Genomic DNA, 114931 nt, shown 5'->3' with positions numbered 1-114931 from the left:
TGCGTGTAGGTCCAGTTCTGGTCGTGCCCGGTCGCCAGCGCGCAGGGCGCCTTCTGGACCAGCCCGAGGCTGAACACGACCGCGGTGAGCAGCAGCAGGACCCGGGTGGGCGTCCACCAGCGGTGCCCGGCGGCCCGGGTGCCCATCGGTCCGCCGACCACCTCGCTCAGCGTCGCGACGACCCCGTCCTCGCGGGAGGGGTGGACGCGCTCGTCGCGGCCGCTCACCTCACTGGCTCGGGTTCGAGCCGACGGTGTTCTTCGGCTTGTGCGTGGGACCCGTCGGAAGCGTCACCGTGCTCGAGCTCGGTGCCGTCGCAGTCGCCGTCGCCGCGCTCGACGAGGTCGCGGTAGCGGCCGACGACGTGGCAGCCGAGGTCGCCTTCGTGGGGGCCGAGGTGTGGGGCGCCTTGGTGTGCTTCGGCGGCGGCGCCTTGGTCGGGATCGGCGCGTGCCCGGAGGTCGGCGCCGTACCGTCGACGAACGCCGGCGGCGGGAACTGCTCGACGGGGAGGCCCGCCATCTCCTGCTGCATGATCGCGGTCCAGGTCTCGGCCGGGAAGTGACCGCCGAAGTACGACGGCAGCCAGCCGTCGAGCTGGCCGTTGCCCTGACCACGGACGTACATGACGGCCGTCGACATCTGCGGCGTGAAGCCGGCGAACCACGCCGAGGAGACCTGGTCGAGCGCGTTCGTGGCGGTGCCGGTCTTGCCGGCCGCGGGGCGGCCGAGCGAGAGAGCTGCCGTGCCGGTGCCGTGCTGGACGACCTGCTCCATCGCGTAGGTGGTGTCGGCCGCGATGTCGGCCGGCATCGCCCGGTGGGTGGTCACCTCGTGCTGGTAGCGGGTGACGCCCTTGGCGTCCACGACCTTCTCGATGATGTACGGGTCCGCCGCCACGCCGTGGTTGGCGATCGTGGCGTAGGCATTGGCCATGTTGATCGGGCTGACCGTCTCCGACCCGAGCGCCACGCCGGCGTTGGCCTCCTGGCCGGGCGAGTGGTCGGGGAAGCCGTACGCCGGGTTCGCGGGCGTCGCCGGCGGGATGCCGGCCGCGTTGACCATGTCCACGATCTTCTGCGGACCGTTCGGGATCGACATGGTCAGGTCCGCGAACGCGGTGTTGATCGACTCCTCGAGCGCCTTGGTCAGCGACACCTTCGCGCCGTAGGAGGTGTGGCCCTCGTTGTTGACCTCCGTGCCGTCCGGGTAGCGGTAGGGGCTGTTGCCCTGGAAGGTGTCCTTCAGCGAGAAGCCGGCCTTGAGCCCCGCGGCGAGCGCGAACGGCTTGATCGTCGACCCGGCCTGGCCGCCCAGCACGGCCCAGTTGAGCTGGGAGAGGAGGTAGTCCTGGCCGGCGTACAGGCCACGGACGGCACCCGTGCCGGGCTGGATCGACGCGGCGGCGACGTGCAGCCGGCGCGGGCCGAAGCCGGCCGGGCGGATCTTCTTCACCCCGGCGGCGGTGGCGTTCATCGCCCGCTTGGTGAAGGTCGTCGTGACCTGCAGGCCGCCGCCCGCGATCTCCTGCTCGCTGAAGCCGAGGCTCAGCAGCTGCTGCTTGATCATCGACAGGATGTGGCCGCGCTGCCCGCCGTACCGGTCCTCGGACTTGATCTTCGGGAACTTCGGGAGGTGGTCGAGCGCCTTCGACACCTGCGTGGGCTGGGCGGTGCCCATCGACTCCATGCCGCCCAGGACGTAGTCGTAGCGCTCGATCAGCGCTGCCCGGGACGCCTTGCCGTTGGCGGGGTCCAGGCCGCTGGGGTTGTTGACCAGCGACGCCAGGACCGCCGACTGACGCAGGGTGAGGTTCTTGGCGTCGACGTCGAAGTAGGAGCGGGCGGCCGCCTGCACGCCGTACGCGCCGCGACCGAAGTAGACGGTGTTGAGGTAGCCCTCGAGGATCGTCTGCTTGGACAGCTGCTGCTGGATCTTCAGCGACAGGATCGCTTCCTTGATCTTGCGCTTGATGCTGCGTTCCTGGGTCAGGTAGAGCAGCTTCACGTACTGCTGGGTGATCGTGGAGCCACCCTGGGTCGCGTTGCCCTGGGCGTTGCTGAACGCGGCGCGCAGGATGCCCTTGGGGTCGATGCCGTGGTCGGTCCAGAAGCTGCGGTTCTCCGCGGCCACGACCGCGTCCTTGATCGTCTGCGGCATCTCCGCGAACGGGATCGCCGTGCGGTCCTGGACCGCGAAGTCGCCGAGGTCGGTCTTGCCGTCGGCGTAGTAGACGTGGGTGGTCTGGGTGAGGTACTCCGCGTTCGGGTCGGGGATGTTGATCGCCTTGTAGGCGACGACGAAGCCGACGATCCCGACCAGGGTGCACACCAGGAAGGCGACCAGCGCCCACAGCGTCAGGCGCTTCAGGCGCGACTTCCAGTCCCGCGGTCGAGCGGACCGTCCCCCACGAGCGCCGCTCGATCGGGGCATCCGGCGATTTCCTTGCGCTGCAGCCACGCGGATCAGGGTACGCAGGACCTCCCGGCGTACCCCAAGGGCACGTGCCCGACACTCCCGATCCATCGGGAGTTCACGTTCCGCGGATATATCGGTACGATAGATCGCATGGCACGGCGCGGCGACACCATCGAGCTTGCGGTCCTCGGACTGCTGCACGAGGGGCCCATGCACGGCTACGAGCTGCGCAAGCGGCTCAACCTGATGCTCGGGTGGGGTCGGCTGCTGTCCTACGGCTCGCTCTACCCGGCGCTGAAGAAGATGCTGCGCGGCAACCTGATCTCCGAGGTCGGGCCCGGGGGGGTCCCGTCGCGGCGTCAGCGGATCACCTACCAGCTGACCGACGACGGTCGGGCGGAGTTCGCCCGGCTGATGTCCGAGGTCGGACCCGCTGCGTGGGAGGACGACAACTTCGACATCCGGTTCCGGTTCTTCTCCTCCACGGACATGGAGATCCGGCTGCGGGTGCTCGAGGGCCGGCGATCCCGGCTGCAGGAACGTCTCGACCGGGTCCAGCGCGACCTGGCCATGACGCAGAAGGAGGTCGACCGCTACGCCACCGAGCTGCAACGGCACGGTGTCGAGTCGGTCGAGCGGGAAGTCCGCTGGCTCTCCGAGCTCATCAACGCCGAGCGTGGTGCGGCCACCACGCCCACCACCTCTCAAGAAAAGTAAGGAAGGACCTCCTATGGGTTCGGTTCGCGTAGCGATCGCCGGCGTGGGCAACTGCGCCACGTCCCTCATCCAGGGCGTGCACTACTACCGGGACGCTGACCCGGCGGGCTCCGTCCCCGGTCTGATGCACGTCAAGTTCGGCGAGTACCACGTGTCCGACGTGGAGTTCGTCGCCGCCTTCGACGTCGACGACAAGAAGGTCGGCAAGGACCTCTCCGAGGCCATCAACGCCTCCGAGAACAACACCATCCAGATCTGCGACGTCCCGACCCTCGGTGTCGAGGTCCAGCGCGGCCCGACCCTCGACGGTCTGGGCAAGTACTACCGGATGACGATCGAGGAGTCCTCCGCGGAGGCCGTCGACGTCGTCCAGGCGCTCAAGGACTCGCAGGCCGACGTCCTCGTCTCCTACCTCCCGGTGGGCTCGGAGGAGGCCGACAAGTTCTACGCCCAGTGCGCGATCGACGCCGGCGTGGCCTTCGTCAACGCCCTCCCCGTCTTCATCGCCTCCGACCCGGAGTGGGCGGCCAAGTTCGAGGCTGCCGGCGTCCCGATCGTCGGCGACGACATCAAGTCCCAGGTCGGCGCGACCATCACCCACCGCGTGATGGCCAAGCTGTTCGAGGACCGCGGCGTGGTGCTGGACCGCACCTACCAGCTCAACGTCGGCGGCAACATGGACTTCAAGAACATGCTCGAGCGCGAGCGCCTGGAGTCCAAGAAGGTCTCGAAGACCCAGGCCGTCACGTCGAACCTGACCGGCCCGCTGGCCGGCCTGATCGACAGCAAGAACGTCCACATCGGCCCGTCCGACTACGTGGCGTGGCTCGACGACCGCAAGTGGGCCTACGTGCGCCTCGAGGGTCGCGCGTTCGGTGACGTCCCGCTCAACCTGGAGTACAAGCTCGAGGTCTGGGACTCCCCGAACTCGGCCGGCATCATCATCGACGCCGTCCGCGCGGCGAAGATCGCGAAGGACCGCGGCATCGGCGGCCCGATCCTGCCCGCGTCGGCGTACCTCATGAAGAGCCCGCCGGTCCAGATCGAGGACAGCGAGGGCCGCGCGCAGCTCGAGGCCTTCATCATCGGCGCCTGACACGTCGTACGACGACAAGAGGCCGGTCCCCCACGGGGCCGGCCTCTTGTGCGTTCGCGAGCGTCGGCGCTCGGCTTCGGCCCGAGGGCAGTCATCCCTCGACGCGCAGCGGCTCCAGCCCGTCCTCGAAGAAGGTCGGGATGCACCGCTGCAGGACGAGCAGCACGACGAGCCCGACCAGCACGGTGAGCACGCCGATGACGAAGGCGCCCCCGACGTGCCACTCGAGCCCCGGGACGGTCCACGAGGTGTAGCTGCTGACCGGGTCCAGGTCGTTCTTCAGGCTCCAGAGCCCCGCCGCCACCAGGACGAGTCCGCCGATGCCCGGGAGGATGCTGCGCTGGAGGCGTCGGGTGCGCACCCGACGGTGGGCCCATGCCGAGGTGATGCCGGTCAGCCCGTAGTACAGCGCGATCATGAGGCCGCACGAGGTCACCGCGTCGCCGATCACGAGGCCGTGCGACATGAAGTTCATGACGACGTACACGACCCCGCCGGCGACGCCGACGGCGATCGTCCCGAACCGGGGGCTGGCGAAGCGCGGGTGCACCTCGGCGAACCTGGTCGGCAGCCCACCCGCACGACCCATCGACAGCATCGTGCGACCCAGGGTCAGCACCGTGGTCTCGGCGGATGCGGCGGCCGAGGTCAGCACCATCAGCAGCAGCAGGTGCCAGGCCGCGTTGCCGGCCGCGCTGGTGCCGAACACCGCGTGGCCCAGGCCGGAGAAGACGTCGCCGAAGTTGTCCGGGTTGCCGAGGCCGACACCGTCGGTGCCGATGCCTGCGATCGCCAGGGTGGCGACCATCGCGCTGAGGAACAGCGCCAGGAGGACCACCGTCGACACGATCGCGGCGAGTCCGGGGACGCGGCGGCGGTCGGCGGTCTCCTCGTTGACGGTCACGGCCGTCTCCCAGCCCCAGTAGATGAAGAGCATGAGCACGATCGCGCTGACCAGGTCCGACGCGGAACCGACGGCGAAGGGGTTGAACCAGGACAGGCTCGGGTGGGTCGATCCGCTCGTCCCGTGGCCGGTGTAGACCCTGACGAGCGCGACCGCCGAGAAGATCACCAGCATCGCGAACTCGAGGTAGAGCATCACCCGCTGCACCGCCGCGGCGACCTCGATCCCGCGGTAGCAGACCATCGTCATCAGGGCGATCCAGCCGAGGCCGACGAGCAGCACCCAGGGGCTGCTCGCATCGGTACCGATGCTGTCGGCCCCGACGAGCAGGAAGACGTACTGCCCGGCGACCTGGGCGAGGCTGCCCATCACCAGCACGAAGGAGGCGATGATCGCCCACCCGCCGAGGAAGCCGACCCGGGGGCCGAAGACGCGGCTGCCCCAGGCGAAGATCGTGCCGCAGTCGGGGTCCGCGGCGTTCAGCGCCGCGTAGCCGAAGGAGACGAAGAGGATCGGCACGAAGGCGATCACGACGACCGCGGGTGCCTGGAAGCCGACGAGCGCGACGACGAAGGCGATGGTCGCGGCGAGGCTGTACGCCGGTGCCGCGGATGCGGTCGCCAGGATCACGCTGGCCGCGGCGCCGAGCGCGCCCTGCCGCAGCTCGGGCGTCGGCGTACCCGACGCCACGGTCGGCTTCTCTGTCGCACTCATGGGGCACCATCCTCTGTCCGCAAGTTCTGATCGGTCGATCAATGTTGCGTGGATCACAGGAGGGTGTCAAGAGTCAGATCGCAACTCTTGACTTCTCAGTCAATCTTGCTCACGCTTGGCCCATGCCCGATATGGATCCCACGCCCCCGCCCGTCGACGTCGAGGTGCTCGTGGTCGGCGCCGGCTATGCCGGCCTGACCACGGCGCTGGAGCTCCACGACGCCGGCGTCGACGTGCTGGTCCTGGAAGCAGGTGACCGGGTCGGCGGTCGCACCCTCAGCACGGTCGAGGGCGGCGTACGCATCGACCACGGCGGACAGTGGGTCGGACCGACCCAGCACCACCTGCTGGCGATGGCCGACCGGTTCGGCTGCACCACCTTCCCCACCTACGAGGACGGCCGAAGCACCGAGATCTGGCGCGACGGCAGTCGCGTGGAGTACGTCGGCGCAGGCCCGGACGCGGGCCCCGGCGTCGCCGAGTACGAGCGGATCACCGCCCTGCTCGACGAGCTGGCCGTCCTGGTCGACCCGGCGTCGCCCTGGACCACCGAGCACTTCGAGGAGTGGGACCGGCAGTCCGCTGCCGATTTCTTCGCCGCGGCGACGGCCGACCTCGACGCGCGGGCGCGTCTCGCGCTCGCCATCCACGGCGTCTGGTGCACGGAGCCCGAGGAGATCTCGATCCTCCACGTCCTGCTCTACCTCCGGGGTGCGGGGGGCTACACGCAGCTGATGGAGACCCGTGACTGCGCTCAGGACCGCCGGTTCCACGACGGAGCCGACGGTCCGGCGCGCGCGGCAGCCCGACTGCTGGGCGACCGGGTCCGCCTCGGTACGCCGGTCCGTGCCCTCCGCAGCGACGGCAACGTCGTGACCGTGACGACGACGTCGGGCGAGCTCACCTGTCGCCGTGTCGTGGTCACCGTGCCCCCTCCGGCTGCGCGCGCCATCGACGTCACGCCCCCGCTGCCCGCCGCCAAGCGGGCCTGGCTCGAGGGCAACGCGATGGGGCGCGTGGCCAAGGTGCACGTCACCTACGCGACGCCGTTCTGGCGCGCGGCGGACAACTCGGGCATCGCCACGATCTACACGCCCGAGACGGTGGGCGTCGTCTTCGACAACTCTCCCGACGACGCCGAGCGGGGCGTCCTCGTCGCGTTCGTGTACGCCGATCGGCTGGACGTCTGGGCCAAGCTCGACGACGCCGCGCGGCGCGAGGCCGTCATCGCGGACCTCGCTGCCGTCATGGGCGAGCGGGCCCGCGCCGTCGTCGGGTACGTCGAGAAGAACTGGGCCGAGGACCCGATCATCGGCGGCGGCTACGAGGCGTACCCCGCCCCGGGCACCTGGTCGCGGTCGGGAGCGGAGGGATGGCGCCGACCCACCGGCCTGATCCACTGGGCCGGCACCGAGACCGCCGACACCTGGAACGGCTACATCGACGGGGCGATCAGCTCCGGCATCCGGGCCGCTGCCGAGGTCGTCGCGTCGCTGGAGCAGGCGGGCGATGCTGCACAATGACCCTCGATGAGCCCCGCCGCTGACACCGCTGCCGCCACCGCTGCTGACACGGCCGCGATCGCCGAGCGGGCCCGGCGCGTGGTCCGAGCGACCGGCCTGACCCAGCGCGAGGTCGCCGAACGGCTCGGCATCGACGCGACCGCGCTGTCCAAGGCGCTGCGCGGGACGCGGCGGCTGCGGGCCGAGGAGCTGGTCGCGCTCGCCGAGCTCGGTGACGTGCCGCTGCGCTACCTCGAGCGCGGCGCGGCCAAGGCGCCCGCCAGCCTCCGGGCGGCCGAGGCCGCCGGCGTACGACGACGGGCGGAGCACGCCGACCCCGTCGTCCGTCGGTCCCAGATCCTCGAGGCGACCGCGAACCTGATCGCCACCCGGGGCTTCCACCAGGTCCGCGTCGTCGACATCGCCCGGGCCTGCGGGACGAGCACCGGCACGGTGCACTACCACTTCGCCTCGCTCGAGGACGCGCTCCGGGGGGCGCTGTTCTTCTACGCGGACCGGCTCCACCGCCAGCTCGAGGCCCGGTTCGTCGACGCGGACTCGCCGCTGGAGAAACTGCGCCGGCTCATCGAGCTCCAGCTGCCCCGGTCCGGAGACGACTTCGCGGAGTGGTCGGTGTGGGTGCAGTCCTGGAACGAGGCCATGCTGCAGCCGCAGCTCCGGGCCAACCAGCGGCTGCTCTACTCACGCTGGCGCGACGTCGTCGTCGTGCTGCTCGAGGAGTGCCGTCATGAGGGGATCGCCCCGAAGGTCGACGTCGAAGCGCTCGCGACGCGGTTCACCGCTCTCGTCGACGGCCTGGCCATCCAGCTGCTCGCCCACACCACGGGCATGACCGTGGACCGCATGCGGGAGCTCCTGCTCGACGCCTTCCTGCCCGACATCAGCCTGCGCTGAGCGGACGGCCGACCCCGGGCAACAGCACCGGACCGTGGTGGCGACCGCGAAGGTCGTCACCACGGTCCGATGGTTCAGCCGGTCGGACTCAGACTCCTCAGATCGGGGAGACCGGGTCCTGGTCGGCGTGCGGGACGCACATCTTCCCCTCGTTGTAGAGGGTCAGCGTGTTGGCGAGCGAGACGAACTGGCTCTTCAGGGTCGCGCTCCCGTTCTTGACCTGTGCCGGGGTGTAGGTCTGGAACAGCACCTTGGCCTGCGCCATCTGGGTGTCCACGCACGACGTACCCGCACCGTTGAGGCTGTTGAGGACGGCCGCGATGTACTGCTTCGCCAGTTGGTAGTACGGATTGCCCGCCGGAGGAGTGGTCATCACCGCGTAGTAGGTCTGGCCGCTCTTGAAGAAGATCGTCTTCTCCTTGAGCGGACCGATCTTCGCCCAGGTCGGGTCGGAGGGCGCACCTCCCTTGAAGGAGTCGTTGTGCGTCTTCCAGTAGCCCTGGGTGAGGGTGAAGCCGGTGTCACAGGGCGTGCTGGCGTTGACCGTGTACGACGACTTCTTCACCGTGGCCGTGTCGTTGGTGACCAACGTCGCGGTGTTGGTGAAGGCGTGGGGTCCGCAGGTCGCGAACGGCCCGATGGTCATCGTGTACGTGAACGACTTCGTCGCCCCGACGGCCAGGTCCTTGGCGCACACCGTGCCCAGCGCCTTGTCGTCGGCGGTGTTCGCCGGCGTCCCCATGTCGTCGGTGACCGTCACGCACTCGTCGGTCTCGGTGCTGGGTGCACCGAAGGTGACGGACGCGCTGCCGCCGTACGCGACCCCGGCAAGCGTGGCGGTGGCGTTGTTGGTGCCGCCGGCCGTGCCGGCCAGGTCCTTGGTGTAGGTGCACTGGACCGAGCTGTTCTTCGGGATGTCGACGGTGGAGCCACCGCCCGGGCAGACCACGGTGATGTCCATCGCGCCGAACCGGTCGGCCACGGCCACGCCGGTCGCCGGGATCGGTGCCGGGTTGGTCACCGTGATGGTGCCGGAGACGTTGGCGTTCGTGTCGACCGCGCTGACGTGCGTCACTCCGACCTGGTACGTCGCCAGGTAGGTCTCGCCGTTGGCGAGGGCGAGCGTCGACGGGTCGCCGTCGAAGTCGTGCTCACCGGTGACGATCACGCGCTTCTTCGCCACGCTCCAGCTGTGGGTGCGGGTGAAGCTGGTCTGCGCCGTCTTCGCGACGTTCAGCCCGTAGCAGGTCACCTTCATCGACGCCGACGCGGACGCGATGCCCGGCGAGGTCGCCGTGTTGGTCACCGTCCGGGTGTCGGTCGCGGCCGAGCCCTGGGTGCAGGGGAACGACTGCGGGACCGCGTGGGTGTCGGTGCTGCTGACCGTCCACGAGGAGGCGCCGTCGGTGATGGTGATCGAGTCGTTGACCGGCGTCGACGGGTTCCAGGTGACGCCGACCTGCTTGGCGTAGTCCACCCCGGCGAGCGTCGCGGTCGCGGTGTTGCTCGTCGCCGCGGTCGAGGAGCCCTGCGGCACCGTGTAGGCACAGTCGACCGAGCTGTTCGCCGCGATCGTCGCCGTGGCCTGGTTGCCGGCCGTGCTCGGGTCGCAGTCGATGACGGCGGTGCCCGGGACGTCGAGCTGGTCGGCGACCGCCACGCCCGTGGCCGGGATGGGTGCCGGGTTCGTGACCGTGATCGCGCCGGAGACCGTCGAGCCGGACACCGTGCCGGAGTCCTTGGTCGCGGTCACCTGCCAGCTCTCGTCGGCCGACTGACCGTAGAACTCGTCGACATCGGCCGGCGCCTTCTTGGACAGCGTCCAGCCGTACGTCGTGGTCGAGTCACCGGTCGCGGTCTTCGCCACGTCCAGGCCGTAGCAGGTCACGTTCATCGAGGCCGATGCCGGATCGGTGCGGTTCGACGTGGCCGTGTTGTCCACGGTGCGGGTGTCCGTCGCGGCCGAGCCCTGCGTGCAGGGGAACGACTGCTTGACCGGGTGGGTGTTCGTGCTGCTCACCGTCCACGAGGAGGCGCCGTCGGTGACGGTGATGTCGTTGTTGACCGGGGTCCCGACGAAGGTGACCGGCGCCGATCCGCTGTAGACGACGCCGCTGTCGAGCGTGGCGGTCGCGGTGTTGGTCTGGTCCTGCGGCGCCACCGAGCCACCCGAGGGGAGGGTCTTGGAGTAGGTGCAGGTGAGCGACTTGCCCGGCTTCAGCGTGACGGGGAGGGTGCCGCAGCTCGCCGAGACCGCGCCGTCGACCGACAGCACGTCGTTGACGCTGGAGACCGTCGCGTCGAGCGCCGAGGTGTTGTTGACCGTGATCGTGCCGGACACGACGGCGTCCGAGATGGTGCCGGCGTCCTTGGTCGCCGTCACGTTCCACGTGCCGTCCTGCGACTGACCGTAGAACTCGCTGACGTCGGCCGGAGGCGTCTTCGCCAGCGTCCATCCGTAGGTCCGCGTGTACGTCGCGTTCACGGTCTTGGTCACTTGGACGAACGGGTACTGCTTGACCTTCCACTCCTCGAAGCCGCCGTCGCTCGCGTACGGGTCCGCGCCGTCGGCGTTGCCCCACTTGGAGTAGAGGACGAAGTACTTCGAGCAGGAGGAGTCGCCGTACGAGCAGTTCGCCGGGATGTCCATGCCGGCGGTCGGCACCAGGTAGCGCAGGTCGCCACGACCGGAGCCCTGGTTGACGTCGTTGATGCGGATGTCTCCGGAGAAGTCGTACTGCTTCGAGACGCCGGTCTGCCCCGTGAACGGGTAGTTGGCCAGGTTCGGGTCGTCGGAGAAGTAGACCTCGACGTCGGTGAGGTCGATCCGCTTGGTGGAGTTGGACTCGTTGATGTCGTTCCAGAGCTCGAAGTAGCGCTGGCCCTGGTACATGACGACCGGGATCGCGCTCACCTTGATCGAGCGGTTCCAGTTGGGCGAGGAGCCCTCGTCCAGCTGGTTCTTCGCGTCGGTGTTGAAGGCCTGCTCGGTCGGAGTGTTCTGGATCTGGAGGAATGTGTCGTAGTTGCCGGTCCCGGATGTGCCGAAGCTCTGGCAGCCGTCGCCGAAGTACTGCGCGATGGCGCCTCCGGACGTCGACGCGGACGCACACTGGGTGTTGTCCGTGACCTCCACGCTGTACGAGCCGCTGTCGCTCGTCATCGCGTGCGCGGCGCCGACCCCGCCGGCCGCCGCGATCGCGAGCGCACCGAGCAGGACGGCCCGTGCCCTGCTCCGCTTCGTACGGCGCCGATGCTTGGCGGCGCCAAGGAATTGCCTCATGACCATGCCCCTCTATCCCCCAGTGAGTAGGTGTGGCGGCGGGTCGGGAAGCTGACCCGCGAAGCCACCCTCAGAGGAACACGCTCTGCGTGCGCTGGGGCCGAAAGACGGACGAATTTGCCGTCCGCGGTGTCCTCAGTTCCGCTGGTTCCACCAGTCCCGGAGGGCTGCCGTCGCGTCGGCCTCGCTCATCGGCCCGTTGTCCAGGCGCAGCTCGAGCAGGAACCGGTAGGCCTCGCCCACCTCGCGACCGGGACCGATGCCGAGGATCTCCATGATCTGGTTGCCGTCGAGGTCGGGCCGGATCGAGGCCAGCTCCTCCTCCTCGGCGAGCCGGGCGATCCGGGCCTCCAGGTCGTCATAGGTACGCCGGAGCCGGTCGGCCTTGCGCTGGTTGCGGGTCGTGCAGTCGGCGCGGGTCAGGATGTGCAGCCGCTCCAGCTCGTCACCGGCGTCGCGCACGTAGCGGCGTACGGCGGCATCGGTCCACTCCCCCGACCCGTAGCCGTGGAAGCGCAGGTGCAGCTCCACGAGCCGGCCCACCTGGTCGATGAGGTCGTTGCTGAACTTCAGCGCCCGCATCCGCTTGCGGGTGATCTTCGCGCCGACCACGTCGTGGTGGTGGAACGTGACGGTGCCGTCCTCGACGAAGCGGCGCGTCTTGGGCTTGCCGACGTCGTGCATGAGGGCCGCGAACCGGGACACGAAGTCGGGCCGCCCGCCGAGCCGGTCCTCCTGGGCGATCGCCTGCTCGAGCACGGTCAGGGTGTGCTCGTAGACGTCCTTGTGCCGGTGGTGCTCGTCGCGCTCCAGCTGCAACGCGGGCAGCTCGGGCAGGACGCGGCCGGCGAGCCCGGTGTCGACGAGCAGGGTCAGGCCGAGCCGGGGGTACGGCGCGCAGATCAGCTTCACCAGCTCGTCGCGCACCCGCTCGGCGGACACGATCTCGATCCGATCGGCCATGTCGGTCATCGCGCGCACGACCGAGGGGTCGACGGCGAACCCGAGCTGGGCCGCGAAGCGGGCGGCCCGCATCATCCGCAGCGGGTCGTCGGAGAAGGAGTCCTCCGGCGTCCCCGGCGTGCGCAGCACCCGGTTGGCCAGGTCGAGGACACCGCCGTACGGGTCCTCCAGCTCGCGGCCGGGCAGCCGCACGGCCATCGCGTTGACGGTGAAGTCGCGCCGGCCGAGGTCGCCGGCGAGGGTGTCGCCGTACCGCACCTCGGGCTTGCGGCTGTCGGCGTCGTACGCCTCGGAGCGGTACGTCGTCACCTCGACGACCCAGTCACCCTTGCGGCACCCGATCGTGCCGAAGTCGCGGCCCATGTCCCACCAGGCGTCGCCCCAGGCCTTGAGGATCCTGTCGGTCTGCTCGGGACGCGCGGAGGTGGTGAAGTCGAGGTCGTTGGAGCGCCGGCCCAGCATCGCGTCACGGACCGGGCCGCCGACCAGCGCCAGCTCGTGGCCGGCTGTCGCGAACAGGGTGCCCAGCTCGTCGATGACCGGCGCGATCCGGTCCAGCTCGGCGGCGACCGCCGCCTGGACGTCGACCAGCCGCAGCGGCTCTGCGGGGGCGGGCGGGACGGCGTCGTTCACGGGCTCGGATTCTAGGTGCCCGGCCTGCCGTTCGATGCATCGCGTAGGGGCCCCACTACGCTCGGGGGGTGTCAGTGGTGGGCCGGTGGATGTCGCGTGCCGCGACCGGCCTGCTCGGCTGCGTCGCGCTGTCCGCGCTGACCCTGCCGGCCGCGCACGCCGACCACGCCGACCGCACCGGCAGCGGTGATGCGCCGCTGCGGATCTCGATCAGCCGGATCACGCCGGGCGTCCTCCCCCGGCACGGCCCGCTCGTCGTGAGCGGCACGGTGCACAACACCGACTCGGTGGCGTGGACCCAGGTCAACCTCTATCCCTACCTCGACGACGACCGGTGCGTGGCGAGCGGGACGTGCGCCCCGCCGATGACCAGCTCCGCTGCGCTGGCCGAGGGGGCGGCGACCGACGAGGCGAGCCCCGTGGGCGAGCGGGTCGTCGAGGAGTCGGCCAAGCAGCAGCTCGCCTCGATCGCCCCCGGCCAGACGCTGCCGTTCTCGCTGACCATCTCGCAGAAGGTGCTGCGCGCGAACCTGGCGAACCCGCAGGCCGGCGTCTACTGGTTCGGCGTGCAGGCGATCGGCCAGAGCACCACCACCCCGCGCGACGACGTCGCCGACGGCCGGGCCCGCACCTTCCTCCCCTATGTCCCCGTGACCGGCAGGACGCCCGTGCTCGACACGGCCGTCGTCGTACCGGTGCGGGCGCCGATTCAGCACGAGCGCGACGGCCGGCTCAGCAACACCGCCGCCTGGCTCACCTCCCTGTCGGCAGGCGGCCCGCTCGCCGACGAGCTCACCATCGGCCGTGCCGCGGCCGGGCGACCCATGACCTGGCTCGTCGACCCCGCCGTCGTGGACGCCGTGCAACAGCTCTCCGACGGCAACCCGGGCCGACTGCTGCCGACCCCCGGCGCGAGCACCTCGCCGTCGGCGTCGCCCACCGGGCTCGGCACCGGTACCAGCGGCTCCGGCAGCGCCGGGCCGCTCGCCACCGCCGCGACCACCTGGCTGGACCAGGCACGCTCCGGCCTCGCCTCCGGGCAGCTGCTCGCCCTCCCCTACGGCGACCCCGTGCTGCTCGGCACCGACGTCACCTCCCAGCTCTACACCTGGGCCCGGGCGGAGAACGGCGTGCTCGCGGGCTGGAAGATCGGCACCCAGCGCGCCATCGCCAGCCCCGACGGGTACGTCGACCCGGCCGGCATCTCCGCCGCGCACGACCGGGCGATCGCGCTGGTCGGCGACCAGATGCTGCGCCGACCCGTGGTCGGCGGCACCGTGGGCCAGCACCCCTTCGTGGCGGCCTCCACGGCCGCCGCCTCCGGCGGGCCCGACCCCGAGCAGCCGCTGAGCAGCGTGGCCGTCCGCCAGCGGATCCTGGCGGAGGCGGCGGTCCGAGTGCTGTCCGGCGACAACCGACCGCTGGTCGTCCAGCTCCCGAGCGGGATGGGCGCGGACGGGGCGAACCGCTTCTGGAGCGGCCTGGACCAGCCGTGGCTGGACCTCACCACCGTCTCCACGGTGCTGGCGCGCGGCACGGCGACGATCCGGCCCACCTCGCTGAAGTTCCCGGCCGCGCAGGTGGCCGACGAGTCCCAGCTGGACGCGCAGGGCGAGGCGCAGCAGCTGGTCCTGCGCGGGCAGCTGCTGCAGTCGATCCTCACCGCCCCGAAGGCCAAGGACGGCTCCGACTCGACCGCCGCCAACGCCCGGATGTCGGCGGCGGTCACGGGTGAGGCGCTGGCCGCGACGTCGTACTCGCTGGCGGCCGACACCGATGCCCCCTCGCGTCTCGCCGCGTCCCGAGCCTGGATCGACGCGCAGCTGGCCGGCGTCACGATCAGCGCGCCGCCGAGCGTCACGCTCTCCAGCTCCGAGGGCAGCTTCGCGGTCACCCTCACCAACGGCCTCGACGTCCCGGTCACGGTCCAGGTTGCGGCCGAGGCGAGCGGTGCGCGCATCGACAAGGGCGACCCCGTCGAGCTCGCCGCCCACTCGCGGGCATCGGTGCGCCTCAACGCCCACACCAGCCGCGCCGGCGTGCACAACCTGCGCCTGGTCGTGGAGAGCTCGGCCGGTACGCCGATCGGCTCGACCGTCACCGTCCCGATCCGGTCCGGCTCGGTCGGCGTGGTGATCTGGGTGATCCTCGGCTCCGGCGCCGGGATCCTGTTCTTCGCGATCGCGGTCCGGCTCGTCCGCCGGTTCCGCGGGGGACGTGACCGGCGACCCGAGGCCACCACGTGAGCGCTGCCTCCGACACGCAGTCCGGGATCCTCGCGAACAGCGCGGTCATGGCGGCCGGCACCGCCTTCTCCCGGGTGAGCGGCTTCCTGCGCTCGACGCTCCTCGCGGCCGCCCTCGGCGCGAGCATCCACGCCGACATCTTCACCGTGGCCAACACGGTGCCGAACATGCTGTACATCCTGCTGGCCGGCGGCGTGTTCAACGCCGTGCTGGTGCCGCAGCTGGTGCGCGCCATGCGGACCGACGAGGACGGCGGATCGGCGTACGTCGACCGTGTGGTCACCCTCGCCTGCTGCTTCCTCGCCGTGGTGACCGTCCTGCTCGTGGTCGCGGCACCCCTGGTGATGCGGGTGCTCCTGTCGCACCAGTACTTCGTGCCGGGCATGGGCGCCGAGCGCGACGCGGCCGTCGCGTTCGCCCGCTACTGCCTGCCCCAGGTCTTCTTCTACGGCATGTTCGTGCTGGTCGGGCAGATCCTCAACGCGCGCGGCCGGTTCGGCCCGATGATGTGGGCGCCGATCGCCAACAACGTCATCGCGATCGCGGTGCTGGTCGGGTACCTGTGGCACTACGGAGCCGCGGGCCCGGCCGCTCAGCACGGTGGGTTCAGCTCCGGCCAGGAGCTGCTCCTCGGTCTCGGCTCGACCCTCGGCATCGCGGGCCAGTTCGTGATCCTGGTGCCCTACCTGCGCCGGGCCGGCGTGCGGATCCGACCGCGGTTCGACTGGCGCGGCACCGGCCTCGGCCACACCCTGCGGCTCGGCGTGTGGACCGTCCTGTTCGTGATCGTCAACCAGGTCGCGTACGTCGTGGTCACCCGGCTGGCCACCGGCGGCACCGCCGCCGGTGACGACGGCACCGGCATCACCATCTACTCCAACGCCTTCCTGGTCACCCAGGTCCCGCACTCGATCATCACCGTCTCCCTCGCGACCGCCGTGCTCCCGCGGCTCTCCCGCGCCGCCGCGGACGACGACCCCGCGGGTCTGGCCCGGACCCTGTCGAGCACGATGCGCTCGGCGCTGGCCGTCGTCGTACCGTTCGCGGCGGTGCTGCCGGTCATCGCGCTCCCGCTCGCGCGCGTCATGTGGGCCCACGGCGCCACCGCGCACTCGTACCCGCGCTACGCGCCGACGGTCGCGCTGTTCGGGATCGGGGTGCTGTTCTTCACCATCCACTACCTGACCCTGCGCGGGTTCTACGCCCTCGAGCGCAACCGCACCGTCTTCTACATCCAGTGCGTGGTCGCCGCCGTCAACATCGTCGCGGCCGTGACGCTGGTCGGCCTGGCGGACCCGCGGCAGACGTCGCCCATGCTGGTGCTGGCCTATGCGGCGGCGTACGCCGTCGGGGCACTGCTCTCCACGACCGTGCTCGTCCGCAGCCTCGGCGTCCTCGCCGTGCGCGCGTGGGTCGGGTTCGTGGTCCGCCTCGGCGTGGCCACGGGCATCGCGACCGGTGTGACCTGGGTGATGGACCGGATCTGGCAGGACACCGTGCTGGAGCTGATCTCGCGACCGGGGTGGCCCTGGTCCGCGGTACAGCTCGGTGTGGACGGGCTCGTGCTGGGAGTGGTGCTGCTCTGGCTGGCGGGTCCGTTCCGGCTCACCGAGCTCACCGACGTGGCCGACACCATCGGCCGACGGCTGTCGCGGCGATAGCCACGCGGGATCTCGGGAGACGCGGTCGGCCGCCCATGGAGGTGCATAGGATGAAGGACGTGGCGCTGTCGACCCGGCCCGGAGACCTTCTCGCCGGTCGCTACCGCCTGATCGACCTCCTCAGCGAGAGCGGCGGCGGGCGGTTCTGGCGAGCGCACGACCGTGTCCTGGAGCGGTACGTCGCCCTGCACGTCATCGCCGAGGACGACACCCGGGCCGCCGGGCTGATCGCCGCCGCCCAGGCGTCGGCGACCTTCCTGGACCCCCGGGTCCTGCGGGTGCTGGACGCCGAGACCCGCGACGGCCTCTGCTACGTCGTCAACGAGTGGGGCACCGGCACCTCGCTGGACCTGCTGCTCGCCAACAACGGCCCGATCGGCCCACGCCGCTCGGCGTGGCTGGTCGCGGACGTCGCCGACGCCATCGACCGCGCCCACCGCGCCGGCGTGGCCCACGGCCGGCTCAACCCCGAGAACGTCCTCATCGACCGCTTCGGCGCGGTGCGGCTGATCGGCTTCTGCGTGGACGCGGCCCTGCACGGGCTGCCCGGCGGCCGGTTCACCACCGACCTCGGCGACCTCGGCGGGCTGCTCTACAGCGCGCTGACCGGCACCTGGCCGGGTCCGTCCAGCTCGCTGGTGCCCGCCGCACCCCGCACCGCGGACGAGATCCTGTCGCCGCGGCAGGTGCGCGCCGGCGTACCGAAACCGCTGGACGAGCTGTGGCGCTCCACCGCGGAGGCCACCGACCCGCAGCTGCGCCGGCGGCACTGGGTACGCCGCAGCTCGGTCACCACCACCTCGGTCGACGTCTCGTCCGCAGGCGCGATCGGCGCGGCGCTGCTCGACTTCATCGGCGACCCCACCGGCCTGACCGAGGCGCTGGCGACGACGGTCCTGCCGATCAACCAGATCCGGCCGCTCGACCTGGCCCCGATCGTGGACCCGGAGATCGAGGACGTCGACCCGGACCCTCCGGCGGCCGAGGAGGTCGCCCAGGTCGAGGAGGCCGAGGACACCGCGGACACCGCGGACGACACCGCCGTCGTCGAGGAGACCCGCGAGCCCGACGACTCCATCCCGCTGGTCACCGAGCTCCCCACCGAGCCCGGGCTGCCGGTGTTCGGCGACGACGACGAGGTCGAGTGGCTGCGGACCCGCAGCACCCCGCCACCGCCTCCCCCGCCGTTCGAGGATCCGCCCGAGCGTCCGCTGTTCGCCCCGGACCCGCCCGCCGGCCAGCCGGTGCGGCGGCCGCGCGACGACGTACCTCCCCCGCCGGAGGCGCACCACCCGCTCGACCGTCCGGTGCCCACCGGCGAGATCGTCGGCTACTGGCCGTGGGACCACGACGCCGAGCTGGAGCGGGCCGCCAACGACGACGACACCATGCCGGGCCGCAGCTGGCTGCGGCTCGGGCTCGGGGTGCTGGTCGCGCTCCTGCTGCTGTTCGCGGTCGCGATCGCGTTCAACCTGGGGCGCGGCCGGGACGCGTTCGGTGGCAAGCCGTCGTCGGACCGCACCACGACGAGCAGCACGGCCACCACCAACCCGGCGGTGCCCCTGACCGGTCTGCGTGCCGGCGGCTTCGACCCGATCCGGGGCACGGACGCGAACACCGCCGAGGCCGGCCTCGCCGTCGACGGCAAGCCGGCGACGGTCTGGACGACCGCCCGCTACGACGCGCAGCTCGGCCCGACGGCGCCGGCCCTCACCCGCGGTGTCGGCCTGCTCGTCGACCTCGGCTCCGAGCACACCGTCAGCGACGTGTCCCTCCGCTTCGTCGGCAGACCCACCACCGTCCAGCTGTACGTCGACCCGGACCGACCCACCACGGCGCCGACCGGACACCCCGCGGCGGTCGGCACCGCCACCGGGACGTCGTTGGACCTGACCCCGACCGCCCCGGCCACCGGGCAGTACGTGCTGGTGTGGCTCACCAGGCTCCCCGCTGTCACCGGCGGCTTCCGCGGCTCCATCGCCGAGGTGGTCGTCCGTGGCGAGTGAGGCGACGGACGCCGAGCTGCTCGCCGCCCACGTCGCCGGGGACACCGAGGCGTTCGGCGAGCTCTTCGGACGGCACCGCGACCGGCTCTGGGCGGTCGCGGTCCGCACCACCGGCGACGCCGAGCTCGCGGCCGACGGTCTCCAGGAGGGCATGATCGCCGCCTTCCGCCGGGCCGACTCGTTCCGCGGCGACGCGCAGGTCACCACCTGGCTGCACCGGGTCGTGGTCAACGCCTGCCTGGACCTGCTCCGCCGCCGCGCCGTCCGCCGGGCCGACCCGCTGCCGGACGAGCTGGACGAGCTCGGCGGCGCCGACCGCGGCTCGCTCCGGACCGCCGACGACGCCCTCGACCCCGCCGAGCTGTCGGTACGCCGTGAGCGCGCCGATCTGGTCCTGGCCGCGCTGCGGCTGCTGCCCGAGGAGCAGCGCGCCGCCGTGGTGCTCGTCGACATGGAGGGCTATCCGGTGGCCGAGGTCGCCGAGATCCTCGACTGCGCGGTCGGGACCGTGAAGAGCCGGTGCAGCCGGGCGCGCGCCCGCCTGGCCGTGGTCCTCGCCGAGCTGCTCGACGCCGACACCGAGAGCCACCTCACGCCGACCACCGGGAACCCCGGGACCTCGTCGTACGTCGGATCGGAGACCCCGCGCGGACCACCTCCGGTGCCGACCGACTGATCCCGCCCCACCGACACCCCGAACCCAGGAAGACCGATGACCGACGACGCCGAGCTCACGCCCGAGCGGGAGGCCGCCGTACGCCGCTTGCTCGGCTCGGTCGGCGCGGCGGAGGCCCCCGCGCTGCCGGGCGATGTCGCCGACCGGCTGGACGCGACGCTGGCCGACCTGGTCGCGGAGCGGGCCGGCTCGTCCCCGTCTCCCGAGGAGCCGCTGGCCCCCGTCGTGCCGCTGTCGAGCCGCCGACGGCGTACCTTCGCGGCGCTGTTCGTCGCCGCGGCGGCGGTCGTCGTGGCCGGCATCGGCGTACCCCTGCTCCACGACGACAGCGCCAGCACCCAGCAGACCGCATCGAGCGACAACGCGGTGAGCAGGGCCCCCAGCAACGGTGTCGCTGCCACCGCCCCGCGACCGGACAGACACACCTTCGACAAGACGGAGGCCGGAGCGGTCGCGATGGGCGAGTCCCGCTTCGCGGCGAGCGGCTCCGTCACCCTGCACCGGCACACCCTGCGCGCGGACCTGCTCCGGCTGCGGCGCCGGGTGCCGCCGGAGACGTACCGCTCGACGACGGTGCACGCCGCTCGCGGCTTCACCTGCGCCCACGCCGCCTTCGGCCGTGGCTTCCTCATCGGCAGCCGGTACGCCGGCGCACCGGCCGTCGTCGCCTTCCGCGCCCCCGCCGGCTCCACCCAGGTGGCCGAGGTGCTCCAGTGCGGCACCGCCACGGTCCTGCGCTCGATCACCCTGCCCACGCCCTGACGCCCGCTCGGCCGCAGGGAATGCGCCGCCTATCCTCGTCGTTGTTGCAGCAGCCCCGCGCCGAGCCCTCTCGGCGTACCTGACACGGAGGATCCATGACCGACGAGACCCGCGACGTGATCGTGATCGGCTCGGGCCCGGCGGGCTACACCGCCGCCATCTACACGGCCCGCGCCAGCCTCAAGCCGCTGGTGTTCGAGGGCTCGGTGACGGCCGGCGGTGCGCTGATGAACACCACCGAGGTCGAGAACTTCCCGGGCTTCCGTGACGGCATCCAGGGCCCCGCCCTGATGGACGAGATGCGCGCGCAGGCCGAGCGCTTCGGCGCCGAGCTCGTCGCCGACGACGTGGTCGAGGTCGACCTGACCGGCGACATCAAGGTGGTCAGGACCGCCGACGCGACGTACACCGCGAAGGCCGTCATCCTGGCCACCGGCTCGGGCTACAAGAAGCTCGACCTCCCCAACGAGGAGCGGCTCTCCGGGCGCGGTGTCTCCTACTGCGCGACCTGCGACGGCTTCTTCTTCCGCGAGCAGCACATCGCCGTCGTCGGCGGCGGCGACTCCGCGGTCGAGGAGGCGACCTTCCTGTCCCGCTTCGGCACCAAGGTGTCGCTCATCGTGCGTCGCGACGAGCTGCGCGCCTCCAAGATCATGCAGGAGCGCGCCTTCGCCGACCCGAAGGTCGACATCGAGTGGAACTCGGTGGTCGAGTCGATCAACGGCGAGGACTCCCTCGAGAGCCTGACCCTGAAGGACACCGTCACCGGCGAGACCCGCGAGATCCCGGCCACCGGCCTGTTCATCGCGATCGGGCACGAGCCGCGCTCGGAGCTCCTGGTCGGCCAGGTCGACCTCGACGACGACGGCTACGTCCTCGTCGCCAACGGCTCCACCGCGACCAACATCAGCGGCGTCTTCGCCTGCGGTGACCTGGTCGACCACCGCTACCGCCAGGCGATCACCGCCGCCGGCAGCGGCTGCGCGGCCGCGATCGACGCCGAGCGCTACCTCGGTGACCTCGCCCACGCGCAGGCGACCGCGGGGAATGTCCCGGCCTCCGCCTGAGTTCAACCCATCAGACCTTTGCGTTCACCCAACCTGGAAGGAAGCCATCGTGGCTGACAACATCTCCGCCGTCACCGACGCCGAGTTCGACACCTCCGTGCTCAAGTCCGAGAAGCCCGTTCTCGTGGACTTCTGGGCCGAGTGGTGCGGCCCGTGCCGTCAGGTCGCCCCGATCCTCGACGAGATCGCCGGTCAGCACGGTGACAAGGTCACCTTCTTCAAGATGAACGTCGACGAGAACCCGGTCACCCCGGCGTCGTACCGCGTCACCGGCATCCCGACCATCAACGTCTACAAGGGCGGCGAGGTCGTCAAGACCATCGTCGGCGCGCGCCCGAAGGCCGCGATCCTCAAGGAGCTGGAAGAGTTCATCGCCTGACGCATCCGTCGTCGGTCGAGTAGCCCGAGCCGCTAGGCGAGGGCGTATCGAGACCCCGGCACCCGCTCACCGCTGCCGGTGGGCGGGTGTCGGCGCTTTTGCGGGCGTGGGGCGTACGACGTGCACCAACCGCTCCCACGCCGCCCCGAGCTCGTCGCGCCAGGTGATCGTGGAGCGCAGGTCCATGCGCATCCGCGGCGTCGTCGGGTGGTGGCGGTGCGTCTTGAACCCCACCCGCGCCAGGAAGTCAGCCGGCAGCGTGCACGAGGTCGCGGTCGAGCCATGTCCCGTCCACGCGAACGCCTCGACCGCGCGGATGCCGCCGTCGCGGCGGGTCACCAGGTCGCGGGCCATGCCCTGCACCAGGAGGCGACCCATCCCCACGCCGTCGTACGACGCGTCCAGCCACGCCGTCGCCAGCAGCACCGCGTCCGGCGAGACGGGTGCGGTCGGGAAGGACGCCGCGCCCGGCAGGTACGCCTCGGGCGCGTAGATGATGTAGCCGCGGGGCGTGCCATCGATCATCAGCACCCGGCCGCACGACCCCCACTCGCGCAGGACCTCGGAGACCCAGGCCTCCTTCTCGGCCAGCGCCTCGTCGGCGGAGAGCCGCTCCCGGCGTACCGGGTCGAGCTGCCAGAAGACGCACGAGCGGCAGGGCGAGTCCAGCTGCTCCAGCAGGTCGAGCGTCAGGGGGACCGTCGTACGGGCCATAACTCGATCGTAGGTCCGAAACCCGGATGCGAGAATGCACCGTGCGCAAGATCCGACAGAGCAAGAAGCTGGCCAACGTCAGGTACGACGTCCGGGGACCCATCCTCGAGGAGGCCCAGCGGCTCGAGGCGGAGGGTCACAAGATCCTCAAGCTGAACATCGGCAACACCGCACCCTTCGGCTTCGAGGCGCCCGAAGCGGTCCTCGCCGACATGATCCACCACCTGCCGAACGCGCAGGGCTACTCCGACTCGCGCGGCATCTACTCCGCGCGCACCGCCGTCGCGCAGTACTACCAGTCCCGGGGCCTGATCACGACCGAGGTCGAGGACGTCTTCATCGGCAACGGCGTCTCCGAGCTGATCTCGATGGTGCTGCAGGCCTTCGTCGACGACGGCAACGAGATCCTCGTGCCGGCGCCGGACTACCCGCTGTGGACCGGCGCGGTGTCGCTGTCCGGCGGCACGCCCGTGCACTACCGCTGCGACGAGTCGAACGGCTGGATGCCGGACCTCGAGGACATCGAGTCGAAGATCACCGAGAACACGCACGCGATCGTCATCATCAACCCGAACAACCCGACCGGGGCGGTCTACAGCAAGCAGATGGTCGAGTCGCTCGTCGACATCGCTCGGCGCCACGACCTGGTCGTGATGGCCGACGAGATCTACGAGAAGATCATCTTCGACGACGCGGTCCACCACCACGCGGCGACGGCCGCGCGCGACGACGTGCTGTGCCTGACCTTCTCCGGCCTGTCCAAGGCCTACCGGGTGTGCGGCTACCGCGCCGGCTGGGTGATGATCTCGGGCCCCAAGGAGCTCGCGGGTGACTTCCTCGAGGGCCTCACCCTCATCGCCAACATGCGGATGTGCTCCAACGTCCCCGCCCAGCACGCGATCCAGACCGCGCTGGGCGGCTACCAGTCGATCAACGAGCTGATCGTGCCCGGGGGCCGGTTCTACGAGCAGATCATGCTGGCCGACAAGCTGCTCAACGAGATCCCGGGCGTCTCCTCGGTCACGCCGCAGGGCGCGCTCTATTGCTTCCCGCGCCTGGACCCGGAGGTCTACGCCATCGAGGACGACCAGCAGTTCGTGATCGACCTGCTGCGCGCCAAGAAGATCCTGGTCACCCACGGCACCGGGTTCAACTGGTTCGCCCCCGACCACTTCCGCCTGGTCACCCTGCCGGACGTGGACATGCTCGAGGAGGGCATCGGCCGGATCGCCGACTTCCTCGCCACGCGCCGATAGTTTCACTTCGCAACCTTCGGTACGGCGGTCGTTCGCCGGCCGTTCGTCGCCGCGCACCCCTGCGGCCACAGCCGGCTCCTAGCGTCTCTCCGGCGGTCAGCCCCCTCCTGACCGCAGCGTTCTCGGAGAGGAAGTACCCATGGCTGCCCCCGCGGTCCGGGCCCGGGGCGTCGTCCGCACCTTCGGCGACGTCCTCGCGCTGGACGGTGTCGACCTCGACGTGCCCGGCGGTGAGGTGCACGGCCTGGTCGGACCCAACGGTGCCGGCAAGACGACCCTCCTCGGGCTGGTGCTCGGTCTGGCCACCCCCGACGCCGGGACCCTCGAGATCCGCGGCGAGGTCGCCGGCTTCCTCGACGGCCCGAGCCTCTACCCCGCGCTGACGGCCCGGCAGAACCTCACCGCGCTCGAACGCCTGCGTGGGGAGCGTGGCGCCGCCTCGCGCAACCGCGTCGCGAACGCCCTCGACCGGGTCGGTCTGGTCGAGGTGGCCGACGACCGGGTCCGAGGTTTCTCGCTCGGGATGCGGCAACGGCTCGCGCTGGCCGCCGCCTTCCTCACCGAGCCGGAGCTGCTCGTGCTCGACGAGCCGGCGAACGGTCTGGACCCGGCCGGCAAGCGGCAGATCCACGGCGTGATCTCCGACCTCGCCGCCGCCGGGGCCACCGTCCTCCTCTCCAGCCACCGGATGGACGACCTGACCGCGCTGTGCCGCGAGGTGACGCTGCTCGCCGCGGGCCGCGTCATGTTCTCCGGTCCGCTCGCCAAGCTGGCCGCGGAGAGCGGCGACCTCGACTACCGGCTCGTCACCACCGACCCGGCCACCACCCGCCGCGTCGCCGAGGCGATCGGCGGCGTCACCCTCCTGGACCGTGAGTACGCCGGCGGCGTTCTCGTCCGCGCCTGCACCTCCGCCCTCGACACCCTGGTCGCCGGCCTGGTCCGCCAGGGCGTGGCGATCCGCGAGCTCGCGCCGGTCACCTCGCCGCTCGAGGCGGCGTTCCTCGCCCTCACCGAGCGGAGCGAGGTCGCGTGAACGCCTTCCGGTTCGAGCTGGTCAAGCTGCTGGCGCAGTGGCGGGTGCGCGCGGTCCTGCTGGTCTGCGCGGTGGTGCCGGCCGTCCTCGTGCTGGTGATCAGCCGGCAGAGCTCGCTGCCTACCGACACCGCCTTCGGCCGGCAGATGCCGGTGACCGGCTGGGCCGGGTCGCTGGTCGTGCTGTCGTTCGCGTGCAGCTGGGGCCTCCCCCTGCTCACCGCCCTGGTCGCCGGCGACGTCTTCGCGGCCGAGGACCGGCTCGGCACCTGGCGCCACCTCGTCGTCGCTGTCCGCTCTCCGCGTCGGATCTACCTCGCCAAGGCGCTCGCCGCTGCGACCGTCCTGGTGGTCCTGCTCGTGCTGCTCGCCACCTCGAGCATCGTCGGCGGCCTGGCCGGAGCCGGCGACCACGCCCTGACCGGCCTGGACGGGCACCAGCTCTCGGCGTCCGACGCCGGCCGGACCGTGCTGCTCGCCTGGCTGTGCGTGCTCGCCCCCACCGCCGCCTTCGGCGCGGTCGGCCTGCTCGGCTCGGTCCTCTTCGGTCGCTCCCCGGTCGGCCTCGCGCTGCCCGCGCTGCTCGCTCTCGGCCTCGCCCTCGCGCAGCTGCTCCCGCTGCCGGTCGCGCTCCGGCTCGCGCTCCCCAGCCAGGCGCTGCTCGGCTGGCGTGGCCTCTTCACGGACCCGGCCACGACGTCCGGCCTGTGGGCCGGGATGGTCGTGTGCCTGGTGTGGGCCGCCGTGGCCACGACCGCCGGCTACCTGGTGTTCCGGCGACGCGACTTCACCGACACGGCGTACGACGGATCCGCGCGTCGGACCGTCCTCGCCGCGGCCCTGCCGCTGGGCGCGCTGCTGGTCGTGACCTCCGCCGGGCTCGCGGTGGCGGGCGCCGGGACGGGCCGGGGCATCGACCGACCTGGCCTCCAGGACGCGCTGGCCACCAGCTTCGCGCACCTCTACCGGCTGCAGACCGACCAGCTGCACCGCCCGGCCGTCAGCGAGGCCGAGCTGCGCACCCGCGCGCGGTGCGCCAAGGGCACCCAGGGCGGCGCGACCCCGGCGCAGAACGGTCCGGGCTCGGACTGGCGCTGCGTCGTGTCCTGGCGGCTGCCCGGCTCGACCGTGGTCGGTCGTGCGACGTACCAGCTCGACGTGAGCGCCGACGGCAAGTACGTCGCCGACGGCGACGGACCGAAGGAGGTGAACGGCAGCTTCACGGTGCGTACGCCGACCGGCGACGTACCCAACCCGCTCTGGCAGTTCGACGGCCTCGTCGACCTGCTCCCCCGCTCCGATCGATAAGGATGATCCATTGAACGTCACGCGACGACGCGTCGCCGGTGTCCATCACGGGCTGCGCCATGTCACGACTCGGCGCCCGCGCCTGGTCCTCGCCGGGCTGGCCTCGCTGGCCCTGGCCTCCACCGGTGTCGCCTACGGGTCGACGGCCGGCTTCGGCACGAACCACGTCGGCGACCAGACGGCCGCCGGCATCCAGGTCTCCGACGACCAGGTCATCAACCCGCTGGGCGACCGGCTGATGACCCCGTTCGGCAAGATGATGGGCTCCTCGGTGAGCCCGGACGGCCGCTTCCTGGCCGCCTCGAGCGCCGACCGGTCCTTCGACCTGCAGGTCTTCGACCTCGCCTCCTACAAGCCGATCGCCGCCGCCGGCACCGCCTCGGTGGCCAGCGCCGCGACCGCGATCACCAACGCCGGCTTCACCGGCCTGCAGTACCAGAAGATCGGCAACGGCACCGTCGGCCAGGAGGGTCCCGTCTACTCCCCCGACGGCAAGTGGCTCTGGCTGTCCCAGCAGGACGCGATGACCCGCTTCCCGGTCAACGCCGACGGCACGCTGGGTACGCCGACGTCGTACCCGCTCGCGAAGGTGAACGGGCTGTCCGCTCTTCCGGGCAAGCCGGCGTTCTCCGCCGACGGCGCGACCATGTACGTCCCGCTCAACGGCCAGAACACCGTCGTCGCGATGAGTCCGGCCACCGGCACCGTGGCCGCGACCTGGAACGTCGGCGTGGCCCCGCGAGAGGTGACCCTGGTCGGGTCGAAGCTCTACGTGACCGACGAGGGCGGCCGCACGGCGAAGGCCGGCGACACCACGATGACGTCGTACGGCACGGACGTGGTCGCCGACGGCGACAAGGGCACCTCCACCACGGGCACCGTCAGCGTCATCGACACCACCAGCCCCACGGCCGCGCCGTCGTCGATCGCGGTGGGCCTGCACCCCACGGCGATGTACGCCGACGGCACGACCCTCTACGTCGCCAACACCTTCGGGGACACGGTCTCGGTCGTCGACACCCGCTCCGACGACGTCGTGCAGACCATCGCGACCCAGCCCTGGCCGTCCGCGCACGTCGGCTACGCGCCGACCAGCCTCACCGTCGACAACGGGCGGCTGCTCGTCACCCTCGGCCGGGCGAACGCGGTGGCGGTCTACCGGGCGAGCAGCGACCCCAAGGACCCGGTGCGCTACGTCGGCCTGCTGCCGACCGACTACTACCCCGCCACCATCGCGAACGTGGGCGGCGAGCTCTACGTCACCAACACCCGCGGCATCGACGCCCGCGGCCCGCTGCTGACCTTCAGCGCCGGCTACGGGACCACGCCGGCCACCGGCCACGGCACGCACGGCACCACCGCCTCGCTGACCCGGTTCCAGCTCCCGAGCGACGACCAGGTGGCGGCCGACACCGACACCGTCTTCTCCCAGAACGGCTGGACGGGCAGCGACGTGAAGCAGGCGTCGGGCAAGCCGGCCAAGCCGGTGCCGGTCCCACACCGGATCGGTGACCCGTCGACGATCAAGCACGTCTTCCTGCTGGTCAAGGAGAACCGGACCTACGACCAGGTCTACGGCGACATGCCGGAGGGCAACGGCGACGCCTCCCTCGCGCAGTTCGGCGCGACGGTGACGCCCAACCAGCACGCGCTGGCCCGTCAGTTCGGGCTCTACGACAACGTGTACGACGTCGGCACGAACTCCGCCGAGGGCCACAACTGGCTGATGCAGGGCGACAACCCGGAGTACACCGAGTCCTCGGCCGGTGAGTACGTCCGCTCCTACGACACCGAGGAGGACGTGCTGGGCCACCAGCGCTCCGGCTTCCTGTGGACCGCCGTGAAGGACGCGGGCGGCACCGCCCGCAACTACGGCGAGTTCGAGTACACCGAGGGCAAGCCGTCGGGGTCCTGGCAGCAGTACTACTGCGCGGCGACCAGCGTGCAGAACGGCGGCGACCCCGCCCAGCTCACCACGCCGGAGCTCAAGGGCGACTACGGCTCGGTGATCCCGTCGCTCAACGCCATCGCCGACCCGCTGTCTCCCCCGTTCGACCTTTCGATCCCGGACATCTACCGCGAGCAGATCTGGAAGCAGGACTTCGAGGCCAACGGCCCGGCGAGCCTGAACATGGTGTGGCTCTCCAACGACCACACCGGCGGTACGGCGGACCCGCGGGCCCAGGTCGCCGACAACGACCTCGCCGTCGGGCGGATCGTGGACACGATCTCGCACAGCAGGTACTGGAAGGACTCGGTCATCTTCGTGGCTGAGGACGACAGCCAGGCGGGCGCCGACCACGTCGACGGCCACCGGGCACCCATCCAGGTCATCAGTCCCTGGGCGCAGCACGGCAAGGTCGTCGACACCTACTACTCGCAGATCTCGATGGTCCGCACGATCGAGCAGATCCTCGGCGCGCAGCCGTTGAACCAGAAGGTCGCGGCGGCGACGCCCATGTACGACGCCTTCACCACCAAGCCGGACCTCACCCCGTACGACGCTGTCCGCAACCAGATCCCGCTCACCGAGGGCGTCGCCACCGCACCGGCCTGTGGCACCGACACCCTCGGCACGACGGGTGCCGCGGCGGCGACTGTGAGCCGGCAGACGGCAGCCCGGACCGCCGTACCGGCCTCGCACCGGGCCGTGGCGGCGGCGTGGGCCCGGTGGATCAGCCACCAGCAGCTCACGGGCAACGGTGCGGTCGCCGACTCGACCCACCCGGAGCTGATGAACCGGTGGACCTGGTACCGGGCGCACGACTGGTCGCGCCCCTACCCGGGCGACAGCCGGATTCTGTTCCCCTCGCAGGTCCCCGGAGGCGCACTTCCTGCCTCCGACGACTGATTGCTGCACCCGGAGGGCCACCCGTGCGGTGGCCCTCCGGCTTTTTTGTCTCTCGCGAACAACTCGGGGCGCTGAATCCACCGAGCCGCCCCCTCGCGCCCGGCCCCCAGGTCTGGCACTTTTGACCCGTGCGAGACATCACCTACCCGCCGGTCATCGTCCTGGCCAAGGTCCTCTTCCGTCTGATGCGCCAGAACGTGGTCGTCTCCGGAGCCGAGAACGTGCCGCGGACCGGTGGCGCGCTGATGGCCATCAACCACACCGGCTACATCGACTTCATCTACGCCGGCGCGGGCGCCGAGCCGCGCAAGCGGCTGGTCCGGTTCATGATCAAGAAGGAGATGATGGACAAGGGCGGTGTCGGCCACCTGCTGCGCAGCTTCCACCACATCCGCGTCGACCGCGCCGCCGGCGAGCAGGCTCTTGTCGACGCCAAGGCCTACCTCGACCAGGGCGAGATCGTCGGGATCTACCCCGAGGCCACCATCTCGCGCTCCTTCGAGATCAAGGAGCTCAAGACCGGCGCCGTGCGGATCGCCGCCGAGGCCGGCGTACCGATCCTCCCCACCATCGTCTGGGGCGCCCAGCGGCTGATGACCAAGGACCACCCCAAGGACTTCTCCCGGTCCCCGAAGACCATCATCGTCAAGGTCGGCGAGCCGATCGTGGTGACCGGCGAGGACGTCGCCGCCGAGACCGCGATCCTGCGGGAGCGGATGCAGAAGATGCTCGACGAGGTCCTCGCCGAGTACCCCGCGGAGGAGAAGGCGCCGGGCTCCTGGTGGACGCCGGCCCGCCTCGGCGGCAGCGCCCCCACCCCGGAGAAGGCGCTCGAGATGGACGCCGAGGAGATGGCCCGCCGTGCGGCGAGGGCCGCCGAGCGCGAGGCCGCCCAGGACACCCAGTAGATCCATCGACTTGGAGATATCTCGACAAGTCTCTTTGTCGACATTTTGAGTATCCGCAGGTCAGCAGGCCTGACATGCCGAAGGGGCACCGGTTCTCACCGGTGCCCCTTGCCATTGCCCCGAGCGCTGTCGTCTTGCCGCCATGCCAACCCTGGGCCTACGAGTGGCAACCGCGCCCGCGGCAGCGCGGCGCCGCAGCGACCGAGGCGGGGCGCCGGTGGCAAGCGACGGAGGGAGCGAGGAACGAGCGACCGCAGGAGCGCCGCCGCCGAAGTCCCGCGAGGGAGCGACCGCGGCGACGCGCTCGCGGAAACTCAGATCACCCGGTCGGTGCGGTTGCGCGGATCGATCAGGTCGACGATGCGCTGCAGGTCACCGGTGTTCGCGAACTCGATGGTGACCTTGCCCTTGGCCCGCCCCAGGTCGATCTTCACCCGCGTCTCGAGCCGGTCCGCCAGCCGCTCGGAGAGCTCACTGAGGCCCGGCGCCTTCGGCTTGGAGGTGCGCGACCGCTGTGGTTTCGGCTCCCCGTCCCCCACGGAGACGATCTCCTCCAGGCCCCGGACGCTGATGCCCTCGGCCACCACCCGCTGCGCGAGCTTGTCCTGCGCGTCCGGGTCAGCCACGCCGAGCAGCGCACGCGCGTGACCGGCCGAGAGCACGCCGGCGGCGACCCGCCGCTGCACGGCCGGGGTCAGCTTGAGCAGGCGCAGCGTGTTGCTGATCTGCGGGCGCGAGCGGCCGATGCGCTGGGCCAGCTCCTCGTGGGTGCACGCGAAGTCCTCGAGCAGCTGGTTGTACGCCGCCGCCTCCTCCAGCGGGTTGAGCTGGCTGCGGTGCAGGTTCTCCAGCAGCGCGTCGCGCAGCATGTCGGTGTCGTCGGTCTCGCGCACGATCGCGGGGATCGTGGCCAGCCCGGCCTGCTGGGTCGCGCGCCAACGGCGCTCACCCATGACCAGCTCGTACGCCGACGGGCCGGTCTGCCGGACCACGACCGGCTGCAGCAGCCCGATCTCCTTGATGGAGTGGACCAGCTCGGCCATCGCCTCCTCGTCGAAGACCGTCCGCGGGTTGACCGCGTTGGGCTTGATCGCGTCGACGGGCAGCTCGGCGAAGTAGGCGCCCTCGACGGCCGTCAGACCCGAAATCGCGCTTTCCGGGCCTGACGTCGGGCCGGTGGACCCCAGGTCCACCGATGCGCTGGAAGGCGCTGTGGCGGCAATGTCCGAATTCCGGTCGTCGTGGTTGACAACCGGCGCCTCGGTCCCGGCCGGAGGGGCGCTGGGGATGAGGGAGCCCAGACCCCGGCCCAGACCGCGCCGCGGAGCGTTCGTGCTCATGCCGACACCTCCGTCACGGCCCGTCCGACCATCTCGCGAGCGGCCTCGAGGTAGCTCAACGCACCCGGTGAGGCGGGGTCGTAGGTGATGACGGTCTGCCCGTACGACGGCGCCTCCGACACCCGCACCGAACGCGGGATCGCGGTCTTGAGCACCTGGTCCCCGAAGTGCTCGCGCACGTCGGCGGCGACACCGGCCGCGAGGCGGGTGCGGGCGTCGTACATGGTGAGCAGGATGGTCGAGACGACCAGGTCCTGGTTGAGGTGCGCCTTGACCATCTCGACCGTGTTCAGCAGCTGACCGAGGCCCTCGAGCGCGTAGTACTCCGCCTGGATCGGGATGAGCATCTCCTCGGCCGCGCACAGCGCGTTGAGGGTGAGCAGGCCCAGCGACGGCGGGCAGTCGATGAGCACGTAGTCGAACCGCTCCTCCCCCGCCGTGGCGTCGCCGACGAGCGGGTGCGCGTGGATCGCCTTCTTGAGGCGACCCTCGCGGGCCACGACGCTGACCAGCTCGATCTCAGCTCCGGCCAGGTCGATCGTCGCCGGGACGACGTGCATGTTGGCGACGTCCGGGCACGGCTGCGCGATGTCGGCGAGCGGAGTGCCGTCCACGAGCGCGTCGTACGTCGACGCAACGCCCCGGTGGTGCTCGATGTTCAGCGCGGTCGAAGCATTGCCCTGCGGGTCGAGGTCGATGACGAGCACGCGCTGACCCAGGTGCGTCAGCGCCGCAGCGAGGTTGACGGTGGAGGTCGTCTTGCCGACCCCACCCTTCTGGTTGGCCACCACGAACACACGCGTCCGGGCCGGCCGCGGCAGCTGCGCCGAGGGGATGCCCTGGCGGACCATCACCGACTGCTGGGCCGCGCGCGCCAACGGCGTCTGGTCGTCGTCGAAGTCGGTCGCTCCGTCGACGAGATCGGCAGCCGTCGTGATCCGCGGCATGCCCGCGCCTGTGCTTGTTTCACGTGAAACAGCGTCGCTCGACGTCACGGCGTGAGCACCACCTTCCTGTGGATAAACACCATCGATCTGTGGATTGTCACGCTCAGCAGTGCCCCCGCCACCGGTGGAAAACTCCGGGGAGCCCGGCGGATCGATCACTTCTTCCTCCTCGCATCACCATGCTGGGACCTACCCCGACGAGGGCCGCCGACAGCCGGCTTGCGTCCACCCGAGGGCGGCCACGATACCCGTGTCGGATCAGCGGCCGTAACCCTCACCAGCCGCGCTGGGACGATCGAGTCGTCCTCGTCGGCGTACACCTCGATGACCGGGGGAGCGCACCCCCACCGTCGCAGGATCGGCTGCGCCGCGGCGACCTCCTCGGCCGCGCTCTCGCCCTTGAGGACGGCGAGCGCGCCGGTCGGCTCGGTCAGAGGCAGGCACCACTCCAGCAGCGTCCCGAGCGCGGACACCGCACGGGCCGTCACCACGTCGAACCGCTCCCGGCCATGGAGCGCGTCGGCCCGACCGCGGACGACCCGCACGTTGTCGAGCCCTAGCTCCGTGGCCACTTCCTCCAGGAACGTCGTACGCCGGAGCAGCGGCTCGACCAGCGTCATGGAGATGTCCGGCCGGGCGATCGCGAGCACCAGCCCGGGCAGGCCGGCGCCGCTGCCGATGTCGGCCACGCGCGCGCCCGCGGGCAGCGCCGGTGCCATGAGCACGGAGTTGAGCAGGTGCCGGTCCCAGATCCGCGGCGCCTCTCGAGGACCGATGAGTCCCCGGACGACACCCTCGGTGCAGAGCAGCTCGGCGTACCGATCGATGAGCGGCAGGCGGTCGGGGCCGAAATGCCGCACGGCGGCGGGGTGCCGCTCGGGCACACCCGCCGCCGTGTCGTTGTCGTGTTTCACGTGAAACGTCGGCGATCGGAGGTTCAGTCGGCCGGAAGCACGACGACGTGCCGCCGCGGCTCCACGCCCTCCGACTCCGACCGGAGACCGGCCGCCGCCACGGCGTCGTGCACGATCTTCCGCTCGAACGGCGACATCGGCTCGAGCGAGACCGACTCGCCCGACGCGATGACCTTCTCGGCCGTCTCGGTGCCGAGCTTGGTCAGGCGCGCGCGCTTGTCGGCACGGAAGCCGGAGATGTCCAGCATGAGGCGCGAGCGCTCACCGGTCTCCCGGTAGACGGCCAACCGGGTCAGCTCCTGCAGCGCCTCGAGCACCTTGCCGTCGCGACCGACGAGCTGGCTCAGGTCAGCCCCCACGATGGACACCGACGCGCGGTCCGCCTCGACGTCCATGTCCAGGTCACCGTCGAGGTCGGCGATGTCGAGCAGCTCCTCGAGGTAGTCCGCCGCGATGTCGCCCTCGCGCTCCAGCGCGTCGACCCGCGACCCTGCCGGCTGCTCGGCGGGCTCGGTGGTCTCGATCTCGGTGCTCACTGGGCGTCTCCCTTGCTCTTGTTCTGGTTCGGGCGGTTGGCGCTCCCGGCGCTCTTCCGCTGTGCCTTGGTCTGCCGCTTGGGCTGCTGCCGCTGCGCCGGCCGGCTCTCGCTCGTCTCGGTCGCGGTGTCCGCCTCGAGGGCCAGGTCCTGCGCGTACCGCTCCGGGTGCTTGGCGGCCTTGGCCTTGTCCCGCTCCAGCTTCTCCTTGAAGGCGGGCGTGCCGGGGGCGGGGTTGTTCCGGATCACGTAGAACTGCTGGCCCATCGTCCACAGGTTGGAGGTGGTCCAGTAGAGGACGACGCCGATCGGGAAGGCCACGCCGGTGATGGCGAAGACGAAGGGAAGGACGTAGAGCAGCATCTTCTGCTGCTGCGCGTACGGACCACTCATCGCCTCGGCCGGCATGTTCTTGGTCATCAGCTGGCGCTGGGTGGTGAAGGTCGTCGCGATCATGCAGATGAACAGGACGAGCGCAACGACCATGACCAGGCCGTTCGGCGTGGGGCCCCAGGTGCGCGCGCCCCAGAAGGACTCGGTGACCGGGATCTTGCCGAAGATCTCGGAGCCCTTGAACTGGGCGGCGAGGGTGTCGCTCAGGAACCCGTTGCCCGTGCCCGACTTCGCCGCGTGGTCGACCAGGCGGAAGAGCGCGAAGAAGACCGGCATCTGCAGCAGCAGCGGCAAGCAGGAGGCGAACGGGTTGGTGCCCGTCTCCTTGTACAGCTTCATCGACTCCTCGGCGAGGCGCTGACGGTCGTGGCCGTACTTCTTCTGCAGCTCCTTCATCTTGGGCTGCAGCAGCTGCATGTTCCGACTGGACTTGATCTGCTTGACGAACAGCGGGATGAGCGCCGCACGGATCGTCACGGTGAGTCCGATGATCGCCAGGGTCCACGAGAGACCGCCGGCCGGGTTGAGCACGAGGCTGAACAACCAGTGCCACGCGACCAGCACCGCGGACACGATGTAGTACAGCGGCACCATGATGAAGTGGCCGATGTCGCCGATGACGCCCACTAAAGGCTCCTAGGGTGTGTCGGGCGGCCGGAGCCGCTCGGGGAACGGCGTCGGTCCGACGCACGCTCGGGCTTGCGCGGCGGGACGTGGTCGACCCCGCCGGGGGTCCAGGGATGGCACCGCGCGACGCGCTTGGTCGCGAGCCAGCTCCCCTTGATCGCTCCGTGCACGGTGATCGCCTCGATGGCGTACGCCGAGCAGGAGGGGTAGTAGCGGCACGTCTGGCCGAGCATCGGGCTGATCGCGAAGCGATATCCGCGCAGGAGCGCGATCAGGACGTGCCTCACGACGTTCGCGCTCCGGGTTCGGCGGTCAGGATCCGATCCAAGCAACGGTCGAGATCGCTGCCGAGTTCCGCGTACGACGCCTGCGCCGCGGGCGGGTTCGCCCGTACGACGAGGTCGCCTCCCGCCGGCAGCCGGTCGAGCCGTTCTGCCACGAGGTGGCGCAACCGCCGCTTGACCCGGGAGCGCACCACGGAGATCCCCACGGCCTTGCTCACGACGAAGCCGGCCCGTGCCGGGCGCACGCCAAGCTGCCCGCCGACCGAGTCGTCGACGAGCAGGTGGGTGACCAGGGTCGCGGAGCCCGCGCGCCGACCGTGCCGGGTGGTGGCCCGGAACGCCTCGGCGTCGACGAGTCGATGGGTCGCAGGCAGCACCGTCAGCCCCGGCCCGACGGGATCAACCGTGGGCGGCGCATCAGCCGAGGCCGACTGGCCTCAGACCGCCAGGTCCTTGCGGCCCTTCCGGCGGCGGTTCGCCAGGATGGCGCGGCCCGCACGGGTGCGCATCCGAAGGCGGAAGCCGTGCGTCTTGTTACGACGGCGGTTGTTCGGCTGGTACGTCCGCTTGCTCACGTCTGACCTCTCGAAGGTGTGTCGGGAAGGGCCATGCGGATGGCGCGTCGTACTCTTCCGTCGACGCGTCCGGTCGGCCGCCACCGCGCAGCCACGCCGAGCCTCGAACGAACGAGATGACTCACCGTGGACATGCGGCAGCGGTCGACACCGAATGACCGCCCAACGGTACGCGCGGAGCAGAGATCGGGTCAAACCGACGACACGTCCCCTCCGTGACCGCGACACTGTGTCGCACCAGGTTGTGGCAGAACCTGTGGATAGCGGGTTGATCCGCCCCTGCCCTTGTGGCTAGGTTCGTCCAATCCGGGTTTCCCCTCCGGACCGAGCAGAACCCGATCCCGACCGGTCGCGAGACCCGGAGATCAGACCAGAAAATAGGGTCTGACCTGCAGAAACAGTCGAACGGGGAATGGTCGGCCGGTCTCGGGTCGCGCCGATCCAACGGGGGGTACGGCGCAGTCCACAACCTGTGGACAAACTTGTGGACCAGGGCGAGAGGGTGGATGTGACCGGGACCGGCGACGACCAGGCGGACCAGAACCCCGGGGCAACCCAGGCCGAGGATCGGCTCGAGACCGAGTGGCGCGCCGTGGTCGCCGAGCTGCAGGTCAGCCAGCGCGCCTGGCTGCGCTCGAGCAAGGCCGTGCACCTGCACGGCACGACCGCGATCGTCGCGGTCCCCGACGACTTCACCCGCAAGCGCCTCGAGGGTCGGCACCGCACCGAGCTCGAGGGTGCGCTCAGCGAACGCTTCGGCCACGAGATCCAGCTCGCGGTCACCGTCGACACGTCCCTGGAGCACCTCGACGAGTCCGTCGACGCCCGCGGACCCGTCGTACCGGACGTGGCGGCGACGGCCGACGAGCCACTGATGTCGCCCGAGGATCGACTTGCCGACTTGTCGACAAATCGACCTGTCGACCTGTCGACCCTCACCGAGGACATCCCCACCCAGCCGGCGGCCACCCAGCCCGGCGAGTCCCGGCTCAACCCGAAGTACACCTTCGACACCTTCGTCATCGGGTCGTCCAACCGCTTCCCGCACGCGGCCGCCGTGGCCGTGTCCGAGGCGCCGGGCCGCAGCTACAACCCGCTGCTCGTCTACGGCGAGTCCGGCCTGGGCAAGACGCACCTGCTGCACGCCATCGGCCACTACGTCCGCACCATCTACGCCGGGTCCAAGGTGCGGTACGTGAGCTCGGAGGAGTTCACCAACGAGTTCATCAACTCGATCCGCGACGACCGACCCGACCGCTTCAAGCGCAAGTACCGCGACGTCGACGTCCTGCTCATCGACGACATCCAGTTCCTCGAGGGCAAGGAGCAGACGCAGGAGGAGTTCTTCCACACCTTCAACGCGCTGCACAACGCCAACAAGCAGATCGTGCTCACGTCCGACCGCAGCCCGAAGCGGCTCGAGGCGCTCGAGGACCGGCTCCGCAACCGGTTCGAGTGGGGCCTGATCACCGACGTCCAGCCGCCGGACCTCGAGACCCGCATCGCCATCCTGCGCAAGAAGGCGGCGATGGACCGGCTCACGGCCCCCTCCGACGTGCTCGAGTTCATCGCCAGCAAGATCCAGACGAACATCCGCGAGCTCGAGGGCGCGCTGATCCGGGTCACCGCCTTCGCGAACCTGAACCGCCAGGACGTTGACATGACGCTCGCCGAGATCGTCCTCAAGGACCTCATCCCCGAGGGCGGCGAGCCGGAGATCACCGCCGGCCTGATCATCGCCCAGACCGCGAACTACTTCGGCCTGAGCATCGACGAGATCACCGGCCCCAGCCGCGGACGGCACCTGGTCATGGCGCGCCAGATCGCGATGCACCTGTGCCGTGAGCTCACCAACGACTCGCTGCCGCGCATCGGCAAGCACTTCGGAGGACGCGACCACACCACCGTCATGTACGCCGAGCGGAAGATCAACCAGCTCCTCGGCGAGCGCCGGGCCGTGTTCAACCAGGTCAGCGAGCTCACCAACCGGATCAAGATGACAGCCCGCCAGGGCTGAGCGCGACGATCCACGCCTGTGGACAACTCTGCGGAAATGGTGCGAACTACACGGGGAGGATTCCGTGGAGGCACCGGGCAGGTGGTCCCCAGGCACCGACGGGTCCACATCCGAACCTTGACGTCCTCGGCGTCGTCCACAGCTCGATCCACCGTCGACTGGTCCTCTGACCTGGGAAAACGCCAGTTCTCCACAGTTTCCACCGGCCCTATGACAACTACCTACCCACGTATGCATCCGATTCCCCGTGGAACTTCTCCGGGGCCCTTGCCTGTGGAACACGACCGCCGCCACCACACCGGTTGCACGACGTGACAGGATGCAATCCCACTTCTAGCGGAGGTAGACCCACGTGAAGTTCCGAGTCGATCGCGACGTCCTCGCCGACGCCGTCGCCTGGGCCGCGCGCACGCTGCCGGTCAAGCCGAGCATGCCGGTGCTGGCCGGGCTGCTCATCGAGGCCAGTGACGACGGACTCGTGCTGTCGACCTTCGACTACGAGACGTCCGCGCGGGCGACCCTGGCCGCGGAGGTCAGCGACGAGGGTCGCGTGCTGGTGAGCGGCCGGCTGCTCGCCGACATCTGTCGCAGCCTCCCGGCCAAGCCGGTCGACCTCGCGCTCGACGGCGCTCGGGTCTCGCTGACCTGTGGTTCCTCCCGCTTCTCGCTGCAGACGCTGCCGGTCGAGGACTACCCGACGATTCCCGAGATGCCCTCCGCCAGCGGCACCGTCCCGAGCGACACCTTCGCCCACGCCGTGGCCCAGGCCGTGACAGCTGCCGGCCGCGACGAGATGCTCCCCGTGCTCACCGGCGTACGGCTCGAGATCGAGGGCGACACCATCTCGCTCCTCGCGACCGACCGCTTCCGCCTCTCCCTGCGCGAGCTCACCTGGAACCCGGGGACTCCGGACGCCTCGCTCGCCGCGCTGGTGCCGGCCAAGGTCCTCGCGGACACCGCCAAGTCGCTCACGGCGGGTGCCGAGATCACCATCGCGCTCGCCGGCAGCGGCGTGGGCGACGGCCTGATCGGCTTCGAGGGCACCGGTGCGGGCGGCACCCGGAGCACCACGACACGCCTGCTCGACGGGGAGTTCCCGAAGGTGCGCGGCCTGTTCCCGACCGAGCGGCTCACCACCGCGAAGATCGACAAGGCCGCGCTGGTCGAGTCGGTCAAGCGGGTGGCCCTCGTGGCCGAGCGCAACGCCGCCGTGCAGCTCGCCTTCCAGGACGGCTCGCTCACCCTCGACGCCGGGAGCGGTGACCAGGCGCAGGCCTCGGAGTCGGTGCCCGCGGAGATCGAGGGCGAGGACCTGACCACCGGCTTCAGCCCGCAGTACCTGCTCGACGGTCTCACCGCGATCGACGCACCGGTCGTCGAGCTGGCGTTCACCCAGTCGTCCAAGCCCGTCGTCATCAGCGGCACCGACGAGGACGACGACGGCGGCAGCTTCCGCTACCTGCTGATGCCGCGACGCCTGCTTTCGTAGCTGGCGTAGCGTCGTCGGCATCGCATCCACCCCTCGCGACGAAGGAGGGCTCGTGCCCACTCTCGGTCTCATCGGTCTCGGCAAGATGGGTGGCAACATGCGCACCCGGATCCGCAACGCGGGCCTGGAGGTGGTCGGGTACGACCGCAACCCGGAGGTGAGCGACGTCGGGAGCCTCCAGGAGCTCGTCGAGAAGTTGCCGAGCCCGAAGGTCGTGTGGGTCATGGTGCCGGCCGGTGACCCGACCCGCTCGACGATCGCGGAGCTCAAGGAGCTCCTCGGCGAGGGTGACCTCGTCGTGGACGGCGGCAACTCCAAGTACACCGACGACGCCGTCAACGCCGCGTCGCTCGCCGAGAGGGGCATCGGCTTCGTCGACTGCGGCGTCTCTGGCGGCGTGTGGGGCCTGGAGAACGGCTATGCGCTGATGTACGGCGGCAAGACCGACGACGCGGCCAAGGTGATGCCGTTCTTCGAGGCGCTGAAGCCGACCGGCACCGAGGACGGCCTCGTCCACTGCGGCGAGACGCCCGGCGCGGGCCACTTCGCCAAGATGGTCCACAACGGCATCGAGTACGCCATGATGCAGGCGTACGCCGAGGGCTGGGAGCTGCTCGACAAGGTCGACATCGTCGACAACGTGCCCGAGATCTTCGCCTCGTGGCGGACGGGCACCGTCGTGCGGAGCTGGCTGCTGGACCTGCTGGTCGACCAGCTGCGCGCCGACGAGCACCTCGAGAAGATCAGGGGCTGGGCGGAGGACTCCGGCGAGGGCCGGTGGACCGTCGAGGCGGCGATCGAGAACGCCGTACCGATGCCGGCGATCTCGGCGAGCCTGTTCGCCCGCTTCGTCTCCCGCCAGGAGGACGACTACGCGATGAAGGCGATCGCGGCGATGCGCAACGGCTTCGGCGGGCACGCGGTCGTCAAGGAGTGAGCAGGGGGATGATGGTCGGGTGCACGTCTCGCACCTGACCCTCCACGAGTTCCGCTCGTACGCCGACCTGGAGCTCGCCCTCGAGCCCGGGGTCACGGCGTTCGTCGGTCGCAACGGGCAGGGCAAGACCAACCTGGTCGAGGCGATCGACTACCTGTCGCGGCTCGGCTCGCACCGGGTCGCCAGCGACGCACCGCTCATCCGGGTGGGCGCCGACCAGGCCGTCGTGCGCGCCGCGGTGGTGAAGGACGGCCGGACCGCGATCCTCGAGGTCGAGCTCAACCCGGGCCGCGCCAACCGTGCCCGGATCAACCGGGCGACGCTCCCCCGCGCCCGCGAGCTCGTCGGCATCGTGCGCACCGTCGTGTTCAGCCCCGAGGACCTCGCGCTGGTCAAGGGCGATCCGTCCGAGCGACGGCGGTTCCTCGACGACCTGCTGGTGCTGCGTGCGCCGCGCCTGGCCGGCGTGAAGGCCGACTTCGAGCGGGTGCTCAAGCAGCGCAACAGCCTCCTCAAGACCCTGTACGCCGCCCGCGGCTCCGCCCGCGACGCCGCGCTCGCCACGCTGTCGGTGTGGGACGACCAGCTCGTTGCCGTCGGCAGCGAGCTGCTGGACGCACGGATGCGGCTGGCGGCCGACCTGGCGCCGTACCTGGGGAAGGCGTACGAGGCCGTGGCTCGCGGAGCGTCGCGCGACGACGCCCGGATCGCCTACCGCGCGAGCGTGCCGGTGACGGCGTGGATCCCGGAGCTGCCCGACATCCGAGTGGCGTACGCCGAGGAGCTGGCCCGCCGCCAGCGCGACGAGATCGACCGCGGCCTGACCCTGGTGGGTCCGCACCGCGATGAGCTGGAGCTGACCCTCGGACCGGGTGACGACGCGCGGATGCCGGTCAAGGGCTACGCGTCGCACGGCGAGTCGTGGTCGTTCGCGCTGGCCCTGCGGCTGGCGTCCTACGACCTGCTGCGCTCCGATGGCGACGACCCGATCCTCGTCCTGGACGACGTGTTCGCGGAGCTGGACAGCGAGCGACGCTCGCAGCTCGCGGCGCTCGTCGCGGGAGCCGAGCAGGTGCTGGTCACCGCGGCGGTTGACGGCGACGTACCCGCTGAGCTGAGCGGGGCGACGTACCGCGTGGCGGGAGGCGAGGTCACCCGTGACTGACGAGCCGGACTCCCCCGACCCGGACGAGGAGCCGCACCGGCCGGACGGCCTGGACCTGGCACGGTCGCTGCTGCGAGGTGCGATGGGGGCGTCCGGCGACGTTCCGAAGCGGCCGCGGCGTACCAGCGACGGGTGGAGGCCGCGCCGCCTGCGCGCCAACGAGGCGCAGCTCAGCGGAGCCCACCCCGACGGGCGCGACCCGCAGACCCTCTCCACCGAGGTCGACCGGATCATCGGTGACCGCGGCTGGGCCCTGGACCTGAAGGTCCGCGGGGTGTTCGCCCGCTGGCCGGAGCTGGTCGGCGAGGAGATCGGGGCGCACTCCACGCCGGAGAGCCTGGTCGATGGCGTCCTCGTGGTGCGGGCGCACTCCACGGCATGGGCGACCCAGCTCAAGCTGCTCGTCACGACCCTGGTGCGCCGCCTGAACGAGGAGCTCGGGGACGGCACGGTGACCGTCGTCGAGGTGCTCGCCCCGAACGCGCCGAGCTGGAAGCACGGGCTGAAGAGCGTCAAGGGCCGGGGACCGCGCGACACCTACGGATGAGGAGCCGCAGGAGCGCAGATCTGGGCCCCGAACAGCCCCTGCGCCCATATCGGTGCCCATCGGCCCCCCTGATCGCGGCTGCTGTGGGCGGTTCTGGGCCACTGAGGCACCGCTGAGCCGCAGAGTCCTCCCCGGTTGCCGGGTGTACGACGTGTCCAGGCGCCCTGGAGCCGGTATCATGGACACAAGGCCGAGCCGACGCCGCGACGGGGATCCCGGGCGTTCAGACATCGGCCTTCGTCATGTCACAGCAAAAGGGGTCGTAGTGTCCGAAGAGCAGTCGAAGCCGACTCCGGTCGAGGGCGAGTACGACGCCTCGATGATCCAGGTGCTCGAGGGCCTCGAAGCCGTCCGCAAGCGCCCCGGCATGTACATCGGCTCCACCGGCGAGCGCGGCCTGCACCACCTGATCTGGGAGATCGTGGACAACGCGGTCGACGAGGCCCTCGCCGGCTACTGCGACACGATCCTGGTCACCCTCAACGCCGACGGCTCGGTGAGCGTCGTCGACAACGGTCGCGGCATCCCGACCGACACCGCCCCCGGCCAGGAGCTGCCGGCCGCGACGCTGGCCCTCACCGTGCTGCACGCGGGCGGCAAGTTCGGCGGCGGCGGCTACAAGGTGTCCGGCGGTCTGCACGGCGTCGGCTCCTCGGTCGTCAACGCGCTCTCCACCTCGCTGAAGCTGGAGATCAAGAACCGCGGGCACCTGTGGGAGCAGGAGTTCCACCTCGGCGTACCGGACTACCCGCTGCGGCAGGTGCGCCCGCTGGAGGAGGGTGAGGGCACCGGCACGACCGTGACCTGGTTCGCCTCCCCCGACATCTTCGAGACCACGACGTACTCCCTGGAGACCATCACCACCCGCTTCCGGGAGATGGCGTTCCTGAACAAGGGTCTGCGGATCGTGCTGCGCGACGAGCGGCCCGACGCGGGCGTGCTCGCCGACGCGATCGAGGACATCAGCATCGAGCACGACACCGACGGGGCCGACGAGCTGCACGCGGCGGCCGGCGAGGGTGGCGAGCGGGTCGTCGAGCAGGTCTTCCAGTACAACAGGGGTCTCGCCGACTATGTCGAGTTCCTCAACCGGCGCAAGCAGCCGATCAGCACCGTCATCGCCTTCGAGGCCGAGACCGGTGACGCGGCCCCGAACCCGATGAGCCTCGAGCTCGCGATGCAGTGGCAGATCTCGTCGTACAACGAGAGCGTCCACACCTTCGCCAACACGATCAACACCCCCGAGGGCGGCACCCACGAGGAGGGCTTCCGCGCCGCGCTCACCTCGCTGATGAACAAGGCCGGCGAGGACTGGGGCCTGATCAAGAAGAAGGAGGACCGGCTCACGGGTGACGACATCCGTGAGGGTCTGACCGCGATCATCAGCCTCAAGATCTCCAACCCGCAGTTCGAGGGCCAGACCAAGGCCAAGCTCGGCAACACCGAGGCCAAGGGCTTCGTCCAGTCGGTCGTCAACGACCAGCTCGGCGCCTGGCTCGAGCAGAACCCGAGCGAGGGCAAGGAGATCATCCGCAAGGCGCAGGCCGCCGCGACCGCCCGCATCGCCGCGCGCAAGGCGCGCGACCTGGCGCGCAACCGCAAGGGCCTGCTCGGCGGTGGCGGTCTCCCGGGCAAGCTGCGCGACTGCAGCTCGCGCAACCCGGAGGAGTGCGAGGTCTTCATCGTCGAGGGTGACTCCGCGGGCGGCTCGGCGGTCATGGGCCGCGAGAACCGGATCCAGGCGATCCTCCCGATCCGCGGCAAGATCCTCAACGTCGAGAAGGCGCGCATCGACAAGGTGCTGGCCAACCAAGAGGTCCAGGCGATCATCTCGGCGCTCGGCACCGGCGTGCACGAGGAGTTCGACCTCGCCAAGCTGCGCTACCACAAGATCGTGCTCATGGCCGACGCCGATGTCGACGGCCACCACATCAACACCCTGCTGCTGACGCTGCTGTTCCGGTTCATGCGCCCGCTCATCGAGCACGGCCACGTCTACCTGGCCCAGCCGCCGCTGTACCGGATCAAGTGGAACAAGCCCGCCGAGCACGAGTACGTCTACTCCGACGCCGAGCGCGACGCCGTCCTGGCCGACGGCCTGGCGCAGGGCAAGAAGCTGCCGAAGGAGGCCCCGATCCAGCGGTACAAGGGTCTGGGCGAGATGAACGCCGACGAGCTGTGGGAGACCACGCTCGATCCCGACCAGCGGGTGCTGCTGCAGGTGACGCTGGAGGACGCGGCGCAGGCCGACGAGATCTTCTCGATCCTGATGGGTGAGGACGTCGACCAGCGGCGCTCGTTCATCCAGCGCAACGCCAAGGACGTCCGATTCCTCGATATCTGAGCATCTAGTACTGATCTTAGATTTCGATAGACGACACCAGAGAGAGCAATCGTGACTGAGACGCAGACCAACCTGGGTGGCGAGGGCGGCGGAGGCCGCATCCAGCCGATCGACCTCCAGGAGTCGATGAAGCGCTCCTACATCGACTACGCGATGGCCGTCATCGTCGGCCGCGCGCTGCCCGACGTGCGGGACGGCCTCAAGCCGGTGCACCGCCGCGTGCTCTACGCGATGTACGACGGTGGCTACCGCCCCGACCGCGGCTTCAACAAGTGCGCCCGCGTCGTCGGTGACGTCATGGGTAACTACCACCCGCACGGCGACACCGCGATCTACGACACCCTGGTCCGCCTCGCGCAGCCGTGGGTGATGCGCAACCCGCTGGTCAACGGGCAGGGCAACTTCGGCTCGCCGGGCAACGACCCGGCCGCAGCCATGCGGTACACCGAGTGCCGGATGGCGCCGCTGGCCATGGAGATGGTCCGGGACATCGACGAGGACACCGTCGACATGACCCCGAACTACGACGGCAAGACCGAGGAGCCGACGATCCTGCCGGCGCGGTTCCCGAACCTGCTGGTCAACGGATCGGCCGGCATCGCGGTCGGCATGGCCACCAGCATCCCGCCGCACAACCTGCGCGAGGTCGCCGAGGGCGCCGTCTGGGCGCTGGAGCACCCGGACGCGACGCGCGAGGAGCTGCAGGACGCGCTCGTCGAGCGGATCAAGGGCCCCGACTTCCCCAACGGCGCGTTGATCACCGGCCGCGAGGGCATCGAGCAGGCCTACCGCACCGGCCGCGGCTCGATCACCCAGCGCGCGATCATCGAGGTCGACGAGGACAAGGGCGGCCGGACCGTCCTGGTCATCACCGACCTGCCCTACATGGTCAACCCCGACAACCTGCTGGTGAAGATCGCCGAGCTCGCCGACGCGGGCAAGGTCCAGGGCATCGCGGACGTGCGCAACGAGACCTCCTCGCGCGTGGGTCAGCGCATCGTGGTCGTGCTCAAGCGCGACGCGGTGGCCCGCGTGGTGCTCAACAACCTGCTCAAGCACACCGAGCTGCAGACCAACTTCAGCGCCAACATGCTGGCGCTGGTCGACGGCGTCCCGCGCACGCTGACCATCGACCAGTTCATCAGCAACTGGGTCGAGCACCAGGTCGACGTCATCCGCCGGCGTACCGAGTTCCGGTTGAGGAAGGCCGAGGAGCGCGCCCACATCCTGCGCGGCCTGGTCAAGGCACTCGACATGCTCGACGAGGTCATCGCCCTCATCCGGCGCTCCCCCGAGGTCGACGACGCCCGCCAGGGCCTCATCGAGCTGCTCGACATCGACGAGATCCAGGCCAACGCGATCCTCGACATGCAGCTGCGCCGGCTGGCGGCCCTGGAGCGGCAGAAGATCATCGACCAGCTCGCCGAGATCGAGCTCGAGATCGCCGACCTGAAGGACATCCTCGCCAACGTCTCGCGCCAGCGGCAGATCGTCATCGACGAGCTCGGCGAGATCGTCGAGAAGTACGGCGACGACCGGCGGACCCAGATCATCGCGGCCGACGGCGACCTGTCGATGGAGGACCTGATCCCCGACGAGGACCAGGTCGTCTCGATCACCCGCGGCGGCTACGCCAAGCGCACCCGTGCCGACCAGTACCGGACGCAGAAGCGCGGCGGCAAGGGCGTCCGCGGCGCCTCGCTGCGCGGCGACGACGTCGTCGAGCACTTCATCGCGACCACCTCGCACCACTGGCTGCTGTTCTTCACCACCGCAGGTCGGGTCTACCGCACCAAGGTCTACAACCTCCCGGAGGCCTCGCGCGACGCGAAGGGCGGTCACGTGGCCGGCCTGCTGTCCTTCCAGCCGGACGAGCAGATCGCGCAGGTGCTGGCGATCCGCGACTACGAGCAGGCGCCGTACCTCGTGCTCGCGACGCGCAGCGGCCTGGTCAAGAAGACCAAGCTGGGCGACTACAACAGCCCCCGTCAGGCGGGCGTCATCGCCATCAACTTCAAGCGCAACGACGACGAGCTGATCGGTGCCGAGCTGGTCGACGACGACGACCACATCCTGCTGGTCTCGCGGAAGGGCCAGTCGATCCGCTTCCCCGCCGATGAGAGCCAGCTGCGGCCCATGGGTCGGGCGACCGGTGGTGTCACGGGCATGAAGTTCCGCGCGGGTGACGCGCTGCTGTCGATGTCGGTGATCCGAGCCGAGGACGTCGCCAACGAAGAGGTCGCCAACGAGGCGGACGACGCCAACGTCCAGTACGTCTTCACCATCACCGACGCCGGCATGGCCAAGCGCACCGAGATCAAGCACTACCGGGTGCAGTCGCGTGGCGGACTCGGCATCAAGGCGATGCAGCTCGCCGACGAGACCCGCGGGGTGCTGGTCGGGGCGTTCATCGTCGTCGACGGCGACGAGATCCTCTCGATCACGACCTCCGGCCAGGTCGTCCGCTCGCCCATCAACGCCGACTTCCGGCCGACCGGACGCTCCACGCAGGGCGTGAAGTTCGTGACGCCGAAGAAGGGTGACTCGGTCGCCGTCGTCGCCCGATCGGTCGAGTCCAAGGTCGACGACGAGGAGGGCGTCGAGCCCGGCACCGAGTCGGTTGAATCGTCGGAACTGGGGTCGGATGACACAATCGAGGGAGCCGCGACCCCCGACGGCGCCACCGACAGTGACTCTGTGGAGGATGGAGACTGATGACCGAGCGCGTCGAGGACACCGCGATCCGGCCCCCGGGCGCGGGGTCCCTGCCCGGCATCACGCCGCCCGCCGCCACTCCGGCAGCGACGGCGCGGGTGCCGCGGCGCGCGCGGCTCCGGCTCACCCGGATCGACCCGTGGACGGTCATGAAGACCTCCTTCCTGCTGTCCATCGCGTTCGCGGTGACCACGGTCGTCGCGGTCGCGATGGTCTGGGAGGTGCTCGGTGCCGCCGGCGTCTGGGACTCCATCAACAACACCGTCGACACCGGTCTGCAGAGCGGCAGCTCCTCGAGCTTCCAGGTGCAGGACTACCTCGGCACCGGCCGGGTGCTGGGCTTCACGGTGCTCGTGGCGGCCCTGGACGTCGTGCTGCTGACGGCGGCCGCGACCCTCGGCGCTTTCCTGTACAACATGGCGGCCGCCCTGGTCGGAGGGGTCGAGGTCACGCTGGCCGAGGACCAGGCCTGAGCCCCGATTTCGGCGTACGCCCTCGGGTCGGGTAACGTTCCACCTCGGCTTGAGAAGAGGGGGCTTCCACCCCGATCCTCTCGCCACCCGGGCCTATAGCTCAGACGGTTAGAGCACCACACTGATAATGTGGGGGTCAGAGGTTCAAGTCCTCTTAGGCCCACGGGACAAGCCCTGGACGCAGTCACTGCGGCCGGGGCTTTTCAACAGCAGGAGGCAGCGCAATGGTCAAGAAGCTCACCCTCGCGGTGCTGGCCGCAGCCGGCGCGGTGCTCGCCCGCAAGAAGCTCCAGGAGAGCAAGGCGGAGAAGGCCCTCTGGGCCGAGGCCACCGACCAGCTCCCCTGAGGAGCCGCACCACCCTCCGGGGCCTTGGCGCAATTGGTAGCGCACCTGCTTTGCAAGCAGGGGGTTAGGGGTTCGAGTCCCCTAGGCTCCACGCGATGAGACCGCGGGCCGGCGTCCTGGCCCAAGGTTTCTCCAACCTCGTCGGTGCACCGTGGTGGTCGTGACGACAAGGGGTTGTTCGTTCCACCAGGGTCAGCTGCGCAGGGGTCTCGTACCCGCAGTCGTGCTGACGGCCGCGCTGGTCTCCTCGTGCGGTAGCGGCTCGTCGGCCCACCAGGCGGCGGTGTCGCCGCCCGTGGGTTCGCTGCCGGCCGCCGCCTCTACGGAGCTCCCGGTCCCCAATGCCGACATCCGGCCGTGCGCCAACGTCCAGGCGATCCTGTCGCACATCGCGGCCGACACCGCGCGCTGGTCTCCGACGAAGCACCCGTTCGACGACACCATCGCCACGCGGCTGGCGACCGAGACGGCGTACATGAACCAGCAGGCGATGACCGCCGACTACCGGCTGCGCAAGGCGGTGTCGGACACCTCGACCGCCTTCGGCCTGGTGTCGCGATCGATCGCGGCGCACAGCCAGAAGCAGCTCAACCACGCGGTCAAGCAGTCACAGGTCGCGTACGCCGTGCTCAAGAAAATCTGCCACTACTCCTCGAACTGATCCGGGCCGGCATCGGAGCGGGGCAGCCGGCGGCGTACGTCAGGCGGGGTTGTTGATGCTGCGGCTCAGGGTGGTCGCGTGGGAGTCGGTGCCGTCGGCGTGCGCCTTCACGTCCCGAGCACCCTCCTCGTCGGAGCTGCGGCCGGTCGCCGCCAGGTTGGCGACGTGCTCGCCGCCGCCACCGACCAGGCCCGGGAGCTTGATGGCCGGGTCGAGGATGTGCTCGTCGAGCAAGGCGGAGAGGGCAGCCTTCACCAGCGGGTGACCCGCGACGCCTGCCGCGTCGTCGACGCCGGTCTTGACGCCGTTGGCGTGCACCTGCGCGGTGCCGCTGCGTCCCGCCATGGTGGTGCCGGTCGAGTGCAGGCCGGTCACGTCCATGCCGACCGAGCCGTTGCTGCCCATGATGTCGCCCTGTCTGCCCGAGGTCGGGACCGTCGGTGGCGATCCCGGTGACACCGAAACTCCTCTCCAGGACCGGGCGTGGTCAAACTGGCATGGCAAGATCTGCGGGGTGAGGGTCGCGGGGCTGGGAGCGGGGCTGCTCGCGGCGTGCCTGCTGAGCGCCTGCAGCACGGCACACCCGCCCGTCTACCAGACGGAGCCGAACACGGCCACCGTCATCGAGTCGTACGACGGGACGCTCGACCCGTCCTCGGCCGTGCTGCCCCTCGTGCCGGCCGCTGCCACCCGGCTGGAGCTGACCGACTTCTCGCAGGTGCGGCTCACCCTCGGGTTCGGCGAGCTGACCGGCCACTCCTCCGCCGCCGACCGCGCCCGGTTCTGGCGTGAGCTGCCCACGACGGCGGCGCTGTCCCCCGGCCTGCTGCACCCCGCGGACGCCCAGCTGCGGCGCCGGTTCGGGTTCGGCGCCGACGACGTGACCTGGGAGGCGACGTACTCCGGCGGCGGGCAGAACGGGTGGATCATGTCCTTCCGCGAGAACCTGTCGATGTCGCAGGTAGCCCGCGCGGTGCAGGCGAAGGTCGGCGTGCTCAAGGGCGCGGTCGTCGACCAGGCCGACCACCTCGTCACCTCCGCGACCCCTCCGGCGGGCGCCGACTCCTGGGGCCACGACGCCGCGCTGGTGGCACTCGTCGGGCGGCCGGCGGACGCGACGTACGTCCAACGCGGGTGCCTCGGCCTCGACAGCGTCTTCGGTGCCGGTACGTCGACGCAGCTGGCCAGCGGGTCGAAGCAGATGGTCGACCAGCTGGAGCCGCTCGACGGCTTCGCGATCGCCTTCGGCGGCGAGCTCGCGACGGTCACCCTCGGGGAGGACCGCGACGACCTGTTCGCGCGACTCCGGCTGGCCGGTGTGCTGCCCGCGGTCAAGCCGGACTTCGGCACCGGCTACGCCCAGGGCGTGGCCGACCCGTCGACCGGCCGGCTCGGGTACCAGGTCAGCCGGCCGCCCGTGGCGGTCCAGCTCGCCGAGCGGCAGAAGCTGCCGTTCGCGGTCTGCGCCGAGTAGGGCGAGCCGGTCAGCCCGCGAGGGCGTCGTACATCGCCTTGTCGTGGGCGCACACGACGGTGACCTCGGGATGGCCGTTCGCCAGGTCGTGCAGGCGCTCCACGTTGGCGATCCGGGCCGGGTTGTCCATCGCCATCAGCCGCTGGAACGCGGCGAGCGAGGTCGGGCACGACGGCGTGGGGTCCATCTGGTGGGTGTTGAAGAACGCGTCGCCCGCGTGCAGCAGCCACGACCCGTCCTCACGGCGTACGGCGATCCCGCTGTGGCCGCGGGTGTGACCGTGCAGCGGTATCAGCACCACGTCGTCGCCGAGGACGGTCGCCGAGGCGAAGCCGAACCAGTCGTCGCCGCCCTCGCGGTGCTCGACCCACTGCGGGCCGTGCGCCCACTGCGCCTGGATGTAGCGCGCCTTCTCGCGCGCGCTCGGGTGCCGGGCGGCGGCCAGCTCGCTCGCGTGCAGGTGCACGCGCGCGTTCGGGAAGTCGCCCAGCCCTCCGGCGTGGTCGAGGTCCAGGTGGGTCACGGCGATGTCGGTGACGTCCTCGGCCCGGTGGCCGAGTCGCTGCACCTGGGCCAGCGCCGTCTCCGCGGGGTCGAGGGCGGCCTGGGTCACCAGCCGGAAGGGGGCGCCGAGGCGCCGGGGGTTCGCGATGTCGCCGGTCCCGAAACCGGTGTCGACCAGCAGCAGTCCCTCGGCCCTCTCGACCAGGAAGACGTGGGCCACCATCGGTGGCACGACCGGCGGGTTCATCGTCCCGCAGTTGAGGTGGTGGATCGGCACGGGCCGATCCTCCCACGATGCGAGGATGCGGGGGTGCGACCGACGTACGTGCTCTTCGACCTCGACGGCACCCTCACCGACTCCGCGGAGCCGATCCTGAGCTCGCTGGCCCATGCCTTCGGCGTGCACGGCATCGCGCCGCTCGCTCCGGCCGCCGCCCGGGCACTCCTCGGACCGCCGTTCTACGAGTCGCTGCCGCCGCTGATCGGCGAGGAGCTGGTGCTGCCCGTGATCGCCAGCTACCGCGAGCGCTACACGACCGCGATGCTCGACGCTCCCGTGTACGCCGGCATCCCCGCCCTCCTCGAGCAGCTGGGCGCCGACGGGGTGACGCTCGCGGTCGCCTCCAGCAAGCCCGAGGTCCACGTGCGGGAGATCCTCACGCACCACGGCCTGGCCGACCTGTTCGCGACCATGGGTGGGGACGAGCTGGACGGCTCCCTCGGGACCAAGGCGCTGGTCATCGACCGCGTGCTGGAACGGCTGGGCCGGCCCGACCCGGCGACCGTCCTGATGGTGGGTGACCGGCTGCACGACGTGCACGGCGCCCGCACGCACGGGATCGACTGCGTCGGGGTGCGCTGGGGCTACGCCCTGGACGGGGAGCTGGAGCACGCCGGCGCCTCGTCCATCGTCACCACGACCGAGGAGCTGGCCGCCGCGCTGGCCTGAGGGCCGGCCGCCTACCCTGGTGGGGTGGTGAGGTGGTGGAGTCCGAGGCTGTGGGGCGCCCACCTCCTGGTCGTGCTGGCCGTGACGGCCGCGGGTGGCCTCGGCTACTGGCAGTACGACGTGTGGCACCAGCACCGCGTCGCCGAGCAGCGCGACCTCACCAACGCCATCCCGGTGCCGATCGACCAGGTGCTCGGCCATGACGCGCCCTTCCCCGGCGACGGGGTCGGGCAGCCGGTCGACGTGCGCGGGACGTGGCTGACGTCGGCCACGATGCTGGTCCAGGACCGCCGCGACGACCGCGGCCGCGCGGGCCTGTGGGTGGTCACCCCGCTGACCAACGGCGGGCCGGGCGCACCCGCCGTACCGGTGGTGCGGGGGTGGGTGCCGGCAGGGACCCGGCCGTCGGCCGTGCCCGCTCCGCCCGCGAAGACCGCGGAGGTCACCGGCTGGCTGCAGCCGCCGGAGAGCAGCGACACCCCCGACGCGAACCCGCACGACGCCGTCCTGCCGCAGCTGCAGATCTCCTCGATCGCCCAACGCGTCCGACAGGACCTGTACGGCGGCTACGTGATCGCCAAGCACCCCGATGCGGGCCTCGAGGCGGCCACGCTCAGCCAGCTGCCCTCGGTAGGGGCGTCGACGGCGCTGCGCAACCTGCTCTACGCCTTCGAGTGGTGGTTCTTCGCCGGGTTCGCGATCTTCATGTGGTTCAAGCATGTGCGCGAGACCACGGCCGAGCGGGTTCCGGAGGATGCCGACGACGAGGCGGCAACCGACGACCACGTAGCCTCGGGGTCGTGACGAAGCTCTTCCCCGCCTACCGGATCCTCGCGATCACGGTCGGTGTGTTCCTCCTCGCCGCGACGATCGACTTCATCGCGCACAAGATCGACAGCGGCGTGCCTGACCTGTGGTGGCTGTGGATGATCCACGGCTACTTCTACATGGCCTACCTGGTGGTGGCCGTGCCGTTCACCCGCAGGGCAGGCTGGTCGCTGGGCTACATCGCGACGGTCATCATCGCCGGTGTGATCCCGGGCCTGATGTTCGTGGTGGAGCACAAGGTCTCCCAGCGCTACAAGGCCGAGAACCCCGAGCTGTTCGCCGCAGCGACCGCCTGAGTCCTGTTCAGACCTCCTCCTCCGGGAGGGGGTCGGTCAGCGGGTCGACCGGCGTCTTGGCCGGCGGGATGTCGACCGGCGGCGGCGGGACGTCGTCGGGCGCCTCGGCGGCCGCCTTGGCAGCGGTGTCCTGCGGCGGCGTGGAGGCCGTCGGCGCGGGGGGCACCGGCGCCGGCGCCGGGTCGTACGACGACTGCCACCCGCCTCCGTCGGCGGCGGCACCCGCCTGGAGCTTCTTCGCGATGCCCACGGCGATCGCACCGAGCGCTCCGAGGAGCAGCAGCTTCTTCAACATCAGGACGTCCTTTCCACAGGCGGCCGGCGCCCCCGAGTGGGGCCGGCCGCGAAGTCGTCGTACGGGGCTCATCCCATCACGTCCACCCAACCCGGGTCACCGTAGGATCGATCCGACCCGGATCCGGGCCACCACAGATCCAACGTGAGGACCACTCGACATGGCTGAGCCGCAGGCGATCCTGCACACGAACAAGGGCGACATCACGATCAACCTGTTCCCGAACCACGCTCCGGAGACGGTCGCGAACTTCGTCGGTCTCGCCAAGGGCGAGAAGGCGAACTCGGCCAAGGCGCCGGGCGAGCCGTTCTACGACGGCCTCATCTTCCACCGCGTCATCGACGGCTTCATGCTCCAGGGCGGCTGCCCGCAGGGCACCGGCACCGGCGGCCCGGGCTACCAGTTCAAGGACGAGCCGCACCCCGAGCTCACCTTCGACAAGCCCTACCTGCTCGCCATGGCCAACGCCGGGCCGGGCACCAACGGCTCGCAGTTCTTCATCACCGTCGCCCCGACGACGTGGCTGAACTTCAAGCACACGATCTTCGGCGAGGTCGCGGACCAGGCCTCGCGCGACGTCGTCGACGCCATCGGCAAGACCCCCACCCGCCCCGGCGACCGCCCGGTCGAGGACATCGTCATCAACTCGGTCGAGATCAACGACTGATGTCGCAGTCTCCGGCCGGGGTGCCGACCTGTTACCGCCATCCCGGCCGTGAGACGCACATCCGCTGCCAGCGCTGCGACAAGGCGATCTGCCCGGACTGCATGCGCGACGCCGCGGTCGGCTTCCAGTGCCCCGACTGCGTGAAGGAGGGTCGCAAGACCACCCGCAGCGGGCGCACGGCGTACGGCGGGCTGGTGCCGGAGAAGCCCGGCGCGGTCACCATGGTGCTGATCGGCATCAACGCCGTCGTGTGGCTGGTCATCCAGGCCACGGGCCGCTACGGCAGCTGGATCTACCAGCACTTCGCGCTGGCCCCGGCGGGGACCTGTCCCGCCTACCCCGCCATCGCGGACCGGCGGGTGTGCGAGCAACTGCCGAACGGGCAGTGGGAGACGGGCATCGCGCACGCCCCGTGGGAGCTGATCACCAGCACCTTCACCCACGTGGAGATCCTGCACATCGGCTTCAACATGTACGCCCTGTGGGTGCTCGGCCCGCAGCTCGAGCAGGTGCTCGGCCGGGCCCGCTACGTCGCCCTCTACCTGCTGTCCGCTCTCGCGGGGTCGGTCGCCGTCCTGTGGCTCGCCGATCCGGCGGTTTCCACGGTCGGCGCTTCTGGCGCGGTCTTCGGCCTGATGGCGGCGCTGGTCGTGATCGGCACGCGGGTCAAGGCGGACCTGAGCAGCCTGTGGTTGTGGATCGGCCTCAACGCGGTGCTCAGCTTCACGCTGGCCCACGTCTCCTGGCAGGGCCATCTCGGTGGATTCATCGGGGGCGCGATCGTCACCGCCGCGCTCGTCTACGCCCCGCGGCAGAACCGGATCGTGATCCAGTGGGCCGCGCTCGGCGGCATCGCGGCGCTGCTGCTCGGCGCCGCCGCGCTGGGGATGACGATGGTCTAGTTTTCCCCAGGCTTCTCCACCGATGTGGATGAGTTACACCGATGTCATTCTCCCCAGGTGTGAACAACCCTGGGGAAAACGCAGAGGCGGCCACCGTGATCGGTGGCCGCCTCTGCGTCGTACGGGCGTCTACTCCCAGCGCGTGGCGAAGGTGAAGCCGACCGCCATGAAGGCGATGCCGACGAACAGGTTCTTCTGGGCGAGGTCGTTGAAGATCGGCAGGTCCTTCGGGCTGTTGCCGGTCAGGAAGATGTAGTAGCAGCAGATCCAGACCAGGCCGACCAGGAAGCAGCCGAGCATGCCCGCGACGACGCCGCGGCCACGGCCCAGCGGGGTCTTCGGGTGGGCGGAGACGACGAGGCCGAGGAAGAACAGCGCGAAGCCGATCAGGTAGTTCCACTTCTCCAGGTCACCCAGGAACGACGGACCGCCGGTGGGCTCGGCCTTGCCGGTCTTGATGTCGAGGGCACCCCAGCCGTCGTGCGGGCGGATGCCCCAGTAGGTGTAGATCACCCAGGCGATGCCGAGCGCGATCAGCACGAGGGCGATCGCGAAGCGGACGGTCAGGACGGGCCCGCGGTCGGGGTCGGCGAAGGGGTTGGGGCCCTTCTTCAACTTCGGCAGGCGGGACTGCTTGGCCACGTCGGTGCTCCTGTGTCGATGGTCTGGTCGCGGCGACCTAACCTAGTCAGTATGACGGGTGCCCACGTGACCGGCCGCGGCCGGGCCTGGAGGGTCGGTACGCCGCTGGTGGTCATCCTCTCCGGGGCGCTGTTCGCGACCTCCGCGGTCGACAGCAACGGCACCGACCTGCGCCCGGGCCGCTACTCGGACCTGGCCAGCGTGGTCAACGCCGAGGCCAAGGACTACCAGGCCCTGGAGGTACGCCGGCACCGGCTGGCCGCCGAGGTCGAGGCCCTCACCCGGGACGTGTCCGGGCACCGGGTCACGGCTGCCCAGCGCAAGATCGCACAGCTCGAGGACCCGGCCGGGCTCGTGGCCCGCAGCGGCCGCGGGCTGTCGATCACGCTGTCCGACGCCCCCACCGAGGTCCTCGACGCAGCGGTCAGCGCCGGCAACCCGGACCTCGACCTCAACCGGCTCGTCGTCCACCAGCAGGACATCCAGGCGGTCGTCAACGCGCTGTGGAGCGGCGGCGCCCGGGCGGTCACGATCGCCGGTCAGCGGGTGGTCTCGACGACGGGCATCAAGTGCGAGGGCAACGCCGTCCAGCTGCAGGGCGTTCCCTACCCCCAGCCCTACGTGATCCAGGCCGTCGGCGACCCGGCCCGGCTCCTGGCCGCGATCGACGACGACGCCCTGGTCTCCGGCTTCCGCGCGGACGCCGCCAACCCGACGATCGACGTGGGGTGGGAGATGCAGCTCGAGGACCACGTCACCGCACCGGCGTACGACGGCCTCATCGACATGCACTACGCCAAGGTGCTGCCGACCCAGTAGCCGGCCGTCAGTGGCCCTTGCCGCCGTTGCCTCCGGTGCCGACGTTGAGCGGCGTGCTCGCCGGGTCGTTCGGGTCGCTGCCGGCCTTGACCTCCTGGCCGTCGGGGAACCCGTCACCGTCGGTGTCGGCGAGCAGCGGGTCGGTGTGGTACTTGTTCACCTCTTGCCCGTCGGTCAGCCCGTCACCGTCCGTGTCGGGGTTGTTCGGGTCGGTGCCGTACTGCGCCTCCTGGGCGTCGGACAGCCCGTCCCCGTCGGCGTCGGGCGGCGGGACGTAGGTCGAGACGTAGACATAGACGTTCGATCCCTGCTTGGCGGTCTGGTTCTTGCCGCCCGTCGGCGACTGGTCGACCACGGTGCCCTTGGGCTTGGTGGTGGTGCCGGTGTAGTCGCGGACGATCGGGTTGAAGCCGGCGGCGATGATGCGCTTGGTCGCCTGGTCCTCCTGCATGCCGATCACGTTCGGCACCGCGTGCGGGCCCGCGGACAGGCACAGGGTGACGATGTCGTCCTTGGTGATCGAGCTGCCCGGACCGGGGACCTGGCTGACGACGGTGCCCTTGGCGTTGTCCGAGGCGCACGGCGTCTTCTGGATCTTGATGTTCTGGCGCGGCACACCCTGGTTCACGAGCGTGGCGATCGCCAGCTGCCGGCTGTCCTGGGTGACGTCGTCGATCGTGAACGCGCAGGCGCCACGCGACTGCTTGAGCACGATGCTCGAGTCGGTCGGGACGTAGGCGTCCTGGGCGGGGTCCTGCTGCACGATCGTGCCCTCGGTGGGGTACTTGTCGGAGCAGACCTGCTGGGTGTCGTCGATCCCGGTGGCGGCGAAGCCGGACGCGACGATCGTGTCGCGGGCCTTCTGCTGGCTCATGCCGACCACGTTCGGCATCTTCACGTCCGTCGGACCGGAGGGGAACAGCTTCGGCCACACCACGAACGCCGTGATCAGGATCAGCGCCAGGAGCAGCAGCAGGATGAGGATCAGCGGCAGCTTGCCGGACCGCTGCGGCGGAGCCGGTGGCACCGGCGTGCCGCGGACAGACGTCTCGTGGACCGGAGCCACCGTCGAGGTCGGCGTGGTGAGCCGGGTGGTGGCGGTGCTGTCCACGACAGGCACCGGTACGACGGCCTGCACGGGCCGGCCGGCCAGGTAGCGCTCGATGTCGGTGCGCATCGCCGCGGCCGACTGGTAGCGGTCCTCGACCCGCTTGGCGAGCGCCTTCATCACGATCGCGTCGATCTCGGGCGTGAGGTCGGCGTCGAAGTGCGACGGCGGGATCGCGGGCTCACGCACGTGCTGGTAGGCGACCGCGACCGGTGAGTCGCCCACGAAGGGTGGGCGGCCGGTGAGCAGCTCGTAGAGCAGGCAGCCGGCCGAGTAGACGTCGGAGCGCGAGTCGACCGTCTCGCCCCGTGCCTGCTCGGGGGAGAGGTACTGCGCGGTGCCGACGACGGCGGCCGTCTGCGTCATCGAGGATGCGGCGTCGCTGATCGCGCGGGCGATGCCGAAGTCCATCACCTTCACGTCGCCGCTGGGGGTGAGCATGACGTTGCCGGGCTTGATGTCGCGGTGGATGATCCCCGCGCGGTGGCTGTAGTCGAGCGCGCTCAGCACGCCGGAGGTGATCTCCAGGGCGCGCTCGGGCAGGATCTTGCGGCCCTCGCGCAGGATGTCGCGCAGCGTGCGGCCCGCGACGTGCTCCATGACGATGTAGGGCTGCAGCGCGCCGTCGGCGGTCGGCTCCTCCCCGGTGTCGTAGACCGCGACGATCGCCGGGTGGTTCAGCGACGCCGAGGACTGCGCCTCGCGGCGGAACCGCGCCTGGAAGGTCGGGTCGCTGGCCAGGTCCGTGCGCAGCCGCTTGATCGCGACCACGCGGCCGAGCCGGGTGTCGGTGCCCTTGCGGACCTCGGCCATGCCGCCGCGGCCCAGCAGCTCGCCGAGCTCGTAGCGGTCGCCCACGAGCGTGCGCTGCCCGCCCGGGCCTGGCTGGTCGGTTCGTCCGGTCGTCATTCGCCCGGGCCCTCCGGCTTCTGGTCGAGGAGCGGGGGTGCCAACAGCGCCGAGGCCGAGCCGGTGCTGGTCGCCTGCGAGGTCGGCGTCGTCGGCGTGGTCGGTGCCGTGGTGGGTGCCGGCTGGTCCCAGTAGGTGACTGTGATGATGTCCCCTTCCGTGACGGCGCCGGACGGCTTGATCTGCGTGACGATGCCCGCCGGGTGCGTCCCGTCGTTGGTCACCGGGTTGAGCTGGACGTTCAGGTTCATCGCGGACAGCTCGTTGTCCACGGCGTGGAAGTCACGGCCCACGTAGTCGGCGGCGTTGAGGTGGATGATGCGCGGACCCGTGGCGGATGAGGTCGGCGTCGTCGGCTTGCTGGACTTCGTCGTGGCGGCGGTGGTCGGTGGCGACTGGAAGGTCGCCGGCGTCCCACCGGTGTTGTGGAGCAGCAGGTAGGCGACGAGGATCGCGATGAGCACGAAGGCAGCGACCAGGGCGAGCGCGACCCAGGGTCCGCGATCGCGACGCTCGGTCTCCCTGCCGGCGTACGCCGACGCGGGCCCGAGCCGCTCGATCGGCGCTGCCGCGGCCGGCGGGGTGCTCGCGGTCCGGGGCAGCACGGCCGTCGCGTCGCCCACCGGCACGGGCGCGACGGCTGCCGGCGGGACCGGTGCGACGGCGTCGGGGTTGCGGAGGGCGGCGGCGAGCGCGTCCCCGTCGGCGAACCGCTGCGCCGGGTCCTTGGCCATGGCGCGGGTGACGACCTTGGCGAGGTCGCCGGGGACGCTCGGCGGCAGCGGGGGCACCGGCTGCTGCAGGTGCGCGAGCAGCGTGGCGACCGGGGTCTCGGCCTCGAACGGACGCTTGCCGGTCAGGCACTCGAAGGCCACGCAGCCGAGCGAGTAGACGTCGGAGGAGAAGGTGGCGGCGTCGCCGCGGGCCTGCTCGGGGGAGAGGTACTGCGGCGTGCCCATGACCGCGCCGGTGCGGGTGATCGCGGTCGCGTCACCGGCCCGGGCGATACCGAAGTCGGTCACCTTGACCCGGCGGTCCGGGGTGATGATGAGGTTCGCGGGCTTGACGTCGCGGTGGACGATGCCGGCGCGGTGGGCCACGGCCAGCGCACCGGCCGTCTGCGCCATGAGGTCGCGCACGATCTCGGGGTCCATGGTGCGACCCGACTCCTTGCCCTGGGCGAGCAGGGCGGACAGCGGCTGGCCGTCGACGTACTCCATCACCAGGTACGGCGCCCCGCCGACCGGCACGTCGGAGCTGTAGTCGTAGACGCCGCAGATGCCGGGGTGGTGCAGGGCCGCGGCGTGTCGCGCCTCGGTCTCGAAGCGCTGGCGGAACGTCTCGTCGTCGGAGTACTCGTGCTTGAGGACCTTGACCGCCACGGTGCGGCCGAGCCGGGTGTCGGTGGCCTTCCAGACCACGCCCATGCCCCCGGTCGCGATCCGCTCGTCGAGGCGGTAGCGGTGCGCCGCGTCGGCGTACTGCTCGCTCACTTGTTCATCACCGCTTCCATGACGGCCTTCGCGATCGGGCCGCCGAGCCGGCCGCCGGCGATCTCGCTGCTGCTGACGCCGGGGATGTGCTGGATCATCACCGCGACCGCCACCTGGGCGTCGCTAGCGGGGGCGAACGAGACGAACCAGGCGTACGGCGGCGCGTTCGTGCCGGTCTGCGCGGTGCCCGTCTTGCCGGCCACGTCCACGCCGGGGATCGCGGCGGGGGAGGCGGTGCCGGACCGGACCGTGTCGACCATCAGCTCGGTGACCTGGTCGGCGGTCTGCGCCGACACGGCCTGGCCGAGCACCTTGGTGGGCGTGGTGTCGAGCGTCTGGTAGTCGGCGGTCTGGATCCGGTCGACCAGGTAGGGCTTCATCACCTTGCCGTGGTTGCCGATGCCCGCGGCGACCATCGCCATCTGCAGCGGCGTCGCCTGGACCTCGAACTGGCCGAAGCCGGTGCGCGCGGTCTCGGCGTCGTTGAGCTCGCGCGAGGACTTCGCACCCGGGTCCGTGACGCTCTTGGGGTACGTCGACGGCAGCACCGGCGAGTAGTCGGTGAGCGGGACCGAGTTGAAGCCGAACGCCTCGGCCTCGGCGCGGAGCTTGGCCGGTCCGAGCGCGACGGCCATCCGCGCGAACGCCGTGTTGCAGGAGTTCTCCATCGCCGTCGCGAACGAGATCAGCGTCGGGGCGCAGGGCGCGACGATCTCGTTGCCGACCACATTGCCCGACCCGTGCGTGCCGGGCAGCTGGTAGCCGCTGCCGGCCGGGACCTGGTCACCCACCTGGTGCAGGCCGTCCTGGATCGTCGCGGCCGCCGTGACGACCTTGAACGTGGAGCCCGGGAAGAGCGCGAGGTAGGTCGCCCGGTTCAGCAGCGGCTGCAGCGGAGACTTGTCGAGCCTGTCGTAGTAGTCGTTGCGGGTCGAGGCGTCGTGGCTGGCCAGCTTGTTCGGGTCGTACGACGGCAGCGACACCATCGCCAGGATCTTGCCCGTCTTCGGCTGGATCGCGACCACGGAGCCCTCACCGCGCGGACCGATCGTCTTCAGCAGGCCGTTGTAGGCGGCCTCCTGGGCCTTCGGGTTGATCGTGGTGATGACGTTGCCGCCCTGGTTCGTGTCGCCCTGGAGCATGTCGACCAGGCGGTTGACGAACAGCCGCGAGTCCTCGCCGGAGAGGATGTCGTTCTGGCTGCGCTCCAGACCGGTCTGCACGCCGAGCTGCAGGTAGCCCGTGACGGGGGCGTACATGTACGGCTTCGGGTAGACGCGCAGGTACTTGTAGGCGTCGTTGGTCGGCTTGCTCTTGGCGATCGCCTGCCGGCCCGCCAGGATCAGCCCCCGCTCGCGGCTGTAAGCGGCCTCGGCCGGGCGGGTGTTGCCCGCCTTGTTGTCGAGGCTGTCGGCCTTGAAGAACTGCAGGTAGGTCACGTTGACCATCAGCGCCAGGAACAGCACCAGGCAGAAGATGGACACGGCACGGATCGGCTTGTTCACGCGTCGACCACCTTGACCAGCTGGGTGGACTCCATGTCCGGGTCGGCGTCGGGCTCGCTCAGGTCGGGCAGCGGGCGCCGGGCCTGGTCGGAGATGCGCAGCAGGATCGCGACGATCACCCAGTTGGCGATCAGCGAGGAACCGCCGTACGACATGAACGGCGTGGTGAGGCCGGTCAGCGGGATGAGCCGGGTGACGCCGCCGATGACGACGAAGACCTGGATCGCGAGCACGCAGCCGAGGCCGGTGGCGACCAGCTTGCCGAACCCGTCGCGCGCGATCAGGGCGGCGCGGAGGGCGCGCTCGACGATGAGGCCGTAGAGCAGCAGCACGGCGATGACGGCGGTGAGGCCGAGCTCCTCGCCGACCAGCGCCATGATGAAGTCGTTGTGCTCCTCGGGCACCCGCAGGTGGGCCGAGCTGCCCGAGCCGAGCGTGATCATCCCCTGGCCCAGGCCGCGGCCGAGCAGACCGCCCCACGCGAAGGCGTAGAGGCTCTGCACCAGCTGGTAGCCGCTGCCCGCGGCGTCCTGGAACGGGTGCAGCCAGATGTCGACGCGCTCGGTCACGTGCGGGACCAGGCGGGACGCCGCGAACGCGCCGGCGAGGAACATCGCGCCGCCGACGTAGAGCCAGCCCGAGCGCTCGGTGGCGACGTACAGCATCACCAGGAAGAGGCCGAAGAACAGCAGGCTGGAGCCGAGGTCCTTCTGCGCGACCAGGATGCACATGCTGACCGCCCACATCGCGAGGATCGGGCCGAGGTCGCGGCCGCGCGGGAGGTCGACGAACAGGACCCGGCGGCCGGCCAGCGCCAGGGCGTCGCGGTGGCCGACCAGGTAGCCGGCGAAGGCGAGGACGAGGAGGACCTTGGCGATCTCACCGGGCTGCAGGGTGAAGCCGCCGACACCGATCCAGATGCGCGAGCCGTTCACCTCCTTGCCGATCACGGGAAGCATCGGAAGGAGCAGCAGCACGATGGCGGCGAGCCCGAAGGTGTAGGTGTAGCGGCCGAGGACGCGGTGGTCGCGCACCAGGTAGAGCGTCGCGATGAACAGCGCGACGCCGAGGGTCATCCACATCAGCTGCTTGCTCGCGTCGCTGGTGCCGATGGCCAGGTCGATGCGGTGGATGAGCGCGAGGCCGAGCCCGTTGAGGGCCGCGACGACGGGCAGCAGCACCGGATCGGCGTACGGCGCGACGAGGCGGACCGTCACGTGGGCCGCGATGATCAGCGCGGCCAACCATCCGCCGTACGCGATGAGGTTGGTGGGGACGGCACCGTCCACGCCGAGACCGACGCTGACGTAGGCACCGATGCCGACGGCGAGCGCGAGGACGAGCAGGAACAGCTCCGCCCCGCGCCGGCGGCGGTGGACGAACTCCATGAGCGGGGATCCGGGCATCAGGGGGTTCCCGTCCCGGCGAGCGGCAGGTCGTCGACGATCTGCTGCGCCTTCTGCGGGTCGTCGGCGGTGATGCCGTCCTTGACCGCCTTGGGGTTGACCAGGTCGTCGACGGGCAGGTCGCTCTCGAGGTAGACCGAGCTGATCCCGGGGATGTCCTTGATGCCGCGGAAGATCGTCACGTGGCCGTCGTGCTCGCCGATGTAGTACTGCCGCTGGGTCCAGGAGTACGCCGCCGCGCCGGCCACCCACAGCAGGCCGAGCGCCACGAGCAGCAGCATCAACCGGCGGGCCCACGCGAAGCGGCGGGGCGCGAGCGGGGCGTAGCGGTAGGCCTCGGGGTCGACGGGGTCGGCGCGCACCGCGCTGGGGAACCCGGTCTGGATGGGCGCCAGCTCCTCGTCGATCGGCTCGAGCTCGCCGGTGTCGCCGGAGCGGTGCCCGCGGAACAGCGCGCGGGGGAGGCGGCGGCGCAGCTCGGCGGCGGCGCCCACGACCTGGGGTGCCTGCGGCGGGGTCGCGGGATCGACGGGGACCACGTCGGCGACGATGCAGGTGACGTTGTCGGAGCTGCCGGCGTCGAGGGCCGCGCGCACCAGCTCGATCGCCGCGAACTCCGGGGTGCCCTCGCCGAGGAGCGCGGCCAGCCGGGTGTTGTCGAGGACGCCGCACGCGCCGTCGCTGCACAGGAACAGCCGGTCGCCGGGCTCCGCCTCGATCTGGAACAGGTCGGGGTCGACGTCGTGCATCCCGTCGAGCGCCTTGAGGATCAGGTTGCGGTGCGGGTGGACCCGCGCCTCCTCCTCGGTGATCCGGCCCTCGTCGATCAGGCTCTGCACGAAGGTGTGGTCGGTGGTGAGCTGGGACAGCCGGCCTTCGCGGAGCAGGTAGGCCCTCGAGTCGCCGACGTGGCCGAACCCGAACCGCTGGCCGTCGAACAGGGCGAGGACCACGGTGGTGCTCGTGCCGTTGATCGACGGGTCGTGGTCGACCTGGCTGCCGATCGACTCGTGCGCCTCGTGCAGGCCGTCGTTGATGCGGACGACCAGGTCGGCGGTCGGCTCCGCCTTCTCCGGCGGGATGTCGAGGTGGCGCAGCTCGTTGACGGCCGTGCTGGAGGCGATGTCGCCGCGGGCCGCGCCGCCGACACCGTCGCAGACGGCGAGCAGCCACGGACCGGCGTACCCGCTGTCCTGGTTGTCCTTGCGGACCCGGCCGACGTCGGAGACCGCGTGGAACCGGAGGGTGAGGTCGGGGTGTCCCGGCTCCGCCTCGGGAACCAGGGTGGTCTCGTCGACCTGGTCGGTCGTTTCCGGGGACTCCACTTACTTCCTCAGCTCCAGGATGGTCTTCCCGATCCGGACCTGCGAGCCGAGGCCGATGGGCGTCGGCTGGGTGATCCGCTGGGCGCCCAGGTAGGTGCCGTTGGTGGAGCCGAGGTCCTCGACGAACCACTGGTCGCCGGAGGACACGATGCGGGCGTGCCGGGTCGAGACGTAGTCGTCGTCGAGCCGGATCGCCGCGTCGTTGCCCCGGCCGATGAGCACCGGAGCGGAGGCCAGGTCGGCGCTGATGCCGGTGTTGGATCCCTGGACGACGGTCACGTGGGTGGGGTTGCCGCGTCGCTTCGGCTGCTTCGGTTGCTTGGCGGGCTTCGCGGCGCGCGGCGCGCGGCCGGCCGTCGCCGTGGGCACGCGGGCACCGAACATGTCCGAGCGGATCACCGAGATCGCCGAGAGCACGAAGATCCACAGGATCGCCAGGTAGCCGATCCGGACCAGGAACAGCGTCAGCTCAGACATCGGTGCCTCCCTGCAGCCGCAGCACCAGCGAGGTGTGCCCGACCTGGACCCGGGAGCCGTCGCGGAGCTGGGCGCGGGCGACCTTCTGGCCGTCGACCCTGATGCCGTTGGTGGATCCCATGTCGTGCACCTCGATCTGCGGCGCACCGCCGGCGGCGGTGGTGATCAGGAACTGGGCGTGCCGGCGGCTGACGCCCGGGTCGTTGATCCGGATGTCGGCCTCGCTGCCGCGGCCCACCACGATGCCCGGCGGGGCGAGCGGGTGCTCGGTGCCGTTGACCTCGAGGACGGCGCGGCTGGGCCGGTCGGTCTGCCGGATGCTGCCGATCACCGACGCCTCCGCGCGGCTCAGCACCGTGAACCGGCCGGTGCCGAGGTCGTCGTCGGAGCGGAACTCGATCCGGATCGGGCCGGGGAACACATAGCCCTGGTTGTCGGCGTGCTCCTGGAGCTGGTCGGCGAGCTCCTGGGACAGCGAGGTGGTGTACGGCGCCATCCGCTCCAGGTCGCCCGCGGACAGGTCCACCTGGAAGGCGTTGGGCACCAGCCGTCGCTGACGCGAGAGCACCTGAGCCTTGTTGTCGAGCTCGCGCTGCAGCGCGGCCGCGATCTCGACGGGCTGCACAGCGGAGCGGAAGGTACGGGCGAAGGCGCCCGAGATCGCCCGCTCGAGGCGTTGCTCGAAACGCTGCAGTCCACCCACGCGGGCCTCCTCTCCTGGTGTTCTCCTGCTACCGGCAGCGGTCATCCCCGGTACGCGGCCACAGCGCATCGGGTGTCGTCGATCGTATCGGTGGCCCGGCAGCGAGCCCCGGATGCCGCGCTTTGACCGCCGGTTTGGGGCGTGCGGACGAGGTGGGATAACCTTGCGGCGCTTCACGCGCGAGTGGCGGAATAGGCAGACGCGCACGGTTCAGGTCCGTGTGTCCGAAAGGACGTGGGGGTTCAACTCCCCCCTCGCGCACAGGAGCGAAGCCCCGGGTCGTCGACCCGGGGCTTCGTCGTTCCCGGGCTCTGCACGTGGGCGTCGTGACGGGGTACTGGGCAGCATGACGACGTACGACGCCGAGCCGGAGATCGCGCTCTTCGGTGACCTCGAGGTGCGGTGGGACGAGCGCGTGCTGCGACCGCGGCTGTGGACGACGGCGCAGAGCCACTGGGCGGCGGCGCTCGCACCGTCGTGCCCCGCGGGTCCGGTGCTGGAGCTGTTCTGCGGTGCGGGGCAGATCGGGCTGCTCGTGGCCAGCCTGACCGGGCGCCGCCTGATCCAGGTCGACAGCCACGCCGTGGCCACGGCGTACGCGCGCCGCAACGCGGAGGCGGCCGGCGTCGTCGCGGACGTCCGGACCGCGACGGTGGAGGAAGCGCTGGCTCCTGACGAGCGGGCCGCGATCGTCGTGCTCGACCCGCCGTGGGTGCCGACCGGAGAGGTGGGCCGGTTCCCCGAGGACCCGGTCACGGCCATCGACGGCGGACCGGACGGCACGGCGCTGCTGGTCCACGGCCTCGAGGTCGCGCTGCGGCACCTGCTGCGAGGCGGCCACGTCGTCGCGCAGGTCGGTCACCCCGAGCAGGTGGACGTCGTCCGCGAGCTGCTCGCCCGTCCCGACGCTTCCGGGCGGTCGTGGGAGGTGCGGGAGACGCGCGCGTACCTGCCCGACGGCATCCTGCTCGACATCGGCCCGCTGCGCGAGATCAGCGGCTGACGGAGCCGGCTTCCCGCTCCGCACGTTCCCGCTCCGCGCGCCAGGAGGCGATGCCCTCGACCGTGCAGAAGCCGGAGCGGGACCGCTTCACGCAGACCAGGCCGAGCAGGTCGCCCGCGTCGTCGACCACCGCCAGCCGCCGGGCGCCGGCGCGGTCCAGGCGCTCCCAGAGATCGGCGACGGTGTCGGTGGGGCGGGCGGTGCGGCCCTCGAGGCGGGCGTGGTCCCGGGCCGGGGCGTCGTCCGCGACAGGCTCGGGCAGGTCCTCGGCCACGACGGTGCCGACCAGGTGTCGCCCGTCGACGAGCAGGACGAGGCGCTGCTTGGGCCGGGCGAGCGACGTACGCGCGACGCCCACGGTGATGTCGGCGTCGAAGGTCGTGGGCTCGGTGATCATCACCTCGGCCACGGTCGCCTCGCCGTCGTTCACCCGACCATTCTCGCCCAAGCCGATCAGGCGTGCGCGGCCGCCGGCACGCTGCCGGCACCGACGACCTCGTCGACGAACTCGACGATGGCGTCGAAGGCGGCCCGTGCCTCCGGCAGGAACAGCGCCGCGTGGAAGACGTGGATGTCGGTCGGGTACAGCTGCAGCGCGTGGGGCACGCCCTGCCGGGCGAGCAGCCCGGCGAACGCGACCGCCTGGCGGCGCAGGGTCTCCTGGGCGCCGGCCTGGATGAGGATCGGCGGCAGCGCCGGTCGCACCGCGTGCATCGGCTGCGGGCGGTTCGTGGCGGCGCGCGACCACCGCGACAGGGCACGGATCGCGCGCGGGCTGAGGACCGCGCAGCCCTTGCGGCCGGGCTCGTCGCGGTCGAGCTCGAGCAGCGGGGAGAGGGCCACGACGGCGGCCGGAGCGGGCAGCCGCTCCTGGTGCAGCCGCGCGGCCAGCTGGATGCTCAGGTAGCCGCCGGCGGAGTCGCCCATCACCACGATGTCGGCGGGAGAGACGCCCTCGGCCAGCAGGTGGCGGTACGCCGCCAGGGCGTCGTCGCCCGAGTCGTCGATCGAGTGCTTCGGCGCCTTGCGGTACTCGACCGCGAAGATGCGGGCCCCGGTGCGGCGGCCGAGCTCGGAGAGCATGTGGCGGTGCAGGTGCCAGCCGCCGACGATGAACGCGCCACCGTGCAGGTAGAGGATCACCCGGCCGTTGTCCTCGCCGCCGGTGATCCACTGCGCGCGGCACTGCGAAAGCGCCACCTCCTCGAACAGGATCTCCTGGCTGAGCCGGGTCAGCCGGCCGGCCTGGTCGGCGAGCGCGTAGGGCCAGGGCAGGTCGGGCGCGGTCGCCCACGCCTCGACGACGGGCTTGACCGTGCACCGCAGGGCGATCCCGAGCGCGCGTGCCTGGAGGCTGGGCCGGTCTCCGCGGATCACCGGAGCCCCCGGGTCGAGCGGATGCATGACATACCCCCAGTTATGTTCAGGATGAGCGGAAGTCAGTCTGCGGTGGACTACGCCCGTCGTCAATCACCCGAACGGACGAATCTTCAGCACTGGTGGGCCATTACCCGTTCAGGCGCTGTTCAAGAGCCTCCGCAGCTGATCGACCAGCGCGGTGACCGGGAGGTCGGGGTCGAAGGCCCGCTGCACGCCGAGCCCGATGCCCAGGGCGAGCAGGTGCACGGCCGCGTCCGCGGCGGGGACGGGCAGCGTGATGCCCAGGTCGGCGGCCTGGAGCTCCAGCAGCGCGGCGAGCCCGTCGGTGACGGCACGCCGCCGCTCGGCCAGCTCGCCGCTGATACCGGCGATGCGCCGGGTGCTGGTCGCGAACTCCACCTCCAGCGCGGTCCAGCCGACGTCGCCGATGTTGCGCTCGGCCCACGCGGCGAAGGCGTCGATCCGGGACTCGGCGGTCGGTGCCGTGGCGACGGCCTCGGCGAGGGCTTGGGCGCGGGTCGCGTGGACGACGTCGAGGACGGCCAGGCCGAGCTCGTGCTTGGTGGCGAAGTTCGAGTAGACGGCGCCCTTGGAGTAGCCCGCCTCCGCGGCGACCTTGTCCAGCGAGGTGGCGTTGTAGCCGTCGGCCAGGAACAGCCGGAGCGCGGTCTCGACGAGCCGCTCACGCGTCTGGGCGTGCGTCTCCTTGCGCGTCAGCCGGGCCACGTCACGCACCTTATCCGATTCGGGCTACCACTGGAATCTGAATACCGTTAGTATCCGAGTTGTGACGACACGACGCGCTCTCGCCATCGGCTGCGGTGGCACCCTCGGCTTCGCCTGGACGGCGGTCGCCCTCCGCGAGGTGGAGCGCCGGGCGGACTGGGACTCCCGCACCGCCGCGGTCCTCATCGGCACCTCCGCCGGAGCGGAGGTCGTCGCCGCCCTGGGCTCGGGGCGTACGCCGCAGGACCTCCTCGACGCCCTCGACGGCCGACCGGACGCGGATCCCGTGCTCGCGCGGCACGTCGCCATCCACCCCGGCCACCTCCCGCCGGTGCCCTTCCCGGCACTGCCCGCGCTCGGTCTCGTCCGCGCCGGCCTGGCCCGGCGCTCGGCGTACAGCGTGGTGGCGGGGCTGCTCCCGCGCGGACGCGGCGACGCCACCTGGCTGCGGGAGTACGGCGCTGCGCTGGCTCCGTCGGGCTGGGTCGACCACCCGAGCACGTGGCTGGTCGCGGTGGACACCGCCACCGGGCAGCGGGTCGCCTTCGGCTCCGACGGGGCGCCGGCCGCCACGCTGGGTGACGCGGTCGCGGCGTCCTGGGGCATCCCGGGCTGGTTCCCGCCGGTCGGGATCGGCGGGCGCCGGTACGTCGACGGCGGTGCGGTCTCCTCGGTCTCGGCCGACCTGCTGCTCGGCCAGGACCTCGACGAGGTCGTCGTGGTCGCCCCGATGACCACCGAGGGCGGCGTTCCGGCCCGCGGCGCCGATCGCGTCGAGCGGGTGCTGCGCACCCGGATGACCGCGGGCCTCGACCGGGAGGTCGCGCGGCTCCGCGCCGCCGGGATCCGGGTGATCCGGGTCGAGCCGGGCGTCGAGGAGCTCGCGGCCATGGGGCCGAACTTCATGGACCTCAGCCGACGCGAGGCCACCCTCGCGGCCGCCCGCAGTGCACTGCCGGCGCGGGTGAGCGCCGCCATCGACGTACAGGACCAGCGACAGGGGACCCACGCATGACCCACCACGACGTGATCGTCATCGGCGCCGGGATCTCCGGGATCGCCGCCGCCGTCAAGCTCCGCGAGGCCGGCGTCGACGACGTCGTCATCCTCGAGAAGGCCGACACCTACGGCGGCACCTGGCGCGCCAACACCTACCCCGGCTGCGCGTGCGACGTGCCGTCGAACCTCTACTCCTTCTCCTTCGCGCCCAACAGCGAGTGGTCGCGGGTCTACGGCACCCAGCCCGAGATCCTCGCCTACGTCGACCGCGTGGCGCGTGACCACGGCCTCGAGGAGATCACCCGGTTCGGCGTCGAGATGACCGGTGCCGCCTGGGATCCCGCTGCCGAGCGGTGGGTCCTCGACACCACCGAGGGGGAGCTCACGGCCCGCTTCGTCGTGGCCGCGGCCGGCCCGTGGAACGAGCCCAAGATCCCCGACCTGCCCGGCCTCACGGGCTTCCCGGGCGCGATCTTCCACTCCGCGCGGTGGAACCACGACTACGACCTGACCGGCAAGCGGGTCGCGGTGATCGGCACGGGCGCCTCGGCCGTGCAGTTCGTCCCCGAGATCCAGCCGCAGGTCGCCGAGCTGCACCTCTTCCAGCGCACCGCGCACTGGGTGCTGCCCAAGGTCGACCACCCCGTGCCGGACGCCGAGAAGTGGGTCAAGCGCAACGTGCCGCTGTTCGAGCGCGCCCTGGGCGCCGTCGAGTACGCCGCCATGGAGACCGTCGGCCTCGCGTTCCACCGGCCGCGCCCCTTCATGAAGGTGCTGCAGAAGGTCGGCGAGGCCTACCTGCGGGCGGTCGTGCGCGACGAGGAGCTGCGGACGAAGCTGACCCCGACGTACCTGCTGGGCTGCAAGCGGATCCTGTTCTCCAACTCCTACCTGCAATCGCTGACCCGCCCCAACGTGGAGGTGCACGCGACCGGGGTCGCGGAGGTCCGCGGCTCGACGGTCGTCGGCTCCGACGGCAGCGAGGCCGAGGTCGACGCGATCATCCTCGGCACCGGCTTCCACATCCTCGACATGCCGGTCGCCGACCTGGTCCGCGGCGCCGACGGCCACACGCTCGCCGAGCACTGGCAGGGCTCGCCCGAGGCCTACCTCGGCACCACCGTCACGGGCTTCCCCAACGCGTTCGTGGTGCTCGGCCCGAGCCTCGGCACCGGGCACACGTCGGCGTTCACGATCGCCGAGGCGCAGGTCGCGTTCGTGGTCGAGGCGATCGTCGCGGCCCGCCGCGAGGGCTGGGCCACGCTGGACACCCGGGCCGAGGCGCAGGCGGCGTACGTCGACGAGGTGCAGTCCGCGCTCGTCGGTACGGCGTACAACGCGAGCAGCTGCCACAGCTACTACATCGACGCCAACGGCCGGAACAGCTTCAGCTGGCCCTGGTCGACCGGCGAGCTGGTGCGGCGGGTCAGCCGCTTCGACCCCGCCGCCTTCGAGATCACCGCCATCGAGCCGCAGGAGACCCACGCATGAGCAGGTACGCACCGATCGACCTCGGCGGCGCGCTCGTCGCCATCACCGGCGCCGCGCGCGGCATCGGCCTGGCCACCGCGCAGGCGTTCACCGCCGCGGGCGCCCGGGTCGCGCTCGGCGACCTGGACGAGGCGCTCGCCGTGGAGGCCGCCGCCTCGCTGGGCGGCACCGCGTCCGGCCACCGCCTCGACGTCACCGACAAGCAGTCGTTCGCGAGCTTCCTCGCGGCGGCCTCCGCCCACCACGACCTGCCGCTCGCGGTGCTCGTCAACAACGCCGGGATCATGCCGAACGCGGCCTTCCTCGAGCAGGCCGACGAGGTCGACCGGATGACGATGGACGTCAACGTCTTCGGCGTCATCCACGGCATGCGGCTCGCGCTGCCGCCGATGATCGAGCGCGGCCGCGGCCACGTCGTCAACGTCGCCTCGCTCGCCGGCAAGTTCCCGCTCCAGGGCCTCGCGGTCTACAACGCGAGCAAGTTCGCCGTCGTGGGCCTCACCGCCGCCACCCGGCTCGAGCTCGACGGCACCGGCGTCTCGGTGTCGGCCGTCCTGCCGAGCGCGGTCCGCACCCAGCTCTCCTCCGGCATCGACCTGGGCGTGCTGCCCACCGTCGACCCCGAGGACATCGCGGCGGCCGTGGTGCGCTCGGTCTCTTCCCGGAAGGCCGAGATCGCGGTTCCGTCGTACGTCGGGCTCGCGGCGAACGCCGCCCCGCTGGTACCCGAGCGGGTGCTGGGCGCGCTCCGCCGGCTCGCCCACGACGACGCCGCGATCACGCGCGTCGACTCCTCGGTGCGCGACGCCTACCTGCAGCGGATCGGGGCCAAGCGCCGCGATTGATGTGGCACGCTGCGACCCGTGTCCACCCTGACCACCGTCCTCGCCGTCGCCACGGCGGTCGCGGCCGTCGCCGACTGGGTCGCCGTCGCGCGGGGCCGCAAGGACCTCGAGACCTGGCTGAAGCCGGCCACGCTGGCCCTGCTGATCGGCACGGTGATCGCCGCCGGGGCGCTGGACCACGCCGCCGGCGTGTGGCTGGTGGTCGCCCTCGTGCTCGGCATGATCGGGGACGTCGCGCTGCTCGACGACACGGTCGAGTGGCGGTTCGTCGCCGGTCTCTCGGCCTTCCTGGTCGGGCACCTGGGCTATGTCGTGTGCTTCGCCCGCGTCGGCCTGGAGAGCAGCGGCTGGTGGGTCGTCGGCGCCGTGGTGGTGCTGGTCGCGTTCGTCGTCGCGCGCGGGGTCCTGCCGGCCGCGGTGCGCGAGGGTGGCCCCGGGCTGGGGATCGCGGTGGCGACGTACATGGCCGTGATCGCGGCGATGACGATCACCGGCTGGGCGACGGCCTCGCCGTGGATCGCCGTGGGTGCGGCCGTCTTCGTCTGCAGCGACACGACACTGGCGCTCAACAGGTTCGTGAAGCCGCTGTCGTGGGCCCGCCCGGCGATCATGGTGACCTACCACGTCGGCCAGGCCCTGATCGCGGCCGGCGTGCTGGTGCGGGTGACGGCGTGAGCGGCCTCTACCCGTCGCGACCCGAGGGGCCCGACGCGGAGCACCCCGAACCATCCCGGCCGTCGGGCTGCGGTCCGCGGGTCGCGGGCCTGATCATCGTCTTCTTCGTCAACGTGCCACTGGTCAACGTCGGCTGGTCGAAGCTGTGGCACACGGCGCCGGTGCTGCTCGTGGTCGCCCTCGTGGTCGACGCGTTCCTGCTGCTGATGGTCCTCCTGTGGTGGGTACGCCGCCGGCGGGTCAGCCCGCAGGAGCCTCCCCCGGAGTGACCGCCGCGAGGACGACCGGGTCCTCGCACGCCCGCGCCCACGCCGCGATCCGCGCCCGGATCTCGCGGCCGAGCAGCCAGGTGCCGATCCGGTCGGCGACCGGGCTGAGCCAGCGCGGCCGGGTGCGGAAGGTGTACTTCCACACGGCCCGCGTGCCGGCGACCCCGTCGCGGGTCTCGGCGGTGAAACGCCAACCTCCGCCGAAGGAGGCGAAGAACCACGGCCCCTCCAGCATGGTCATGCCCACGCTGGTGGGTGGCCGGTAGGCGACGTACTGGCTGACCATCCGCGGCCCGACCCGCGCGCGGGTGAGGACCCGCACGCCCTTGCCCGGGGCGTCGGCGTCGAGCAGCTGTTGGCTGCGGATGAAGGGGTCCCAGCGCAGCCGCAGCTCACCGGTCGTCTGGGACACCGCGTAGGCGACGTCGGCCGGGACCCGGACCCACACCTCGGCAACCACCTGGGGCACGCTCCCGAGGGTGCCACACTGGGCGGCATGACCTCCCTCCATGACTTCTCGGCTGCCGGCATCGACGGGCAGCAGGTCGACCTGTCGGCGTACAAGGGCGACGTCGTGCTCGTCGTCAACACCGCCTCCAAGTGCGGCTTCACCCCGCAGTACGAGGGCCTGCAGAAGCTGCAGGAGACGTACGCCGACCAGGGGTTCACGGTCCTCGGTTTCCCCTGCGACCAGTTCGGCCACCAGGAGCCGGGCGACGAGGCGGAGATCGCGAGCTTCTGCTCGACGAACTACCACGTCACCTTCCCGATGTTCGCCAAGATCGAGGTCAACGGGTCGGACGCGCACCCGCTCTACGCCTGGCTGAAGAAGGAGCAGGGCGGGCTGCTCGGCGGCGGCATCAAGTGGAACTTCACCAAGTTCCTGGTCGGTCGCGACGGCCAGGTGATCGACCGCTTCGCGCCGACCACCACCCCGGACAAGCTCGCGGGCGACATCGAGAAGGCGCTCTCCGGCCAGTGACCCCGTTCCTCGTCCTCGGCGTCGTCGGGCTGCTGGTCCTGCTGGCGTCGCTGGTCATCGGGGACCACGTCGACTCGGCGTTCAGCGCGCTCGAGGCGGACTGGATCTCGACGGCCGCGATCGGCGGCTTCATCTCGGCCTTCGGGTTCGGAGGTGCCATCGCCGACGGAGCGGGTGCCCCGATGGCGCTCTCCCTCGCCGTGGGCGCGGTGGCCGGTGGGCTCGTCGGCTGGCTCGCCTGGTGGCTGACCCGGCTGCTCAAGAACGGACCGAGCGACGGGACGGTGTCAGTCGCCGACAGCGTGGGTATGACGGCCCGCGTGATCACTGCCATCCCTGCCCAGGGGTACGGCGTGGTGCGCGTGGTCGTCGGGGGCCACCCGCTCCAGCTCAACGCCAGTGCGAACGCGTCCATCGAGGCCGGCACCGAGGTGCACGTCACCGGGGTGCTGTCGCCGACAGCGGTCAACGTCACCGAGATCTGGCAGCCGCCAGCGCTCCCGCAGTCCTGAGATCCAGGCCGAACTGAGAGTCCTTCGCCATGAGCTCCGCTGTCCTGCTGCCGATCGGCGGCATCGTCGTCCTGCTCGTCCTCCTCGTCCTGCTGGTCACCAGCCGGTACAAGGTGGCCGGGCCCAACCAGGCCTTCATCGTGACCGGCCGCAAGGGCAAGGCGGTCATCAACCCGGAGACCGGTGAGCTCACCACCGACCTCTCCGGTCAGAAGGTCGTGCTGGGCGGCGGCGTCTTCGTCATCCCGTTCGTGCAGAAGCTCGCGACGATGGACCTCTCCAGCCGACGCATCTCCGTGCAGATCCGCGGCGCGGTGTCCGGCCAGGGCATCAAGCTGAACCTGGACGGCGTCGCGATCGTCAAGGTCGGCGGCAACGCCGACCAGATCCGCCTGGGTGCGCAGCGCTTCCTGTCGCAGCAGAACGACATCGAGACCTTCACCCAGGAGGTGCTCGCCGGCGCGCTCCGCTCGATCGTCGGCGGACTGACGGTCGAGCAGATCATCCGCGACCGCGCGGCCTTCGCCCAGCGCGTGGCCGACGAGTCGGAGAGCTCGCTGACCGGTCAGGGCCTGATCCTCGACGCGTTCCAGATCCAGGACGTCACCGACGACGGCAGCTACCTCGCCGACCTCGGTCGGCCCGAGGCCGCCCGGGCCAGCCAGGCGGCCCGCATCGCCGAGGCCAACGCCCGCCAGGCGGCGGAGCAGGCCCAGATCGCGGCCGAGCAGGAGATCGCGATCTCGCAGCGGACCCTCGCGCTCAAGCAGGCCGAGATCAAGGCCGAGACCGACGCCGCGGCCGCCCAGGCCGCGGCCGCCGGCCCGCTCGCCCAGGCCGAGCGCGACCAGGCGATCCTCGCCGAGCAGGAGAAGGTCGCCGTGCAGCAGGCCGCGCTGACCGAGCGCCAGCTGGAGACCCAGGTCCGCAAGCCGGCCGATGCCGAGCGCTACCGCGTCGAGCAGGAGGCCGAGGCCCGGCGTACCGCTGAGATCGCGGCGGCGGACGCCCGCAAGGCCGCCACCATCGCCGCCGCCCAGGCCAAGGCCGAGGAGACCCGGCTCAGCGGTGAGGCGGAGAAGGCGCGACGCGCGGCGCTGGCCGAGGCGGAGGCCATCGAGGGTGCCAAGAAGGGTGAGGCGGAGAAGGCGCGTCGTGTCGCGGAGGCGGAGGCCACCCAGGCCGAGGGCGCCGCGCAGGCCTCCTCCACGCTCGCCGTCGGGCAGGCCGAGGCCGAGGCGATGGACAAGCGGGCCGCGGCGTTCGCGCACTACAACGAGGCAGCGGTGCTGCAGATGCTGATCGAGGTGCTGCCGCAGATCGCGCGCGAGGTCGCCTCGCCCATCGCCGCCATCGACCAGCTCACCGTGCTCTCCACCGACGGCGCGGGCGCGCTGCCGCAGCAGGTGACCAACAACGTGGCCCAGACCCTGCAGATGCTCAAGACGTCGACCGGTCTCGACCTCGAGGCCATGATCAAGCAGTCGGTCGGCCGGGCGGCCGGTACGACGGCGGCCGGCGAGGTCGCTCCCGGGGCGGTCGCGGAGGCCTGACTTTACAAACACGGGGGTCTTGTCAAACAACTTTACAACTCCTATCGTTCTGTCAACCCGTAAGGAAGGCAGAGATCGATGGAGACCTCGAACCCCGGCTCGGTTTCAGGCATCACGCCCGAGCAGCTCGGACAGACCGTCCCCGACGGCACCACCGAGCAGTGGAAGGACAAGAAGCGCTACCTGTGGCTGATCGGCCTGTTGATCCCAGGCCTCGCGGTGATCGCCTTCGCGACGTACGCGCAGCTGGGCTGGCGCTGGGTGCTCTGGGTCGGCCCGATCGTGCTGTTCGTGATCGCGCCGGTGCTGGACCTGTTGTGCGGCGTCGACCCGACCAACCCGCCGGACGAGGTGATCGACCAGCTGGAGAACGACAAGTACTACCGCTGGGTGGTCTTCATGTACCTGCCGCTGCAGTTCGTCGCGTTCTTCGGCGTCATGTACATGTGCGTCGACGGCAACCCGGTGCAGTGGTTCGCCCACCTGGTCGGCATCCAGGACTGGGTCGCGACCCACATCAGCGCCAACCTGGTGCGTGACTTCCACCTGAGCGTGTGGGACAAGATCGGCATGGCGTCCTCGCTCGGCGTGGTGAGCGGCATCGGCATCAACACCGCCCACGAGCTGGGTCACAAGCGCGAGTCCGTCGAGCGCTGGCTCTCCAAGATCGCCCTGGCGCCCGCCTTCTACGGCCACTTCTACATCGAGCACAACCGCGGCCACCACGTCCGCGTCGCCACTCCTGAGGACCCGGCCTCCAGCCGGCTCGGCGAGAACTTCTACACCTTCTGGTTCCGCACCGTCTCCGGCTCGCTGAAGAGCGCATGGGAGCTCGAGGCCAGCCGCTACCGCCGCAAGAAGACCCACCCGTTCCACCTCGGCAACGACGTCCTCAACGCCTGGCTGATGTCGGCCGCGCTGGTCGTGGTCGTCCTCGCCGTGATGGGTGTCGGCGCAGCGCCGTACCTGCTCCTGCAGGGGTTCATCGGCTTCACCCTGCTGGAGATCGTGAACTTCCTCGAGCACTACGGGATGAAGCGGCAGAAGGTCGGCGAGAAGCAGCGCTACGAGCGGGTCCTGCCCATGCACTCGTGGAACTCCAACAACATCGTGACCAACGTGCTGCTCTACCACCTGCAGCGGCACAGCGACCACCACGCGAACCCGACCCGTCGCTACCAGACGCTGCGCGACTTCAAGGAGTCCCCGGCCCTGCCGACCGGCTACGCCGGCATGATCGACCTGGCCCTGATCCCGCCGCTGTGGCGCAGGGTGATGGACAAGCGGGTCGTGGAGCACCTGGACGGCGACGTCACCCTGGCCAACATCAAGCCGGGCAAGGAGGCGAAGTACCTTGCCAAGTTCCCGCCGCCCGAGCAGCACAACGTCAAGACCGACGACTTGTTCGCGCAGACCTTCAGCGGTGAGGTGCTCGCCGCGCGGTGTCCCGGCTGTGGTTTCGTGTACGAGGTCGCGGCCGGTTGCGAGCACGAGGGCTTCGCCGCCGGCACGGCCTGGAACGACATCCCGGACACCTGGTGCTGCCCTGACTGCGGTGTTCGCGAGAAGATCGACTTCGTCCCGTTCGACCCCGAGAAGGTGCAGGCATGAGGATCGTCGCTGACCTGTCGAAGTGCGAGGGGCTCGGCATGTGCGAGTCCATGGCCAACGACTTCTTCGAGGTGGACGAGGACACCGAGCTGGTCACCGTCCTCAACGACAACCCGGACGAGGCCGACCGCGCGCACGTGTACGCCGCGGTCCAGGCCTGCCCGGTGCTGGCGCTGACCCTGGCGGACTGAGAGCAGGACCATGGCCCTCGCCGACCAGGCGCCGACGTACGACGCACAGCCGGTCTCCCTGCGGGACCGGCTGTGCGACGCCGCCGTGCACCTGCTCACCACCCAGGGCTGGGGCCACGTCACGATGGGCCGGCTGGCCGACCGGGTCGGGGTGAGTCGGCAGACGGTCTACAACGAGATCGGCACCAAGTCCGACCTCGCCGAGGCGCTCGTGCTGCGCGAGCTCGACCTCTTCCTCGCCGGCGTGACGCGCTCCTTCGACGAGAACCCGGACGACGTGGTCGAGGCGCTGCGCGCCGCCGTACGCCGGGTCCTCAAGTACGCCACCGACAACGCGCTCCTGCACGCGGTCGTCTCCGCCAACCACGGCGCCGACACCGAGCTGCTGCCGCTGCTCACCACGAACAGCGCGAGCCTGCTCGAGGGGGCCACGTTCGCGGTGAAGACCCGGGTCAAGGAGTACGACCTCGAGCTCACCGACGCGCAGGTCGACACCTGCGTCGACCTCATCGTGAGGCTGGTGCTCAGCCACGTGATGCAGCCCGGCGGCGACCCCGCCGACGTCGCCGACCAGATCGCCTGGGTGACCGCGAAGGTCATCGGCTGATCGGTTCCTCCGCGGCGTTAGAGTTCAGCGTCTACCCTGGCTGGGGAGGGAATCACCATGTTCGACGCGCGTCGCCGCGTGGGGGCAGCGTGCTTGAGCGCGTTGACCTGCGCCAGCCTGCTCGCAGGCTGTGGTGGCGCGTCCGGGGGCGGCACGCCCGACCCGACGAACGCCGTGCAGACCACCCCGATCAAGAACGCCGTCGACCCGACGCACGCCGTCGGCGCCCCGGGGAAGTGGAACGGCAGGCTGTACGGCGCCGACCTGCTCGTCGTCGGCGAGCAGTCGCTCTCCACGCAGGTCGTCAAGCGGATCCGCTCGATCCGCATCGGGTCGGGCAAGCACAAGGTGCGCGGCGTGGCGGTCGACGTACCGCTCTCGATCGGGCAGTTCGCGATGGAGAACCACCTCTACAACGTGGCGGCGGTCGACCCGGCGTCGTACCGCGACTTCACCGGGCAGCGCAGCGCCGCCTTCCAGGACCAGTGGAACCGGGTCGCCGGCGGTGAGATCGCGGTCGCCGACAAGCTCGACGGCACCATCCCGGTCGACAAGAGCGGGTACGTCGCGATCGGCTCCGGCGGGGACACGCAGAACATCCACGTGGGCGCCTGGTCGCCGTCGACCGTGCTGGGCGTCGACGCGGTCGTGAACGAGAAGTGGGGCCAGGCGCTCGGTCTGCAGCAGGGCAACGCGCTGCTGATCAACACCGGCTACGCCTCGCCGCAGCAGGTGCGCAAGCAGATCGAGAAGATCAACGGCGACCTGTCCGTGACGGCCATGGATGCGGTCGCGCGCTTCGGCATCGACCCGAAGGCCGTGCAGAACGTGCAGTTCGTCGGCTCCTACAGCCAGGCCGTCGGTCTCTACCGCTACACCGCGATCGGAGGCGGTCGGGTCGTGCCGGACCCCGCATGGGTCGCCGCCCACATCGAGACCCGGGTGATGCCGATCATCGGCGCGATGACGTGCAACAAGGTGATGTTCCCGCAGCTGGAGGCGGCGCTGCGCGAGATCCAGGCGCGCGGCCTCGCGGCCAAGATCACCAACTACGCGGGCTGCTACAACCCCCGCTTCATCGCCGGTACGACGACGCTGTCCAACCATGCCTTCGGCCTGGCCTTCGACATCGACCCCGCCGAGAACGCGCGCGGCACCGTCGGCCACATGGACCCCGGCGTGGTGCAGACCTTCGAGCGGTGGGGGTTCACCTGGGGCGGCACCTGGCACTACACCGATCCCATGCACTTCGAGCTCAACCGGATCGTCGCCCCGGGCTGATCGGGGTCCGATACCGCGACTGACTGTGACAGTGGAACTGTCACGGTTGTGCCATGATCGGCCCCATGACGTATGAGCTGGGTCGAGGGACGGGTCCGCTGGCGGGCATCAAGGTGGTCGAGATCGCCGGGATCGGGCCGAGCCCGCACGCGTGCATGATCCTGGCCGACCTCGGGGCCGACGTGATCCGGGTCGAGCGCCCCGGCGGGCAGCTGCTCACGGGCGGCTCGCACGACCTGCTCAACCGCGGCCGGCCGAGCGTCGCGCTCAACCTCAAGGACCCGAAGGCCGTCGAGACGGTGCTCGACCTCGTCGCGAACGCCGACGTGCTCGTCGAGGGCATGCGGCCCGGGGTCGCCGAGCGGCTCGGCTTCGGTCCGGAGGCCTGCCACGAGCGCAACCCGAGGCTGGTCTTCGCCCGGATGACCGGGTGGGGTCAGGAGGGCCCGTGGGCCCAGGCCGCCGGCCACGACATGAACTACATCGCGATCACCGGGACCCTGCACGGCCTCGGCCAGGTCAAGGACAAGCCGCAGTTCCCGGCCAACCTGGTGGGTGACTTCGGTGGCGGCTCGACGTACCTCGTCATCGGGATCCTGGCCGCGCTGCTGGAGTCGAAGGTCTCCGGCAAGGGCCAGGTCGTCGACGCGGCGATCGTCGACGGCACCGCCAACCTCAACGCCATGACGTCGGCGTTCCTCGCGGGCGGCGGCTTCAAGGAGGAGCGGGTCAGCAACCTGCTCGACGGCGGGGCGCCGTACTACGACATCTACGAGACCGCCGACGGTGAGCACATGTCGGTGGGTGCGCTGGAGCCGCAGTTCTACGAGCTCTTCGTCGAGCTGCTCGGCATCAAGGAGACGGCCCCGGACCGCTTCGACGCCACGAAGGGCGACGAGCTGCGCGACCTCATCGCCGCGACCTTCCGGCAGAAGACCCGGGACGAGTGGTGCGCGATCTTCGACGGCACCGACGCCTGCGTGGCGCCGATCCTGAAGCTGAGCGAGGCGCCCGAGCACCCGCACATCAAGGCGCGCGAGGTCTTCGTCGAGCACGAGGGGATCGTCCAGCCCCAGCCCGCTCCGCGCTTCTCCCGTACGACGGCGACGCTCTCGATGCCGCCCGCGGCCGGCCCCGGCGTGCACACCCGCGAGGCACTGACCGCGTGGGGCATCGATGACGTGGACGGGCTGATCGCGTCGGGGGCTGCCGTCCAGCTCGGCTGACCGTGGAGCGTCGTACCTGACCTTCTGGTTGCCTTTTCGGCCGAAACCCAACCAGAAGGTCAGGTACGACGGACACCCGTGTGACGCAGGCCGCCCGCTCGAGGATTCGGGCGGGCGGCCGTCGTACTCGTAGACTCGTCAACTGTCCGGCCAGTCTTGCCCCGGACCTGCGCAGCTCCGGCCGCGCCCCTCAGACACTTGAGGCCGCTTCACTCGATCCCGTCACCGGACGGGACAGCACGGCGAGACGCCGATCGAGAGAACAACTCGTGCCCAACACCTTCGCCGATCTCGGCGTGCCCTCGACCCTGCTCGCCGTCCTGGACGCCGACGGGATCACCACCCCCACCCCGATCCAGCAGGCCACCCTGCCGGACTCGCTCGCCGGCCGCGACGTGCTCGGCCGCGGCCGCACCGGATCGGGCAAGACCTACGCCTTCGGCATCCCGCTCGTCGCCCGGCTCGCCGGTGGCCGGAAGGCCGTGCCGACCAAGCCGCGTGCCCTCGTGCTCGCGCCGACCCGGGAGCTCGCCTCCCAGATCGCCGCCACGGTCACCCCGCTGGCCAAGGCCGCCGGCCTGAAGACCACGACCGTCTTCGGCGGCGTCGGTCAGAACCCGCAGGTCGTCGCGCTCAACAAGGGCGTCGACATCCTCATCGCCTGCCCGGGCCGGCTCGAGGACCTCATCGGTCAGGGCCACTGCAGCCTCGCCGACGTCGAGGTGACCGTGCTCGACGAGGCCGACCACATGGCCGACCTGGGCTTCCTGCCCGCCGTCCGCCGGCTGCTCGACAAGACCCCGGCCGACGGTCAGCGGATGCTCTTCTCGGCGACGCTGGACAACGCCATCGACGTGCTCGTCAAGCGGTTCCTGACGAACCCGGCCGTCCACGAGGCCGACTCCGCGCAGTCGCCGGTCGCCAAGATGGACCACCACGTCCTGCACATCAGCCGCGACACCCGGCTGCCCGTGCTGCTCGACCTGGTCAGCGCGCCGGGTCGCACCGTCGTCTTCACCCGCACCAAGCGCGGCGCCAAGACGCTCGCGCGCCAGCTCAACAGCAACGGCGTCCCCGCCGTCGACCTGCACGGCAACCTGAGCCAGGGCGCGCGCACCCGCAACATGGACGCCTTCCACTCCGGTGAGGCCACCACGCTGGTCGCCACCGACATCGCCGCCCGCGGCATCCACGTCGACGACGTCTCGCTGGTCGTGCACGCGGACCCGCCGGCCGAGCACAAGGCCTACCTGCACCGCTCCGGTCGTACGGCGCGCGCGGGTGCCGCCGGCACCGTCGTGACCCTGATGACCCAGGACCAGATCGGCGACGTCAAGGCGCTCACCCGCGCCGCCGGCATCAAGCCGACCCTGACCAAGGTCGACGGTCCCGCCCACCCGCTGCTCCAGGAGCTCGCCCCCGGCGAGCGGTCGCGGCCGGGTGGTCTGGTGACCGCCGAGCCGCAGCCGCAGGCTCCCTCGCAGCGCTCCGGCAACGGTCGCGGCAAGCCGCGCGCCAAGAAGCCCGCGCAGCCCCGCTCGCAGGGCGGTCGTCCCGCGCAGCCGCAGGGCAAGGGCCAGGGCGGGCAGGCCTCGTCCACCGGCGGTACGCCGAAGGCGGGCTCGAGCCGCAACCGCAACCGCCGTCGTGGGGGCGGCGGTGCCGGCGGTGCCGCTGCGTCGGGTGGTGGCAACCGCAGCCACAGCGCGGCCTCGTTCAGCTCCGGCCGGCGCTGAGGTTGGAATCACCGGTCGACCGGTGATTCCTGCACTGGGCGGCTGTTGCAACGCCCGCCCAGCGCAAGAAAACCTCCGCCACTACCGCCGCGGCAGCCTCGCGGCGCGCGCCACGGCCGCCTCGTAAGCGGTCACCAGACCACCCACGGACAGCGGCTTGAGCCGCTCCATGACCTCGCGCAGGTGCTCGGAGCTGTGGTCGTCGTACAACGGCAGCAGCTTCTCGCGGAGCATGTCGAACAGCTCCTTGGCCATCTGCTCGCCGTGCTCGCGGTAGATGGCCGCGGCATCCGCGGCGACCTCCCGCGGGAAGCCCAGCTCCAGCAGGCGTACGCCGCTGGCGACCTGGTTGCTGGCCACGAGGTACGACGAGCCGCGGGGTCGCAGTACGCCCAGCGCGTACAGCGTCGCGATGTCCTCGTCGCTCAGGTCCCGGCCGGCCCTGGCCTCCAGCTGCGTGCGTGACATCTCGACGGGCAGGTCGGACTGCCAGGGCGCCAGCATCGTGCGCGCCAGCGCGATGTCGTCGGGCGTCGCGTCGTCGGCGATGCCGGCGACGTACTTCTCGATCGCGTTGAGCGTGAAGCCGTGGCTCTGCAGCTCCTGGACCAGCTCGAGGCGTGCGAGGTGGCCGGCGTCGTAGTAGCCCGCTCGACCGCGTCGGATCGGGGGCGGGATGAGGCCTCGGGAGGCGTAGAAGCGCACGGTGCGCACGCTCAGGCCCAGCCGTTCGGTGAGCTCGGGGAGCGAGAGCAGGGTGTTGTCCACGTCTCGTTCACCACCTTCCGCCTTGACCATGACAGTAATAGTGTCACAATCAGTGCGAGGGATCTTCCTCCCGCCCGCGGCCTCGGGCCGCAGATCGGTAACCGACCAGCCGGCACCGTGCCGGCAACCAGCCATTCCAGACAAGGACGGTCATGGCAGAAGCATTCATCTACGACCACGTGCGCACGCCGCGCGGTCGCGGCAAGAAGAACGGTTCGCTGCACGAGGTCAAGTCGATCGACCTCGTCGTGACGCTCATGAACGCGATCGAGGAGCGCAACCCCGGGCTCGACACCGCCGGCATCGACGACGTCATCCTCGGTTGCGTCACGCCGATCGGCGAGCAGGGCTCGGACATCGCGCGGGTCGCTGCCATCAAGGCCGGCCTGGCCGAGACCGTGGCCGGCGTCCAGCTGGACCGCTTCTGCGCCTCGGGTCTCGAGGCCGTCAACCAGGCCGCCGCTCGCGTCCGCTCCGGCTGGGAGGACCTGATCCTCGCCGGTGGCGTCGAGGCGATGAGCCGTGTGCCCATGGGCAGCAACGGTGGCGCCTGGGCCCAGGACCCCAAGACCAGCCTCGACACCGGCTTCGTGCCGCAGGGCATCGGTGCCGACCTGATCGCCACGATCGAGGGCTTCACCCGCGAGGACGTCGACGCTCTCGCCGCCCAGTCGCACGCGCGCGCCGCCAAGGCGTGGGCCAACGGCTACTACGACGACTGCGTCATCCCGGTCAAGGACCAGAACGGCCTCGTCGTCCTGGACAAGGACGAGACCGTCCGTCCCGACACCAGCGTCGAGTCGCTGGCCGGCCTCAAGCCGTCCTTCCTCCAGCAGGGTGGCGAGGTCGGCTTCGACGACGTCGCGCTCGCGAAGTACACGACCGTCGAGAAGATCGAGCACGTCCACCACGCCGGCAACTCCTCCGGCATCGTCGACGGTGCGTCGCTTGTCCTCATCGGCAGCGAGGAGGCCGGCAAGAAGCACGGCCTCACGCCGAAGGCCAAGATCGTCGCCACCGCCGTCATCGGCTCCGAGCCGACCATCATGCTGACCGGCCCCGCTCCGGCCGCGCGCAAGGCGCTCGACAAGGCCGGCCTCAAGGCCGAGGACATCGACCTGTGGGAGATCAACGAGGCGTTCGCCTCGGTGGCGCTCCGGTTCATGAAGCACATGGGCATCACTCAGGACGTCACGAACGTCAACGGCGGGGCCATCGCCATGGGCCACCCGCTGGGCGCGACCGGCGCGATCATCCTCGGCACGCTCGTCGACGAGCTCATCCGCCAGGGCAAGAAGCGCGGCCTCGCCACGCTCTGCGTCGGCGCGGGCATGGGCATCGCCACGATCGTCGAGATCGTCTGAGCCCGGACAGAGAAGGAACGAGAAGACATGACTGAGCAGACCGCTGTCCGCTACGACATCGACGCCGACGGCATCGTCACGCTGACCCTCGACGACCCGAACCAGTCGGCCAACACCATGAACGAGCTCTACAAGACCTCGATGGCCGCCGCCGTGGAGCGTCTGTACGCCGAGCAGGACCAGGTCACCGGCGTCGTCATCGCCTCCGCGAAGAAGACCTTCTTCGCCGGAGGCGACCTGAAGAACATGATGCCCGTGCGCAAGGAGCACGCCGAGCAGATCTTCGCCGAGGTCGAGAGCATCAAGGCGACCCTGCGCAAGCTCGAGCTGTTCCCGAAGCCGGTCGTGGCCGCCATCAACGGCGCCGCGCTCGGTGGCGGGCTCGAGATCACCCTCGTCGCGAACCACCGGATCGCGCTCGACGGTCGCTACCCGATCGGTCTCCCCGAGGTGAAGCTGGGCCTGCTGCCCGGCGGTGGCGGTGTCACCCGCATCGCCCGGATGTTCGGCCTGATGACCGCGATGACCGAGATCGTCGCCACCGGCGCGGAGTTCAAGCCGGCCGCGGCGAAGGCGAAGGGCCTGGTCGACGAGCTCGTCGCCACCCAGGAGGAGCTCGTCCCCGCCGCGAAGGCGTGGATCAAGGCCAACCCCGACGCCATCGCCGCCCCGTGGGACACCCCCGGCTACAAGGTCCCCGGCGGTACGCCGTCGAGCCCGTCGCTCGCGGCCTTCCTGCCGGCCTTCGCCCCGATGCTGCGCAAGCAGCTCAAGCAGGCCGACATGCGTGCGCCCAAGGCGATCCTGGCCGCGACGGTCGAGGGCCTCCAGGTCGACTTCGACACCGCCTCGCGGATCGAGTCGCGCTACTTCACCGACCTGGTCACCAGCCAGCAGGCCAAGAACATGATCCAGGCGTTCTTCTTCGACCTCGGCTCGATCAACGCGGGCAAGGAGCGCCCCGAGGGCGTCGAGAAGTTCATGCCGAAGAAGGCCGTCGTCCTCGGCGCGGGCATGATGGGCGCGGGCATCGCCTACGTCCTGGCCCGGGCCGGCGTGGAGGTCGTCCTCAAGGACGTCTCGATCGAGGCGGCCGAGAAGGGCAAGGCGTACTCCGCCGCCATCAACGAGAAGGCCGTCTCGCGCGGCAAGCTCACCCAGGAGGCGTCCGACGAGCTGCTCGCCCGGATCAAGCCCACCATCGAGGCGTCGGACGCGCAGGGCTGCGACCTGGTCGTCGAGGCGGTCTTCGAGAACGTCGAGCTCAAGCAGAAGGTCTTCAACGAGGTCATCCCGTTCCTCGCCGAGGGTGCGCTGCTCTGCTCGAACACCTCGACCCTGCCGATCACCGAGCTGGCCAAGGGCATCGAGGGCGACGCGTCGCGCTTCATCGGCCTGCACTTCTTCAGCCCCGTCGACAAGATGCCGCTGGTGGAGATCATCCGCGGTGGCGAGACCTCGGACGAGTCGCTCGCGCAGGCGTACGACATCACCCTGGCCATCAAGAAGACCCCGATGATCGCCCACGACTCGCGCGGTTTCTACACCTCGCGCGTCATCGGCTTCATGGTCAACGAGGGCATGCAGATGGTCGCCGAGGGCGTCCACCCGATGACCGTCGAGCGGGCCACCACCCAGGCCGGCTACCCGGCTCCGGTGCTGCAGCTCTCCGACGAGCTCAACCTCGAGCTGATGGCCAAGATCGCCAAGTCGGCCGAGGACGACCCGAAGTTCGTCGCCCACCCGGGCAGCGCGGTCGTCACGAAGATGCTGGAGGCGGGTCGCGCGGGCAAGCTCCGCGGCGCCGGCTTCTACGACTACGTCGACGGCAAGCGTGCCGGCCTGTGGTCGGGTCTGGCGGAGCTGTTCCCGGTCGCCGAGGAGCAGATCCCGCTCGCCGACGTCAAGGACCGCATGCTGTTCGCGGAGGCCCTCGAGACCGCCAAGTGCTTCGAGGAGGGCGTCGTCACCTCGGCCGCCCACGCCAACATCGGCTCCATCTTCGGCATCGGCTTCCCGCCGGCCACCGGTGGTGCGGCGCAGTTCATCACGGGCTACGACGCGGCCGACGGCAGCTACGGCATCGAGGCGTTCCTCAAGCGGGCCGACGAGCTGGCCGACAAGTACGGCGACCGGTTCCGGCCGACGCAGTACCTGCGTGACATGGCGGCGAAGGGCGAGACCTTCCCCGTTTGATGGGTCGAGCGTGTCGCCGCTGATCGCGCTTTCGCCGGGTTCACCCCGTCACTCCGTTCCGGGGTGAACCCGGCCTCGGCGCTGCGGCGCCACGCTGCCGACCTCGTGCCGGGTCGGTGCCCCAGAAATGGGGCGCCGGCCCGGCGGTTGTTTTGGGAGGGTGGGGCCATGACGATCGAGGTCCGGACCGTCCGTGCGGAGGAGTGGCCGGCCGTCCGTGCCTTCCGTTTGCAGGCGCTCCGTGACGACGCGGCGCCGGTCGCCTTCGTGCGCACCCACGACGAGGAGGCCGCCGAGCCCGACACGTTCTGGATCGACCGGGCCGCGAACGTGGCCCGCGGCGAGACGGCCACCCAGGTCGTCGGTGTCGCCGACGGCGCCTTCGTCGGCACGGTGATCGGGCTCCTGGAGGAGCCCGGCGCGCTCGACTGGGCCGGCGTACCGATCGAGCGCCGTCAGGTCCTGCTCGTCGGCGTGTACGTCGCCCCCGACGCCCGCGGCTCCGGCCTCCTGGGCCGGCTGGTCGAGACCGTCGCCGACTGGGCGCGCGGGCTCGGTGTCGACCGGCTGCGGCTCCAGGTGCACGCCGAGAACCCGCGCGCGGAGGCGGCGTACCGCAAGCTGGGCTTTGAGCTCACCGGCGCCAGCGTCGAGATCCCGGTCGGGATCGAGCGCGAGATGGCGCTGACTGTCTGGTCGGGGACGTAGGCCCTCGACGTCACGAACAGCTGTCGTCGTCTCCGATGATGTACGACGGGTACAGCGTGTGCGCGTGGTGGACCGCGGCCGGGCCCTCGGTGCACAGCAGGTGGCTGTACCAGGCCAGCACGGGGCCGGCCATGCGCTCGTAGAGCGCGGCCTGTGTGTCGTTGGTCGGTTGGATGATGGAGTGCGTGCCGGGCTCGAAGACGTGCCGGTCGTGGCTTCTCTCGTAGGGGATGCCGCCGCCGGCGGCGAGGCGTTGCAGCGCGATCGTGAGAGCGAACAGTCCGGGCTTGTCGCGATAGATCGAGTCGACCCCTCGCGGGTACTCGATCTCGGTCGGGATCAGGCGGGGGGGGCGTTGGCGCGCCTCATGCCCTCGACGAAGCCGTGCCGGGCGAGGAAGCGGTTGATCGCCGGACGGCGGTAGGGCACCGACCCGGGCACGTTGACCCTGCACTTGAAGTACTGGGGCCGTGGCGGCGTGTCGGCGCCGGTGAGGAAGAGGCTGTGGATGGGGCGGTCGGTGAAGGCGACCAGCCAGATGCGCATCGGAGTGACCGTCGTGTGCCCGCGCTCGGTGCGGAACTGCCCGCAGATGATCTCGACCGGCGTGGTCTGGGCGGCGAGGAACGCATAGGCGTCGTGCCAGATCTCAAGTTGGGTCGGATGTGGCACGGCCGATGGCGTCGCCGAGGGCGGGGCTTGGGACCGTGGCGCCGCGGTACCTCCCGAGCACCCGCTCGCCACCACCATGGCCACCAGGCCCACGAGGAGCCATCGGAGCCGGCTGAGCGTCGTCATGGAGGGATTCTCTCCCGCTTTACCTTCCGGCAATCCCGATCAGGACCGCGCCGCGGCGGCCAGGGCGGCGGCGACCTCCTCCGCGTCCTCGACGGCGACCAGCCCCGAGGTGACCCGGACCGCGGGGTGGTCGGTGCCGGGGGTGGCGAGGAACGTCGTGCCGCCGGCGACGCGGATGCCGGCAGCGTCGAGCTCGAGGAGGGCGGCGCGCTCGTCGCGGACGGGGAGCCACAGGTTGATGCCGTCCGGCACCTCCAGGGACACCCCGTGCGCGCGGAGGGCGGCGACGAGGGCACCCTGCCGTGCGGCGTACGTCGATCGCGCGTGCTCGACCTCGGCGACCGAGGACGGCGCGGTGAGCAGCTCGAGCAGGATCGTCTGCACCATCCGTGAGGTCCACGCGGGGCCGAGCATCCGGCGGGCGACGACCCGGTCGAGCAGCGTCCCGGGCCCGCCCATCGCGGCGATGCGGAGGTCGGGGCCGTGCGACTTGGAGAACGAGCGCACGTGGACGACCCGCTCGGGGAGCCAGCGGGCCAGCGACACCGGGGTGGCGGTGCTGATGCCGTGCGAGTGGTCGTCCTCCACGATCCACGGGGTCGCGACACCGCGCCGGGTCATCACCCGCACCAGCCGCTCGGCACGCTCCTCGCTCATCACCCGGCCGGTCGGGTTCTGGGCCCGGGGCTGCAAGACGACCGCGGTCGGGCGGGAGCTCATCGCGGCCTCGAGCGAGCGCGGCAGGATGCCCTCGGCGTCGTGGCGCACCGGCACGACCTCGGCGCCGAGCGACTCGACCAGGTCGAACAGCGGCGGGTAGCCGGGGGACTCGAGCACGACGCGGTCGCCGTACCCGGCGACCTCCTCGAGCACCCGGGCGATGCCGTCGGTGGCGCCGTCGACGACGGTGAGCGTCTCGACGCGGGCCGGCCACGCATCCACCAGCACCGTCCGCAGACCGGGCAGCACCGGCTCGGCCTGGTAGGCGAAGGCCTCGGCGCGCTCGGACACCCGCCGCAGCGCGGGTCCCAGCGAGGGCAGCAGCGACGGGTCGGCGATGCCCCGGGACAGGTCGAGCCGCGCCCCGTCGAGACCGGCGCCCACGAGGTCGCGGTGCCGTGGGCTCAGCCAGGCGGTCGGCGCGTCCTGCACGAACGAACCCGACCGGCCACGGGCCACGATGAGGCCCTTGCGGCGCAGCGCCTGCCAGGCCGCACTGACCGTGCCGGGGGAGACCCCCAGCGAGTCGGCCACGGAGCGCACCGTCGGCAGCCGATCGCCCGGCGCCAGCTCGCCGGCCCGGATCGCCCGGCTGACGGCTCCGGCGATGCCGCGCGGGGAGCGGTCGACGAGGTCCTCGAGCGCACCCAGCCGAACCACCACGAGCAACCTCCGCGAACGCCTTGGCAGATAAATGTTCAAGTCTTACCGTAACAAATATGTCAGCAGATCGCAGCGACCTCGACCAGCGCACGACCGAGCTGGACCGCGCCCACGTCTTCCACTCGTGGTCCGCCCAGGGCTCCCTGAACCTGCTCCCGATCGCCGGCGGCAAGGGCAGCCGGGTGTGGGACCACAGCGGTCGCACCTACCTCGACTTCTCCAGCCAGCTGGTCAACGTCAACATCGGCTACGGCCACCCCGGCGTCGTCAGCGCGATCCAGGAGCAGGCCGCCGAGCTCGCGACCATCGGCCCCGCGACCGGCAACCTGACCCGTGGCGAGGCTGCTCAGCGGATCACGAACCGCGCGCCGGTCGGCATGGACAAGGTCTTCTTCACCAACGGCGGCGCGGACGCCGTCGAGAACGCGATCCGGATGGCGCGGCTGCACACCGGCCGCGACAAGGTGATCTCGCGCTACCGCAGCTACCACGGCAACACCGGCGCCGCGATCAACGCGACCGGCGACTGGCGCCGACTGCCCAACGAGTACGCCCGCGGCCACGTGCACGCGTTCGGCCCCTACCTCTACCGCAGCGAGTTCTGGGCGACGACCCCCGAGCAGGAGTGCGAGCGCGCCCTGCAGCACCTGCGCCGGATCGTCGAGTGCGAGGGCCCCAGCACGATCGCGGCCATCCTGCTCGAGACCATCCCCGGCACCGCGGGCATCCTGATGCCGCCGGAGGGCTACCTGGCCGGCGTACGGGCCCTGGCGGACGAGTTCGGCATCCTGCTCATCCTCGACGAGGTGATGGCGGGCTTCGGCCGCACCGGTGAGTGGCTCGCGCTCGACGCGTACGACGTGAAGCCCGACCTGATCACCTTCGCCAAGGGCGTGAACTCCGGCTACGTGCCGGTCGGGGGCGTGATCATCGACAACGAGATCGCCGCGACCTTCGACGAGCGCGTCTTCCCCGGCGGTCTCACCTACTCCGGCCACCCGCTCGCCGCCGCCTCGATCGTCGCCGCGCTCGACGCGATGGAGGCCGAGGGCATCGTCGCCCACGCGAAGCAGATAGGCGAGGACGTGCTGGCCCCCGGCCTGGCCGCGCTCGCCGAGAAGCACCCCGTCATCGGGGAGGTCCGCGGCAAGGGCGTCTTCTGGGCGCTCGAGCTCGTCGCCGACCGCGCCACCCGCGCCCCGCTGCCGGCCGCCGCGATGGCGAAGGCCAAGGCGGAGCTCGTCTCCCGCAACGTGCTGCCGTTCCTGGCGGACAACCGCATCCACGTCGTCCCGCCGTGCGTGGTCACCTCCGACGAGGTGGCCGAGGCACTGGCGGCGTACGACGACGTGCTGACCATCCTCGACAAGGAGCTGTGAAAGAGAAATGACCGAGATCCTCGACCACTGGATCGGCGGCGCCGCCGTCGCCGGTGTCTCCACCCGCACCGGCGACGTCTTCGACCCCGCGCTGGGCACCGTGACCAAGCAGGTGCGCTACGGCTCGAGCGCCGACGTGGCGACCGCCGTCGCGTCCGCCAAGGCCGCGTTCGCGAGCTGGGGCACGGCCTCGATCGCCAAGCGCACCTCGGTGATGTTCTCCTTCCGCGAGCTGCTCAACGCCCGCAAGGACGAGCTCGCCGCGATCATCACCTCCGAGCACGGCAAGGTGCTGTCCGACGCGGCCGGTGAGGTCGCGCGCGGCCTGGAGGTCGTCGAGTTCGCCTGCGGCATCGCGCACCTCGCCAAGGGCGACTTCTCGGGCAACGCCTCGACCGACGTCGACGTCTACTCGATCCGCGAGCCGCTCGGCGTCATCGGCATCATCAGCCCGTTCAACTTCCCGGCCATGGTGCCGCTGTGGTTCCTGCCGATCGCGGTCGCGGCCGGCAACACGGTCGTCGTGAAGCCGAGCGAGAAGGACCCGAGCGCCGCGGTCTGGATGGCGCAGCTGCTCCAGGAGGCAGGCCTGCCCGACGGTGTCGTCAACGTCGTCCACGGCGACAAGGAGGCCGTCGACGCGCTGCTCACCCACGAGGACGTCGCCGCGATCTCCTTCGTCGGGTCCACCCCGATCGCGCGCTACGTCTACGAGACCGCGACCGCGCACGGCAAGCGGGTGCAGGCCCTCGGTGGCGCGAAGAACCACATGCTCGTGCTCCCCGACGCCGACCTCGACCTGGTCGCCGACTCCGCCATCAACGCCGGCTTCGGCTCGGCCGGCGAGCGCTGCATGGCGGTCTCCGTGGTCGTCGCGGTCGACCCCGTCGGCGACGCGCTCATCGAGAAGATCACCGACCGGATGGGCAAGCTCGTCGTCGGCGACGGCCGTCGCAGCTGCGACATGGGTCCGCTGATCACCGCCCAGCACCGTGACAAGGTCGCGGGCTACCTCGACGTCGCGGTCGAGGACGGCATCGACGTGGTCGTCGACGGCCGCGGCATCGAGGTCGACGGCGAGGCCGACGGGTTCTGGCTCGGCCCCAGCCTGCTGGACAACGTCCCGACGACCTCCGCGGTCTACACCGACGAGATCTTCGGTCCGGTGCTGTCGGTGGTGCGGGTGTCGTCGTACGACGAGGGCGTGGCGCTCATCAACGCCGGCCCGTACGGCAACGGCACGGCGATCTTCACCAACGACGGCGGCGCCGCACGGCGGTTCGTGCGCGAGATCGAGGTCGGCATGGTCGGCGTCAACGTGCCGATCCCGGTCCCGGTGGCCTACCACTCCTTCGGTGGCTGGAAGCAGTCGGCGTTCGGCGACGCCAAGGCCTATGGCCCACAGGGTGTCGAGTTCTTCACCCGGGAGAAGGCCGTGACGTCGCGCTGGCTCGACCCGTCTCACGGGGGGATCAACCTCGGATTCCCCCAGAACGACTGACCCAACCTGCGCGAGACCCGGGTTTGTCACCTGCGAGACCCCGGGTCTGGAGCGTGACAAGGCCGGGTCTCGGGCGCGACAAAGGCGGGTCTCGGTGGGCAGTAGGGTGCCGGACATGGAGCAGCGGGTACTCATCACCGGGGCCGCACAGGGGTTGGGCGCGGCCCTCGCGGACGCCTACGAGGAGCGCGGCGACTCGGTGCTGCGCACCGACCGGGAGTACGCCGACGGCGTGTTCAAGCTCGACATCACCAGCGACGCCGACTGGGACCAGGCGCGGCAGCTCGTGGAGGAGGCGTGGGGCGGGCGGATCGACGTCCTGGTCAACAACGCCGGCATCGCGGGCGGGGGTCGCCTCGACGTCTCGACGATGGACGAGTGGCAGCGGCTGGTCGACATCAACCTGTTCGGCGCGGTCCGCGGCACGGCCACCTTCACGCCGCTCCTCAAGCGGCAGGGGAGCGGCCGGATCATCAACATCGCCTCGCTCGCCGGGCTGGTCCACCCCGCCGGCATGGCGGGCTACAACGCCACCAAGGCCGCGGTCGTGGCCCTCACCGAGACGACCGGCCACGAGCTGGCGGCGTACGGCGTCACGGCGCACGTGGTGTGCCCCTCCTACTTCCGCACCGGTCTGCTCGACAACGTCCAGGGCCGGGACGAGACGCTGAACCAGGTCGTCGGGAAGCTCGTCGCCAACGCCCCGCGCGGGCCCGAGGCGATCGCGGCCGAGATCCTGGCGGCGGTCGACCGCGGGGACGAGGTGATCCTGCCGGACCCGGAGGCGCGCTCGGCGTACGACCTGAAGCGGAGCGACCGGGCGACGTACGACCAGGTGATGCGGGCGCAGGCGGCGAAACTGGTGGCGGAGTGACAGAGGAGAGCAGGCCGGTCCGGGCCGAGGACGCCTTCGACGTCGAGGCCGTCACGGCGTGGCTGGACCGCGGGCCGATCGCCGAGGTGCGCCAGTTCCCCGGTGGTGCCTCGAACCTGACCTACCTGCTGCGGATGGAGAACGGCGAGGAGCTGATCCTGCGCCGGCCGCCCGCGGGCACGAAAGCCAAGGGCGCGCACGACATGAGCCGGGAGTACCGGATCCAGGCCGGGCTCGCGAAGCTCTTCCCACAGGTCGCGCACATGGTCGCCTACGCGAGCGCCGCCGAGAGCCCGATCGGTGCCGAGCTCTACGTGATGGAGCGCGTCGTGGGGCGCATCCCGCGGCGCGACTTCGGCTTCGAGATCACCCCCGAGCAGACCTCCGAGCTGTGCCGTGCGGCCGCCGACACCCTGGTGGCGCTGCACGAGGCCGACGTGATGTCGGTGCCGGACCTGGCCGCGCTTGCCAAGGGCGACGGCTACGTACGCCGCCAGGTGGACGGCTGGACGGCTCGGCTCGCCAACGCGGCGACCGACGACATGGGCGACTGGAGCGACATCACCGCCTGGCTCGCCGACCGGCAGCCCGCCGACGTCGGTCAGTGCATGGTCCACAACGACTACCGCTTCGACAACATGGTCCTCGGCGAGGACGACCCCACCCGCATCATCGCCCTGCTCGACTGGGAGCTCGCCACCGTCGGTGACCCGCTGATGGACCTCGGCGGTGCGCTGGCCTACTGGGTGCAGGCCGACGACGACGAGTTCTTCCTGCTCTTCCGCCGCCAGCCCACGACCGCGCCGGGGATGTGGACGCGGGCGGAGCTCCGCGACCACTACCTGGCCGCGCGCGGGCTGACCGTGAGCGACGCGGAGTGGCGGTTCTACGAGGTGTTCGGGCTGTTCCGGGTCGCCGTCATCGCCCAGCAGATCTGGTACCGCTACTACCACCGGCAGACCACCAACGAGGCCTACGCGTCCTTCGGGCCCGCGGTCGGCTACCTCGAGGCGCGCTGCCGCTCGATCATCGAAGGGGCCTGACGCATGGGCATCATCCTGCTGGTCCGACACGGCCAGGCCTCCTTCGGCGCCGACGACTACGACGTGCTCTCCGAGACGGGTCACGAGCAGGGCCGGGTGCTCGGGAAGTGGCTGGCCGCGCAGGGCACCGTGCCGGCGAGCGCGGTCCACGGCGGCCTGCGCCGGCAGCGGGAGACCTGGGAGGCGCTGGGCTTCGGCGGCGTCGAGGCGACCGTCGACCCGGCGTGGGACGAGTTCGACCACCTCGCGGTGCTCGCTCACTATGCCGCCACCACCGGCGCCGACATCGACCACGGCGTCGACCGCAAGGTCTTCCAGCGCGTCTTCGAGGAGTCGACCGAGCACTGGGCGTCGGGCGTCACGGCGTACCCCGACCCGTACGCGACCTTCCTGGACCGCGCCCGCGGTGCGCTCGAGCGCGCCGCCGCCCTCCCCGGCCCGGTCGTCGCCGTGACCTCCGGTGGCGTGATCGCGGCCGTCGCGGCGATGCTGGTGGCGCCCGACCTCGAGCCCGCCGCGCTCGGCCCGATCTGGTCCCGCTTCAACACCGTCCTCGCGAACAGCTCGGTGACCCGCGTGATCGTCGGCTCGACCGGCGCCCGCCTGCTCACCTACAACGAGCACCCCCACCTCACGCGGGACCTGCTGACCTACCGCTGATGTCGGACCACGTCACCAACGCGATCATCGCCACGGTCGCCGGCACGGTGGTCGCGGTGCTGCGTAGCGGGACCACAGGCGTGTCCGCCCGCATCTGGCATTGATCAGGCCGGCTCTCTCGTGGCATGCTGCGATCGTTGAATCGATCAACCACGGAGTCGTAGCCATGCAGAGAACCGTCCGTCCAGGGTCAGTTCGCCGAGTTCTGGGTGTCCTCGTCGGAATGATGCTGGGCGTCGTTCTAGTCGCGGCCAATCCGTCCGGCGCGCTAGCGGGCGACCGTGGGCCGTGCAACGTTCCGTTGAATCACAGTTTTCAAGGCGGTTTCTGGGATCCATCAATCTATGGAAACAAGCCCTACGGAATCGAAGCGCCTGTGCAATTCAGGGTTGGCGCTTCGGTTTGTGAGGTCGCAAGTGGCGAGGTTGATGAGACCAGTAACTGGATATCGATCCAAGACCGTCTGTCGGGTGCGATTAGCCAAGCTGGTTTCGTGCAGCAAATCTTGGATCCGGTGGCGAACACCACGAAAAACTGCCGCTTTTGGCAGACTGGCCTCACTGCCCTCCATCCGTATGATTGTGGCGACGACAGTGGGGGCACGTTCGTTTACTTCAAAGTCGTGTTGAATAGCGGGTACTACCGCATTCTGGACTGCGGGAACCACTCGGACTACCAGAACTGTTTGGAGTTGTCGGCCACCGCGCCGGAGTATTGGGACCCCGTGGCGTTCGCGGCCGCTGAGACGTCGCATCCATGCGGCGATCAGATGGCCGGAAGCGATTCAAATAGGGCGAACATCGGAACTGCGGCATCGCCCCTTCTCGGACAATCCAATTCTCTTGGACCCTTCAACGAGAGGGCGTTTGTAGGCAAGCAGCAGCAGGATGATGGCGGGAGTTGTAGCGCCTATCACCGCTACGTCGTTCCGGAAGCGGACGGTACGAACAACGCCCAAGCGGTACAAACTTGGGATGGTCGGAACTAAGGAGCGGGAATGTCAAACCGAAGGTCAATCTGGGGCGTCAAAGTCCCCGGTACGGCAATCCTTATTGTGCTCGGCGTTGCAGGTGCCGTGGCGGCGGGTCATAGGTCGCAACCGCCTGCGCCGGTCAAGACTGCCGCGAGTCAAATAGTTCTCGACGCCGGAGCTGGTGAAACATTCACGCCAACAGCGTCAGCACCGACGACGATCCCCGTTATCTCAGAAGCGGCAGCGAGAACCAGCGCAGGTACAAACGCGTTCACCCCTCCAGGCGATGCGGTCGCGCAGATGGGCTATTTCACGTTCCCGGTTGGACCGGGCGACCCGGACAAGTACCTCGCCAAGGACCAGTTGTCCTACGCTTTTCATTGGAAGTCCTGTGCACCTAACGTCGGGCGCGTGCCCATGCAAGGCGCGTCCAGCGCACCAACTCAGGCGCCCATGTGCACGATGTGGGTCATCATCGACGCGACATCCGGAGCTGTCCTCGACACCACATGGACTCAATAGGCCAGCCTCAGACGTCCGCCTGCTCACCTACAACGAGCACCCCCACCTCACGCGGGACCTGCTGACCTACCGCTGATGGCGGACCACGTCACCAACGCGATCATCGCCACGGCCGCGGGCACGGTGGTCGCCGTGCTGCTGCTCATCCCCACGGCGGCGTACCAGTATCGGCTGGACGGGCGGCTGCAGCCGCGCGACCTCGCCATCCTGCTGTCCGGCGCGATCTACGGCCTCGCGCTGTGGACGTACACGCTGCTGCCGATGCCGGCCGCGCACGACTACCGCTGCAAGGGCCGCCAGGTCGACCCGTTCGCTACGATCCGCGGGATCGCCGAGCGGCCCGGCGCCGGCATCGCGGGACTGGCGCACGACCCGGCGTTCCTCCAGGTCGCGCTGAACGTGCTGCTGTTCGTGCCGCTCGGGTTCTACGTGCGCTGGATCCTGCACCGCGGGGTCGTGGTCACCACCCTCCTCGGGTTCGGTACGTCGCTGCTCATCGAGACCACCCAGGGCACCGGGGTCTGGCACCTGTACCCCTGCGCCTACCGGCTCTTCGACGTCGACGACCTGATCGTCAACACCTTCGGCGCGCTGCTCGGAGCGCTCCTCGCCGCTGCGTTCGTACGCCGGGACCGCGGCCCGATCGTGCTGCCCACCTCGATCACCCTCGGCCGCCGGCTCGTCGGCATGGTCTGCGACGCCTTGTTCGTGGGGCTGACCGGTGCGGCGGCCGCGGTCGGCTACCGGGCCTGGGTGCTCTACGGCCCCGGCGGGGTGCGGGACCCGGCGCTTCAGCACCTGCTGCAGGTCGCCGTGCCGGGCGTGGTCGAGGTCGGCCTCGTGCTGCTCGCCGGCCGCACCTTCGGCGAGTGGGTGATCTCCGTGCGGGCGGTGGCGCCGCGGCCGACCCTCGCCCCGGTCTCACGGCTGGTGAAGCTGGCCGTGGGCATCGGCCCGCTGCTGGTGCTCGTCGCGCTGACCGACGCCTGGACGACCTGGGCGCTGCTGGGCTGGGGGGTCGTGACGGTCGCGGCCGTCGTACCGACGCGGGAGCACCGGGGTCTCGCGCACGTGCTGTCCGGGATGCGCCTGGAGATCAGCGGCGCGCGCGGATGACCACGCCGGTGCCGGCGAGCACCAGCGAGGCGCCGAGGGCGAGCAGCCAGGGATCGACCGGGTTGCCGGTGTTGGGCAGGGTCGGGCCGGAGGTCGCCGCGACAGCAGGGGCGGCCTGACCGACGTGCGAGGGGTGCACGACACCCGCCGGGTCGGGGTGCGCGACGGCCGGGTGCGCCGGGAGCACCTCGTGGGTGTGGCCGGTGGCGGCCACGGGCGTGGCCGGGCCGGCGACGACGATGCCGGGGTCGGGGTTCGCGACCGGGTCGCCCGGGTCGCCCGGGTCGCCCGGGTCGCTCCCGGGCTCGACGCAGGCCGCGGTCGCCGGCACCGCCGGTGACACGAGCACCTGCTCGTCCCAGGCGGGCGTGACGACCTCGACGGTGTCGGGCGTCGTGGTGGTCTCGGCGGAGTCGGCGACCGGCGTCCACCCGTCCCCATCGGGCGCGGTGGCGGAGCGATCCGCCGTCTCGGTGACCGGGGTGCCGGGGCGGGTGCCGCCGGTGGCGTCGTACCCGGCCGGCGCGCTGTCGCCCTCGGCCACCCAGACGTACTCGAGGTGGGAGACCTCGGGCACCGCCGGGACCGCGGGGACGTCGACCACCCAGGTCGTCGTCTCGGTGGTGTCGCAGGGGCCGACGAGGTCCCAGCCCTTGCCGTTGTCGCCGGCGTTCCAGGTCGGCGAGTCGACGCAGCGGGTCTTGCCGGTGGTCTGCTGTACGTAGGTCCAGGTCAGGACGGTGGTCGTGGTGACCGCGTGCCCCTGCTCCGGTACGCCGGGCTGCGCGGGCTGGTCGACCACCACGGTGCTGTACTGCCGCTCGGTGGTCGCGACCTGTCGCGTCCAGAGCCAGGTGGTCGTCGAGGTGCCTTGCACCGTCGTCGTGATCGCGTCGTGGTGCACGGTCTGGTAGACCGCGGGCACGGCCGGCTGCCCACAGACCTCGGCGGCCGAGGCGGCCCCGCCGGACAGGCCGACCACGGCGGCGACGGCGAGGGAGGCGGGAGCGAGCAGCAGGGCGTGACGTGACATGGGAGGTCCTCTTCGGTCGGTTCGACGACGTCCGAGCACGTCGCAGGACCAACGAGAGGGGTCACGCGAGGTCAGGGCGAAGAGGTCGGAACAGGACGAAGTCCCGCATGGAACCGGGCAATTCTCGTCAGATGAGCCTCTTCACCAGCGCGAGCGGAGCGTGTTTCATGACCGGTGCCATCGCGGCCCACGGCAGCGGCGGGACGCAGGCGTCGGCGACCTCCTTCTCGATGGCCGCCACCATGGCGCGCACGCCCTTCTCGGTGGAGACCATGAGCGGCGTCTGCTGCTCGACGTGCTCGTTCATCTCCGAGGCGATGTAGCCCGGGTAGAGCACGGTCACCTTGATCTTCGAACCGAGCGGGGTGCCGTGCAGCTCGGTGCGCAGGCCCTCGGCGAGGTGCGCGACGCCGGCCTTGGTGGCGGCGTACGTCGTCATCGCGCCGGGCATCCCGCGCATGGCCGACATCGACGACACCATGACGAGGTGGCCCTGCTGCTGGCGGCGGAAGACCTCCATGGCGGCCTCGGTCTGGGCCAGCGCGCCGACGAAGTTCGTCATCGCGGTCTCCCGGTTGGCCTCGAACCGCCCGGTGCCGAGCTTGGCGCCCTTGCCGAGGCCGGCGTTGACCACGACCCTGTCGAGGTGGCCGAGCTCGTCGGCGAACTCGCCGAACACCCGGAAGACCGCCTCGTGGTCGTTGACGTCGAGCGCCCGCAGCACGATCCGGCGGGCGCCGTGCTCGTGGCGGATCTCGTCGGCGAGCGCCTCGAGCCGGTCGGTACGCCGGGCGCACAGCGCCAGGTCGTAGCCGCGTCCCGCGAGCTGGCGCGCCATCTCGGCGCCGAGCCCGCTGGAGGCGCCGGTGATCACGATGGTCTGGGTCATGGCTTCAGTCTGGCGCGTGGGCCGGTGCGGCGCTGCTGTAACACGTTGTCCGTCGCTGTAGTGCGACCGAGTTGCGGTGTTGTACGACGAGATCTCGTCGTACAACAGCGTCGGACAACGTGTTACAGCTCGGCTCTCGACAGCGCGAACGCATACCGGGTATACATAGGCATACCCGGTATGTAGAGGAGTCGCGATGTCCGTCAAGCACGCCCTGCTGGCGCTGCTCGAGCAGCAGCCCATGTACGGCTACCAGCTGCGGGTCGAGTTCGAGCAGCGGACCGGCACGACCTGGCCGCTCAACGTCGGTCAGGTCTACACGACCCTCACCCGGCTCGAGCGTGACGGCCTCGCGGCCGCCGAGGGGGAGGACGCCGAGGGCCACGTGATCTACCGGATCACCGAGGCCGGGCGGGACGAGGTCGCAGCCTGGTTCACGACGCCGGTGGCGCGCACCCAGCCGCCGCGCGACGAGCTCGCCATCAAGCTGGCGCTCGCGGTGACCGTGCCCGGGGTCGACGTGGGCAGCGTCATCCAGCAGCAGCGCAGCGCCACCATGTCCGCGCTGCAGGACTACACCCGGCTCAAGCGCCGGGCGGCCGCCGGCGAGCAGCCCGCCGACCTGGCCTGGAGCCTGGTTCTCGACTCCCTCGTCTTCGCGGCCGAGGCCGAGGTGCGCTGGCTCGACCACTGCGAGGCGCGGCTGCGCCGCGCCGCACTGGAGAAGCCGGCAACGACCAAGACCCCGACCGGGGAGCGGAGCGCCCGATGAACCCCGTCCTGCAGCTCTCCGGCGTGACCCGCGTGCACGGGGTCGCCCCCAACGAGGTCCAGGCGCTGCGCGGCATCACCTTCTCGGCGTACGCCGGCGAGCTGGTCGCCGTCATGGGTCCTTCCGGCTCCGGGAAGTCGACGCTGCTCACCATCGCGGGCGGGCTCGACCAGCCGACCTCCGGGAGCGTGTCCGTGGAGGGCACCGACCTGACCGGCCTGGGGCAGGCGGGGCGGGCGCGGATGCGGCGTACCTCCATCGGCTACGTCTTCCAGGGCTTCAACCTGATCCCCGCGCTGACCGCGGCGGAGAATGTCGCGCTGCCGCGCGAGCTCGACGGTGCCTCGGCGCGGGCCGCACGCCGGGAGGCGCGGGCGGCGCTGGAGGAGGTCGGCATCGGCGACCTCGCCGACCGGTTCCCCGACGACATGTCCGGCGGACAGCAGCAGCGGGTCGCGATCGCCCGCGCGGTCGTGGGGGAGCGGCGCCTGATCCTCGCCGACGAGCCCACCGGCGCCCTCGACACCGAGACCGGCGAGGAGATCCTGCGGCTGCTGCGGGCGCGCTGCGACGCGGGTGCGGCCGGCGTGCTGGTCACGCACGAGGCCCGGCACGCGGCCTGGGCCGACCGGGTGGTGTTCCTGCGCGACGGCGTCGTCGTCGACGAGACCGGTGCGGACCGCGCCGAGGTGCTGACCGAGACGGTGGGCTGAGGTGAACGGGTACGCCGGGTGGCGGGTCGCGCTGCGCCTCGCCCGTCGTGAGGCCTGGCGGCGCAAGGGCCAGACCGCGCTGATGCTGGTGCTCATTGCCCTGCCGGTGCTCGCGGTGAGCACGGCGGCGGTGGTGTGGAAGACCGCCACCGTGTCGGGCGCGGAGGGCGTCACACGGCGGATGGGTGCGGCGGACGCGCTCGCCACGGCGGCGGGTCCGGGCCGTGTGGAGCAGTGCTTCGACCCGGCCGACTGCGAGGTGGCCCTCGGCAACGGCTCCGGCGCGCGCACCATCGACATCGGCCGGGCCCTCGGGGGTCGGCCGTACGTCCCGCTGCGCTACGACATGCTCAGCTACCCGACGACGAACGGCGTCGGGGACCTGATGGTCCTCGAGACGGATCTCGCCGATCCGCTCAGCTCGGGCCTGCTCCGGCTGACGGCCGGCCGGATGCCCCGCACGACGGCCGAGATCGTGATCAACGCCGCAGCGGCGGCACGCGGTCCGCAGCTCGGTCAGACCCTCGAGCTGACCCGCAAGCTGGGAAGCGCCACCCGGACCTACGACCTGAGGATCGTGGGCATCGCCGAGAACGCCCGCGACCGCACGACGCCGTATGCCGCCGCGCTGCTCGGCGCGACCGGCCGGATCCCGGCCACCGACTTCCAGACCAGCTGGCTCGTCGGTGGCGGTCCGGTCAGCTGGCCGGACGTGGAGCGGCTCAACCGCGCGGGGCTGTTCGTCGCGTCGCGGGAGGTGATCACCGATCCCCCGCCTGACTCCGCGCTTCCGGCCGACATCCGGCTCTACCAGCAGCAGACCGGGATCGAGTCGACCACCATCACGATCATCGCGCTGATCGCCTCGATGGTGCTGCTCGAGGTGGTGCTGCTGGCCGGCCCCGCGTTCGCCGTACGAGCCAAGGCGCAGGCGCATGCGCTGGCGCTCGTGGCGGCGACCGGAGGCACGCCCGCACAGGCCCGGCGGACGATCCTCGCCTCCGGCGTCGTGATCGGTGCGGTCGGCGGCGTGGTGGGCGCGGTCCTCGGCGTCCTCCTGTCGTACGCCGCCGTCCCGATCGCCCAGGACCACAGCTCGACCTGGTTCGGCCCGCGCGAGGTGCCGTGGGTGCTCGTCGTGGCCGTGGCGGGCTTTGGGTTCGTGTCGGCGTTCCTCGCGGCGGTCGTGCCGGCGTACTCGGCCTCGCGACAGGACGTCGTCGCGGTGCTCGCCGGACGCCGGGGTGAGGGTCGCCCCTCGCGACGCTCGCCCTTCGTGGGGCTCGTGCTGATCGGTCTTGGCATCGCCGGTGCCCTCGTCGGATCGCGGGCCCACGGCGGCAACGCCGCCGCGCCGCTGGTGGGCGGATCGGCGATCGTGTCGGTGATCGGCATGATCTTCTTCGTGCCGGTCGCGGTCATGGTCGTGGCACGGCTGGCTGCTCGGCTCCCGCTGGCGTTGCGGTTCGCCGCGCGCGACGCTGCCCGGCACCGGACCCGGACGGTTCCTGCGGTCGCAGCCGTCGGCGCGACCGTGGCCGGCGTGGTGGCGCTCAGCATCGCTCTGAGCAGCCAGGCCGCGCGCGACCGGGCCGACTACGCGCCACAGCTGCCGATGGGCTACGGCGCGATCACTCTGGGCGTGCACCCGCAGCGCACGATGGCGAAGGTGGGCGCCGTGCTCCATCGCCAGCTGCCCGACGTGACGCCCATCCCCGTGCGCGGCGTCCAGGCCGACGACGGGAAGACCTCCTACGAGCTGGAGCTGCGCAACGACCGCGCCATCCTCGCCGAGAGCTCGGGCGGGGCGCTGCTCACCTCGGGTGTCGTCGCGTCGCGAGTGCCGGCCTACCTCGGCCTGGACGCCGCCGACGCCGGTCGTGCGAACAACGTCCTGGCTGACGGCGGCGTCGCGGTGCTGCCCAGCAGCACCGGCACCACGATCGGCGACGGACGGCTCACCGTCGTCGCCCGCCGGTACGCCGACACCGGCGGCCACACGCACCGCATCGGCCGCGGCACGTTCGCGATGGTGGCCGCGAGCGCCCGTCTGCGCACCAGCGCCGTCGCGATCGTGCTCTCCCCCCAGGCTGCGGCTCGGCTGAAGGTCCCGGTCGCGACGACAGCCCTGGTTCTGCCGCCGGGGATCTCGACCGCGACCCAACAGGACCTCACCGAGGCACTTGCCGCCGCCGTCCCGAGCGCAGGGCTGTACGTCGAACGCGGCTACCAGACCGACTCCACGACCCGCATCATCCAGTGGGTGCTGGCGTTGCTCGGTGGGGTCCTGATGCTGGGCGGCACCCTGACCGCCACCTTCCTCGCGCTGACCGATGCCAAGCCCGACCTCGCCACGATGGCGGCCGTCGGGGCGCGGCCGCGGACCAGGCGGGCCGTCGCTGCGGCGTACGCGCTGGTGGTGGGGGGCGTGGGAGCTGTGCTGGGCGCGCCGATCGGCTTCATCCCGGGCGTCGCCGTCAGCCGCACGCTCACCCGCGACTACATCACGGGTGGGCAGGTGCTGGACGTGCCGTGGCTGCTGATCGGCCTGGTCGTCGTGGCGCTCCCGCTGCTGACCGCCGCCACCGTCGGGCTGTGGGCGCGGAGCCGGCTGCCGCTGGTGGCGCGGATCGACTGAGCTACCCGATCGCGTCCGCGACCAGCGAGCGCAGCATCCCCGCGACCCGGTCGAGCGGCTCGGTGGAGCGTTGCGCGATCGCCATGGCAGTGGCGCCCTCGACGCTGCTAAGGACGAGCATCGCCAGGCCAGGGGCGCGATCGGCGCTGACGCCGGACACCTCCAGCGCGCCTGCCAGCAGCGACTGCCACTGCTCGAAGATCCGGCCGGCTGCCTCCCGGGCCAGCGGCACCTCGGTGCCGCCGAGGGCGGCAGCCACGATCGGGCAGCCGGCGGTGTAGTCGCTGGCGACCAGGTCGGCGGCGGTGACCGCCAGGTAGGCGTCCATCGCGGCGAGGACGTCGCCGGACTCGGTGAAGAGCCCGAGCAGCGCCTCAGTCAGCTCGGCCCCGGACTGCTCGGTGGCAGCGGCGATGACCTCGTCGCGCCCGCCCGGGAAGTTCACGTAGAGCGAGCGGCGGGCGACGCCGGACTCGGCCAGCAGCTCGGCCACCGTCGTACCGCCCACGCCGCGGGAGCGGGTCAGGGTCGCGGCTCCGGCGAGCAGCTTCTCGCGCGCTCCCATCGGCGTACCTCCTCGGAATGTGACGGTGACCATCTTGCCGGTAGACCAAATAGTCTACTACGGTCTCCGCCATGCCCACGACCACGGTCCTCACGCCCACCGAGCAGCGCGCGATCCTCGCCGAGCCGTTCACCCTCCCGAACGGCTTCGTCCTCCCCAACCGGCTCGCCAAGGCCGCCCTGAGCGAGGGCCTCGGCACCCGCGAGTTCGGTCCGGGCGAGCGGATCAAGCGCCTCTACGCGCGCTGGGCCACGTCCGGCGCCGGCCTCGTCATCACCGGCAACGTGATGGTCGACCGGCGCGCGATCGGCGAGCCCGGCAACGTCGTGGTCGAGGACGAGCGGCACCTCGCCGACCTCACCGAGTGGGCCGACATCATCAAGGGAGGCGGGTCGCGTGCCTGGGTGCAGATCAACCACCCGGGCCGGCAGACGCCGCGCAACCTCACCCCGCACCCGGTCGCGCCGTCCGCGATCGGCCTGCAGGGCGCGGGCGGCATGTTCGCCGTCCCGCGCGAGCTCACCGGCGCGGAGATCGAGGACCTGATCCGGCGGTACGCCGAGACCGCGCGCGTCGTCGTCAAGGCCGGCTTCGAGGGCGTGCAGATCCACGGCGCCCACGGCTACCTGGTCTCGCAGTTCCTCTCGCCGCTCGCCAACCAGCGCACCGACGCCTGGGGAGGTACGCCGGAGAAGCGCCGCCGCTTCGTCCTCGAGATCCTCGCCGCGATGCGGGCCGAGGTCGGCGCCGACGTCCCCGTGGCGATCAAGCTCAACTCCGCCGACTTCCAGCGCGGCGGCTTCGGCGAGGACGAGTCGATCGAGGTGGTGCACGCGCTCGCCGAGGCCGGCATCGACCTGCTCGAGATCTCCGGCGGCACCTACACCTCCGCCGCGATGCTCGGTGTCGACGAGAGCCTCAAGGAGAGCACCCGCAAGCGCGAGGCCTACTTCTTGTCCTACGCCGAGCGCGTCCGCGCCGAGCTCCCCGCCCTGCCCCTCATGCTCACCGGCGGGTTCCGCTCCCTCGCCGGGATGGCCGAGACCCTGGACAGCGGCGCGATCGACCTGGTCGGTCTCGGCCGCCCGCTGACCGTCGAGCCGGGCGCTCCCGCCGACCTGCTCGGCGGCGTGGTCGACCGCAGCGTCGTGCGGCCCCGCCGCAGCGGCATCAAGCTCCTCGACAGCCTGATCGAGCTGACGGCGTACACCGTGCAGATGTGGCGGATGGGCGACGGCAAGGAGCCCGCCCCGAACCGTCACCCGGCGTTCAACGTCGCGACCTATCTGCTCGCGAACGGGCGGGACAGCCTGAAGGGTGTCCGCAGTGCCTCCTAGCGCCGAGTTGCCACTTCTGGTCGACCGAAGCCCGGGCTTCGGTCGACCAGGAGTCTGAACTCGGCATATTTACAGACAGGCTTGACTGTTTGTTTGTACGACGGCAGGCTGGTCCCCGTGACCACCACGGCCCGCGTCCCGCAGGAGGAGCGCACCCGCGCCATGCGGGCCCGGCTGCTGGAGGCGACCGTCGAGCTGCTCATCGAGAAGGGCTTCGCGGGCACCACCACGACGCTGGTCAGCGAGCGGGCCGGCGTGAGCCGGGGTGCCCAGCTGCACCACTTCCCGACCAAGAACGACCTCGTCGTCGCGGCCGTCGCGCACCTGACCGAGATCCGCGGCTCCGACCTCGAGGCCGCCGCCGCGCGCCTGCCGAAGGGGGCCGCGCGCACGCTCGCGGTGCTCGAGATGCTCGGTGAGCACTTCGCCTCGCCGGTCTTCACCGCGGCGCTCGAGCTCTGGGTCGCGGCCCGCACCGACCCCGTCCTGCACGAGGCCGTCGCACCGCTCGAGCAGCGCGTCGGCCGCGAGACCCACCGGCTCACGGTGGAGCTGCTGGGCGTGGACGAGTCGCTGCCCGGCGTACGTGAGCTGGTGCAGGCGACCCTCGACCTGGTCCGGGGCCTCGGCCTCGCCGACACGCTCGGCGACGACACCCGTCGTCGTCATCGCATCCTCAAGGAATGGGCGCGCACGCTCGATGCCGCACTCGCGGCGAAGGAGAACCCATGAGTGTCCTGGACGACGTCCTCACCGATCTCGGCACGGAAAGCGACCAGCTGCGAGCAGCGGTCGCGCCGCTGACCGAGGAGCAGTGGCAGCTGATGACCCCGGCCGAGGGCTGGTCGATCGCCACCACCATCGGTCACCTGCTCTGGACCGACACCTGCGCGGTGCTCGCGGCGCAGGCGGTCGACCCGGCGAACAAGCAGCCGTGGGACGACGTGGTGCTGGAGGCGATCGCGGACCCGACCGGCTTCGTCGACAAGGGTGCCGTCGACACCGGCTCGATGCCGGTGGCGACCCTGCTCGAGGGCTGGGACGCGGGTCGCGCGGGTCTCGCGATGGCCCTGCGCGAGGTCCCCGAGGGCGCCAAGATGCCGTGGTTCGGCCCGCCGATGTCGCCCACCTCCATGGCGACCGCGCGGTTCATGGAGACCTGGGCGCACAGCTTGGACGTGTACGACGCGCTCATCGGCGCCGGCCTGCTCGCGGCCCCGCCGCAGCCGACCGACCGGATCAAGCACGTCGCCCACATCGGCGTACGGACCCGCGGCTTCGCCTTCGCCAACAACGGCCTGGAGGCACCGACCGAGGAGTTCCGCGTCGAGCTCACCGCGCCCAGCGGCGAGCGCTGGGCCTGGGGCCCGGAGGACGCACCCCAACGCGTGACCGGCAGCGCCGACGACTTCTGCCGCCTGGTCACCCAGCGCGTGCACCGCGACGACACCGACCTGGTCGCGGTCGGCGAGGACGCGGAGAAGTGGCTGTCGATCGCGCAGGCCTTCGCCGGCCCGGCCGGCGGCGGGAGGGACAAGAAGTGATCGGTTTCGATACGCCGCTCGCTGGCGCTCGCGGCTACTCAACCAACGGGAGCTTGCGCGTCGCGAACTGCAGCGGCTTCTACGGGGACCGCCTCTCCGCCCTCCACGAGCAGCTGACCGGCGGCGAGGTCGACGTCATCACCGGCGACTACCTCGCCGAGCTGACCATGCTGATCCTCGGCATGGACACTCTCCGCGACCCGAGCCTGGGCTACACACGCACGTTCGTCCGCCAGGTCGAGGAGTCCCTCGGCACCGCCCTCGAGCGCGGCGTGAAGATCGTCAGCAACGCCGGCGGCCTCAACCCCGCCGGCCTCGCCGCGAAGCTGCAGGAGGTCGCCGAGGGCCTCGGTCTCAAGCCCAAGATCGCGTACGTCGAGGGCGACGACCTCCGCTCCGCCGACCTCTTCCCCGGCGCGCTCACCGCCAACGCCTACCTCGGTGGCTTCGGCATCGCCTCCGCCCTGCGCCACGGCGCTGACATCGTCGTCACCGGCCGCGTCACCGACGCCAGTGTCGTGGTCGGTCCCGCGATCGCCCACCACGGCTGGACCGAGACCGACCACGACGCGCTCGCCGGGGCCGTCGTCGCCGGCCACGTGATCGAGTGCGGCACCCAGGCGACCGGCGGCAACTTCTCCGGCTTCCGCGACCTGTTCCGCGAGGGCCGCGACATGCGCAGGCTCGGCTTCCCGATCGCCGAGATCGACGCGGACGGCAGCAGCGTGATCACCAAGCACGCCGGCACCGGCGGTGCGGTCACCGTCGACACCGTCACCGCCCAGCTGCTCTACGAGGTCCAGTCCACGCGCTACCTCAACCCCGACGTCACCACGCACCTGGACTCGGTCCGGCTGACCCAGGAGGACACCGACCGGGTGCGGATCCACCCCGTCACCGGCTCCGCACCTCCCCGACAGCTGAAGGTCGCCGTCAACACCCTCGGCGGCTACCGCAACCAGATGGAGCTCGTGCTCACCGGCCTCGACATCGACGAGAAGGCGGCCTGGATCCGCAGCCAGCTCGACGACGCGTTCACCGCCGAGGAGGTCGTCTGGACCCAGACGCCCGCCCGCGGCGGTGACGCGGACACCGAGGAGGGCGCCTCGGTCCTGCTCCGCTGCATCGCCAAGGACCCCCAGTCCGAGCCGCTCGGCAAGCCCTTCACCGGGCCGCTGGTCGAGCTGGCGCTGGCGACGTACCCGGGCTTCACGATGACCTCGCCCCCCGGCAAGCCCAGCCCGTACGGCGTCTACACGCCCGCGTACGTCGACCGCGACGTCGTCGAGCACACCGTCGTCCACCACGACGGCAGCCGCGAGGTGATCGCCGACCCGACCACCTTCGCCGACCCCGCCGAGCTCGCCCCGGACCTCGGCAAGCGACCGTCGCCGTACCCCGCTCCCGCCGACACCATCACCCGCCGGATGCCGCTCGGCAGCTTCGTGCACGCCCGCTCCGGCGACAAGGGCGGCGACGCCAACGTCGGGCTGTGGGTGAAGAACGACGGGGCGCCCAACCGCGACGAGCGGATCCAGTGGCTCGCCAAGATCATCAAGGACCGCAAGGTCCGCGAGCTGATCCCCGAGGCCGCCGACCTCGACGTCGACGTCTACCCGCTGCCCAACCTGGGCGCGGTCAACATCGTGATCCACGGGCTGCTGGGCGACGGCGTCGCCGCCTCCACCCGCTTCGACCCGCAGGCCAAGGGCCTCGGCGAGTGGGTCCGCAGCCGCATCGTCCACATCCAGGAGGACTTGGTATGACGACCGTCAGCTTCGACCACGGCTGGACGCCGGAGCAGCTCGCGCTCAAGCAGTCCGCCCGCGCGTTCGCCGAGCGCGAGCTGATGCCGCACATGGACGAGTGGGAGCGCGCCGGCGAGATCCCCCGGGAGGTGCAGAAGAAGCTGGCGCACGCCGGCCTGCTCGCCGTCGGCGTCAGCGAGGAGGTCGGCGGCGACGGCGGCGACCTGCTGGACGCGACCGCGATGCAGGAGGGCCTGATGGCGGCCGGCGTGTCCGGCGGCTTCATGGCCAGCGCCTTCACGCACGGCATCTCGATCCCGCACATCGTCAAGGCGGGGTCGAAGGAGCTGATCGACACCTACGTCCGGCCCACCCTGGCCGGCGACATGATCGGCAGCCTCGGCATCACCGAGCCCGGCACCGGCTCGGACGTCGCCGGCATCACCACCCGCGCGGTCCGCGACGGCGACCAGTGGGTCATCAACGGCGCCAAGATGTTCATCACCTCCAGCGTCCGCGGCGACTTCGTGACGACGGCCTGCCGCACCGGCGAGCCGGGCGCCCACGGCATCTCGCTGATCGTCGTACCGAAGGGGACGCCGGGCTTCACCGTCTCCCGCAAGCTCGACAAGATGGGCTGGCTGGCGTCGGACACCGGGGAGCTGTCGTACGACGACGTCCGCGTCCCCGTCACCAACCTGGTCGGCGAGGAGAACCACGGCTTCTACTACATCGCCGACCAGTTCGTGACCGAGCGGATCTGGCTCGCGCTGATGGGCTACGGCCACGCGATGCGCTGCCTGCAGCTCACGGTCGACTACTGCCAGGCCCGCGACACCTTCGGCAAGCCGCTGGTCAAGAACCAGGTGGTGCGCGCCAAGCTGACCGAGATGCACCGCCAGGTCGCGGTCGCCCGGTCCTACACCCTCGAGGTCGCGCGTCGGTACGTCGCCGGCGAGAACGTCATCGCCGAGGCCTGCCTGGCCAAGCAGACGGCCGTCGACACCGCGGTGTGGGTCGCCGACCAGGCCGTCCAGCTGCACGGCGGCATGGGGTACATGCGCGAGTCGGAGGTCGAGCGGCACTACCGCGACGTCCGGCTGCTGCCGATCGGCGGCGGCGCCACCGAGGTGCTCACCGACCTCGCCGCACGGCTCCTGGGCTACGCGTGATGGAGCTGATCAAGCCCCTCACCGGCGAGGTGTCGATGCACATGAAGGCGGCGCCGGAGAAGGTCTGGGACCTCGTCAGCGACGTCACCCGGATCGGCGAGTTCAGCCCGGAGACCTTCGAGGCCGGGTGGACCCGCGGCGCGACCGGGCCCGCGGTCGGCGCCACGTTCAAGGGACACGTCAAGCGCAACGGCGTCGGACCGACGTACTGGACGCCGTGCACCGTGACCGCGTGCCTGCCGAACGAGGTGTTCGAGTTCGCCGTGGGCCTGTCCGCCGAGAACGCGATCAACACCTGGGGCTACCGGCTGCAGGCCGAGAACGAGGGCACCAAGGTGACGGAGTACTACCGGTTGACGCCGGAGTGGTACATCCGCGGCTACTGGCTGCTGCTGGGCCGGCTGCGGGGGAGGACCAACGAGCGCGGCATGCGCACGACCCTGGAGAGGATGAAGGCGGTGGTGGAGTCATGACCGAGACCATGGAGAGCCCCACGCGGCGTGACTCGATGCTCGCCAAGATCGAGGACCTGCACGCCGAGCAGGAGAAGGCGGTCAACGCCGGCGGCAAGTACATCGAGCGCCACCGCGACCGCGGCAAGCTCACCGCCCGCGAGCGGATCGAGCTGCTCGTCGACGAGGGCTCGGCCTTCCTGGAGCTGATGCCGCTGGCCGGCTGGGGCTCCGACTTCGCCGTGGGCGCCTCGATGGTCACCGGCATCGGCGTGGTCGAGGGCGTCGAGTGCATGATCGTCGCCAACGACCCCACGGTGAAGGGCGGCGCGCTCAACCCCTGGTCGCTGAAGAAGTCGATGCGGGCCTCGGACATCGCCGAGCAGAACGGCCTGCCGTCGATCAACCTCACCGAGTCCGGTGGCGCCGACCTGCCGACCCAGAAGGAGATCTTCATCCCCGGTGGGCGCGGCTTCCGCAACCTCACCCGGGCCTCGCAGCGCAAGCAGCCGACGATCTCGGTCGTCTTCGGCAACTCCACCGCGGGCGGCGCGTACGTCCCCGGCATGAGCGACTACGTGATCATGGTCAAGGAGCAGGCCAAGGTGTTCCTGGCCGGCCCGCCGCTGGTGAAGATGGCCACCGGCGAGGAGTCCGACGACGAGAGCCTCGGCGGCGCCGAGATGCACTCGCGGATCTCCGGGTCGAGCGACTTCCTGGCCCTCGACGAGCACGACGCGATCCGGTTGGCCCGGCGTACCGTCGCCCGGCTGAACTGGCGCAAGAAGGGCGCGGCCGCCACCACGTCGTACGTCGAGCCCGACCTGGACCCCGACGACCTGCTCGACCTGATCCCCACCGACCTCAAGGAGCCGTTCGACCCGCGCGACGCGATCCTGCGCATCGTCGACGGCACCAGCCCCGACAACGAGGTGCCCTTCGACGAGTTCAAGCCGCTCTACGGCTCGGCGCTGTGCGTCGGCTGGGCGCAGATCCACGGCCGCCCGATCGGCATCATCGCCAACGCGCGTGGCGTGCTGATGCGCGAGGAGGCGCAGAAGGCCGCGCAGTTCATCCAGCTGGCGAACCAGAAGGACACGCCGCTGCTGTTCCTGCACAACACCACCGGCTACATGGTCGGCAAGGAGTACGAGCAGGGCGGCATCATCAAGGCCGGCGCGCAGATGATCAACGCGGTCTCGAACTCCACGGTCCCGCACCTCACGGTGATCATGGGAGCGTCGTACGGCGCCGGCAACTACGGCATGAACGGCCGCGCCTACGACCCGCGGTTCCTGTTCACCTGGCCCTCCGCCAAGTCGTCCGTCATGGGCCCGGCCCAGCTCGCGGGCGTGCTCGAGATCGTCGCGCGCGAGTCGGCCGAGAAGAAGGGCGAGGTCTTCGACGCCGAGGGCTTCGCCGGCATCAAGGCCATGGTGGAGCAGCAGATCGAGGAGCAGTCGCTGCCCTACGTCCTGTCCGGGATGGTGTACGACGACGGGGTCATCGACCCGCGCGACACCCGTACCGTCCTGGGCATCTGCCTGTCCGTCATCGACAACCAGCCCATCGAGGGCCAGATGAGCTTCGGGGTGTTCCGCTTGTGAGCGGCTGCGCCGCTCACAAGCGCTGCGCGCTGGAAAGGCATCGCGCTCGCTTCGCTCGCACCCTTGTCTGTTCCGCTCAACCAGGCTCGCTCCGCTCGCGGTTGACCGGGCAAACACTCGCAGGCTCGCGTTTGCAGGAGGAAACCTCATGACAACTCGTGTTCTTGTCGCCAACCGCGCCGAGATCGCGTCCCGGGTGTTCCGCACCTGCCGCCGGCTCGGCATCGAGACCGTCGCGGTGTTCTCCGACGCCGACGCGGCCCTGCCCTACGTCGCCGAGGCCGACCTCGCGGTCCACCTGCCGGGCAACGCGCCCACCGACACCTATCTGCGCACCGACCTGGTCCTCGACGCGGCCCGGCGCACCGGTGCGACGGCGATCCACCCGGGCTACGGCTTCCTGTCCGAGAACGCCGCGTTCGCGCGGGCGGTCGTCGAGGCCGGGCTCACCTGGATCGGTCCGGCACCGGAGTCGATCGAGCAGATGGGCTCGAAGATCGAGTCGAAGAAGCTGATGGAGGCGGCCGGCGTACCGGTCCTCACGGCGCCGGCCTCGCCGACCGAGGCGGACCTCCCGCTCCTCGTCAAGGCGAGCGCGGGCGGTGGTGGCCGCGGCATGCGGGTCGTCAGGTCGCTCGCCGCGCTGCCTGGCGAGATCGAGGCGGCCGAGTCCGAGGCGCTGTCGGCCTTCGGCGACGGCACCGTCTTCGTCGAGCCGTACGTCGAGAACGGCCGCCACGTCGAGGTGCAGGTCGTCGGACACCCGACCGGCGTGCTGGTCTTCGGCGAGCGCGACTGCTCGGTCCAGCGACGCCACCAGAAGGTCGTGGAGGAGGCTCCGGCGCCGAAGCTGCCGGACGCCACCCGCTCCGCGCTGCACGCCGCGGCGAAGGCCGCGGCGAAGGCGATCGACTACCAGGGTGCGGGCACCGTCGAGTTCCTCTACGACCCGGCCCGTGACAGCTTCTGGTTCCTGGAGATGAACACCCGGCTCCAGGTCGAGCACCCGGTCACCGAGGAGATCTTCGGCGTCGACCTGGTGCAGCTGCAGCTCGAGGCGGCCGGCGTCATCCCCGCCGGCTCGCCGGTCGTCGGGGACCCGCAGGGCCACGCCATCGAGGTCCGGCTCTACGCCGAGGACCCGGCCGCCGACTACGCCCCGCAGGTCGGCACCCTGACCCGCTTCGAGTTCCCCGAGGTCGAGGGCCTGCGGGTCGAGGCCGGCTTCACCAGCGGATCCACGGTGAGCCCGTTCTACGACGCCATGCTGGCCAAGGTGATCGTCGCCGCGCCCACGCGTGACGACGCCGCCCGCCGCCTCGTCTCGGTGCTGCGTCGCGCCAGGCTGCACGGCCTGACCACCAACCGCGACCAGCTCATCGACGTGCTCACCCGCCCCGACTTCCTCTCCGGCGACGTCTCGACCGCGATGCTGGCCGGAAGCGGACCATGGGGGGTTGCTGGAGCTGCGGACGACTCCACGAGTGAGCAGGAGTCGCACGAGTCACGATTGGTCCGCTCCGGGGCCGCCCTCGCCTGGGTGGAGGCCCAGCGGGCGCGGGCGAAGGTGCAGCAGCGGATCGCGAGCGGCTTCCGCAACGTGCCCAGCCAGCCGCAGCGGGTCGAGTTCACCGACGGCACCGTCGCCGAGTGGTGGGGCGAGCGGACCGGCTACCGGGTCGACGGCGCCATCGTGGTGAGCGCGAGCCCGACCGAGGTCGTCCTCGACGTCGACGGCGTACGTCACCGCTACGAGGTCGCCATCGTCGGCGACCGGATCGACGTGGACGGCCCCGACGGCCACACCGCGCTGGAGCGCACGCCGCGCTTCGTCGACCCGTCGACGGTGGTCGCGGCCGGCAGCCTGCTGGCGCCGATGCCGGGCAGCGTGATCTCGGTGCGTGCCGCCGTGGGTGACGTGGTCGAGGAGGGTCAGGTCATCCTCGTGATGGAGGCCATGAAGATGCAGCACGCCGTGGCAGCGCCGTACGCCGGCACCATCGCCGAGCTCGCCGCCACCGAAGGACAGCAGGTCGAGGCGGGCGCCGTGCTCGCCGTCGTCGAGAGCACCGACACCGCAGGAGAAGACGCATGACCGTTCCGTTCACCGAGTCCGAGGAGCGGCTCGCGCTCCGGGAGTCCGTCAAGGCGCTGGCGAGCAAGTACGGCCACGCCTACGTCGCCGAGCAGGCCCGCAAGGGCGAGAAGACCACCGCGCTGTGGCAGGACTTCGGCAAGCACGGCTTCATCGGGGTCAACATCCCCGAGGAGTACGGCGGTGGCGGCGGCGGCATGGGCGACCTGGCCGCCGTCCTCGAGGAGGCCTCCGCCCAGGGCGCCCCGCTGCTGATGATGGTCGTCAGCCCCGCGATCGTCGGCTCGATCATCACCCGCTGCGGCACCGAGGAGCAGAAGAAGCAGTGGCTGCCCGGCATCGCCAGCGGCGAGACGGTGGCCGCCTTCGCGATCACCGAGCCCGACGCCGGCTCCAACAGCCACCAGATCACCACCACCGCCACCCGGGACGGCGACACCTGGGTGATCAAGGGCCAGAAGACGTTCATCTCCGGCGTCGACGAGGCGGACGTGATCCTCGTGGTCGCACGCACCGCGGACGCCAAGACCGGCAAGCTGAAGCCCGCGCTCTTCCTGATGCCGACCGACGCGCCCGGGCTGTCCAAGACCCACATCCCGATGGAGTTCGTGGCACCGGAGAAGCAGTGGACGCTGTTCTTCGACGACGTCCGGCTGCCCACCGAGGCCCTGGTCGGCGACGAGGACGGCGGCCTGTGGCAGCTGTTCGCGGGCCTCAACCCGGAGCGGATCATGGGTGCGGCGATGACCTGCGGCCAGGCGCGCTACGCCCTGGAGAAGGCCGTCGAGTACGCCAAGACCCGCCAGGTCTGGAAGGACGTCATCGGCACCCACCAGGCGATCGCGCACCCGCTCGCCAAGGTGAAGATCGAGCTGGAGCAGGCCCGTCTGCTCATGCAGAAGGCCGCGGCACTGTACGACGCCGGCGACGACTTCACCGCCGGTGAGTACGCCAACATGGCCAAGTACGCCGGCGGCGAGATCGCCTGCAACGCCCTCGACGTCGCGGTCCAGACCCACGGCGGCAGCGGCCTGACCACCGAGCTCGGCCTCGGCAACCAGCTCGTCGCGGCCCGGCTGGGCCGGATCGCGCCGGTCAGCCGGGAGATGATCCTCAACTTCGTCGCCATGCACTCCCTGGGCCTTCCCAAGTCCTACTGAGCTGGATGGTTGAGGGCCGGCTCGGCCTCGGAAAGCCCGTTCTCCTCGGCTCCGGTTGCTCGTTCCTCGCGCCCTCCGCCTCCTCGCCCGGGTTTTCCGAGGCCGAGCCACCCTCAACGGCTGGATGGTTGAGGGCCGGCCCGGCCTCGGAAAGCCCGTTCTCCTCGGCTCCGGTTGCTCGTTCCTCGCGCCCTCCGCCTCCTCGCCC

The 114931-nt window shown here is 70.9% G+C and carries 106 protein-coding genes and 3 tRNA genes (1 of these 109 cut by a window edge); 73 read left to right on the top strand and 36 right to left on the bottom strand.

Going from position 1 to position 114931, the window contains the following annotated elements; all coding sequences use genetic code 11:
- Positions 1-227 carry the start of a glycosyltransferase family 87 protein gene (locus ACYVAQ_RS02800; RefSeq protein ID WP_460786929.1) on the bottom strand. It extends 1243 nt beyond the left edge of the window, so 227 of the gene's 1470 nt are visible here — the first part of the coding sequence; the start codon lies at positions 225-227; its stop codon lies off the left edge, out of view.
- A 1-nt stretch (position 228) separates the two neighbouring features.
- Positions 229-2433, bottom strand: coding sequence for a transglycosylase domain-containing protein (locus ACYVAQ_RS02795; protein WP_460786928.1), 2205 nt, complete (start codon positions 2431-2433; stop codon positions 229-231).
- Positions 2434-2568: 135 nt separating this feature from the next.
- On the opposite strand from ACYVAQ_RS02795, the gene ACYVAQ_RS02790 reads away from it, so the two are divergent.
- A complete protein-coding gene (locus tag ACYVAQ_RS02790) occupies positions 2569-3135 on the top strand; it encodes a PadR family transcriptional regulator (RefSeq protein WP_460786927.1) in 567 nt (188 codons plus the stop codon).
- 13 nt (positions 3136-3148) lie between these two features.
- Positions 3149-4231 carry an inositol-3-phosphate synthase gene (locus ACYVAQ_RS02785; protein ID WP_460786926.1) on the top strand — a complete coding sequence of 361 codons (1083 nt, stop codon included), beginning with the start codon at positions 3149-3151 and terminating at the stop codon, positions 4229-4231.
- Between the two features lie 91 nt (positions 4232-4322).
- On the opposite strand, the gene ACYVAQ_RS02780 is transcribed toward ACYVAQ_RS02785, so the two are convergent.
- Positions 4323-5849, bottom strand: coding sequence for an APC family permease (locus tag ACYVAQ_RS02780; protein ID WP_460786925.1), 1527 nt, complete (start codon positions 5847-5849; stop codon positions 4323-4325).
- A 122-nt stretch (positions 5850-5971) separates the two neighbouring features.
- On the opposite strand from ACYVAQ_RS02780, the gene ACYVAQ_RS02775 reads away from it, so the two are divergent.
- Together ACYVAQ_RS02775 and ACYVAQ_RS02770 are read left to right on the top strand one after the other, a co-directional pair.
- Entirely contained in the window at positions 5972-7372 is a 1401-nt protein-coding gene (locus tag ACYVAQ_RS02775) for a flavin monoamine oxidase family protein (RefSeq protein WP_460786924.1), read from the top strand.
- A 6-nt stretch (positions 7373-7378) separates the two neighbouring features.
- The gene (locus ACYVAQ_RS02770; RefSeq protein WP_460786923.1) at positions 7379-8266 is read left to right on the top strand and encodes a TetR family transcriptional regulator C-terminal domain-containing protein; all 888 of its coding nucleotides are present in this window, start codon (positions 7379-7381) and stop codon (positions 8264-8266) included.
- Between the two features lie 97 nt (positions 8267-8363).
- Here ACYVAQ_RS02770 and ACYVAQ_RS02765 read toward each other — a convergent pair whose 3' ends face one another.
- Positions 8364-11549 carry a hypothetical protein gene (locus ACYVAQ_RS02765; protein WP_460786922.1) on the bottom strand — a complete coding sequence of 1062 codons (3186 nt, stop codon included), beginning with the start codon at positions 11547-11549 and terminating at the stop codon, positions 8364-8366.
- A 135-nt stretch (positions 11550-11684) separates the two neighbouring features.
- Positions 11685-13109: a CCA tRNA nucleotidyltransferase gene (locus tag ACYVAQ_RS02760; RefSeq protein ID WP_460787068.1), complete on the bottom strand. Its 1425-nt coding sequence runs from the start codon at positions 13107-13109 to the stop codon at positions 11685-11687.
- A 104-nt stretch (positions 13110-13213) separates the two neighbouring features.
- Between ACYVAQ_RS02760 and ACYVAQ_RS02755 the strand changes: the two genes are divergently transcribed.
- The 7 genes from ACYVAQ_RS02755 to trxA all read left to right on the top strand — a co-directional run bounded on the left by ACYVAQ_RS02755 (position 13214) and on the right by trxA (position 21942).
- Positions 13214-15391, top strand: a complete 2178-nt coding sequence (locus ACYVAQ_RS02755; RefSeq protein WP_460786921.1) for a DUF6049 family protein — start codon at positions 13214-13216, stop codon at positions 15389-15391.
- On the top strand, positions 15388-17052 hold the full coding sequence (murJ, locus tag ACYVAQ_RS02750; RefSeq protein ID WP_460786920.1) for a murein biosynthesis integral membrane protein MurJ: 1665 nt from the start codon (positions 15388-15390) through the stop codon (positions 17050-17052). The genes ACYVAQ_RS02755 and murJ overlap by 4 nt, the downstream gene beginning before the upstream one ends.
- 50 nt (positions 17053-17102) lie before the next feature.
- A complete protein-coding gene (locus tag ACYVAQ_RS02745) occupies positions 17103-19058 on the top strand; it encodes a hypothetical protein (protein ID WP_460786919.1) in 1956 nt (651 codons plus the stop codon).
- Positions 19048-19734, top strand: a complete 687-nt coding sequence (gene sigM, locus ACYVAQ_RS02740) for an RNA polymerase sigma factor SigM (RefSeq protein ID WP_460786918.1) — start codon at positions 19048-19050, stop codon at positions 19732-19734. The genes ACYVAQ_RS02745 and sigM overlap by 11 nt, the downstream gene beginning before the upstream one ends.
- 36 nt (positions 19735-19770) lie before the next feature.
- Positions 19771-20496, top strand: a complete 726-nt coding sequence (locus ACYVAQ_RS02735) for a hypothetical protein (protein WP_460786917.1) — start codon at positions 19771-19773, stop codon at positions 20494-20496.
- Positions 20497-20591: 95 nt separating this feature from the next.
- The gene (gene trxB, locus ACYVAQ_RS02730) at positions 20592-21563 is read left to right on the top strand and encodes a thioredoxin-disulfide reductase (RefSeq protein WP_460786916.1); all 972 of its coding nucleotides are present in this window, start codon (positions 20592-20594) and stop codon (positions 21561-21563) included.
- A gap of 49 nt (positions 21564-21612) precedes the next feature.
- A complete protein-coding gene (trxA, locus tag ACYVAQ_RS02725; protein WP_460786915.1) occupies positions 21613-21942 on the top strand; it encodes a thioredoxin in 330 nt (109 codons plus the stop codon).
- A gap of 66 nt (positions 21943-22008) precedes the next feature.
- On the opposite strand, the gene ACYVAQ_RS02720 is transcribed toward trxA, so the two are convergent.
- On the bottom strand, positions 22009-22656 hold the full coding sequence (locus ACYVAQ_RS02720; protein ID WP_460786914.1) for a GNAT family N-acetyltransferase: 648 nt from the start codon (positions 22654-22656) through the stop codon (positions 22009-22011).
- Positions 22657-22697: 41 nt separating this feature from the next.
- Between ACYVAQ_RS02720 and ACYVAQ_RS02715 the strand changes: the two genes are divergently transcribed.
- The 5 genes from ACYVAQ_RS02715 (at position 22698) to ACYVAQ_RS02695 (ending at position 30014) form a co-directional block, all read left to right on the top strand.
- Positions 22698-23912 carry a pyridoxal phosphate-dependent aminotransferase gene (locus ACYVAQ_RS02715; protein WP_460786913.1) on the top strand — a complete coding sequence of 405 codons (1215 nt, stop codon included), beginning with the start codon at positions 22698-22700 and terminating at the stop codon, positions 23910-23912.
- 139 nt (positions 23913-24051) lie between these two features.
- Positions 24052-24948: an ABC transporter ATP-binding protein gene (locus ACYVAQ_RS02710; protein WP_460786912.1), complete on the top strand. Its 897-nt coding sequence runs from the start codon at positions 24052-24054 to the stop codon at positions 24946-24948.
- Complete coding sequence (locus tag ACYVAQ_RS02705; RefSeq protein ID WP_460786911.1) at positions 24945-26255, top strand: ABC transporter permease; 1311 nt, start codon at positions 24945-24947, stop codon at positions 26253-26255. Before ACYVAQ_RS02710 ends, ACYVAQ_RS02705 begins: the two co-directional genes overlap by 4 nt.
- Positions 26256-26265: 10 nt before the next feature.
- On the top strand, positions 26266-29106 hold the full coding sequence (locus ACYVAQ_RS02700) for an alkaline phosphatase family protein (RefSeq protein WP_460786910.1): 2841 nt from the start codon (positions 26266-26268) through the stop codon (positions 29104-29106).
- 128 nt (positions 29107-29234) lie between these two features.
- Positions 29235-30014, top strand: coding sequence for a lysophospholipid acyltransferase family protein (locus tag ACYVAQ_RS02695; protein WP_460786909.1), 780 nt, complete (start codon positions 29235-29237; stop codon positions 30012-30014).
- A 314-nt stretch (positions 30015-30328) separates the two neighbouring features.
- On the opposite strand, the gene ACYVAQ_RS02690 is transcribed toward ACYVAQ_RS02695, so the two are convergent.
- The 8 genes from ACYVAQ_RS02690 to rpmH form a co-directional block, all read right to left on the bottom strand.
- Positions 30329-31354 carry a ParB/RepB/Spo0J family partition protein gene (locus ACYVAQ_RS02690; protein ID WP_460786908.1) on the bottom strand — a complete coding sequence of 342 codons (1026 nt, stop codon included), beginning with the start codon at positions 31352-31354 and terminating at the stop codon, positions 30329-30331.
- Entirely contained in the window at positions 31351-32301 is a 951-nt protein-coding gene (locus tag ACYVAQ_RS02685) for a ParA family protein (RefSeq protein ID WP_460786907.1), read from the bottom strand. Before ACYVAQ_RS02685 ends, ACYVAQ_RS02690 begins: the two co-directional genes overlap by 4 nt.
- 155 nt (positions 32302-32456) lie before the next feature.
- A complete protein-coding gene (gene rsmG / locus ACYVAQ_RS02680) occupies positions 32457-33215 on the bottom strand; it encodes a 16S rRNA (guanine(527)-N(7))-methyltransferase RsmG (RefSeq protein ID WP_460786906.1) in 759 nt (252 codons plus the stop codon).
- 23 nt (positions 33216-33238) lie between these two features.
- Positions 33239-33751, bottom strand: coding sequence for a Jag family protein (locus ACYVAQ_RS02675; RefSeq protein ID WP_460786905.1), 513 nt, complete (start codon positions 33749-33751; stop codon positions 33239-33241).
- Positions 33748-34737: a membrane protein insertase YidC gene (gene yidC, locus ACYVAQ_RS02670; protein ID WP_460787067.1), complete on the bottom strand. Its 990-nt coding sequence runs from the start codon at positions 34735-34737 to the stop codon at positions 33748-33750. The genes ACYVAQ_RS02675 and yidC overlap by 4 nt, the downstream gene beginning before the upstream one ends.
- A 32-nt stretch (positions 34738-34769) precedes the next feature.
- Positions 34770-35057, bottom strand: coding sequence for a membrane protein insertion efficiency factor YidD (gene yidD, locus ACYVAQ_RS02665; protein ID WP_460786904.1), 288 nt, complete (start codon positions 35055-35057; stop codon positions 34770-34772).
- On the bottom strand, positions 35054-35431 hold the full coding sequence (gene rnpA / locus ACYVAQ_RS02660; RefSeq protein WP_460786903.1) for a ribonuclease P protein component: 378 nt from the start codon (positions 35429-35431) through the stop codon (positions 35054-35056). The genes yidD and rnpA overlap by 4 nt, the downstream gene beginning before the upstream one ends.
- Positions 35432-35491: 60 nt before the next feature.
- Positions 35492-35629, bottom strand: a complete 138-nt coding sequence (gene rpmH / locus ACYVAQ_RS02655) for a 50S ribosomal protein L34 (RefSeq protein WP_460786902.1) — start codon at positions 35627-35629, stop codon at positions 35492-35494.
- 508 nt (positions 35630-36137) lie between these two features.
- Between rpmH and dnaA the strand changes: the two genes are divergently transcribed.
- The 12 genes from dnaA (at position 36138) to ACYVAQ_RS02595 (ending at position 48324) form a co-directional block, all read left to right on the top strand.
- Complete coding sequence (gene dnaA / locus ACYVAQ_RS02650) at positions 36138-37646, top strand: chromosomal replication initiator protein DnaA (RefSeq protein ID WP_460786901.1); 1509 nt, start codon at positions 36138-36140, stop codon at positions 37644-37646.
- Between the two features lie 352 nt (positions 37647-37998).
- Positions 37999-39135 (top strand): DNA polymerase III subunit beta, encoded by a 1137-nt coding sequence (gene dnaN / locus ACYVAQ_RS02645; protein WP_460786900.1) that lies wholly within the window; start codon positions 37999-38001, stop codon positions 39133-39135.
- A gap of 52 nt (positions 39136-39187) precedes the next feature.
- Positions 39188-40072, top strand: a complete 885-nt coding sequence (gnd, locus tag ACYVAQ_RS02640) for a phosphogluconate dehydrogenase (NAD(+)-dependent, decarboxylating) (RefSeq protein ID WP_460786899.1) — start codon at positions 39188-39190, stop codon at positions 40070-40072.
- A 19-nt stretch (positions 40073-40091) separates the two neighbouring features.
- Positions 40092-41237 (top strand): DNA replication/repair protein RecF, encoded by a 1146-nt coding sequence (gene recF / locus ACYVAQ_RS02635; protein ID WP_460786898.1) that lies wholly within the window; start codon positions 40092-40094, stop codon positions 41235-41237.
- A complete protein-coding gene (locus tag ACYVAQ_RS02630) occupies positions 41230-41784 on the top strand; it encodes a DciA family protein (protein WP_460786897.1) in 555 nt (184 codons plus the stop codon). The genes recF and ACYVAQ_RS02630 overlap by 8 nt, the downstream gene beginning before the upstream one ends.
- Positions 41785-42103: 319 nt before the next feature.
- Positions 42104-44128, top strand: coding sequence for a DNA topoisomerase (ATP-hydrolyzing) subunit B (gene gyrB / locus ACYVAQ_RS02625; RefSeq protein ID WP_460787066.1), 2025 nt, complete (start codon positions 42104-42106; stop codon positions 44126-44128).
- Positions 44129-44179: 51 nt separating this feature from the next.
- Positions 44180-46843, top strand: coding sequence for a DNA gyrase subunit A (gene gyrA, locus ACYVAQ_RS02620; RefSeq protein ID WP_460786896.1), 2664 nt, complete (start codon positions 44180-44182; stop codon positions 46841-46843).
- Positions 46843-47316, top strand: coding sequence for a DUF3566 domain-containing protein (locus ACYVAQ_RS02615; RefSeq protein WP_460786895.1), 474 nt, complete (start codon positions 46843-46845; stop codon positions 47314-47316). The genes gyrA and ACYVAQ_RS02615 overlap by 1 nt, the downstream gene beginning before the upstream one ends.
- Before the next feature lie 89 nt (positions 47317-47405).
- Positions 47406-47479 (top strand) — tRNA-Ile (locus tag ACYVAQ_RS02610).
- A 61-nt stretch (positions 47480-47540) separates the two neighbouring features.
- Positions 47541-47663: a DLW-39 family protein gene (locus tag ACYVAQ_RS02605; protein WP_460786894.1), complete on the top strand. Its 123-nt coding sequence runs from the start codon at positions 47541-47543 to the stop codon at positions 47661-47663.
- An 18-nt stretch (positions 47664-47681) separates the two neighbouring features.
- A tRNA-Ala gene (locus ACYVAQ_RS02600) sits at positions 47682-47754 on the top strand.
- Between the two features lie 69 nt (positions 47755-47823).
- A complete protein-coding gene (locus tag ACYVAQ_RS02595; protein WP_460786893.1) occupies positions 47824-48324 on the top strand; it encodes a hypothetical protein in 501 nt (166 codons plus the stop codon).
- A gap of 39 nt (positions 48325-48363) precedes the next feature.
- Here ACYVAQ_RS02595 and ACYVAQ_RS02590 read toward each other — a convergent pair whose 3' ends face one another.
- Positions 48364-48783, bottom strand: a complete 420-nt coding sequence (locus ACYVAQ_RS02590) for a hypothetical protein (protein WP_460786892.1) — start codon at positions 48781-48783, stop codon at positions 48364-48366.
- A gap of 55 nt (positions 48784-48838) precedes the next feature.
- Between ACYVAQ_RS02590 and ACYVAQ_RS02585 the strand changes: the two genes are divergently transcribed.
- Positions 48839-49798, top strand: a complete 960-nt coding sequence (locus ACYVAQ_RS02585) for a hypothetical protein (RefSeq protein ID WP_460786891.1) — start codon at positions 48839-48841, stop codon at positions 49796-49798.
- 10 nt (positions 49799-49808) lie between these two features.
- Here ACYVAQ_RS02585 and ACYVAQ_RS02580 read toward each other — a convergent pair whose 3' ends face one another.
- The gene (locus tag ACYVAQ_RS02580) at positions 49809-50579 is read right to left on the bottom strand and encodes an MBL fold metallo-hydrolase (RefSeq protein ID WP_460786890.1); all 771 of its coding nucleotides are present in this window, start codon (positions 50577-50579) and stop codon (positions 49809-49811) included.
- 33 nt (positions 50580-50612) lie between these two features.
- On the opposite strand from ACYVAQ_RS02580, the gene ACYVAQ_RS02575 reads away from it, so the two are divergent.
- From ACYVAQ_RS02575 to ACYVAQ_RS02565, 3 genes are read left to right on the top strand one after another with little or no spacing between them, the layout of a single operon-like run.
- Complete coding sequence (locus ACYVAQ_RS02575) at positions 50613-51251, top strand: HAD hydrolase-like protein (RefSeq protein WP_460786889.1); 639 nt, start codon at positions 50613-50615, stop codon at positions 51249-51251.
- 24 nt (positions 51252-51275) lie between these two features.
- Entirely contained in the window at positions 51276-52055 is a 780-nt protein-coding gene (locus ACYVAQ_RS02570) for an SURF1 family protein (RefSeq protein WP_460786888.1), read from the top strand.
- Positions 52052-52375 (top strand): DUF3817 domain-containing protein, encoded by a 324-nt coding sequence (locus ACYVAQ_RS02565; RefSeq protein WP_460786887.1) that lies wholly within the window; start codon positions 52052-52054, stop codon positions 52373-52375. The genes ACYVAQ_RS02570 and ACYVAQ_RS02565 overlap by 4 nt, the downstream gene beginning before the upstream one ends.
- A 7-nt stretch (positions 52376-52382) precedes the next feature.
- Here the strand turns inward: ACYVAQ_RS02565 and ACYVAQ_RS02560 are convergent, their stop codons facing one another.
- Entirely contained in the window at positions 52383-52670 is a 288-nt protein-coding gene (locus tag ACYVAQ_RS02560) for a hypothetical protein (protein ID WP_460786886.1), read from the bottom strand.
- 160 nt (positions 52671-52830) lie between these two features.
- Between ACYVAQ_RS02560 and ACYVAQ_RS02555 the strand changes: the two genes are divergently transcribed.
- Both ACYVAQ_RS02555 and ACYVAQ_RS02550 read left to right on the top strand, forming a co-directional pair.
- Positions 52831-53337 carry a peptidylprolyl isomerase gene (locus ACYVAQ_RS02555; protein WP_460786885.1) on the top strand — a complete coding sequence of 169 codons (507 nt, stop codon included), beginning with the start codon at positions 52831-52833 and terminating at the stop codon, positions 53335-53337.
- Complete coding sequence (locus ACYVAQ_RS02550) at positions 53337-54239, top strand: rhomboid family intramembrane serine protease (protein WP_460786884.1); 903 nt, start codon at positions 53337-53339, stop codon at positions 54237-54239. The genes ACYVAQ_RS02555 and ACYVAQ_RS02550 overlap by 1 nt, the downstream gene beginning before the upstream one ends.
- A 129-nt stretch (positions 54240-54368) precedes the next feature.
- Here the strand turns inward: ACYVAQ_RS02550 and ACYVAQ_RS02545 are convergent, their stop codons facing one another.
- Positions 54369-54881, bottom strand: a complete 513-nt coding sequence (locus tag ACYVAQ_RS02545; RefSeq protein WP_460786883.1) for a cell division protein CrgA — start codon at positions 54879-54881, stop codon at positions 54369-54371.
- 51 nt (positions 54882-54932) lie between these two features.
- On the opposite strand from ACYVAQ_RS02545, the gene ACYVAQ_RS02540 reads away from it, so the two are divergent.
- Complete coding sequence (locus tag ACYVAQ_RS02540) at positions 54933-55700, top strand: DUF881 domain-containing protein (RefSeq protein ID WP_460786882.1); 768 nt, start codon at positions 54933-54935, stop codon at positions 55698-55700.
- 7 nt (positions 55701-55707) lie between these two features.
- Here the strand turns inward: ACYVAQ_RS02540 and pknB are convergent, their stop codons facing one another.
- The 7 genes from pknB to ACYVAQ_RS02505 are packed head-to-tail and all read right to left on the bottom strand — an operon-like array spanning position 55708 to position 64626.
- The gene (gene pknB, locus ACYVAQ_RS02535; RefSeq protein ID WP_460786881.1) at positions 55708-57717 is read right to left on the bottom strand and encodes a Stk1 family PASTA domain-containing Ser/Thr kinase; all 2010 of its coding nucleotides are present in this window, start codon (positions 57715-57717) and stop codon (positions 55708-55710) included.
- On the bottom strand, positions 57714-59210 hold the full coding sequence (locus ACYVAQ_RS02530) for a serine/threonine protein kinase (protein ID WP_460786880.1): 1497 nt from the start codon (positions 59208-59210) through the stop codon (positions 57714-57716). Before ACYVAQ_RS02530 ends, pknB begins: the two co-directional genes overlap by 4 nt.
- On the bottom strand, positions 59207-60715 hold the full coding sequence (locus ACYVAQ_RS02525; protein ID WP_460786879.1) for a peptidoglycan D,D-transpeptidase FtsI family protein: 1509 nt from the start codon (positions 60713-60715) through the stop codon (positions 59207-59209). The genes ACYVAQ_RS02530 and ACYVAQ_RS02525 overlap by 4 nt, the downstream gene beginning before the upstream one ends.
- Positions 60712-62121 carry an FtsW/RodA/SpoVE family cell cycle protein gene (locus ACYVAQ_RS02520; protein WP_460786878.1) on the bottom strand — a complete coding sequence of 470 codons (1410 nt, stop codon included), beginning with the start codon at positions 62119-62121 and terminating at the stop codon, positions 60712-60714. Before ACYVAQ_RS02520 ends, ACYVAQ_RS02525 begins: the two co-directional genes overlap by 4 nt.
- Complete coding sequence (locus ACYVAQ_RS02515; RefSeq protein ID WP_460786877.1) at positions 62121-63446, bottom strand: PP2C family protein-serine/threonine phosphatase; 1326 nt, start codon at positions 63444-63446, stop codon at positions 62121-62123. The genes ACYVAQ_RS02520 and ACYVAQ_RS02515 overlap by 1 nt, the downstream gene beginning before the upstream one ends.
- On the bottom strand, positions 63447-63923 hold the full coding sequence (locus ACYVAQ_RS02510) for an FHA domain-containing protein FhaB/FipA (protein WP_460786876.1): 477 nt from the start codon (positions 63921-63923) through the stop codon (positions 63447-63449). It lies immediately after the preceding gene.
- Positions 63916-64626 carry an FhaA domain-containing protein gene (locus ACYVAQ_RS02505; RefSeq protein WP_460786875.1) on the bottom strand — a complete coding sequence of 237 codons (711 nt, stop codon included), beginning with the start codon at positions 64624-64626 and terminating at the stop codon, positions 63916-63918. Before ACYVAQ_RS02505 ends, ACYVAQ_RS02510 begins: the two co-directional genes overlap by 8 nt.
- A gap of 177 nt (positions 64627-64803) precedes the next feature.
- Between ACYVAQ_RS02505 and ACYVAQ_RS02500 the strand changes: the two genes are divergently transcribed.
- Together ACYVAQ_RS02500 and ACYVAQ_RS02495 are read left to right on the top strand one after the other, a co-directional pair.
- Positions 64804-64887 (top strand) — tRNA-Leu (locus ACYVAQ_RS02500).
- 85 nt (positions 64888-64972) lie between these two features.
- Positions 64973-65629 carry a methyltransferase gene (locus ACYVAQ_RS02495; RefSeq protein ID WP_460786874.1) on the top strand — a complete coding sequence of 219 codons (657 nt, stop codon included), beginning with the start codon at positions 64973-64975 and terminating at the stop codon, positions 65627-65629.
- On the opposite strand, the gene ACYVAQ_RS02490 is transcribed toward ACYVAQ_RS02495, so the two are convergent.
- The 3 genes from ACYVAQ_RS02490 to ACYVAQ_RS02480 form a co-directional block, all read right to left on the bottom strand.
- Positions 65619-66059 (bottom strand): CBS domain-containing protein, encoded by a 441-nt coding sequence (locus ACYVAQ_RS02490; RefSeq protein WP_460786873.1) that lies wholly within the window; start codon positions 66057-66059, stop codon positions 65619-65621. The genes ACYVAQ_RS02495 and ACYVAQ_RS02490 overlap by 11 nt on opposite strands.
- Positions 66060-66082: 23 nt before the next feature.
- Positions 66083-67033, bottom strand: a complete 951-nt coding sequence (locus ACYVAQ_RS02485) for an alpha/beta hydrolase (protein ID WP_460786872.1) — start codon at positions 67031-67033, stop codon at positions 66083-66085.
- Between the two features lie 111 nt (positions 67034-67144).
- Complete coding sequence (locus ACYVAQ_RS02480) at positions 67145-67735, bottom strand: TetR/AcrR family transcriptional regulator (protein WP_460786871.1); 591 nt, start codon at positions 67733-67735, stop codon at positions 67145-67147.
- Between the two features lie 61 nt (positions 67736-67796).
- Here ACYVAQ_RS02480 and ACYVAQ_RS02475 point away from each other — a divergent pair, with 61 nt between their 5' ends.
- Genes ACYVAQ_RS02475 through ACYVAQ_RS02455 form a run of 5 tightly spaced genes read left to right on the top strand, consistent with a single transcriptional unit; the run spans position 67797 to position 72014 of the window.
- Positions 67797-68750 carry a patatin-like phospholipase family protein gene (locus tag ACYVAQ_RS02475; RefSeq protein WP_460786870.1) on the top strand — a complete coding sequence of 318 codons (954 nt, stop codon included), beginning with the start codon at positions 67797-67799 and terminating at the stop codon, positions 68748-68750.
- Positions 68747-70225, top strand: coding sequence for a flavin-containing monooxygenase (locus ACYVAQ_RS02470; RefSeq protein ID WP_460786869.1), 1479 nt, complete (start codon positions 68747-68749; stop codon positions 70223-70225). The genes ACYVAQ_RS02475 and ACYVAQ_RS02470 overlap by 4 nt, the downstream gene beginning before the upstream one ends.
- Positions 70222-71070, top strand: a complete 849-nt coding sequence (locus ACYVAQ_RS02465; protein ID WP_460786868.1) for an SDR family oxidoreductase — start codon at positions 70222-70224, stop codon at positions 71068-71070. The genes ACYVAQ_RS02470 and ACYVAQ_RS02465 overlap by 4 nt, the downstream gene beginning before the upstream one ends.
- 18 nt (positions 71071-71088) lie before the next feature.
- The gene (locus ACYVAQ_RS02460; RefSeq protein ID WP_460786867.1) at positions 71089-71745 is read left to right on the top strand and encodes a lysoplasmalogenase; all 657 of its coding nucleotides are present in this window, start codon (positions 71089-71091) and stop codon (positions 71743-71745) included.
- Positions 71742-72014, top strand: a complete 273-nt coding sequence (locus ACYVAQ_RS02455; RefSeq protein WP_460786866.1) for a hypothetical protein — start codon at positions 71742-71744, stop codon at positions 72012-72014. The genes ACYVAQ_RS02460 and ACYVAQ_RS02455 overlap by 4 nt, the downstream gene beginning before the upstream one ends.
- Here the strand turns inward: ACYVAQ_RS02455 and ACYVAQ_RS02450 are convergent.
- Positions 71986-72483 (bottom strand): SRPBCC family protein, encoded by a 498-nt coding sequence (locus ACYVAQ_RS02450; protein ID WP_460786865.1) that lies wholly within the window; start codon positions 72481-72483, stop codon positions 71986-71988. The two genes, ACYVAQ_RS02455 and ACYVAQ_RS02450, sit on opposite strands and share 29 nt — an antisense overlap.
- Before the next feature lie 27 nt (positions 72484-72510).
- Between ACYVAQ_RS02450 and ACYVAQ_RS02445 the strand changes: the two genes are divergently transcribed.
- The 9 genes from ACYVAQ_RS02445 (at position 72511) to ACYVAQ_RS02405 (ending at position 81713) form a co-directional block, all read left to right on the top strand.
- Positions 72511-72996 carry a glutathione peroxidase gene (locus ACYVAQ_RS02445; RefSeq protein ID WP_460786864.1) on the top strand — a complete coding sequence of 162 codons (486 nt, stop codon included), beginning with the start codon at positions 72511-72513 and terminating at the stop codon, positions 72994-72996.
- The gene (locus ACYVAQ_RS02440; protein WP_460786863.1) at positions 72993-73508 is read left to right on the top strand and encodes a hypothetical protein; all 516 of its coding nucleotides are present in this window, start codon (positions 72993-72995) and stop codon (positions 73506-73508) included. The genes ACYVAQ_RS02445 and ACYVAQ_RS02440 overlap by 4 nt, the downstream gene beginning before the upstream one ends.
- Positions 73509-73537: 29 nt before the next feature.
- Positions 73538-75061 (top strand): flotillin family protein, encoded by a 1524-nt coding sequence (locus ACYVAQ_RS02435; RefSeq protein ID WP_460786862.1) that lies wholly within the window; start codon positions 73538-73540, stop codon positions 75059-75061.
- Between the two features lie 78 nt (positions 75062-75139).
- Entirely contained in the window at positions 75140-76672 is a 1533-nt protein-coding gene (locus tag ACYVAQ_RS02430; protein WP_460786861.1) for a fatty acid desaturase, read from the top strand.
- A complete protein-coding gene (locus ACYVAQ_RS02425; RefSeq protein WP_460786860.1) occupies positions 76669-76863 on the top strand; it encodes a ferredoxin in 195 nt (64 codons plus the stop codon). The genes ACYVAQ_RS02430 and ACYVAQ_RS02425 overlap by 4 nt, the downstream gene beginning before the upstream one ends.
- 10 nt (positions 76864-76873) lie before the next feature.
- The gene (locus tag ACYVAQ_RS02420; protein ID WP_460786859.1) at positions 76874-77470 is read left to right on the top strand and encodes a TetR family transcriptional regulator; all 597 of its coding nucleotides are present in this window, start codon (positions 76874-76876) and stop codon (positions 77468-77470) included.
- A gap of 93 nt (positions 77471-77563) precedes the next feature.
- Positions 77564-78751 (top strand): M15 family metallopeptidase, encoded by a 1188-nt coding sequence (locus ACYVAQ_RS02415; RefSeq protein WP_460786858.1) that lies wholly within the window; start codon positions 77564-77566, stop codon positions 78749-78751.
- A gap of 65 nt (positions 78752-78816) precedes the next feature.
- Complete coding sequence (locus tag ACYVAQ_RS02410; RefSeq protein WP_460786857.1) at positions 78817-79977, top strand: CaiB/BaiF CoA transferase family protein; 1161 nt, start codon at positions 78817-78819, stop codon at positions 79975-79977.
- 269 nt (positions 79978-80246) lie between these two features.
- Complete coding sequence (locus tag ACYVAQ_RS02405) at positions 80247-81713, top strand: DEAD/DEAH box helicase (RefSeq protein WP_460786856.1); 1467 nt, start codon at positions 80247-80249, stop codon at positions 81711-81713.
- A gap of 81 nt (positions 81714-81794) precedes the next feature.
- Here the strand turns inward: ACYVAQ_RS02405 and ACYVAQ_RS02400 are convergent, their stop codons facing one another.
- Positions 81795-82481: a MerR family transcriptional regulator gene (locus tag ACYVAQ_RS02400; RefSeq protein WP_460786855.1), complete on the bottom strand. Its 687-nt coding sequence runs from the start codon at positions 82479-82481 to the stop codon at positions 81795-81797.
- Between the two features lie 152 nt (positions 82482-82633).
- Here ACYVAQ_RS02400 and ACYVAQ_RS02395 point away from each other — a divergent pair, with 152 nt between their 5' ends.
- The 3 genes from ACYVAQ_RS02395 (at position 82634) to ACYVAQ_RS02385 (ending at position 86749) form a co-directional block, all read left to right on the top strand.
- Positions 82634-83845 (top strand): acetyl-CoA C-acetyltransferase, encoded by a 1212-nt coding sequence (locus ACYVAQ_RS02395; RefSeq protein WP_460786854.1) that lies wholly within the window; start codon positions 82634-82636, stop codon positions 83843-83845.
- Between the two features lie 27 nt (positions 83846-83872).
- Complete coding sequence (locus ACYVAQ_RS02390) at positions 83873-86041, top strand: 3-hydroxyacyl-CoA dehydrogenase NAD-binding domain-containing protein (protein ID WP_460786853.1); 2169 nt, start codon at positions 83873-83875, stop codon at positions 86039-86041.
- Positions 86042-86209: 168 nt separating this feature from the next.
- Positions 86210-86749: a GNAT family N-acetyltransferase gene (locus ACYVAQ_RS02385; protein ID WP_460786852.1), complete on the top strand. Its 540-nt coding sequence runs from the start codon at positions 86210-86212 to the stop codon at positions 86747-86749.
- A 10-nt stretch (positions 86750-86759) separates the two neighbouring features.
- Here the strand turns inward: ACYVAQ_RS02385 and ACYVAQ_RS02380 are convergent, their stop codons facing one another.
- The 3 genes from ACYVAQ_RS02380 to ACYVAQ_RS02370 form a co-directional block, all read right to left on the bottom strand.
- Positions 86760-86882 (bottom strand): hypothetical protein, encoded by a 123-nt coding sequence (locus ACYVAQ_RS02380; protein WP_460786851.1) that lies wholly within the window; start codon positions 86880-86882, stop codon positions 86760-86762.
- 206 nt (positions 86883-87088) lie between these two features.
- Positions 87089-87547: a hypothetical protein gene (locus ACYVAQ_RS02375; RefSeq protein WP_460786850.1), complete on the bottom strand. Its 459-nt coding sequence runs from the start codon at positions 87545-87547 to the stop codon at positions 87089-87091.
- A gap of 39 nt (positions 87548-87586) precedes the next feature.
- On the bottom strand, positions 87587-88927 hold the full coding sequence (locus ACYVAQ_RS02370) for an aminotransferase-like domain-containing protein (RefSeq protein ID WP_460786849.1): 1341 nt from the start codon (positions 88925-88927) through the stop codon (positions 87587-87589).
- A gap of 59 nt (positions 88928-88986) precedes the next feature.
- On the opposite strand from ACYVAQ_RS02370, the gene ACYVAQ_RS02365 reads away from it, so the two are divergent.
- From ACYVAQ_RS02365 to ACYVAQ_RS02335, 7 genes are all read left to right on the top strand, one after another.
- A complete protein-coding gene (locus tag ACYVAQ_RS02365) occupies positions 88987-90309 on the top strand; it encodes an aminotransferase class III-fold pyridoxal phosphate-dependent enzyme (protein WP_460786848.1) in 1323 nt (440 codons plus the stop codon).
- 7 nt (positions 90310-90316) lie between these two features.
- Positions 90317-91810, top strand: coding sequence for a CoA-acylating methylmalonate-semialdehyde dehydrogenase (locus tag ACYVAQ_RS02360; protein WP_460786847.1), 1494 nt, complete (start codon positions 90317-90319; stop codon positions 91808-91810).
- 115 nt (positions 91811-91925) lie between these two features.
- Complete coding sequence (locus tag ACYVAQ_RS02355; RefSeq protein WP_460786846.1) at positions 91926-92684, top strand: SDR family NAD(P)-dependent oxidoreductase; 759 nt, start codon at positions 91926-91928, stop codon at positions 92682-92684.
- Positions 92681-93727 carry a phosphotransferase family protein gene (locus tag ACYVAQ_RS02350; protein WP_460786845.1) on the top strand — a complete coding sequence of 349 codons (1047 nt, stop codon included), beginning with the start codon at positions 92681-92683 and terminating at the stop codon, positions 93725-93727. The genes ACYVAQ_RS02355 and ACYVAQ_RS02350 overlap by 4 nt, the downstream gene beginning before the upstream one ends.
- 3 nt (positions 93728-93730) lie before the next feature.
- Positions 93731-94387, top strand: a complete 657-nt coding sequence (locus tag ACYVAQ_RS02345) for a histidine phosphatase family protein (protein ID WP_460786844.1) — start codon at positions 93731-93733, stop codon at positions 94385-94387.
- A gap of 223 nt (positions 94388-94610) precedes the next feature.
- Positions 94611-95375, top strand: a complete 765-nt coding sequence (locus ACYVAQ_RS02340; RefSeq protein ID WP_460786843.1) for a hypothetical protein — start codon at positions 94611-94613, stop codon at positions 95373-95375.
- Positions 95376-95957: 582 nt separating this feature from the next.
- Positions 95958-96998, top strand: coding sequence for a VanZ family protein (locus ACYVAQ_RS02335; protein ID WP_460786842.1), 1041 nt, complete (start codon positions 95958-95960; stop codon positions 96996-96998).
- On the opposite strand, the gene ACYVAQ_RS02330 is transcribed toward ACYVAQ_RS02335, so the two are convergent.
- Both ACYVAQ_RS02330 and ACYVAQ_RS02325 read right to left on the bottom strand, forming a co-directional pair.
- Positions 96979-98031, bottom strand: a complete 1053-nt coding sequence (locus tag ACYVAQ_RS02330; protein ID WP_460786841.1) for an LPXTG cell wall anchor domain-containing protein — start codon at positions 98029-98031, stop codon at positions 96979-96981. The genes ACYVAQ_RS02335 and ACYVAQ_RS02330 overlap by 20 nt on opposite strands.
- Before the next feature lie 127 nt (positions 98032-98158).
- A complete protein-coding gene (locus ACYVAQ_RS02325) occupies positions 98159-98920 on the bottom strand; it encodes an SDR family oxidoreductase (RefSeq protein WP_460786840.1) in 762 nt (253 codons plus the stop codon).
- Between the two features lie 196 nt (positions 98921-99116).
- Between ACYVAQ_RS02325 and ACYVAQ_RS02320 the strand changes: the two genes are divergently transcribed.
- From ACYVAQ_RS02320 to ACYVAQ_RS02310, 3 genes are read left to right on the top strand one after another with little or no spacing between them, the layout of a single operon-like run.
- A complete protein-coding gene (locus ACYVAQ_RS02320; protein ID WP_460786839.1) occupies positions 99117-99692 on the top strand; it encodes a PadR family transcriptional regulator in 576 nt (191 codons plus the stop codon).
- Positions 99689-100405 (top strand): ABC transporter ATP-binding protein, encoded by a 717-nt coding sequence (locus ACYVAQ_RS02315; RefSeq protein WP_460786838.1) that lies wholly within the window; start codon positions 99689-99691, stop codon positions 100403-100405. Before ACYVAQ_RS02320 ends, ACYVAQ_RS02315 begins: the two co-directional genes overlap by 4 nt.
- 1 nt (position 100406) lies before the next feature.
- Entirely contained in the window at positions 100407-103043 is a 2637-nt protein-coding gene (locus ACYVAQ_RS02310; RefSeq protein ID WP_460786837.1) for an FtsX-like permease family protein, read from the top strand.
- Position 103044: 1 nt separating this feature from the next.
- Here the strand turns inward: ACYVAQ_RS02310 and ACYVAQ_RS02305 are convergent, their stop codons facing one another.
- Positions 103045-103608, bottom strand: a complete 564-nt coding sequence (locus ACYVAQ_RS02305; protein ID WP_460786836.1) for a TetR/AcrR family transcriptional regulator — start codon at positions 103606-103608, stop codon at positions 103045-103047.
- A 71-nt stretch (positions 103609-103679) separates the two neighbouring features.
- Here ACYVAQ_RS02305 and ACYVAQ_RS02300 point away from each other — a divergent pair, with 71 nt between their 5' ends.
- From ACYVAQ_RS02300 to ACYVAQ_RS02260, 9 genes are all read left to right on the top strand, one after another.
- Complete coding sequence (locus ACYVAQ_RS02300; RefSeq protein ID WP_460786835.1) at positions 103680-104945, top strand: NADH:flavin oxidoreductase/NADH oxidase family protein; 1266 nt, start codon at positions 103680-103682, stop codon at positions 104943-104945.
- A gap of 117 nt (positions 104946-105062) precedes the next feature.
- Positions 105063-105677 (top strand): TetR/AcrR family transcriptional regulator, encoded by a 615-nt coding sequence (locus ACYVAQ_RS02295; RefSeq protein ID WP_460786834.1) that lies wholly within the window; start codon positions 105063-105065, stop codon positions 105675-105677.
- Positions 105674-106489: a TIGR03084 family metal-binding protein gene (locus ACYVAQ_RS02290; RefSeq protein ID WP_460786833.1), complete on the top strand. Its 816-nt coding sequence runs from the start codon at positions 105674-105676 to the stop codon at positions 106487-106489. The genes ACYVAQ_RS02295 and ACYVAQ_RS02290 overlap by 4 nt, the downstream gene beginning before the upstream one ends.
- The gene (locus ACYVAQ_RS02285; RefSeq protein ID WP_460786832.1) at positions 106486-108255 is read left to right on the top strand and encodes an acyclic terpene utilization AtuA family protein; all 1770 of its coding nucleotides are present in this window, start codon (positions 106486-106488) and stop codon (positions 108253-108255) included. Before ACYVAQ_RS02290 ends, ACYVAQ_RS02285 begins: the two co-directional genes overlap by 4 nt.
- A complete protein-coding gene (locus ACYVAQ_RS02280) occupies positions 108252-109409 on the top strand; it encodes an acyl-CoA dehydrogenase family protein (protein ID WP_460786831.1) in 1158 nt (385 codons plus the stop codon). Before ACYVAQ_RS02285 ends, ACYVAQ_RS02280 begins: the two co-directional genes overlap by 4 nt.
- Entirely contained in the window at positions 109409-109882 is a 474-nt protein-coding gene (locus ACYVAQ_RS02275; RefSeq protein WP_460786830.1) for an SRPBCC family protein, read from the top strand. Before ACYVAQ_RS02280 ends, ACYVAQ_RS02275 begins: the two co-directional genes overlap by 1 nt.
- Positions 109879-111468, top strand: a complete 1590-nt coding sequence (locus ACYVAQ_RS02270) for an acyl-CoA carboxylase subunit beta (RefSeq protein WP_460786829.1) — start codon at positions 109879-109881, stop codon at positions 111466-111468. The genes ACYVAQ_RS02275 and ACYVAQ_RS02270 overlap by 4 nt, the downstream gene beginning before the upstream one ends.
- A gap of 148 nt (positions 111469-111616) precedes the next feature.
- Entirely contained in the window at positions 111617-113563 is a 1947-nt protein-coding gene (locus ACYVAQ_RS02265) for an acetyl/propionyl/methylcrotonyl-CoA carboxylase subunit alpha (RefSeq protein ID WP_460786828.1), read from the top strand.
- Positions 113560-114723 (top strand): acyl-CoA dehydrogenase family protein, encoded by a 1164-nt coding sequence (locus tag ACYVAQ_RS02260; protein ID WP_460786827.1) that lies wholly within the window; start codon positions 113560-113562, stop codon positions 114721-114723. Before ACYVAQ_RS02265 ends, ACYVAQ_RS02260 begins: the two co-directional genes overlap by 4 nt.
- Positions 114724-114931 lie beyond the last annotated feature (208 nt).

The organism is Nocardioides maradonensis, from assembly GCF_054777115.1.
The sequence above is the reverse complement of the archived record's forward strand: the minus strand, read 5'-3'. Positions and strand labels throughout refer to the sequence as shown.

Coding starts and splice junctions, on each gene's coding strand:
- ACYVAQ_RS02795 (WP_460786928.1), bottom strand. CDS start 2,433: ATGCCCCGATCGAGCGGCGCTCGTGGGGGACGGTCCGCTCGACCGCGG.
- ACYVAQ_RS02790 (WP_460786927.1), top strand. CDS start 2,569: ATGGCACGGCGCGGCGACACCATCGAGCTTGCGGTCCTCGGACTGCTG.
- ACYVAQ_RS02785 (WP_460786926.1), top strand. CDS start 3,149: ATGGGTTCGGTTCGCGTAGCGATCGCCGGCGTGGGCAACTGCGCCACG.
- ACYVAQ_RS02780 (WP_460786925.1), bottom strand. CDS start 5,849: ATGAGTGCGACAGAGAAGCCGACCGTGGCGTCGGGTACGCCGACGCCC.
- ACYVAQ_RS02775 (WP_460786924.1), top strand. CDS start 5,972: ATGCCCGATATGGATCCCACGCCCCCGCCCGTCGACGTCGAGGTGCTC.
- ACYVAQ_RS02770 (WP_460786923.1), top strand. CDS start 7,379: ATGAGCCCCGCCGCTGACACCGCTGCCGCCACCGCTGCTGACACGGCC.
- ACYVAQ_RS02765 (WP_460786922.1), bottom strand. CDS start 11,549: ATGAGGCAATTCCTTGGCGCCGCCAAGCATCGGCGCCGTACGAAGCGG.
- ACYVAQ_RS02745 (WP_460786919.1), top strand. CDS start 17,103: ATGAAGGACGTGGCGCTGTCGACCCGGCCCGGAGACCTTCTCGCCGGT.
- ACYVAQ_RS02735 (WP_460786917.1), top strand. CDS start 19,771: ATGACCGACGACGCCGAGCTCACGCCCGAGCGGGAGGCCGCCGTACGC.
- trxB (WP_460786916.1), top strand. CDS start 20,592: ATGACCGACGAGACCCGCGACGTGATCGTGATCGGCTCGGGCCCGGCG.
- ACYVAQ_RS02720 (WP_460786914.1), bottom strand. CDS start 22,656: ATGGCCCGTACGACGGTCCCCCTGACGCTCGACCTGCTGGAGCAGCTG.
- ACYVAQ_RS02710 (WP_460786912.1), top strand. CDS start 24,052: ATGGCTGCCCCCGCGGTCCGGGCCCGGGGCGTCGTCCGCACCTTCGGC.
- ACYVAQ_RS02690 (WP_460786908.1), bottom strand. CDS start 31,354: ATGAGCACGAACGCTCCGCGGCGCGGTCTGGGCCGGGGTCTGGGCTCC.
- ACYVAQ_RS02685 (WP_460786907.1), bottom strand. CDS start 32,301: ATGCCGCGGATCACGACGGCTGCCGATCTCGTCGACGGAGCGACCGAC.
- yidC (WP_460787067.1), bottom strand. CDS start 34,737: ATGGTGCCGCTGTACTACATCGTGTCCGCGGTGCTGGTCGCGTGGCAC.
- gyrB (WP_460787066.1), top strand. CDS start 42,104: ATGATCCAGGTGCTCGAGGGCCTCGAAGCCGTCCGCAAGCGCCCCGGC.
- ACYVAQ_RS02615 (WP_460786895.1), top strand. CDS start 46,843: ATGACCGAGCGCGTCGAGGACACCGCGATCCGGCCCCCGGGCGCGGGG.
- ACYVAQ_RS02605 (WP_460786894.1), top strand. CDS start 47,541: ATGGTCAAGAAGCTCACCCTCGCGGTGCTGGCCGCAGCCGGCGCGGTG.
- ACYVAQ_RS02560 (WP_460786886.1), bottom strand. CDS start 52,670: ATGTTGAAGAAGCTGCTGCTCCTCGGAGCGCTCGGTGCGATCGCCGTG.
- ACYVAQ_RS02555 (WP_460786885.1), top strand. CDS start 52,831: ATGGCTGAGCCGCAGGCGATCCTGCACACGAACAAGGGCGACATCACG.
- ACYVAQ_RS02550 (WP_460786884.1), top strand. CDS start 53,337: ATGTCGCAGTCTCCGGCCGGGGTGCCGACCTGTTACCGCCATCCCGGC.
- ACYVAQ_RS02540 (WP_460786882.1), top strand. CDS start 54,933: ATGACGGGTGCCCACGTGACCGGCCGCGGCCGGGCCTGGAGGGTCGGT.
- pknB (WP_460786881.1), bottom strand. CDS start 57,717: ATGACGACCGGACGAACCGACCAGCCAGGCCCGGGCGGGCAGCGCACG.
- ACYVAQ_RS02520 (WP_460786878.1), bottom strand. CDS start 62,121: ATGCCCGGATCCCCGCTCATGGAGTTCGTCCACCGCCGCCGGCGCGGG.
- ACYVAQ_RS02510 (WP_460786876.1), bottom strand. CDS start 63,923: ATGTCTGAGCTGACGCTGTTCCTGGTCCGGATCGGCTACCTGGCGATC.
- ACYVAQ_RS02495 (WP_460786874.1), top strand. CDS start 64,973: ATGACGACGTACGACGCCGAGCCGGAGATCGCGCTCTTCGGTGACCTC.
- ACYVAQ_RS02485 (WP_460786872.1), bottom strand. CDS start 67,033: ATGCATCCGCTCGACCCGGGGGCTCCGGTGATCCGCGGAGACCGGCCC.
- ACYVAQ_RS02470 (WP_460786869.1), top strand. CDS start 68,747: ATGACCCACCACGACGTGATCGTCATCGGCGCCGGGATCTCCGGGATC.
- ACYVAQ_RS02465 (WP_460786868.1), top strand. CDS start 70,222: ATGAGCAGGTACGCACCGATCGACCTCGGCGGCGCGCTCGTCGCCATC.
- ACYVAQ_RS02445 (WP_460786864.1), top strand. CDS start 72,511: ATGACCTCCCTCCATGACTTCTCGGCTGCCGGCATCGACGGGCAGCAG.
- ACYVAQ_RS02435 (WP_460786862.1), top strand. CDS start 73,538: ATGAGCTCCGCTGTCCTGCTGCCGATCGGCGGCATCGTCGTCCTGCTC.
- ACYVAQ_RS02430 (WP_460786861.1), top strand. CDS start 75,140: ATGGAGACCTCGAACCCCGGCTCGGTTTCAGGCATCACGCCCGAGCAG.
- ACYVAQ_RS02425 (WP_460786860.1), top strand. CDS start 76,669: ATGAGGATCGTCGCTGACCTGTCGAAGTGCGAGGGGCTCGGCATGTGC.
- ACYVAQ_RS02420 (WP_460786859.1), top strand. CDS start 76,874: ATGGCCCTCGCCGACCAGGCGCCGACGTACGACGCACAGCCGGTCTCC.
- ACYVAQ_RS02410 (WP_460786857.1), top strand. CDS start 78,817: ATGACGTATGAGCTGGGTCGAGGGACGGGTCCGCTGGCGGGCATCAAG.
- ACYVAQ_RS02395 (WP_460786854.1), top strand. CDS start 82,634: ATGGCAGAAGCATTCATCTACGACCACGTGCGCACGCCGCGCGGTCGC.
- ACYVAQ_RS02390 (WP_460786853.1), top strand. CDS start 83,873: ATGACTGAGCAGACCGCTGTCCGCTACGACATCGACGCCGACGGCATC.
- ACYVAQ_RS02385 (WP_460786852.1), top strand. CDS start 86,210: ATGACGATCGAGGTCCGGACCGTCCGTGCGGAGGAGTGGCCGGCCGTC.
- ACYVAQ_RS02380 (WP_460786851.1), bottom strand. CDS start 86,882: ATGGCCGGCCCCGTGCTGGCCTGGTACAGCCACCTGCTGTGCACCGAG.
- ACYVAQ_RS02375 (WP_460786850.1), bottom strand. CDS start 87,547: ATGACGACGCTCAGCCGGCTCCGATGGCTCCTCGTGGGCCTGGTGGCC.
- ACYVAQ_RS02365 (WP_460786848.1), top strand. CDS start 88,987: ATGTCAGCAGATCGCAGCGACCTCGACCAGCGCACGACCGAGCTGGAC.
- ACYVAQ_RS02360 (WP_460786847.1), top strand. CDS start 90,317: ATGACCGAGATCCTCGACCACTGGATCGGCGGCGCCGCCGTCGCCGGT.
- ACYVAQ_RS02355 (WP_460786846.1), top strand. CDS start 91,926: ATGGAGCAGCGGGTACTCATCACCGGGGCCGCACAGGGGTTGGGCGCG.
- ACYVAQ_RS02345 (WP_460786844.1), top strand. CDS start 93,731: ATGGGCATCATCCTGCTGGTCCGACACGGCCAGGCCTCCTTCGGCGCC.
- ACYVAQ_RS02340 (WP_460786843.1), top strand. CDS start 94,611: ATGATGCTGGGCGTCGTTCTAGTCGCGGCCAATCCGTCCGGCGCGCTA.
- ACYVAQ_RS02335 (WP_460786842.1), top strand. CDS start 95,958: ATGGCGGACCACGTCACCAACGCGATCATCGCCACGGCCGCGGGCACG.
- ACYVAQ_RS02330 (WP_460786841.1), bottom strand. CDS start 98,031: ATGTCACGTCACGCCCTGCTGCTCGCTCCCGCCTCCCTCGCCGTCGCC.
- ACYVAQ_RS02325 (WP_460786840.1), bottom strand. CDS start 98,920: ATGACCCAGACCATCGTGATCACCGGCGCCTCCAGCGGGCTCGGCGCC.
- ACYVAQ_RS02320 (WP_460786839.1), top strand. CDS start 99,117: ATGTCCGTCAAGCACGCCCTGCTGGCGCTGCTCGAGCAGCAGCCCATG.
- ACYVAQ_RS02315 (WP_460786838.1), top strand. CDS start 99,689: ATGAACCCCGTCCTGCAGCTCTCCGGCGTGACCCGCGTGCACGGGGTC.
- ACYVAQ_RS02305 (WP_460786836.1), bottom strand. CDS start 103,608: ATGGGAGCGCGCGAGAAGCTGCTCGCCGGAGCCGCGACCCTGACCCGC.
- ACYVAQ_RS02300 (WP_460786835.1), top strand. CDS start 103,680: ATGCCCACGACCACGGTCCTCACGCCCACCGAGCAGCGCGCGATCCTC.
- ACYVAQ_RS02290 (WP_460786833.1), top strand. CDS start 105,674: ATGAGTGTCCTGGACGACGTCCTCACCGATCTCGGCACGGAAAGCGAC.
- ACYVAQ_RS02280 (WP_460786831.1), top strand. CDS start 108,252: ATGACGACCGTCAGCTTCGACCACGGCTGGACGCCGGAGCAGCTCGCG.
- ACYVAQ_RS02275 (WP_460786830.1), top strand. CDS start 109,409: ATGGAGCTGATCAAGCCCCTCACCGGCGAGGTGTCGATGCACATGAAG.
- ACYVAQ_RS02270 (WP_460786829.1), top strand. CDS start 109,879: ATGACCGAGACCATGGAGAGCCCCACGCGGCGTGACTCGATGCTCGCC.
- ACYVAQ_RS02265 (WP_460786828.1), top strand. CDS start 111,617: ATGACAACTCGTGTTCTTGTCGCCAACCGCGCCGAGATCGCGTCCCGG.
- ACYVAQ_RS02260 (WP_460786827.1), top strand. CDS start 113,560: ATGACCGTTCCGTTCACCGAGTCCGAGGAGCGGCTCGCGCTCCGGGAG.